The 115343-nt window shown below is 50.7% G+C and carries 100 protein-coding genes, 4 tRNA genes, 2 pseudogenes and 1 other annotated feature (1 of these 107 running past the window's edge); of the genes and pseudogenes, 47 read left to right on the top strand and 59 right to left on the bottom strand.

Translation table 11 applies throughout. The annotated features are described in order from the left end of the window. A protein-coding gene (locus BZG72_RS00530) for a sulfite exporter TauE/SafE family protein (RefSeq protein ID WP_077578066.1) crosses the window boundary here: on the bottom strand, positions 1–323 show its beginning. It extends 436 nt beyond the left edge of the window; only the first 323 of its 759 coding nucleotides appear in the window; its start codon is at positions 321–323; the stop codon falls past the left edge of the window. Positions 324–544: 221 nt separating this feature from the next. On the opposite strand from BZG72_RS00530, the gene BZG72_RS00525 reads away from it, so the two are divergent. Next, positions 545–3490, top strand: coding sequence for a bifunctional diguanylate cyclase/phosphodiesterase (locus tag BZG72_RS00525; protein ID WP_077665857.1), 2946 nt, complete (start codon positions 545–547; stop codon positions 3488–3490). 156 nt (positions 3491–3646) lie between these two features. Beyond that, positions 3647–5716 carry an alpha-amylase gene (locus tag BZG72_RS00520; RefSeq protein ID WP_077665856.1) on the top strand — a complete coding sequence of 690 codons (2070 nt, stop codon included), beginning with the start codon at positions 3647–3649 and terminating at the stop codon, positions 5714–5716. A 93-nt stretch (positions 5717–5809) separates the two neighbouring features. Here BZG72_RS00520 and BZG72_RS00515 read toward each other — a convergent pair. The 3 genes from BZG72_RS00515 to BZG72_RS00505 form a co-directional block, all read right to left on the bottom strand. Next, positions 5810–5886: transfer RNA gene (locus tag BZG72_RS00515), tRNA-Pro, on the bottom strand. Positions 5887–6021: 135 nt separating this feature from the next. Next, positions 6022–7899 (bottom strand): DUF3413 domain-containing protein, encoded by a 1878-nt coding sequence (locus BZG72_RS00510; protein WP_077638804.1) that lies wholly within the window; start codon positions 7897–7899, stop codon positions 6022–6024. A gap of 41 nt (positions 7900–7940) precedes the next feature. Continuing rightward, a complete protein-coding gene (locus BZG72_RS00505; protein WP_046075299.1) occupies positions 7941–8159 on the bottom strand; it encodes a YejL family protein in 219 nt (72 codons plus the stop codon). 77 nt (positions 8160–8236) lie between these two features. Between BZG72_RS00505 and yejK the strand changes: the two genes are divergently transcribed. Further along, complete coding sequence (gene yejK / locus BZG72_RS00500) at positions 8237–9256, top strand: nucleoid-associated protein YejK (RefSeq protein ID WP_077641613.1); 1020 nt, start codon at positions 8237–8239, stop codon at positions 9254–9256. A 127-nt stretch (positions 9257–9383) separates the two neighbouring features. Here yejK and nhaC read toward each other — a convergent pair whose 3' ends face one another. Continuing rightward, positions 9384–10823: a Na+/H+ antiporter NhaC gene (nhaC, locus tag BZG72_RS00495; protein ID WP_046075301.1), complete on the bottom strand. Its 1440-nt coding sequence runs from the start codon at positions 10821–10823 to the stop codon at positions 9384–9386. A gap of 535 nt (positions 10824–11358) precedes the next feature. Between nhaC and asd the strand changes: the two genes are divergently transcribed. After that, on the top strand, positions 11359–12480 hold the full coding sequence (gene asd, locus BZG72_RS00490; protein ID WP_102505349.1) for an aspartate-semialdehyde dehydrogenase: 1122 nt from the start codon (positions 11359–11361) through the stop codon (positions 12478–12480). Positions 12481–12630: 150 nt separating this feature from the next. On the opposite strand, the gene sodB is transcribed toward asd, so the two are convergent. Then, the gene (gene sodB, locus BZG72_RS00485; protein WP_046075303.1) at positions 12631–13215 is read right to left on the bottom strand and encodes a superoxide dismutase [Fe]; all 585 of its coding nucleotides are present in this window, start codon (positions 13213–13215) and stop codon (positions 12631–12633) included. 283 nt (positions 13216–13498) lie between these two features. On the opposite strand from sodB, the gene grxD reads away from it, so the two are divergent. Continuing rightward, positions 13499–13837: a Grx4 family monothiol glutaredoxin gene (gene grxD, locus BZG72_RS00480; RefSeq protein WP_046075304.1), complete on the top strand. Its 339-nt coding sequence runs from the start codon at positions 13499–13501 to the stop codon at positions 13835–13837. Between the two features lie 105 nt (positions 13838–13942). Here the strand turns inward: grxD and BZG72_RS00475 are convergent, their stop codons facing one another. From BZG72_RS00475 to rnt, 3 genes are all read right to left on the bottom strand, one after another. Then, on the bottom strand, positions 13943–15265 hold the full coding sequence (locus BZG72_RS00475; protein WP_046075305.1) for a Na+/H+ antiporter family protein: 1323 nt from the start codon (positions 15263–15265) through the stop codon (positions 13943–13945). Positions 15266–15626: 361 nt separating this feature from the next. Next, on the bottom strand, positions 15627–16952 hold the full coding sequence (locus BZG72_RS00470; protein ID WP_077650403.1) for an outer membrane protein transport protein: 1326 nt from the start codon (positions 16950–16952) through the stop codon (positions 15627–15629). Positions 16953–17452: 500 nt separating this feature from the next. After that, positions 17453–18121, bottom strand: coding sequence for a ribonuclease T (rnt, locus tag BZG72_RS00465; RefSeq protein WP_046075307.1), 669 nt, complete (start codon positions 18119–18121; stop codon positions 17453–17455). Between the two features lie 209 nt (positions 18122–18330). Here rnt and motY point away from each other — a divergent pair, with 209 nt between their 5' ends. Then, positions 18331–19236 (top strand): flagellar protein MotY, encoded by a 906-nt coding sequence (gene motY, locus BZG72_RS00460; RefSeq protein WP_077665855.1) that lies wholly within the window; start codon positions 18331–18333, stop codon positions 19234–19236. Between the two features lie 111 nt (positions 19237–19347). Here motY and gloA read toward each other — a convergent pair whose 3' ends face one another. The 10 genes from gloA to BZG72_RS00410 form a co-directional block, all read right to left on the bottom strand. Next, positions 19348–19764, bottom strand: coding sequence for a lactoylglutathione lyase (gloA, locus tag BZG72_RS00455; protein ID WP_046075308.1), 417 nt, complete (start codon positions 19762–19764; stop codon positions 19348–19350). A 44-nt stretch (positions 19765–19808) separates the two neighbouring features. Then, complete coding sequence (gene nth, locus BZG72_RS00450) at positions 19809–20450, bottom strand: endonuclease III (protein ID WP_046075309.1); 642 nt, start codon at positions 20448–20450, stop codon at positions 19809–19811. 17 nt (positions 20451–20467) lie between these two features. After that, a complete protein-coding gene (locus BZG72_RS00445; RefSeq protein ID WP_046075310.1) occupies positions 20468–21166 on the bottom strand; it encodes an electron transport complex subunit E in 699 nt (232 codons plus the stop codon). Next, positions 21163–21801 carry an electron transport complex subunit RsxG gene (gene rsxG / locus BZG72_RS00440; protein ID WP_077638808.1) on the bottom strand — a complete coding sequence of 213 codons (639 nt, stop codon included), beginning with the start codon at positions 21799–21801 and terminating at the stop codon, positions 21163–21165. Before rsxG ends, BZG72_RS00445 begins: the two co-directional genes overlap by 4 nt. Next, positions 21798–22877, bottom strand: a complete 1080-nt coding sequence (gene rsxD / locus BZG72_RS00435) for an electron transport complex subunit RsxD (protein ID WP_077638809.1) — start codon at positions 22875–22877, stop codon at positions 21798–21800. The genes rsxG and rsxD overlap by 4 nt, the downstream gene beginning before the upstream one ends. A gap of 5 nt (positions 22878–22882) precedes the next feature. After that, the gene (gene rsxC / locus BZG72_RS00430; RefSeq protein WP_077665854.1) at positions 22883–25480 is read right to left on the bottom strand and encodes an electron transport complex subunit RsxC; all 2598 of its coding nucleotides are present in this window, start codon (positions 25478–25480) and stop codon (positions 22883–22885) included. Further along, positions 25480–26055 carry an electron transport complex subunit RsxB gene (gene rsxB / locus BZG72_RS00425; protein WP_046075314.1) on the bottom strand — a complete coding sequence of 192 codons (576 nt, stop codon included), beginning with the start codon at positions 26053–26055 and terminating at the stop codon, positions 25480–25482. The genes rsxC and rsxB overlap by 1 nt, the downstream gene beginning before the upstream one ends. Then, entirely contained in the window at positions 26052–26636 is a 585-nt protein-coding gene (gene rsxA / locus BZG72_RS00420; protein WP_046075315.1) for an electron transport complex subunit RsxA, read from the bottom strand. The genes rsxB and rsxA overlap by 4 nt, the downstream gene beginning before the upstream one ends. A 233-nt stretch (positions 26637–26869) precedes the next feature. Continuing rightward, positions 26870–26945 (bottom strand) — tRNA-Asn (locus BZG72_RS00415). Between the two features lie 155 nt (positions 26946–27100). Next, positions 27101–27176 (bottom strand) — tRNA-Asn (locus tag BZG72_RS00410). Positions 27177–27985: 809 nt separating this feature from the next. Between BZG72_RS00410 and uvrB the strand changes: the two genes are divergently transcribed. From uvrB to BZG72_RS00395, 3 genes are all read left to right on the top strand, one after another. Continuing rightward, positions 27986–30013: an excinuclease ABC subunit UvrB gene (gene uvrB, locus BZG72_RS00405; protein WP_077606883.1), complete on the top strand. Its 2028-nt coding sequence runs from the start codon at positions 27986–27988 to the stop codon at positions 30011–30013. Positions 30014–30319: 306 nt separating this feature from the next. Beyond that, the gene (gene luxO / locus BZG72_RS00400; RefSeq protein ID WP_241832499.1) at positions 30320–31768 is read left to right on the top strand and encodes a quorum-sensing sigma-54 dependent transcriptional regulator LuxO; all 1449 of its coding nucleotides are present in this window, start codon (positions 30320–30322) and stop codon (positions 31766–31768) included. 13 nt (positions 31769–31781) lie between these two features. Beyond that, complete coding sequence (locus BZG72_RS00395; RefSeq protein ID WP_077665853.1) at positions 31782–32141, top strand: Hpt domain-containing protein; 360 nt, start codon at positions 31782–31784, stop codon at positions 32139–32141. Here BZG72_RS00395 and yvcK read toward each other — a convergent pair. Both yvcK and BZG72_RS00385 read right to left on the bottom strand, forming a co-directional pair. Further along, entirely contained in the window at positions 32073–33005 is a 933-nt protein-coding gene (yvcK, locus tag BZG72_RS00390) for a uridine diphosphate-N-acetylglucosamine-binding protein YvcK (RefSeq protein WP_046075319.1), read from the bottom strand. The two genes, BZG72_RS00395 and yvcK, sit on opposite strands and share 69 nt — an antisense overlap. Before the next feature lie 207 nt (positions 33006–33212). Then, positions 33213–33785 (bottom strand): LON peptidase substrate-binding domain-containing protein, encoded by a 573-nt coding sequence (locus tag BZG72_RS00385; RefSeq protein WP_077578076.1) that lies wholly within the window; start codon positions 33783–33785, stop codon positions 33213–33215. An 816-nt stretch (positions 33786–34601) separates the two neighbouring features. Here BZG72_RS00385 and BZG72_RS16220 point away from each other — a divergent pair. The 5 genes from BZG72_RS16220 to BZG72_RS00365 all read left to right on the top strand — a co-directional run bounded on the left by BZG72_RS16220 (position 34602) and on the right by BZG72_RS00365 (position 41361). Next, a complete protein-coding gene (locus BZG72_RS16220; protein WP_156146677.1) occupies positions 34602–34766 on the top strand; it encodes a hypothetical protein in 165 nt (54 codons plus the stop codon). A gap of 700 nt (positions 34767–35466) precedes the next feature. After that, entirely contained in the window at positions 35467–37143 is a 1677-nt protein-coding gene (locus BZG72_RS00380) for an ABC transporter substrate-binding protein (protein WP_046075321.1), read from the top strand. A gap of 117 nt (positions 37144–37260) precedes the next feature. Continuing rightward, complete coding sequence (gene oppB / locus BZG72_RS00375) at positions 37261–38181, top strand: oligopeptide ABC transporter permease OppB (protein WP_046075322.1); 921 nt, start codon at positions 37261–37263, stop codon at positions 38179–38181. Between the two features lie 10 nt (positions 38182–38191). Then, a complete protein-coding gene (gene oppC, locus BZG72_RS00370; protein ID WP_046075323.1) occupies positions 38192–39103 on the top strand; it encodes an oligopeptide ABC transporter permease OppC in 912 nt (303 codons plus the stop codon). 146 nt (positions 39104–39249) lie between these two features. Then, positions 39250–41361, top strand: coding sequence for a methyl-accepting chemotaxis protein (locus BZG72_RS00365; protein WP_077665852.1), 2112 nt, complete (start codon positions 39250–39252; stop codon positions 41359–41361). A 16-nt stretch (positions 41362–41377) separates the two neighbouring features. Here BZG72_RS00365 and BZG72_RS00360 read toward each other — a convergent pair whose 3' ends face one another. The 5 genes from BZG72_RS00360 to BZG72_RS00340 all read right to left on the bottom strand — a co-directional run bounded on the left by BZG72_RS00360 (position 41378) and on the right by BZG72_RS00340 (position 46763). Continuing rightward, positions 41378–42526 (bottom strand): ribosomal protein uL16 3-hydroxylase, encoded by a 1149-nt coding sequence (locus BZG72_RS00360; protein WP_077665851.1) that lies wholly within the window; start codon positions 42524–42526, stop codon positions 41378–41380. Between the two features lie 112 nt (positions 42527–42638). After that, positions 42639–44006 (bottom strand): adenylosuccinate lyase, encoded by a 1368-nt coding sequence (gene purB / locus BZG72_RS00355; RefSeq protein ID WP_077665850.1) that lies wholly within the window; start codon positions 44004–44006, stop codon positions 42639–42641. 25 nt (positions 44007–44031) lie between these two features. Beyond that, complete coding sequence (gene hflD, locus BZG72_RS00350; RefSeq protein WP_046075327.1) at positions 44032–44676, bottom strand: high frequency lysogenization protein HflD; 645 nt, start codon at positions 44674–44676, stop codon at positions 44032–44034. A gap of 13 nt (positions 44677–44689) precedes the next feature. Further along, positions 44690–45799, bottom strand: a complete 1110-nt coding sequence (gene mnmA / locus BZG72_RS00345; protein WP_077665921.1) for a tRNA 2-thiouridine(34) synthase MnmA — start codon at positions 45797–45799, stop codon at positions 44690–44692. A 349-nt stretch (positions 45800–46148) separates the two neighbouring features. After that, positions 46149–46763 (bottom strand): pseudouridine synthase, encoded by a 615-nt coding sequence (locus BZG72_RS00340; RefSeq protein WP_370517147.1) that lies wholly within the window; start codon positions 46761–46763, stop codon positions 46149–46151. A 274-nt stretch (positions 46764–47037) separates the two neighbouring features. Here BZG72_RS00340 and icd point away from each other — a divergent pair, with 274 nt between their 5' ends. Beyond that, on the top strand, positions 47038–48288 hold the full coding sequence (gene icd / locus BZG72_RS00335; protein ID WP_046075328.1) for an NADP-dependent isocitrate dehydrogenase: 1251 nt from the start codon (positions 47038–47040) through the stop codon (positions 48286–48288). Between the two features lie 66 nt (positions 48289–48354). Here icd and pseI read toward each other — a convergent pair whose 3' ends face one another. The 21 genes from pseI to BZG72_RS00230 all read right to left on the bottom strand — a co-directional run bounded on the left by pseI (position 48355) and on the right by BZG72_RS00230 (position 64934). Continuing rightward, positions 48355–49407: a pseudaminic acid synthase gene (pseI, locus tag BZG72_RS00330; protein WP_077665848.1), complete on the bottom strand. Its 1053-nt coding sequence runs from the start codon at positions 49405–49407 to the stop codon at positions 48355–48357. Next, entirely contained in the window at positions 49391–49969 is a 579-nt protein-coding gene (gene pseH / locus BZG72_RS00325; RefSeq protein ID WP_077665847.1) for a UDP-4-amino-4,6-dideoxy-N-acetyl-beta-L-altrosamine N-acetyltransferase, read from the bottom strand. The genes pseI and pseH overlap by 17 nt, the downstream gene beginning before the upstream one ends. Continuing rightward, positions 49960–51054, bottom strand: coding sequence for a UDP-2,4-diacetamido-2,4,6-trideoxy-beta-L-altropyranose hydrolase (gene pseG, locus BZG72_RS00320; protein ID WP_077665846.1), 1095 nt, complete (start codon positions 51052–51054; stop codon positions 49960–49962). Before pseG ends, pseH begins: the two co-directional genes overlap by 10 nt. Beyond that, positions 51051–51755, bottom strand: a complete 705-nt coding sequence (pseF, locus tag BZG72_RS00315) for a pseudaminic acid cytidylyltransferase (RefSeq protein ID WP_077665845.1) — start codon at positions 51753–51755, stop codon at positions 51051–51053. The genes pseG and pseF overlap by 4 nt, the downstream gene beginning before the upstream one ends. Before the next feature lie 3 nt (positions 51756–51758). Next, on the bottom strand, positions 51759–52904 hold the full coding sequence (gene pseC / locus BZG72_RS00310) for a UDP-4-amino-4,6-dideoxy-N-acetyl-beta-L-altrosamine transaminase (RefSeq protein ID WP_077665920.1): 1146 nt from the start codon (positions 52902–52904) through the stop codon (positions 51759–51761). Between the two features lie 12 nt (positions 52905–52916). Beyond that, on the bottom strand, positions 52917–53912 hold the full coding sequence (gene pseB / locus BZG72_RS00305) for a UDP-N-acetylglucosamine 4,6-dehydratase (inverting) (protein WP_077665844.1): 996 nt from the start codon (positions 53910–53912) through the stop codon (positions 52917–52919). A gap of 88 nt (positions 53913–54000) precedes the next feature. Continuing rightward, positions 54001–54357: a HigA family addiction module antitoxin gene (locus tag BZG72_RS00300; RefSeq protein WP_241832498.1), complete on the bottom strand. Its 357-nt coding sequence runs from the start codon at positions 54355–54357 to the stop codon at positions 54001–54003. Next, positions 54329–54610 (bottom strand): type II toxin-antitoxin system RelE/ParE family toxin, encoded by a 282-nt coding sequence (locus BZG72_RS16570; RefSeq protein WP_077578089.1) that lies wholly within the window; start codon positions 54608–54610, stop codon positions 54329–54331. The genes BZG72_RS00300 and BZG72_RS16570 overlap by 29 nt, the downstream gene beginning before the upstream one ends. A 146-nt stretch (positions 54611–54756) precedes the next feature. Further along, entirely contained in the window at positions 54757–55380 is a 624-nt protein-coding gene (gene hisIE / locus BZG72_RS00290; RefSeq protein ID WP_021022340.1) for a bifunctional phosphoribosyl-AMP cyclohydrolase/phosphoribosyl-ATP diphosphatase HisIE, read from the bottom strand. Further along, positions 55377–56150, bottom strand: coding sequence for an imidazole glycerol phosphate synthase subunit HisF (hisF, locus tag BZG72_RS00285; RefSeq protein WP_077608610.1), 774 nt, complete (start codon positions 56148–56150; stop codon positions 55377–55379). Before hisF ends, hisIE begins: the two co-directional genes overlap by 4 nt. Then, positions 56132–56869 (bottom strand): 1-(5-phosphoribosyl)-5-[(5-phosphoribosylamino)methylideneamino]imidazole-4-carboxamide isomerase, encoded by a 738-nt coding sequence (gene hisA / locus BZG72_RS00280; protein ID WP_025673431.1) that lies wholly within the window; start codon positions 56867–56869, stop codon positions 56132–56134. The genes hisF and hisA overlap by 19 nt, the downstream gene beginning before the upstream one ends. A gap of 6 nt (positions 56870–56875) precedes the next feature. Then, positions 56876–57475, bottom strand: coding sequence for an imidazole glycerol phosphate synthase subunit HisH (hisH, locus tag BZG72_RS00275; protein ID WP_077665843.1), 600 nt, complete (start codon positions 57473–57475; stop codon positions 56876–56878). Further along, positions 57475–58542 (bottom strand): bifunctional histidinol-phosphatase/imidazoleglycerol-phosphate dehydratase HisB, encoded by a 1068-nt coding sequence (hisB, locus tag BZG72_RS00270; RefSeq protein WP_077665842.1) that lies wholly within the window; start codon positions 58540–58542, stop codon positions 57475–57477. Before hisB ends, hisH begins: the two co-directional genes overlap by 1 nt. A gap of 11 nt (positions 58543–58553) precedes the next feature. Beyond that, a complete protein-coding gene (hisC, locus tag BZG72_RS00265; RefSeq protein WP_077665841.1) occupies positions 58554–59612 on the bottom strand; it encodes a histidinol-phosphate transaminase in 1059 nt (352 codons plus the stop codon). Continuing rightward, entirely contained in the window at positions 59609–60925 is a 1317-nt protein-coding gene (hisD, locus tag BZG72_RS00260) for a histidinol dehydrogenase (RefSeq protein WP_077665840.1), read from the bottom strand. The genes hisC and hisD overlap by 4 nt, the downstream gene beginning before the upstream one ends. A 6-nt stretch (positions 60926–60931) precedes the next feature. Then, the gene (hisG, locus tag BZG72_RS00255; RefSeq protein ID WP_077606935.1) at positions 60932–61828 is read right to left on the bottom strand and encodes an ATP phosphoribosyltransferase; all 897 of its coding nucleotides are present in this window, start codon (positions 61826–61828) and stop codon (positions 60932–60934) included. Positions 61829–61862: 34 nt separating this feature from the next. Beyond that, positions 61863–62001, bottom strand: a sequence feature (His leader region). A 143-nt stretch (positions 62002–62144) separates the two neighbouring features. Continuing rightward, positions 62145–62351, bottom strand: coding sequence for a hypothetical protein (locus BZG72_RS00250; protein WP_046075342.1), 207 nt, complete (start codon positions 62349–62351; stop codon positions 62145–62147). Positions 62352–62444: 93 nt separating this feature from the next. Further along, positions 62445–62921, bottom strand: coding sequence for a YchJ family metal-binding protein (locus BZG72_RS00245; protein WP_077665839.1), 477 nt, complete (start codon positions 62919–62921; stop codon positions 62445–62447). Between the two features lie 29 nt (positions 62922–62950). Then, positions 62951–63685: a UDP-2,3-diacylglucosamine diphosphatase gene (gene lpxH / locus BZG72_RS00240; protein WP_077665838.1), complete on the bottom strand. Its 735-nt coding sequence runs from the start codon at positions 63683–63685 to the stop codon at positions 62951–62953. 83 nt (positions 63686–63768) lie between these two features. Further along, on the bottom strand, positions 63769–64266 hold the full coding sequence (locus tag BZG72_RS00235; protein WP_046075345.1) for a peptidylprolyl isomerase: 498 nt from the start codon (positions 64264–64266) through the stop codon (positions 63769–63771). Positions 64267–64409: 143 nt separating this feature from the next. Beyond that, complete coding sequence (locus BZG72_RS00230) at positions 64410–64934, bottom strand: MarR family winged helix-turn-helix transcriptional regulator (RefSeq protein ID WP_074212280.1); 525 nt, start codon at positions 64932–64934, stop codon at positions 64410–64412. A gap of 286 nt (positions 64935–65220) precedes the next feature. On the opposite strand from BZG72_RS00230, the gene cysS reads away from it, so the two are divergent. Continuing rightward, a complete protein-coding gene (gene cysS / locus BZG72_RS00225; protein ID WP_077665837.1) occupies positions 65221–66621 on the top strand; it encodes a cysteine--tRNA ligase in 1401 nt (466 codons plus the stop codon). Positions 66622–66740: 119 nt separating this feature from the next. Here cysS and BZG72_RS00220 read toward each other — a convergent pair whose 3' ends face one another. Together BZG72_RS00220 and BZG72_RS00215 are read right to left on the bottom strand one after the other, a co-directional pair. Beyond that, complete coding sequence (locus BZG72_RS00220; RefSeq protein WP_046075348.1) at positions 66741–67589, bottom strand: ion transporter; 849 nt, start codon at positions 67587–67589, stop codon at positions 66741–66743. 109 nt (positions 67590–67698) lie between these two features. Further along, positions 67699–68337, bottom strand: coding sequence for a YchE family NAAT transporter (locus BZG72_RS00215; protein ID WP_046075349.1), 639 nt, complete (start codon positions 68335–68337; stop codon positions 67699–67701). A gap of 562 nt (positions 68338–68899) precedes the next feature. On the opposite strand from BZG72_RS00215, the gene adhE reads away from it, so the two are divergent. Beyond that, positions 68900–71629 (top strand): bifunctional acetaldehyde-CoA/alcohol dehydrogenase, encoded by a 2730-nt coding sequence (adhE, locus tag BZG72_RS00210; RefSeq protein ID WP_255352030.1) that lies wholly within the window; start codon positions 68900–68902, stop codon positions 71627–71629. A 71-nt stretch (positions 71630–71700) separates the two neighbouring features. Here the strand turns inward: adhE and BZG72_RS00205 are convergent, their stop codons facing one another. From BZG72_RS00205 to BZG72_RS00170, 8 genes and pseudogenes are all read right to left on the bottom strand, one after another. Then, positions 71701–72348 (bottom strand): SDR family NAD(P)-dependent oxidoreductase, encoded by a 648-nt coding sequence (locus BZG72_RS00205; protein ID WP_046075351.1) that lies wholly within the window; start codon positions 72346–72348, stop codon positions 71701–71703. Between the two features lie 258 nt (positions 72349–72606). Continuing rightward, complete coding sequence (locus BZG72_RS00200) at positions 72607–73119, bottom strand: VC2046/SO_2500 family protein (RefSeq protein WP_077578101.1); 513 nt, start codon at positions 73117–73119, stop codon at positions 72607–72609. A gap of 150 nt (positions 73120–73269) precedes the next feature. Further along, positions 73270–74277, bottom strand: a complete 1008-nt coding sequence (locus tag BZG72_RS00195) for an alpha-L-glutamate ligase-like protein (RefSeq protein ID WP_167369759.1) — start codon at positions 74275–74277, stop codon at positions 73270–73272. A 46-nt stretch (positions 74278–74323) separates the two neighbouring features. Continuing rightward, a pseudogene (locus BZG72_RS00190) lies at positions 74324–75826 on the bottom strand (inactive transglutaminase family protein); the annotation flags it as partial. Positions 75827–75831: 5 nt separating this feature from the next. Beyond that, positions 75832–76623: an ATP-dependent zinc protease family protein gene (locus BZG72_RS00185; protein ID WP_077665836.1), complete on the bottom strand. Its 792-nt coding sequence runs from the start codon at positions 76621–76623 to the stop codon at positions 75832–75834. Between the two features lie 367 nt (positions 76624–76990). After that, a complete protein-coding gene (gene cmoB / locus BZG72_RS00180) occupies positions 76991–77962 on the bottom strand; it encodes a tRNA 5-methoxyuridine(34)/uridine 5-oxyacetic acid(34) synthase CmoB (protein WP_077665835.1) in 972 nt (323 codons plus the stop codon). Positions 77963–77989: 27 nt separating this feature from the next. Further along, on the bottom strand, positions 77990–78718 hold the full coding sequence (gene cmoA, locus BZG72_RS00175) for a carboxy-S-adenosyl-L-methionine synthase CmoA (protein ID WP_077578106.1): 729 nt from the start codon (positions 78716–78718) through the stop codon (positions 77990–77992). A gap of 133 nt (positions 78719–78851) precedes the next feature. Beyond that, positions 78852–79730, bottom strand: coding sequence for a DUF72 domain-containing protein (locus BZG72_RS00170; RefSeq protein ID WP_077665834.1), 879 nt, complete (start codon positions 79728–79730; stop codon positions 78852–78854). A 256-nt stretch (positions 79731–79986) separates the two neighbouring features. Between BZG72_RS00170 and aspS the strand changes: the two genes are divergently transcribed. The 20 genes from aspS (at position 79987) to nadA (ending at position 100538) form a co-directional block, all read left to right on the top strand. Then, positions 79987–81771: an aspartate--tRNA ligase gene (gene aspS, locus BZG72_RS00165; RefSeq protein ID WP_077665833.1), complete on the top strand. Its 1785-nt coding sequence runs from the start codon at positions 79987–79989 to the stop codon at positions 81769–81771. Positions 81772–81955: 184 nt separating this feature from the next. Beyond that, positions 81956–82702 carry a YebC/PmpR family DNA-binding transcriptional regulator gene (locus tag BZG72_RS00160; RefSeq protein ID WP_046075359.1) on the top strand — a complete coding sequence of 249 codons (747 nt, stop codon included), beginning with the start codon at positions 81956–81958 and terminating at the stop codon, positions 82700–82702. After that, complete coding sequence (gene ruvC / locus BZG72_RS00155; protein ID WP_046075360.1) at positions 82703–83224, top strand: crossover junction endodeoxyribonuclease RuvC; 522 nt, start codon at positions 82703–82705, stop codon at positions 83222–83224. A 315-nt stretch (positions 83225–83539) separates the two neighbouring features. Beyond that, positions 83540–86446, top strand: coding sequence for a phospholipase effector Tle1 domain-containing protein (locus BZG72_RS00150; RefSeq protein WP_241832497.1), 2907 nt, complete (start codon positions 83540–83542; stop codon positions 86444–86446). Beyond that, positions 86439–87068 (top strand): hypothetical protein, encoded by a 630-nt coding sequence (locus tag BZG72_RS00145; RefSeq protein WP_077665831.1) that lies wholly within the window; start codon positions 86439–86441, stop codon positions 87066–87068. The genes BZG72_RS00150 and BZG72_RS00145 overlap by 8 nt, the downstream gene beginning before the upstream one ends. A 39-nt stretch (positions 87069–87107) precedes the next feature. After that, positions 87108–87734, top strand: a complete 627-nt coding sequence (locus BZG72_RS00140) for a hypothetical protein (protein ID WP_198930039.1) — start codon at positions 87108–87110, stop codon at positions 87732–87734. A gap of 717 nt (positions 87735–88451) precedes the next feature. Beyond that, a complete protein-coding gene (gene ruvA / locus BZG72_RS00135; protein ID WP_077665830.1) occupies positions 88452–89081 on the top strand; it encodes a Holliday junction branch migration protein RuvA in 630 nt (209 codons plus the stop codon). A gap of 3 nt (positions 89082–89084) precedes the next feature. Then, positions 89085–90098, top strand: a complete 1014-nt coding sequence (gene ruvB, locus BZG72_RS00130) for a Holliday junction branch migration DNA helicase RuvB (protein WP_046075362.1) — start codon at positions 89085–89087, stop codon at positions 90096–90098. 525 nt (positions 90099–90623) lie between these two features. Then, on the top strand, positions 90624–92207 hold the full coding sequence (gene cydA / locus BZG72_RS00125) for a cytochrome ubiquinol oxidase subunit I (RefSeq protein ID WP_198930040.1): 1584 nt from the start codon (positions 90624–90626) through the stop codon (positions 92205–92207). Positions 92208–92218: 11 nt separating this feature from the next. Beyond that, positions 92219–93355, top strand: coding sequence for a cytochrome d ubiquinol oxidase subunit II (gene cydB, locus BZG72_RS00120; RefSeq protein ID WP_046075364.1), 1137 nt, complete (start codon positions 92219–92221; stop codon positions 93353–93355). Positions 93356–93370: 15 nt separating this feature from the next. Continuing rightward, on the top strand, positions 93371–93478 hold the full coding sequence (gene cydX / locus BZG72_RS00115) for a cytochrome bd-I oxidase subunit CydX (protein WP_021024361.1): 108 nt from the start codon (positions 93371–93373) through the stop codon (positions 93476–93478). Further along, positions 93471–93767, top strand: coding sequence for a cyd operon YbgE family protein (locus tag BZG72_RS00110; protein WP_046075365.1), 297 nt, complete (start codon positions 93471–93473; stop codon positions 93765–93767). The genes cydX and BZG72_RS00110 overlap by 8 nt, the downstream gene beginning before the upstream one ends. 230 nt (positions 93768–93997) lie before the next feature. After that, complete coding sequence (gene ybgC / locus BZG72_RS00105; protein ID WP_046075472.1) at positions 93998–94405, top strand: tol-pal system-associated acyl-CoA thioesterase; 408 nt, start codon at positions 93998–94000, stop codon at positions 94403–94405. Further along, positions 94402–95088 (top strand): protein TolQ, encoded by a 687-nt coding sequence (gene tolQ / locus BZG72_RS00100; RefSeq protein WP_077606951.1) that lies wholly within the window; start codon positions 94402–94404, stop codon positions 95086–95088. Before ybgC ends, tolQ begins: the two co-directional genes overlap by 4 nt. 3 nt (positions 95089–95091) lie before the next feature. After that, the gene (gene tolR / locus BZG72_RS00095; protein WP_046075367.1) at positions 95092–95538 is read left to right on the top strand and encodes a protein TolR; all 447 of its coding nucleotides are present in this window, start codon (positions 95092–95094) and stop codon (positions 95536–95538) included. Between the two features lie 9 nt (positions 95539–95547). After that, positions 95548–96603, top strand: coding sequence for a cell envelope integrity protein TolA (gene tolA, locus BZG72_RS00090; protein ID WP_369795708.1), 1056 nt, complete (start codon positions 95548–95550; stop codon positions 96601–96603). A 107-nt stretch (positions 96604–96710) separates the two neighbouring features. Further along, positions 96711–98042 carry a Tol-Pal system beta propeller repeat protein TolB gene (gene tolB / locus BZG72_RS00085; RefSeq protein ID WP_077578154.1) on the top strand — a complete coding sequence of 444 codons (1332 nt, stop codon included), beginning with the start codon at positions 96711–96713 and terminating at the stop codon, positions 98040–98042. Positions 98043–98092: 50 nt separating this feature from the next. Further along, positions 98093–98611 (top strand): peptidoglycan-associated lipoprotein Pal, encoded by a 519-nt coding sequence (gene pal / locus BZG72_RS00080; RefSeq protein WP_069361240.1) that lies wholly within the window; start codon positions 98093–98095, stop codon positions 98609–98611. 34 nt (positions 98612–98645) lie between these two features. Next, positions 98646–99377, top strand: coding sequence for a tol-pal system protein YbgF (gene ybgF, locus BZG72_RS00075; protein WP_077578113.1), 732 nt, complete (start codon positions 98646–98648; stop codon positions 99375–99377). Positions 99378–99494: 117 nt separating this feature from the next. Beyond that, entirely contained in the window at positions 99495–100538 is a 1044-nt protein-coding gene (gene nadA, locus BZG72_RS00070) for a quinolinate synthase NadA (RefSeq protein WP_077578114.1), read from the top strand. Positions 100539–100971: 433 nt separating this feature from the next. Here the strand turns inward: nadA and BZG72_RS16550 are convergent, their stop codons facing one another. After that, a complete protein-coding gene (locus BZG72_RS16550; protein ID WP_077665827.1) occupies positions 100972–101457 on the bottom strand; it encodes an REP-associated tyrosine transposase in 486 nt (161 codons plus the stop codon). Between the two features lie 390 nt (positions 101458–101847). Here BZG72_RS16550 and BZG72_RS00060 point away from each other — a divergent pair, with 390 nt between their 5' ends. The 3 genes from BZG72_RS00060 to BZG72_RS00050 all read left to right on the top strand — a co-directional run bounded on the left by BZG72_RS00060 (position 101848) and on the right by BZG72_RS00050 (position 103386). Then, positions 101848–102183, top strand: a complete 336-nt coding sequence (locus tag BZG72_RS00060; protein ID WP_077665826.1) for a type II toxin-antitoxin system RelE/ParE family toxin — start codon at positions 101848–101850, stop codon at positions 102181–102183. After that, the gene (nadS, locus tag BZG72_RS00055; RefSeq protein WP_077665825.1) at positions 102180–102467 is read left to right on the top strand and encodes a NadS family protein; all 288 of its coding nucleotides are present in this window, start codon (positions 102180–102182) and stop codon (positions 102465–102467) included. The genes BZG72_RS00060 and nadS overlap by 4 nt, the downstream gene beginning before the upstream one ends. Before the next feature lie 331 nt (positions 102468–102798). Further along, complete coding sequence (locus BZG72_RS00050; RefSeq protein ID WP_077665824.1) at positions 102799–103386, top strand: YrbL family protein; 588 nt, start codon at positions 102799–102801, stop codon at positions 103384–103386. Between the two features lie 280 nt (positions 103387–103666). Here BZG72_RS00050 and BZG72_RS00045 read toward each other — a convergent pair whose 3' ends face one another. After that, positions 103667–104239: a UPF0149 family protein gene (locus BZG72_RS00045; RefSeq protein WP_077665823.1), complete on the bottom strand. Its 573-nt coding sequence runs from the start codon at positions 104237–104239 to the stop codon at positions 103667–103669. Between the two features lie 285 nt (positions 104240–104524). Between BZG72_RS00045 and BZG72_RS00040 the strand changes: the two genes are divergently transcribed. The 7 genes and pseudogenes from BZG72_RS00040 (at position 104525) to BZG72_RS00005 (ending at position 115215) form a co-directional block, all read left to right on the top strand. Continuing rightward, positions 104525–104612 (top strand) — tRNA-Ser (locus BZG72_RS00040). Positions 104613–104776: 164 nt separating this feature from the next. Then, positions 104777–108340 (top strand): AAA domain-containing protein, encoded by a 3564-nt coding sequence (locus BZG72_RS00035; protein WP_077665822.1) that lies wholly within the window; start codon positions 104777–104779, stop codon positions 108338–108340. A gap of 209 nt (positions 108341–108549) precedes the next feature. Further along, entirely contained in the window at positions 108550–109686 is a 1137-nt protein-coding gene (locus BZG72_RS00030; RefSeq protein ID WP_108743002.1) for an LPS O-antigen chain length determinant protein WzzB, read from the top strand. Between the two features lie 146 nt (positions 109687–109832). Beyond that, entirely contained in the window at positions 109833–110999 is a 1167-nt protein-coding gene (locus BZG72_RS00025; protein ID WP_077665820.1) for a nucleotide sugar dehydrogenase, read from the top strand. A gap of 383 nt (positions 111000–111382) precedes the next feature. Then, positions 111383–112315, top strand: coding sequence for an alpha/beta hydrolase (locus BZG72_RS00015; protein ID WP_077665818.1), 933 nt, complete (start codon positions 111383–111385; stop codon positions 112313–112315). A gap of 50 nt (positions 112316–112365) precedes the next feature. Then, positions 112366–113715 (top strand): MBL fold metallo-hydrolase RNA specificity domain-containing protein, encoded by a 1350-nt coding sequence (locus BZG72_RS00010; protein WP_077665817.1) that lies wholly within the window; start codon positions 112366–112368, stop codon positions 113713–113715. A gap of 384 nt (positions 113716–114099) precedes the next feature. After that, a pseudogene (locus BZG72_RS00005) lies at positions 114100–115215 on the top strand (ISAs1 family transposase). The last annotated feature ends 128 nt before the right edge of the window (positions 115216–115343 follow it).

Genomic DNA, 115343 nt, shown 5'->3' with positions numbered 1-115343 from the left:
CCAAGCAACAAGGGTTTCACCCAGCTGGTCGGGAGCCAAGCGGCGGCTAATGCACCGCAAAGGCCACCGAGTAAATTGGGGATCAAAACGGGGATAATGTCTTGTGTCTCTAGCTTATTGTGTTGGCGAAAGCCTGACATGCCAGATACACACTGTAACCAAACCGCTACACGATTGGTGGCGTTAGCGACATCAGCCGGCATGCCCATCACCATCAACGCGGGTAAGGTTAAGTTCGAGCCGCCGCCCGCCAGCGTATTAATAATCCCTGCGATCAGTCCTAAGCTGACCAATAGTACGCCGTACTCGATGGTGATTGCCATGCACACTCCTTGTTTGCCATCGGCGTTGGTGTGGTTACGTTAAGTGAGAGGCGTAACCGCTTGATAGAAAAGCCCCATCAAGCATACTGTTTATGCGCAATGTTGTGAAACCTAATAGTAATACTGGCGAAACTATTCACGCCCTTTATAATCACGTGCTACATCTGAAATTTGGTTATTTTTCGCTCCGCTAGCCGCGCGAAATAAGGTTATATCACGTCATGCAGCAAGCTGTTCCCTCAGCGCTTGATAAAGTTGCACGCCGCTCCGCGCGAGTGGGGTTTGTTTATAATGTGCTTATTTCCATTTTGGTCTTTGCTTTCTCAGTGGCCTCAGTGGAGTTTTGGCTCTACCAACAAGCGCATGACCAAGAAGTGAAAGAGGTGCAACGGGCGCTGCTGGCTTATCGCTCGCGTATTGAGCTGAAAGTGACACAGAATTTGGATTTAAGTCACGGACTTGCTACTTACATCAGCCTTAACCCTGATTTGGACCAAAAGGATTTTTCCCGATTTGCGGGCCAGCTCAAAGACAAAACCCCCTATATTCTTAATTTTGGCGCGGCGCGAAACTGGGTGATCAGCCACGTCTACCCTAACACGTTAGAGTCCTCCTTATTGGGCACTCATTATCATGATATTCCCGAGCAATTAGAGAGTGTTCGTGCGGCTTATGGGTCGAGACAGCCTGTCATTTCTGGCCCTGTTGAGCTCATACAAGGTGGGACGGCGTTGATTGCCAGGCAGTCAATAGTCAACCAAAACACCGGTCTGCCTTGGGGGGTGTTATCCACGGTATTAGATATCGATGGTTTGTTCTCCGCCAGTTTTAAGCAAGGAGAAAACTATCCTGTCCGCGCGGTACTACAGGAAAAACGCGAATCTGACCAGGTATTTACCACGGTTTATGGTGACACGTCGGTACTAAGCCAGTCGCCTGAGGCGGTCACGGTCAATTTGCCTTCGGGGGATTGGCGTTTACTTGGGGTGCCGCAATCGGGATGGAAAGGGCTGCGTCCTCACCCCACGGTATGGGTTGTCGGTACGATTATTTTGCTTTTTTGGCTGGGTGGCCTGTATGGCCGCTACAACGCGGGGCGTAGTTTTGCCCAATCAATAGGGCGTGTGGTGGATGATAGTTACCGCTTCAGAAGCATTTTTAAACGTCACGACGCGGTGATGATGCTCCTCGATGCGAAAACGGGCGACATTCTTGATGCCAATGACAGCGCGCAGCAGTTTTATGGCTATGACCATGCTGCTCTGACGTCGATGCGGATCAGTGATATCAATACTCAAACCGATAGTACCCTTAAAGAAAGCCTTTCTCAGGCGCAACAGCGTGCGAAAAATTGTTTTATCTTCTCGCATCGGCTTAAAAGTGGTGAGGTGCGGCAAGTGGAAGTCCATTCTTCACCGATCACCATTGGCCATGCCAAGCTGCTTTTTTCTGTCATTCATGATGTGTCAGAACGTCTTGAAGTAGAGAGAAAGCTCATGCTGAATGCAAAAATATTTGAGCAGTCCAGTGAAGGGGTGCTGATTACCGATGCGGCGGGAAGGATTGTCACGGTAAATGGCGGATTTAGCGCGATTACTGGGTATAAAGAGGAAGAAGTGCTGGGAGCCACGCCAGCCATTTTGAACTCAGGGCGTCATGATCACGCGTTTTTCAGTGAGATGTGGCAACAAATCGCCGACGAAGGGCGTTGGAAAGGCGAAATATGGAATCGACGTAAAGATGGCGTGGTATATCCCCAATTGCTTTCTATTAGCGTGGTGAAAGACGATAGCGGGGAGGTCGTTAACTATATTGGTGTCTTCTCTGACATCACTAAACTTAAGGACTCGGAGAAAAAGTTGATTGATTTGGCCCATTATGACGCGCTGACTGGGTTACCGAATCGTCTGTTGCTAACATCCCGTGTTCGTCAAGCGATGAACATGCAGTCCGTTCAGCGCAATCAGATAGCCTTGATGTTTCTGGATCTCGACCAGTTTAAATTCGTTAATGACAGCCATGGCCATGCGGTCGGCGACGCACTATTGAAGTTGGTCAGTGAGCGCCTGCATGGTTTGCTTGATGAAGGTGACACCTTGGCACGTTTGGGGGGCGATGAGTTTGTCATTCTTCGTTTGATTCACACTGATGACACCGCGTGTATTCGCTTGTCTGAAAACGTGATCCATGCCATGAACCGTTTGTTTGTCCTCGATGGCGGCATTGATGCGCAAATCGGGGTAAGCATTGGTATTGCGCGATACCCAGACGATACGTCGAGTACGGAAGAGCTCCTCACATTCGCCGATTCGGCCATGTATCACGCCAAAAAATCGGGCCGCAACACCTATGCGTTCTATGATGATGCGTTGACCATTGATGCCAACCACAAGCTACGTTTGGCGGTGGAGTTACGCCAATGTGTGCAAAATGAAGAACTGGAGCTCTTTTACCAGCCGCAAGTGGATCTGGTGACGGGGCAGATTGTGGGTGTCGAGGCATTATTGCGCTGGCATCATCCTGAGCGCGGCTTGCTGTCTCCCATTCATTTTATCGAGGTCGCCGAAGAGCGTTCAATCATTCATGATATCACGCGATGGGTGGTGGAAACCGGCTGTCGCCAACTAAAGGCTTGGCATGATGCGGGGGCGCCGATCTCCATGGCCGTGAATATTTCACCGCGTAACCTCGCGGATGTCACTTTCACCCAAGTGGTAGCCGAAGCCATCGCACGCACCGGCGCCGATCCACGCTTTTTAGAGCTGGAAATCACGGAAAACACCTTGATCGAAAACCAAGCCAATGCGCTGCGTGTTCTCGAACAATTGCGTGAGAAAGGTGTCGGGATAGCGATCGATGATTTTGGGACGGGCTACTCGTCCATGGCGTATCTAAAACGTTATCCGATCTCGAAACTAAAAATTGACCGTCACTTTATCAAAGATATTCAAAGCCAGTCTCCCGACGAAGAAGAAGTCGCGATTGTGTCAGCGATGATAGCGATGGCGGATAGTCTCGGGATCGGCGTGGTGGCAGAAGGAATAGAAACGCTACATCAACAAGCCATATTGCATGAGCTAGGCTGCACCTTTGGGCAAGGTTATTTATATCGTCGTCCAGCCCCTGCTGCCGATATTGGCGAGCTTTTGGGGGTGGATAATGATTAATATCTCACTATGCGGTTGCCGATTACGCGCGCAAGGGATAACTGGCTGGCTCATCCTTTGATGGTCATTGCTCACAGTTTTAGGGCGCAGAAGCAGGAATGATGTCAATCGCTTGCGGTTTTTTTACCCTAAAAGAAAATCGCAAGGAGCACGATCATGACCCCTGTTTTTACTTGGCAGCGGCTCGCTATCGCGATAGCCGCTTCGCTGTCAATGACAGCCGCAGCCTCTCCCCATATCACGGTGACGACCTCAACCACACAAGCCGATAAGCCACTCAACGCAGACTCACCGGCGGTCTTCGCATTGGGAAAAAACACTTACCAAATCACGGTGGACGGTGTGGATGGCGAGTGCCAAGCGAATACACCCTCGAGCGCCAAGTTTAATACGCCGATACCGCTGGGGTGCGGCACGGCCAGCACTTTTGACCTCACTATTCGTTTTGCCGGTGACTATGGTTTTTATTATCAAGCGGATACGCGCACATTGCGGGTAAAACGTGAGCCGAAAAAAACGGCCTCCACCTTTAAACGGCCTTTGCCGGATGTGCAATGCCAGCAGTATCAAGGCGGGCCTGTCACTTTGCAGCTTGGCGATAGCTTTGCTGAAGGCACTCAGCTAAAAGAAGCACTCAGTGGCCAAGTGGTGCGTGTAAAGGATCACAGTGTCACGCTGACACCGGCAGCGAACAGCGGTGGCTTGGTGCTGCTGGCCCCCGTTGACGCGCCTTCTTCTGCGTTTAGTTATCGGAATGCCAATATCTATTTTGTGATGGTAGACAGGTTTAACAATGGCGATCCGAGCAACGATCACAGTTATGGGCGTCATCAAGATGATGCACAGAACATCGGCACTTTTCATGGTGGGGATTTGCAAGGCGTGATTGATAAACTGGATTATATCCAGTCGCTCGGCACAGATGTGATCTGGCTATCCCCGATTGTCGAGCAAGTGCATGGCTTTGTCGGCGGTGGTAGCCAGGGCAGTTTTCCTTTTTATGCCTACCACGGTTATTGGTCACGTGATTTTACTCAAGTGGACAACAACTTTGGTGATGATGCCGTGCTCAAAACCCTCGTGGATGAAGCGCATCAGCGCGGTCTAAAAGTGTTCCTAGACGCTGTGGTCAACCATCCAGGTTATGCCACGCTCGCGGACTTACAGCAAGATGGGATTAACGTCGTCAATGACGCTGAGTTGCCAGAGAAATGGCAAGATTGGCAGCCCGATAAGGGGCAAAGTTGGCATGACTTTCATGAGGCCATTGACTACAAGAGCACCCACTGGCACCAATGGTGGGGCAAAGACTGGGTGCGTGCGGGGTTACCGGGTTATGATCAGCCCGGTAGCAGTGATAAAACCCTGACATTGGCCGGGCTACCAGATTTTAAAACGGAATCCGATCAGCCAGTGACGCCACCGCAATGGCTGCTAAACAATCCAGGTACCCGCGTTGAAGCGCGCGATAACTATACCGTGAGTGATTACTTACTTGAATGGCAAACCCAATGGGTAGAGCGTTTCGGTATTGATGGTTTTCGGGTGGATACGGTCAAGCATGTCGATGGCGAGGTTTGGCGAGCATTGAAATCGCAATCTTCGGCGGCGCTAGAGACTTGGCGGCGTCAGCATGACAAAACGGGAGAGCCGTTCTGGATGATGGGAGAAGTATGGGGCCACCGTGCTTATCGCAGCCCTTACTTTGACCAAGGCTTTGATGCGTTGATTAATTTCGATTTGCAAAAGCAGATGGATAAGGGAGCGTACTGTTTGAGTGAAATGCAAGACACTTATCAAGCGTATGCAGACACCATGGCAAAAGAGGCGGATTTCATCCCGGTAAGCTATATGTCTTCCCATGATACTGAGCTCTTTTTCAGTCGCTTTAAAGACGCCAGCATGCAGCGTGGTGCCGCCAACGCATTGTTGCTAGCGCCCGGTGCGGTACAAGTGTTCTATGGTGATGAAGTCGGGCGTGACTTGGGCCCTTACGGGGACGATTTCCATCAAGGCACTCGTTCAGACATGATATGGCAGCGCAACGCGATGCAAGCTGACTTGCTGAACCATTGGCGTAAAGTGGGCCAGTTTAGGCAAGATCATCCGGCGATTGGTGCAGGCAAGCATCAAGCCATCCCCCAAGCGGGTGCCTATGTGTTCTCTCGTCAACTAGGCGAAGATACCGTGGTTGCGGCATTTATCGGGCGACAAGCCGATAAATAGCCTGCACAGTATACATACGTGTACAGAAAAGCCGTGTACGAAAAGGCCGCGTACGAAAAAGCCCACCGTTCGATGAACGGTGGGCTTAAATATTGGTCGGTCTGACTGGATTTGAACCAGCGACCCCTGACACCCCATGACAGTGCGCTACCAGGCTGCGCTACAGACCGACTAAGCGCTATATTACGAATCGGCCTAGTGGGTGTCAATTGCCAAGGGGGATTGTTTTTCGGTTTTTCAACCGTTTGGCTATTAAAGCGTCAACATAACATGGCGAAGTGACGTTTTCCTCTGCGCCTTGCTAATCACGACGACGGTTCTTCGGGATAATAAAAGCGTTTCAGTTCATGCATCACTTGCATCAGCAGTGACAACTGCGGTTTCCCCTCTGGCAGCGGGGTGTAGTGCTTATCAAACACCTTATAGTTGCCAAACTTATCCACCACAGTGGTTTTTTGCGGTTGTACCACCACGATATCTCGGCTATCGCCGGCAAGCACCCACTTGCGTGGACGGTTTTTAAGCTCGAACAAGTTGGTTCCACTGCTATACGTCTCCGCCGGAGAGCTGACCGATAGCATTGACTCCATCAATGTAGGGGCCACGTCTAAGTGGCTGCTGTAATGCGCAATTTGCTCCGCATCTTGGTTGGGCCAATGCATAATCATAGGGACTTGTAACTGATATCGGCTGTAGTTTGAGTTTGAGCCCCAGCTGTTGAGTCCGGTTTCGTTAAACTCCATTCCGTGATTGGCGGTGATCATCACCACGGTGTTGTCTAGCTGCCCTGACTGGTCTAGGTGCTCAAGCAAGCGGCCAAGCTGCTCGTCAACGTAATGTGCGGCGTTATTATAACTGTTTTTTAGTACCAAGCTTGTCTGGGTATCGACGCCTGCCATGGCACTGTCAAGCGCCGGCTGAAAAGGTTGTGGGTAATCCCCACCTTGCTCGTATTCATTCACCGTTGCCAATTCCAGGTAACCAAACCATGGCTTGTCGGTTTCGCGGTGCACCAGCCAGTTGCGCATCGAGGCAACCGCGTTGGCGTCCGCCTGCCAAGCGGGTTGATCCGATTGGCTGTCGCGTTCAAGCGCTTGGCTGAAAATGCTTTGATAATAAATGGGGTTGGCAAAATGATCGCCACTAAACAATCCCCATTGATAGTCTCGCTGTTTGAGTGTTTCTATCAGTACGGGGCGCAGTCCCTCGGTACGGGCACTTTGCGCATAACTGCCAGGCAAGCCGTAGAAAAAGCCAAACAACCCCGCCATGTCATCATTACTGCTGCTAAAGTGATTTTTAAACCACAGGTTTTGATTGGCAAACTGCTGGAGGTGAGGCATGGTTACCGGGTTTACCATGTCCGCACGCAGCCCCTCTACCATCACCATCAGTAAGTTTTTCTGATACTTGTTGGCATCCGGGGCGAACGCAAGTGGTTTGAGAGGGTAGCGGATTACTTCGCTGGTTTCCTGCCCACGTTGTTCGCGCAAACGTTGATACTCTTGCCTGTCGAGCAAGCCGTACTTTTCCATAAAGGTTTTCGCGGTCATCGGATAGGAGACCGGGAAGGTAGAGCGCTGTGCGGTGACCGGGCTGTATATGAAGGCATCCGCCCAAATATGGATAAGGTGGCTAGAGATAAAGCAAAGCGCAAAGACGGCAGCCACGGGGATACCGATACGTTTACGCGTCAGTTTACGCAGTTTGCGCCACACCCATTCAGCAATAATCAGCTCTAAGATAAAAATAGCAGGCACGGCAATAAACAAGTACTGCCAATGCGCATTCATATCGGTTTTTTCGCCACTTAACAGCAGCTCCCACACCAATGGGTTAAGGTGAAGGTGCAGGGTTTGGTAAGCGTAAATATCAAGCAGCAGCACCATCATCCCAATGGTGGCAACCAGTACGGCAAACAGCCTCATTAACCGCTGGGAGGGGATAAGAAAACTGGCCGGGAAAATAATCAGAATATAAAGCGCAAACACCAGAAAGCCAAAGTGCCCAACCCAGTTGAACACCAAGTAGCTTTGCCCTAATAGCGTTTCAGGCCATCCTGATTGGCTGATGTAGCGCGTGCCCAGCAACATAGCGGCAATGATGTTAAAAAAGCTAAACCAATGCCCCCAACTGATTAGCTGGGATACTTTGTCACGATACGATGTTCCGCTATCAACCATACAAATTTATTCTTCTCTTATTAGCGACTGCTGCTTTTGCATTATTGCTTATCGATGGATGCCATTAATGCCTGGGCAAACTTGTCGGCAAATGCCTGGCGTTGGGCGGCAGGAATATTGTGATTAAGGATGTTAGTGGCGACATTCCCGATCACCATCAGCGATAAATCCGTAGAGGCATCGTGTTGTTCTAACACGTTGACAACATCGCTGATAATACGTTCCACTTGCTCGTCGTCATATTTTGAAGTTACAGGCATAAATTCGTCTTTTCTTCTTAAAACCAAAGCAGCGTATAATAACTCACACTTTAGTCTTACTGAAAATCTTTTCAATCATGACCCTCACGCTTTCTAACGTAATATTGCATCAAATCGTTAAGCAAGATGATGATTCGCTTAACGTTCACCTTCGAGACGGCCCGTTGCCGCTCACCGAGCAGACGGAAAACCTGATGGGAGACATTCATCGGGTTTATCATGCAAAAGCAGGCAAAGGGTTTGCTTTGTTTGACACCGAGAGTGACTTCCAGCAGTGGTTAAAGGCCTATCGCGCCGACACGCTCGACTTTCAAACGTTGTCAGAAAAAGCGGTGGAGCGCTTGCGCGCTGAATTAGCGAAATACCCTTTTGCCGACAACGGTACCCTAGTGATGGCGCACTACCGAGCGCTCGCGACGGACTATCTGTTTATCGGCGTGCTCGAGTCGAAGCACAGTTTACGTGTCACTGATGAACTGGAGGTGAATGCCACCGAGTATCTCGATGTGAGCAAGATGGATATCGCTGCGCGCATTGACTTATCGACGTGGGAGACAGATGCCGAATCAAATCGCTATCTTTCCTTTATCAAAGGCCGCGTGGGGCGCAAAGTCGCTGATTTCTTCCTCGACTTTCTGCAAGCGGAAGTGGGAATGGATAGTAAGCAGCAAAATCAGGTGCTGATGCAAGCGGTAGAAGACTACTGCGACGATGCCCGCCTCGACAAGGAAGAAAAGCATAATACCCGTAAGCAAGTGTTTGATTATTGCAATGATCAGCTCAAAGCCGGTGATGAAGTGGTGGTGAAAGAGCTGGCCGGTGAACTGCCAGCGACGCCTGACGGCACTGACTTTTATCAGTACGCTAACCAGCAAGGGTATGAACTTGAAGCGCAGTTCCCGGCTGATAGAACCACGATGCGAAAGCTCACCAAGTTTGTCGGAGCTGGTGGCGGTTTGTCGGTCAACTTTGACGCCATGCTGTTAGGAGAGCGTGTGTTTTATGATCCAGAGACAGATACGCTGACCATTAAAGGCACGCCGCCGAACTTGCGCGACCAGCTTCAGCGTCGTTTATCGAGCCGAGATGATGACTAGCGTCTAGACCATTGACCATGGCTGGGTCAGTGTGATCTATATGATAAAAAGCGGGACACCTGATGGTGTCCCGCTTTTTCTTTACTTCGCTTAGCGACGCATTGACCACAATATGTGATCTGCGTTTTTATGCGCGCTCGGGCGCGGCGTCTAGGGTCGCTGCGTCGTCAGTGTGCGCGTTCTGTGCTGGCTCGACTTTGTCGACAAACCAACCCATGTAGCTAGTCACGATAGTCACAGCGATACAAACAAAGCTTAGCCACATAAACGGCGCATACGACAAGGTCGCGACACCCAAGATGCTTGCCATGTAGATACCATTGTCACTCCAAGGCACCATCCCAGATGTCAGTGTGCCACCGAACTCGGCGTTACGGGATAAGTTCTTGCGCTGATAACCCAAGCGGTCGTAGTTTTTCGCACAGATTTTGGGGGTTAAGATCAGTGATACATACATCGCTGAGCCAAAAATGTTCCCCATAAAGGCCGTACCAATGGTTGAGGTGGCCAAGCTTCCAGCACTATTGACGCGGCGCTCAAAGAGATTAGCGATGGTATGGAGTACGCCCACTTTTTCCAACAAGCCACCGAAACCGAGACCAAACACAATCACGGCCACAGAACCAAGCATGGATGACATACCGCCGCGATTGAGAATGGCATCAATGAAATCCACCCCTGACGCGACAGAGAAGGGGGCCCAGGCGGTATTAATCGCCGCAACAGGAGCCATGTCTTGCAGCATGACTGCCCACACCACGCCCAGTAACGAGCCAAAGCTGATCACCGGGAAGGATGGAAGGCGCATGGCGAGCAGGGCAAGGACAATGAGGACAGGAATAAATGACATCGGGGTGATGACAAACTGATCTTGCATCGCTTGTTTCACCATTTCTACCTGGCTCATATCCACATTGCCGGCATAGTGCCAGCCAACAAGGGTAAACAGAATGCCGGTAATGATGTAGCTGATAAGCGCAATCGGAAGCATGCCTTTAATATGCTCGACAATTTCCACCCCTGACATCGATGATGCGAGGATCACCGAATCAGACAGCGGAGACATTTTGTCGCCGAAATAACACCCTGACAGCACCGCACCCGCAGTCATTGGCGCTGGAATGCCTAGGCCTTGACCAATGCCCATCATTGCAATCCCCGCGGTACCGGCTGCGCCCCAAGAGGTTCCTGTCGCCAAAGCGGTTAATGAGCAAATCAACATGGTCGCTAAAAGGAAGATAGAAGGGTGGATAGCTTTCAGACCATAATAAATGATGGTGGGGACAATGCCGCCTGCAATCCAGGTACCCACGAGAGCGCCCACGGACAGGAGGATTAACACCGCCCCAAGACCGTTGGAAATACCTTTGGTTGCTGCCGATTCAAGGTCTTTGTATTGGTGGCCTAATTTGAGCCCCAAGCCCATGATCACAAACCAGCCAATAAATAATGCCAGTTGGATGGGTAAATCGAGTTTTGCGGTAAACGAAAACGCGAGCGCCAAAAATGCACCAAGCGCCAGAATGACCTGAACGATGGATGGTAATCGAATTTGATGTGTTGTCATAACTGAACCTTCTTCACGTCGCACTCGGTGACAACCGATAGGGCGAACGTATCAATATCATTATCGGAAGGTGGATCGTCTGTGATTGCGCGACTACTCCCTGCGCCATTTAGCGATGCAACTAGCAACAACCAAACTCACATCACTGTCCGTGTGTCAGTATCCTTTGTTCCATTTGTGAGGCGTCATACTCTAGCTAACAGAACAATGAGATGGGAAACATTTTTGTCGCTTATGTGAGTCGAACGCGAGCGAGGTTAATTGCCATTGTTATATGTTTTTTCCTTGTGTTTTTAAGGTTAATTATCTGTTTTATACTAATGATTTTTATGTGTCTGGAGGCGGTGTTTGTCGGCGTATGTACGTTAAATCAAGGTGGGTACCAGTGATGGAACGGTTAAAAAATGGTGGATAATTGAGCAGAAAAAGGGGCTAACCTGACGACTGTGAAAAGACGTGTTAGTATCAAAAACGTTTTTTCACTGACTGTCGAACTTTAAACGACGGTCACACAACATGGAGTGTGAAAATTATGATGCGAGTAGGTTTAGTTGGCTGGCGTGGCATGGTGGGATCTGTGCTGATGCAGCGTATGGTGGAAGAAAAAGATTTCGACCATATCGAACCTGTGTTTTTTAGTACGTCTCAGGTTGGGATTGACGCTCCGAACTACGGTAAGGATGCGGGCACTCTAAAAGACGCTTACGACATTGAGATGCTAAAAACCCTCGATGCTATTATCACCTGCCAAGGCGGAGATTATACCAACGATGTTTACGCAAAGCTGCGTGAATCAGGTTGGAAAGGCTATTGGATTGATGCGGCGTCATCACTACGAATGGCAGATGATAGTATCATCACCTTGGATCCGATTAACTTCAAACAAATCCAAGCGGGAATTCATAAAGGCACGCGCACCTTTGTTGGTGGTAACTGCACCGTGAGTTTGATGCTGATGGGCTTGGGTGGCCTATACCAAAATGGCCTGGTCGAGTGGATGACCGCCCAGACTTATCAAGCTGCGTCAGGCTCAGGTGCCAAGCACATGCGCGAGCTGATCAGCCAAATGGGCGTGATTAATGATGCTGTCAACACTGATTTGGCCAGCCCTGCCACTTCTATCTTGGACATTGACCGCAAAGTTGCGCAAACCATGCGCTCGAGTGACTTCCCAAGTGACAACTTTGGCGTGCCGCTTGCCGGTTCACTGATCCCTTGGATTGACGTGAAGCGCGAAAATGGTCAGAGCAAGGAAGAGTGGAAAGCCTCGGTTGAAACCAATAAAATCTTGGGGTTAGACAATAACCCAATCCCTATCGACGGTACGTGCGTCCGTGTGGGAGCGATGCGCTGTCATAGCCAGGCATTGACCATTAAGCTGAAAAAAGCAGTGCCAATGGATGAAATTGAAGACATGATTGCATCTCATAACGATTGGGTCAGTGTTGTCCCTAATGAGCGCGATGTGACCATGACGGATCTGAGCCCGGCGAAGGTGACAGGCACCATGTCTGTGCCTGTGGGTCGTTTGCGTAAACTGGCGATGGGTGACGATTTTCTTAATGCCTTTACCGTGGGTGACCAGCTGCTGTGGGGCGCGGCAGAACCTCTACGTCGTACGTTGCGCATTATCTTGTCGGAAAAAGAGCAAGGCTAATGGCCGTGTAATAGCCACATTAAGCCGTCAACGGAGTTGGCGGCTTTTTTGTGTCCGATGTTCTGTATCGCTTAGTCCTAGCGTATCAAGCGTGCATAAAAAAGGAGGCGATAGACGCCCCCTTAACTTCACGCTTTTTCGTAAGCTGACTTAGCCTGCGAAGTTTTTCGCAACAAAGTCCCAGTTGACCAACTTCCAGAAAGCAGCCAGATAGTCTGGACGCACGTTGCGATAGTCGATGTAGTAAGCGTGCTCCCACACGTCCACGGTCAGTAGTGGCGTTTCACCGTCGTGAGTCAGTGGGGTTTCAGCGTTTGATGTGTTGACGATCGCCACTGAACCATCTGCTTTTTTCACCAGCCACGTCCAGCCTGAGCCGAAGTTAGTGACCGCGGCGTTGGTGAACTGAGTTTTAAACTCGTCAAAAGAGCCAAAGGCTTTAGTGATTGCCTCTGCAACGTCACCAGTAGGCTCGCCGCCACCGTTAGGGCTTAGGCAGTGCCAGTAGAAGGTGTGGTTCCACACTTGCGCAGCATTGTTAAATACACCGCCTGAAGAGGTTTTGATGATCTCTTCCAGTGATTTACCTTCAAAGTCAGTGCCTTCAATCAGACCATTAAGCTTCACCACATAGGTGTTGTGGTGCTTGTCATAGTGATAGTCCAGCGTCTCTTTTGAGATATGTGGCTCTAGCGCATCTTTTGCGAAAGGGAGTTCAGGTAGTTGGAATGACATTGCTTATATCTCCGTTTTTATCGTGAGAGTGCTTCCTGTAGTCCATCACCGACCGCTCAAGCGTGTCGTTTGTCATCAATGAGCACATCAACAACTCACCACCTAAGCATCGGGTGTGGCTACTATTTTCGTTTTGCTGAGTGTAGTTTAGCAAGTTTTTACTTTATTAAAAGGATCGCAGTAAAATTTTTATGCCTAATCCCACAAAAGATTTAGGCATTTTTTTCCGGCTTGTTAACCAGTAGAATCAAGGCAAGATTCACAGACAGTGTTCGAGGAAGCAATGGAAACAACGGACAAAATCAAGCAGCAAATCGAAGAAAATGCGATTCTGCTTTACATGAAAGGGTCGCCAAAACTGCCAAGCTGTGGTTTTTCTTCTCAAGCCTCTCAAGCGCTTATGTCGTGTGGCGAGAAGTTTGCTTATGTAGATGTCTTACAAAACCCAGATATCCGCGCAGAGCTGCCTGTATACGCGCAGTGGCCGACCTTCCCTCAGCTTTGGATTGAAGGTGAATTGGTCGGCGGTTGTGACATCATTCTGGAAATGTTCCAAAAAGGTGAGCTACAGCCATTGGTCAAAGAAGCGGCTGAGCGCCGTGATGCGAGTGACAACGAATAACGCGGTTATTGATGTGACAAACATTGAAAAGCCACGTCCTGGACGTGGCTTTTTTGTATTCATCTATGTCTGACATTGTGCGTGACGTTTGTTTAGCGTACCCGCTCAGAGCACCATGGCCGCTAGCCAGCCAAACGCAATTAATGGCAAGTTGTAGTGAATAAAGGTGGGTACCACAGTATCCCAAATATGCTCGTGCTGACCGTCGGCATTCAGCCCCGATGTGGGACCCAAGGTGGAGTCAGATGCCGGTGAGCCCGCGTCGCCCAATGCGGCTGCCGTGCCTACCAAGGCAATCGTCGCCATCGGTGAAAAACCAAATGCCAGTGAGAGGGGGACATAAATAGTGGCAATAATGGGAATGGTTGAGAATGACGAGCCGATCCCCATGGTGACCAAAAGCCCCACCACTAACATCAAAAAGGCTGCAAGCGGCTTGTTCTCACCAATTGACCCCGATAGGGACGCGACCAAGGATTCGACGCCCCCCGTGGCTTTCATGACGGCAGCAAAGCCCGCGGCGGTGATCATAATAAAGCCAATCATCGCCATCATGTGCACCCCTTTGGTAAACACATCCTGGGTGTCTTTCCAGCGGATCACGCCACCAAAGGTAAACACCATAAAACCAGCCAACGAGCCCACAATCATTGAGCCTGCCATTAGTTGCACGCTTAATGCGGCGACAATGGCAATCGCGGCGACCCACAAGTTGCGCGATTGAATGCCTTGGTTTTCCGGCTCAGCGCTCAAGACGTCTTTTTCACTGTATTGGCGCGGCTGACGGTAGCTAATAAAGGTGGCGATCAACAGGCCAACCACCATACCCGCTGCAGGCAATAACATGGCTGTAGGAACCTGGCTCGCGACCACATCTAAGCCATTGTCATTGAGGTTTTTGAGCAAAATGTTGTTCAAAAAGATGCCGCCAAAGCCGACCGGTAACACCATATACGGCATGATTAAGCCAAAGGTGAGTACACAGGCGACCAGACGACGGTCGAGCTTTAAGCGTTGGAACACATGCAATAGTGGGGGGATCACAATAGGGATAAAGGCAATGTGGACCGGAATCGCATTTTGCGACGAAATCGCTAACAGCCCTAAAAGGACTAAAACAACATATTTAAAGGTGGCGGTGTTGGCATCGGTTGGACGCGCGTTTAACTTGCGGATCACCGAGTGCGCAAGCACATCCGTGATCCCAGAACGGCTGATAGCGACGGCAAAGGTGCCGAGCATCGCATAGCTCAGGGCAATGGTGGCACCGCCACCCAGTCCGCCCTCAAAGGCACTAATGGTGTCGGAAATACTAAGACCACCGACCAAGCCGCCAAGGACGGCGCTGAACGTGAGCGCGACAACGACATTTACACGCATAAGCGCCAATGCCAGCATGACGCAGACTGAAATGACTACCGGGTTCATTAAACATTCCTGTTACGAGTGTGGTGACTGCAGCTTCACTGCAGGGATTATCTATGGTTTTGTAATTAGGCTACCCAGTTTGCGCAAAATTTTGTCCGTGTCGAGGGGTAATCGGTTTTTTTTTGGTTACTTTCTTTCAAGCTTGTCAGCGTTGCTGAAAGTCGCGACCAGTAAAGTAGGCAAAAAGGGCGCGGCGGCGCCCCCAGGGATGGGTTCACGGCATGTCTGTGTGCGGGGCTTGGTCGCGTTATTCCATCATAGCGGCCAGCCATCGCTTCTAATGTCATTCAGGTCGGAACATAGATCGAAAAAAGCCGGCCTTAATAGGCCGGCTCTTTGGGTTTAGGTTAAGCAGTCGGGCTTAGAACAAGTAGTTCAGCTGCAGACCATAGATGTACGCATCGCCACCGGCTGAGAAGTCTACAGATGAATCGCCACCCAAAGCGCCTTCAATAGTAGAGTTGTCTGTTAACTTCTCACTGCCGTCGACTTGATCACCGTCTAGGAACGCGAAACCTGCATCGATAGAAAGGTTTTCATTAGCAGTATAAGTGGCACCTAAGCTCCACCACTGGCGGTCAGAGTCTGGGATGCTTAGCGTCCGTTTTTCCGCCGGTACTGGGCTCTCATCGTGAGCGTAACCAGCACGGAACGCCCAGTTATCATTCATGGTATAAGTGGCACCCAGCGCATAACGCCAGCTGTTGTCCCAACCTTCTTCTTTTTGGAAACACACACCATCAGTCGCTGAACAGCCAGAACCTGTTGCTTTAAGTTCTTCAAAACTATCCCAGCCAGTGTACATGGCGCTATAGTGAAGGGCGATTTGTTGGTTTAGCTGGTGAAAGCCAGAGAACTCGATAATATCAGGAAGATTCAGTTCTAGTTCGCCATCGACGGTTGAACCTGCGCTACCTGTTTTTGCCCCTGTACCGTCTGTGAACTTACCATCAAGGGTGACGTCTGTTTGAGAACGATAGGTCAAACCAAATCGATTATCCTCATTGACCTCCCAAAGCACGCCGAGATTCCAGCCAAATCCCCAGCCATCTCCGGTCAACTTAGCCGTTTGATTGCTTGGTGAGCCATTTAGCAGAGCGGGTGCAGATAGGGCACCTTGTTGGCGTTTTAGCTCAGCATCAGCATAAATAGCACTGATACCGGCACCAATACTCCATTGGTCGTTAAGCTTATAAGCGATATTGGGATTAAAGTTCATGGTCACCAGTTCGGTTGACCCCGCAATTGACCCCGCGTAAAAGTCTTTCGGATAGTCGGTTGATAGACCAAAATTTGAGAAGGCAGAGAAGCCCACCGCTAATTTGTCATCAATCGGCTGAATAATATGGATGTTCGGTACATATTCAGTCGGCGCAATATCTTTAGCATCGTCAGAGGTTGACGCCAGACCAGTAAGAGCAGCATCAGATCGCGTTTCCACATCTGCGTGCACATCTGGGTCAATGATGCTTAAGCCGCCCGAGAAAGCGGTGGTGTTAAAACGGGTTAGGGCAGCGGCGTTACGTGCGCCCACTGCGGCATTATCTGCGATAGCGGCTTCACCGGCAAAAGCACGCCCCAAACCGGATACCGAGGTTTCTGATACTTGGAAGCCGGCACTGTGTGCTTGCACGGCTAACAAAGATAAACTGGTTGCCACTAGCGATTTCTTAAATAGTGATGACATAACGCGCCTCACTCCTTTGTTAATTAGCTTCTTGTTCTTTGGGGCCGCCGCTTCAGTGCCCATCTTACGTGGGCGTGAGAAGTGGTCGGATGTTCTACAGGTTCAATAGTGGCACCAATTTCACGTTTGTTAAAGGTTGGTTTCAAAACGGGTAACACAATATTTCACCTGGTTGGGCTGACAATGTTTCTATCAGTTGTTTTAAGTAAAAACTCTATTTGAGTTATACCTATGCTCAGCCCCTATTTAACGTGATTTTTACACTCGTATTTTGTCGCTCACTCCTTATGTGCCTGTTTAATAGTGGTTAGTCTGATAACGAAATAAAGACCAAAATAAGATCACAAAAATGTGACCGCAAACAAATTGTTAACAACTATAAGCTGAACTTTTTGTGGTTTGTGAACACGTTTGGCGTCAATCATGCAGGGTCGGTAGCAACGCAAAGGTTGCGTTGTTGCCGACCTGACTGTGCGTATACGGTCTTTACACCAGCGTGATTAGGTAGAGGGGGACGCTGTGCTCTCCGAGGTGGAAGGCAGAGGCCAACCGCCCAGGCGTTTCCAACGATTGACGATTTCACAGAATAGCTCAGCGGTACGCTCGGTATCATAGAGCGCACTGTGCGCCTCTTTATTATCGAACGGGATTTGCGCCGTTTGGCAAGCTTTCGCCAACACGGTTTGCCCGAGCGCCAATCCGCTCAGGGCGGCGGTATCAAAGGTGGCGAAAGGATGGAACGGGTTACGCTTTAACTGCGCCCGCTCGGCGGCGGCCATCACAAAGCTGTGATCGAAATTAGCGTTGTGGGCAACCATAATGGTGCGTTGGCATTCCGCTGCTTTTTGCTCTTTACGGATAAGCTTAAAGATTTCCCGCAAGGCCTCGCCTTCATCAACCGCGCCCCGTAGTGGGCTATAAGGGTCACGGATGCCGGTGAACTCTAGGGCGGCGGGTTCAAGGTTAGCACCCTCAAACGGGGTGACATGAAAGTGCAGCTTTTTGTCTGGCGATAGCCAGCCTTGCTCGTCCATTTTTAAGGTGACAGCACAAATCTCTAGCAGTGCATCGGTTTGGGCATTGAAGCCGGCTGTCTCAACGTCGACAACGACAGGGAAATAACCACGGAATCGGGCTTTGAGACTATTTGGATCACTTGCTTGGCTCATGCTGATGTCACTTTACGAATAATAAGAAAAGGGTGATTATCGCAAATAGTGGCGTTAAGCTAAAGTCGGCGTGTAACGTGTCGATAACTTTATAACCATTTGTTTTTGTCTAAGCCATGTTTTGGTCACTGCAGCAGCGGTGACTCGCGCAACCTTTCAAGCAGTAAACTGTGCGTGAAGACAGAATCACGCGACGTACGGAGTCTGTAATGGCGTTTTGTCCTGTTGATTTAGTGAAATGGCGCTTTATCCCAGTGGTGGTGTCATGTGTTGCTCTTCTTTTGCCCAACCAGGCGTCTGCTAACAAGCAATACGTGGCATCGTTGGGGGAGTCGAGCTGGACCGTGACAATTGATACGCCCATTGAGTGCCGTCTAGAGCATGACGTGCCAGGGTACGGGCAAGCATCGTTCACATCACGAGCCAGTAAGGACATGAATCTCGATTTCTCACTCGATATGCAGCGGCCTATGGGTGAGACCGCGCAGGTGTCACTGCTTTCCATGCCCGCTGACTGGATGCCCGGAGAGCCGGCACGCTATATGGACCAACTCCAGTTCTTCAAACAATTTGATGGCTATGTGGGCGGTCAAACGGCTTGGGCGATGCTGAGCGAGCTAGAGGCGGGACGATTCCCCACGTTTAGCTTTAAAGACTGGCAGCGTCAGCAGCGACAGGTGGATGTGGCGTTATCGGCGGTGGCATTTGGCTCGCCATATAATGAATTTAGCCGGTGTCTGAATAAGTTATTGCCGTATGCGTTTGAGGACATTTCCTTTACCGTCTTGCGTTATCAAGAAAACAGCGATGAGTTGACCAAAGCAAGCCGCCAACGATTGACGCAGATAGCCGAGTTTGTTCGTTACAGTGATGATATCGATTTGGTGCTAGTGGCGACCTACTCTGATGCGCGTGGCACCCGTGAAGCCAATCAGCAAATGTCAGAGCGACGAGCGAAGAAATTGCGCGACTACTTTACCTCGCTGGGCTTACCTGAAGATCGGATTACCGTTGAGGCTTATGGCGAACGCCGTCCGATTGCTGACAACGACGACCCAATTGGGCGCAGTAAAAACCGCCGTGTGGTGATTTCGTTAGGAAGAACCTTGTTATAGCCGACAGCCACAGAGGTTATCACAGACAGTGTATGCCTCCGATACAACATAGACAGCACGAAAAAGCCCGGCATCGAATGCCGGGCTTAATTTGAGACCTGTCTTGCTGTGTTAGCCGTTCAGCCCCGCAGAGGCACTTTTGTTTTGGATAAGCTCCAATTTGTAGCCATCAGGGTCAGTCACGAAGGCGATTTCAGTACTACCGCCTTTGACAGGGCCTGGCTCGCGGGTGATATTGCCGCCCGCTTGACGAATTTGATCGCAGGTCGCGTAAACATCATCCACACCGATCGCGATATGGCCAAAGGCGTTACCGTGATCGTACTCGCTTTCCCCCCAGTTGTAGGTCAGCTCAATCACGGCGCCTTCTGATTCATCGCTATAGCCGACAAACGCCAAGCTATATTTGTACTGCTCGTTTTCATTGGTGCGTAACAAACGCATTCCCATTACTTCGGTATAAAACTTGATAGCACGGTCTAGATCACCGACGCGGATCATGGTGTGTAGAATTCTGCCGTTTGACATGACGTTGCTCCTTTTTGGCTTGCCAGTGCTCGCCGTTGACGGCGTTAGCTATCTGGATAAACTTTTTCTTTGTACTCACATAAATCTTCAATGATACAACTGCCACAGCGAGGTTTTCGTGCGAGGCAGGTGTAGCGTCCATGCAGAATTAGCCAGTGGTGCACATCGACCTTAAATTCTTTAGGCACCACCTTGATCAGTTTTTCTTCCACGTCATTGACGTTTTTACCCATCGCGAACTTGGTACGATTGGACACGCGAAAAATATGGGTATCCACGGCGATAGTGGGCCAACCAAACGCGGTGTTGAGTACCACATTGGCGGTTTTGCGTCCCACGCCGGGCAAGGCTTCTAGCGCCTCTCTACTTTCTGGTACCTCGCCATGGTGTTGCTCAATCAAGGCGCGGCAGGTTTTAATCACGTTTTCCGCTTTGGAATTGAATAAGCCAATATTTTTGATATATGACTTCACCCCATCCACGCCCAATGCCAGTAGCCCTTCGGGCGTATTGGCCACCGGATACAGCTTATCGGTGGCTTTATTGACACTCACATCGGTCGCTTGCGCAGACAGTAACACCGCGATCAATAACTCGAAAGGGGTTGACCAATTGAGCTCCGTTTGCGGATTCGGGTTGTTATCGCGCAGGCGCTCCAGAATTTGTCGTCGTTTTTCTTTATTCATTTACCCTATCCTGTGGATCATTGATTACCCGTCACCCGTGCGCGCTCAATCACCGGCTTGTCGTCTTTTTCTGTTTTACTGGCAAGGTGTGTATCAATGATGTTCTTCAACGCGATAAGAAAGCCGACCGCGAGAAACGCGCCCGGTGGTAATATGGCTAACAGAAACTTGGTGTCGAATTGAAAAATCTCAATCCTAAGCGCGGCAGCCCAGTCGCCGAGCAAGAGGTCGGCACCATCAAACAAGGTGCCATTGCCGATAATTTCGCGAATAGCCCCTAATACCACCAAGGCTACTGTCATACCGGTGCCCATCCAAAAACCATCACTCACCGACAAGCCGACAGGGTTTTTAGAGGCAAAGGCTTCGGCGCGGCCGATGATGATACAGTTGGTGACAATCAATGGGATAAAAATACCGAGCGATTGATAAAGGCCGTAAGCATACGCATTCATGACCAGTTGCACGCAGGTCACCAGTGAAGCAATCACCATCACGAAAATAGGAATGCGCACTTCTTTGGGTACCCAGTCCCTAATCAGTGACACAATCAAATTGGAGCCTACGAGTACGGCCAAGGTCGCGATCCCCAAGCCAAGTGCATTGGTGACGGTAGCGGATACCGCCAACAGTGGGCACAAACCTAGTAGCTGCACAAACGCTGGGTTATTACTCCATAAGCCATTTTTCATTAGCTCTTTGTGGGCGCTGTTCATGACGCTCCTCCGCAATTAACCGGTTGGTTGATCAGCGCGTCTTGGTGTTGGCTCACAAACCAAGCCGCTTTTTTGACGGCGCCGACAACCGCGCGCGGGGTAATGGTGGCGCCGGTAAACTGATCAAACTGCCCGCCGTCTTTTTTGACCGCCCAACGCGCATCGTCTTCGCTGGTGACGGTTTTGCCGCTAAAGCTACGGATCCAATCTGACACCCGCAAGCTCACCTTATCTCCCAGTCCTGGGGTTTCGTTATGCTCGAGAACCCGCACACCCAGCACCTGATGGTTGGTCGCATCCATGCCAATTAATACCTTAATGGCACCATTGTAGCCATTAGGGGCCATAGCTTGAATAGCAACGGCACTGACCTCACCGCCTAGGGTGGCAACATAAAAAGGCTGGGCGTCATCGGTGCCCAGTGCATCCTTATTTTCGATAAGGCGGCAGCTTTGATGCAGCGGATTATCGTGCCTGTCTTCAGGGATCACCTGATTGAGCGCCTTTGATAATTGGATTTGCTGCTGCTCTTTAATGGTATCTTCAGTTAGCGCGTGAGTGACCGCCACCAGTGCTGTCGACAAGAGGGCAGCAACAGCGAGAATGCCCCCATGTTTTTTTATGGTATCAATCATGACTTTGACTTCTTCTCCGCACGGTTTGTGGCATGCCCATACGTTCTTGGTTTGGTGTAATAATCAATCAATGGGACGCACAAGTTGGCAATGATTACTGCAAACGCGACGCCATCTGGGTAGCCGCCCCAAGTGCGGATTAAATACACCAACACCCCTATCAGGCCACCAAACCATAAGCGGCCACGGTCGGTGGTGGAGGCCGACACCGGATCGGTGGCGATAAAAAACGCCCCGAGCATGGTCGCGCCAGACAACAAATGAATCAGGGGCGACGCGAGTTGATCCGGTGCGACCAAGTGGCCGAGTAATGAACAAGCAAGCAAGGCGACGAGTACCGCGACAGGAATATGCCAATTGATAATGCCACGTTGGATAAGCACCAAACCACCGAGTAGGTAAAGCGTGTTTACCCAAGCCCAACCTTTACCGCCTAGCGCTGAGAAAATGGGCTGTTGCAAGGCTTCACTGACGGTTTGACCGCCTGCGAGCGCAGTTTTAATGGTATCCAGAGGCGTCGCCATTGTGGCGCCATCCACGGTCATACGCAATTGGTTGACGCTAAAACCATCTAAGGTATAGCCGCCAAAAATCGCCGCGAGGGTATCGGTAATGGTCAAACTATGGGTGGCGAGACTCTCTGGCGGTAACCAGGTGGTCATTTGCACCGGAAAAGCGATGAGGAGTACCACGTAGCCAACCATGGCTGGATTGAAGAGGTTCTGTCCTAATCCGCCGTATATATGCTTGGCAACAATAATAGAAAACGCGGTACCAATGACGATCACCCACCAAGGCGCCATCGGTGGGATCGCGACGGCCAATAAAAACGCTGTGAGTAGGGCGCTATTATCGCGAAGGTAAGCCATCACGGGGCGACGACGTAATCGCATGACCAGTGCTTCGGTTGACCATGCCGTGATGACCGCCAAGGTTAATTGAACCAGCACGCCCCAGCCGAAGAAATACCACTGTGCGGCCAAACCGGGCAGGGCACAGAGAAGCACCGTCAGCATAATATGGCTGGTGGAACGTTTGTTGTGGGCGTGTGGTGAACTTGCAATGAAAAACGCCACGTGGGTTATTCCTTATCTTCTTGTGATTGTTGTGCGGCTTTACGCGCCTTAGCACGCGCGACGGCGGCGGCGACAGCGGCTTTTTTGTCGTTAGCGTCATCCGTTTGTGCCGTCGTGTTTTCTGCGGCGGATGATTGCCCGGCCGCGGGTGTTGGCTCTGCCTTGGCATCGCTTTGCTGAGCGGCTTTACGCGCCTTAGCACGCGCGACGGCTGCGGCGACAGCGGCTTTTTTGTCGTTCGCTTCGTCGGTTGCAGGCGCGGTGTCTGCAGCGTCGGATGGCGTATCGGCAGCCGTCTCAGGTTGTACCTTGGTGTCGCCTTGCTGGGCGGCTTTTCGTGCTTTGGCACGGGCAACCGCGGCGGCGACTGCGGCTTTTTTATCGCCAGCGTCATCCGTTTGTGCCATCGTGTTTTCTGCGGCGGATGATTGCTCGGCCGCGGGTGTTGGCTCTGCCTTGGCATCGCTTTGCTGAGCGGCTTTACGTGCTTTGGCACGGGCAACGGCGGCTGCGACAGCGGCTTTTTTGTCGCCAGCATCATCCGTTTGTGCCGTCGTGTTTTCTGCGGCGGATGATTGCTTGGCCGCCGGTGTTGGCTCTACCTTGGCATCGCTTTGCTGAGCCGCTTTGCGTGCTTTGGCACGGGCAACCGCGGCGGCGACAGCCGCTTTTTTATCGCCAGCGTCATCCGTTTGTGCCGTCGTGTTTTCTGCGGCGGATGATTGCTCGGCCGCCGGTGTTGGCTCTGCCTTGGCATCGTTTTGCTGAGCCGCTTTGCGTGCTTTGGCACGGGCAACGGCTGCGGCGACTGCGTCTTTCTTGCCGTCTTGACTCTCGGTGCTGTCGGATGTTGCCTGTGAATCAGCAGATGCTGAAGCTTTTTGCGCCTCTTTGGCCGCCTTACGCTCTCGCGCTTGACGCTTACGCTCTTCGCGCAATTTCATCATTTCACTGTTGTCTGGCTCATCACTGCCGGTTTTTGCCGCTTCGGCTTGTTTCGCTTTGGCCCGTGCGATCGCCGCCGCAACAGCAGGTTTGACATCACTCGATGCCGATTGCGCGGCTTTTTTCGCCTTCACGCGCTCTACCGCAGCGTTAAGCGCATCACCCGAGCCAGTGTTTTGTTGCGCCGCTTGCTTGCGACGCTCGGCCGCTTTGCGATGTTTTTCTTCTCGTTCTTGTTTTTCACGTTCCATTCGCGCTTTTTTGGCTTCAAAACGCTGACGTGCGCGCTCCGCGGCTTCTTTTTCCGCTTCAATTTCACGAATTTCCGCTTTAGCCTGGCGATAGTATTGCACCAGTGGGATCTCACTCGGACACACATAGGCACACGCGCCGCATTCAATACAATCGAAGAGATCATAGTCTTGGCACTTGTCGTAGTCCTGATCTTTGGCATACCACTGCAATTGCTGGGGCAACAGGTGAGCGGGACAAACATCGGCACAGGCACTGCAACGAATGCAGGCCATCTCTTGCTTGGCAGGCGCAATTTCCTTGCGCGTTGGCACCAGTACACAGTTGGTGGTTTTAGTCACAGGCACTTGTGTATGTGGGACGGTAAAGCCCATCATCGGGCCACCAATAATCACCCGAGGCAGTTTTTTCTCAGCCTTGTAACCATGATGCGCCAACAATTCGCCAATTGGCGTGCCAAGTAGTGCCCACCGATTTTGTTGGGTTTTGAGTGTTTTCCCAGTCAAAGTGACCACACGCTTGATCAGCGGCTCGCCATCTAGCACGGCGCGTTTGATCGCATAAGTGGTCCCGATGTTTTGCATAAGCACACCAATACTGGCGGGAAAGGCTTTGGCTGGGACTTCTTTGCCGGTAATGATTTGAATCAGCTGCTTTTCACCGCCAGATGGATACTTGGTAGGTACTACCTGGATGAGTATGTCCTCATCGGCGGCTTTCACCGCTGCTTTAAGCGCAGCGATAGCCTCTGGCTTATTATCTTCAATGCCAATCACGGACAGCTTAGGCTTAACAATGTGATTAAGAATTTGTACCCCTGCGACGATTTCATCGGCGCAATCTTGCATCAGCCGATCGTCGGCGGTGATATAAGGCTCACATTCTGCGGCGTTGATGATAAGTACTTCAGTACGCGCCAAGCCACTTTGCAGTTTTCTTGCGGTTGGAAAGCCAGCGCCTCCCATTCCAGCAATGCCCATAGAGCGGATATGATCGATCAATTGCTCTGGCGGCTGGGTTTGATAAGCCGGGAGGGCAGGTTTAGGTCCCCACTCATCTTTTCCATCGGGCTGAATCACCACGCAACGGTCGGACAAGCCTGAAGGATGCGCGATGGTTCTATCTTCGATGGCAATCACGGTGCCCGATGTCGGCGCATGTACCGGCACACATTGTTGAATATCCGTCTCAGTGAGGGCTTGTCCCGCGAATACCCGATCGCCCTGGCTCACGCATAATTTTCCCTTGCTGCCAATATGTTGCTTTAGCGGGATAACCAGCTCGGTAGGGAGTATCTTTTCTAAAATGGCGCCGTGATTCGACTGAGTTTTATGCTCAGGCGGGTGAATGCCGCCATGGAAATCCCAGATCTGGCCATGTTTTATTTGTTCTATAAGGCTGTCCATCAGGCGCGTGCTCTCTGACTCTCAGTGACATCTACAACGGGAATTTGTTCAAGCTTCCATTTCCAGGTTTCAGGGGTGTCCTGAACGGGGATCATTTCAATACAGTCGGTCGGACAGGGGGCAACACATAAATCACACCCAGTACAATCTTGCTCGATCACGGTATGCATCGCTTTGGTACTGCCGACAATCGCATCGACCGGACAGGCCTGAATGCACTTGGTGCAGCCGATGCAATCTTCTTCATGAATGAAGGCAACGGTTTTGATACTTTTTTCTTCATCGTGGGCGAGTTCGGTCGCTTCGACGCCCATCAAATCAGCCAAATTTTCAATCGTTTGCTGGCCACCTGGCGGACACTTGTTAATCTCGTCACCATTGGCAATGGCTTCGGCATAGGGGCGACAGCCAGGGTAACCGCATTGGCCACATTGCGTTTGCGGCAGAATGGCATCAATTTGATCGACAATAGGATCCGCCTCCACCTTAAAGCGAATCGAGGCGAAACCTAGGATTGCACCGAATATGGCGGCGAGCGCAGCAAGCACAACCACCGCTATCACTATTCCACTCATGATAAAGTCACCAGTCCTGTAAAGCCCATAAAGGCGAGCGACATTAATCCTGCGGTAATCATTGCCACTGACGCGCCTTTGAAAGGCGCGGGTACGTCAGCGGCTGCAATACGCTCGCGCATTGCAGCGAATAAAACGAGAACCAGCGAGAAACCACAGGCCGCCCCAAAACCGTAAATAATCGATTCGATAAAGCTGTGCTGTTGTTTCACATTGAGCAAGGCCACCCCGAGTACCGCACAGTTTGAGGTAATCAAAGGTAGGAATACGCCCAGTAGTCGGTGCAGTGTTGGACTGGTCTTATGCACCACCATTTCCGTGAACTGCACCACCACGGCAATCACTAAGATAAAGCTCAGTGTGCGCAGGTATCCGAGATCAAGTGGGATAAGAATATAGGTTTCAACCAGATACGAGCTCACTGATGCCAAGGTCAACACGAAGGTTGTGGCAAGCCCCATCCCAATTGCTGTTTCCAGTTTTTTTGATACGCCCATGAATGGACACAAGCCCAAAAACTCCACCAGTACGAAGTTATTGACCAATACTGTGCCCACCAGTAGCAACAAATACTCAGCCATGCTGTTTAATCATTTAATGTTTTTGTGATCTGCCTATTATCGACCTTTGAGGCGGCTATAACAACCGCCATCAAGCAGGGTTTTTGCTTGGTTCGCTGTAAGCTGTTAGTGACGCTTTACGCGCGCACCTTATTCTAGGGGTAGTGGCAGCATAGCGTGTTCGATCACGGTAAGAGTGTGTGATGAGATCACGGAGAAAGTAGGATAGGTCAAGGAGAAGAGAGACATAAATTTGGCTCCCCCAACTGGACTCGAACCAGTGACATACGGATTAACAGTCCGCCGTTCTACCAACTGAACTATGGGGGAATCGTGTCGCTATTGTGTTCTGTGAGGTCTCAAGATAGTGGCTCCCCCTGCGGGATTGGACGGGGACGCCATGTAATGGACGCCTAGTCCTGCGACTTATTCTGCGCAGCAGAAAGGGTGCTCACTTTTGCAATGTCTATCTTATCTCAAGATAGTGGCTCCCCCTGCGGGATTCGAACCTGCGACATACGGATTAACAGTCCGCCGTTCTACCAACTGAACTAAGGGGGAATTGCCTTGAGAACGGGGCGAATGTTAGCGAGCACCTCGAAAGGTGTCAACTGATGAAAAGCAATAAAATCTGTCTTTTCAATCGACTGCTGAAAAGCTAGCCAACGGCGCTGATAAAAACATCATAGTGGCGAGTGATTGAGCATAGAGGCTATTTTTTTCTTGACTTTTTACACGGCCGGTTGTGAAAGGGCTCTCGGCGGTTACCCACAGATTCTGTGGATAACCATGTGTGTGGATCTTGATCAACTGACTATGTGACTGATTTTATACAAGCTTGACGCAGCTATCGTCGGCATGGGAATGACTATAAGGTATTGATTTTTAATGTTTGTGCTTTTTTTAATGCGATCAGTTTGAAAAAAAAACGATCGTGGATTATGCACAGGTCGCTATTTGTTCAACCCTTGAGTATCGGGGATAAAAAAGTGATAAGAGAGGATATTCAATAGAAATACGCGCGAAAACGCATGATTTAGAGGTTTATTTTTATTGCACTCTATGCTCTTTGCACTTGATTTGTTTCGTGCTCGATGCGTTTAGTGCTTTGTTCTAGCTTAGAGCCCGTCTTCGCTCAAAGCCGTCTTTGCTTAGACAAGCTGGCTGCAATAGCTGCATGCCAAAAGAGGAACGATAGGTTACCTAGACACCTTCATGAGATCAAGCGTCCAAGACGAAAAAGATCGCAATTGGCAGTTTGTCAGTAGTTAACCGCAATCGTTGACTCCGCAGGGCGAGTCAGGACAATAGACTTTTCGCGTTAGCGCCCCAAGCTGGACATCGTGGTCAGCCCCAAACAGGATAGGTTCATGAGTAAAACATTTACGCTGCATTCTGCTTTTAAACCATCAGGTGATCAGCCTGAGGCCATCCATCGTCTGTGTGAAGGGTTAGAGGCCGGTCTTGCCCATCAAACGCTGCTGGGGGTAACAGGGTCGGGAAAAACGTTCACCATGGCCAATGTCATTGCTGAGCTCAATCGCCCTACTATGATATTGGCTCCCAATAAAACATTGGCGGCGCAGCTTTATGGGGAGATGCGCGAGTTTTTCCCTGACAATGCGGTGGAGTACTTTGTTTCTTACTACGATTATTATCAACCAGAGGCATATGTGCCTTCGACAGACACCTTCATAGAAAAAGATGCGTCGATTAACGATCACGTTGAGCAGATGCGTTTGTCGGCGACAAAAGCGTTGATGGAACGCCGTGATGTGGTGATTGTGGCGTCGGTCTCTGCTATTTACGGCTTGGGTGACCCTGATTCGTATTTAAAAATGATGCTTCACATTCGCCGCGGTGACTTTTTAGACCAGCGTACCATTTTGCAACGCCTCGCTGAGTTGCAGTACACCCGCAATGATATGGCCTTTGAGCGCGGAACCTTTCGCGTTCGCGGTGAGGTCATCGATATCTTTCCGGCTGAATCAGACAAAGATGCCATACGGGTGGAGCTGTTTGACGACGAAGTGGAAACCATCAGCGTGTTTGATCCCTTAACGGGGCAGGTGAGTGTCAAAGACATGCCTCGTTGCACCATCTACCCTAAGACGCACTATGTCACCCCACGAGAGCGTATTCTCGAAGCAGTGGAGCAGATAAAAACGGAGCTATCGGCACGTAAAAAAACACTGCTTGAGCATAATAAACTGCTGGAAGAGCAGCGCATCACACAGAGAACGCAGTTTGATATTGAGATGATGAATGAGCTGGGCTATTGCTCGGGTATCGAAAACTACTCGCGTTATTTGAGTGGTCGTGCAGAAGGCGAACCACCACCGACCTTGTTTGATTATTTACCCGCCGATGGACTGTTGATCATCGACGAGTCGCACGTCACCGTGTCGCAAATTGGTGCCATGTACAAAGGCGATCGCTCGCGTAAAGAGACCTTGGTGGACTATGGGTTTCGGCTGCCTTCAGCGTTGGATAACCGACCGCTAAAATTTGATGAGTTTGAGGCACTCGCGCCACAAACCGTGTATGTTTCCGCCACGCCGGGTAACTATGAAGCTGAGAAATCGGGCGCGGATATCATTGATCAAGTGGTGCGTCCAACGGGGCTTATTGATCCTGAAATAGAAGTGCGTCCGGTCGCGACTCAAGTGGATGACTTGCTCTCTGAGGTACGTGCTCGTCGTGAGCGAGACGAGCGCGTGCTGGTGACGACCTTGACCAAGCGTATGGCAGAAGACTTAACCGAATACATGCAAGAGCATGATGTGCGAGTGCGTTACCTTCATTCTGATATTGATACGGTGGAGCGCATGGAAATTATTCGGGATCTCCGTCTTGGTGAGTTTGATGTCTTGGTCGGGATTAACTTGCTTCGTGAAGGGTTAGATATGCCTGAGGTGTCTTTGGTCGCGATTTTGGATGCGGATAAAGAAGGCTTTTTGCGCTCTGAACGTTCATTAATTCAAACCATTGGCCGTGCAGCACGTAACCTTCACGGTAAAGCGATTTTATATGGCGATTCGATCACCAAGTCGATGAAACGCGCCATTGATGAAACGGAGCGACGCCGGGCGAAGCAAATTGCACATAATGAGGCGCATGGTATCACGCCACAGAAACTGAATAAGAAAGTGATGGACGTGATGGAGATAGGCACGGGTAAACGGGGCAAAACCGCGAAACCAGCAGTCAAATCGTTGCGTGCCGTTGCCGAGCCTGATGCGGACTATGCGTTGAAGTCACCACAACAAATTGATGCTGAAATCAAAAAACTGGAAAGTCAGATGTTTGAGGCAGCGCAGAACCTTGAGTTTGAAACCGCGGCACAATTGCGAGATCAGTTACAAGCGCTGCGCGAGCAGTTTATTGTAAACAGCTAATGGGATGAAAAAGCACCGCGTGAAGTAAAAAAAAGCCAACCTAAATGACAGGTTGGCTACAGTGTTTCAGTGAGTGAAAACTCACAAACAACGTCAGTTGGCTAGGTGACCCCTGAGGGTCACTGGAATAGATGCATTTGGCGTGCCAAAAATAAAAGATAGCCATTACATCGACAAAACGTGTGGTTTTAACGGACTCGCCCAGCTACAATGAGGGCACAATTGCATAATGCAACGCATTTCGCATACGCTCGTGCAACTGAGTGAGTTATCGCTACACGCCGCGATGCGATTCTTGGAGGATACATGCCAGCACTATCACCCAGTAAACGAATATTGATGGTGGAAGATACGGCGTCGGTGGCGGCGTTATATAAATCCTACCTTAACCCCTTAGATGTGGATGTCACCATTGTAGGGACGGGTCAGGATGCGATGGCTTTTTTCGAGCAAGAAGGCGATCAGTTAGCACTGATGATCTTAGATCTACGCCTGCCGGATATGTCGGGCATTGATGTGCTTGCCAAAGTGCGCGCGGTCGCGCCCGATTTACCCGTGATTATTATGACCGCTCATGGCTCGATTGATGCCGCTGTCGATGCCATGCGTCATGGTGCCAATGACTTTTTGATCAAGCCTTGTGAAGCCGATCAGTTGCGTGTCACGGTCAATAAGTCGCTCAAACCCAAGCCGAGTCATCCGGGGAAAGCGACCAAACAGGAAAGTGAATACCACGGGTTTATTGGTCGCAGTCTGCCGATGCAGGCGGTGTACCGTGTGATCGAATCGGCTGCGCCCAGTAAAGCCACGGTGTTTATTACCGGTGAAAGCGGGACCGGTAAAGAGGTATGCGCAGAAGCGATTCATGCTGCCAGTACGCGAAGTAACAAGCCAATTATTGCACTGAATTGCGCGGCTATCCCGAAAGATTTGATTGAAAGTGAGTTATTTGGTCATGTGAAAGGAGCCTTTACTGGCGCTGCGTCTGAGCGTGAAGGGGCCGCAGAAATGGCCAATGGTGGCACCTTGTTCTTGGATGAAATTTGCGAAATGGATATGGATTTGCAATCCAAACTGCTACGTTTCATTCAAACGGGGAGTTTTCAAAAAGTCGGCTCCTCGCAAGTGAAGTCGGTGGATGTCCGGTTTGTCTGTGCCACTAACCGCGATCCCTGGCTCCAAGTACAGCAGGGGAAATTCCGGGAAGATCTCTACTACCGCTTGCACGTTATTCCACTCGAGTTGCCGCCTTTAAGAGAGCGTGGAGACGATGTGATCGCCATTGCCAACGCCTTACTCGCGCTGTTTTCCGCTGAAGAAGGCAAAGATTTTTGTCGTTTTAGTGACGAAGTGACCACTCAGCTCCTTCGATACGACTGGCCAGGCAATGTTCGGCAGCTGCAAAACGTGATCCGTAACATAGTGGTGTTGCATAACGGCGAAGAAGTCAGCAAAGAGATGCTACCATCGCCAGTCGCTCGCGTTTCTGGTGCTGAAATTGCATCTACAGGGGATAACACGCGATCGGAAACGGCGAACAGCGCATCAGCAACTCACGAGCCCGTCAAGCCAGCATCGCCAGTGGTGATGAAAGCCGATATAGAACCATTATGGAAAACGGAAAAACGTGCTATTGAAGTCGCGATCGACGTGTGTAATGGCAATATCCCGCAAGCGGCGGGGTTACTTGAAGTTAGCCCTTCAACCTTGTACCGAAAACTACAAGCTTGGCAAAAATCTGCGGCGCATGAATGATAGGAATGGATGTATGGCCACCACAGTAAATACTGAAACATTACGTCGACTGAAATCAGAAGTAGGCGAGGATACGGTGACGGTTTTGCTCACTGTATTTAGCGACGAGCTATCCCAATACCATTCTCAATTGTCTGGTTCGCCATCGATCGAGCAAGTTCGCGAGATCAGCCATGCGATCAAAAGCAGTGCTGCCAGTTTTGGTGCGGATGATCTGGCCGAGATGGCGCGTGAGTGTGAATCACGCGTCAAGCAAGGGYAACAGGAGTGGATGACACATCATTTAGATGAGCTGACCGAGATGTTACGAGGAACGGCCTCTACCTACCGAGAAATGGCCGTCGAGCAAAACTTCATCAACAGCTTGACGTAGTTTATCCCTGTCATGACGCCAATGATGATTTGAGGAGGCCAAGCTGGCCTCTTTTTGTTGGTAACGTGTGGCGAGCTGCGACGCGTTTTGTTCTCCGATCACAATGTCGATTTCTTTCCCACCCATCGCACGCTCGCACCAAGCAAGCATAGTGGCTAATGACATGTCACCCGCCGGCCCGATTTCCTTGCCAAGGTTTCTAATAAACGCCAGTTTGGCCTGTGTATGTTTCAACGCTCGGCTGAGTTCGGGGACGAGCAGCGGCGGCATTACACTGGTTAAAAAACTGCCAGGGCCGAGCAAAATCAAGTCAGCTTGCTCGATAGCCTCAATGGCTTCGCGGGTCGCGGGGACGGTTGGGGACAAAAAGAGACGCGTCGGGGGGGCGCTTAGCTCATCAATATGTGTTTCCCCCGACACCGTCTCACCCTCTGGCGTTAACGCGGCAAGCTCAGCAGGGTGCTCGGACATCGGCAGTAAATTAGGGCGGATATCTAGCAGATCGCGAATAAGTTGGATGGCTTCAAGCGGACGGACTGAGAGGTTATCCAGTGCCGTAAGGATCAGGTTGCCTAAATTATGCCCGTTCAGCTCACCTTTCCCTTTAAAGCGATATTCAAACAGCATGGAGCCGACCGAGGGCTCGGTGATTAATTGGTTGAGGCAGTTACGAATGTCCCCCCAGGCTATCCCCCCTTGGCATGCACGGATACGGCCAGTGGATCCCCCGTTATCGGTTGTGGTAACAATGCCTGTTACCTGCTCGCCATATATTCCCAATGCCGATAAGACGCGCCCCAGACCATGCCCGCCACCGATCGCGACGATACGTTGTGAATGCTGATCTGAAACCTGTTGGATCATTGCGTCGTTTCCTGAGAAAAAAATCAATGTGCCTAGTTTACCTGAAGCTCAAGCGACTAGGTATTTACCGGAGCAGTAAAGTGTGAGCAAGTCAGGAAAGTGGGACAAAAGGGTGAAGGCAAAAAAAAGAGGTAACGCGTCGCGTTACCTCGCCCAATCAAGCAGATGAATAAAAAGGGCAAATAGCAAGGCAGCAATAAAAACGGTTTAATGGGGATCTTGCATCATGCTCAACAGATAATCCCGTGTGGCGACACAGGAGCTGTTCGCCATTAACTGTTGTTTTTCCCCGGTGGGGAGCGGCAGCAGCTCTAACCAGCGCTGGCATAACCACGCCAAATTGGAGAACTCGGTCTCTCGGTGCATTTGTTGTAGTTCAGGGTAGCGCTCAAACATCGACTGTAAACGCTCCACGAGAGGCTCGCTTTGTTTGTCGACGTGGCAATCAGGCCACCGAGGTAATGCGTTGACCGAGGCAAACAAGATGTGGTTGTGCTGCTGGTTAAACGCATGAATCGCAAAGCGTGCGGTTCCCCGTGCCGTGATCACTAAGCAGCCATCTTCTTGGCTTCGGGTATAGTCCTCAATTTCAATAAAGGTGCCAATATCGACGTGAGAGCGCTGGGCTTGTGTTTCCGCCATACACACTCCGATAGGGAGTCCATGCTTTAACGCGAATACGAGTGTGTCTAACGAGTCGCCTGCTGGGATCCGAAGAGGTATCCGGCCCCCGGGCAAGATGTGACGATCATTAAACAAAATTGGTGTGGATTGTCCCATGTGACACCCCCTGACAAGCAATGGCGTTGGTCTAGTAATCTAGATATTGCAAAAGGGGTGCCTACTTTTTGAAACGCCCGTATACCAGCGGTTCGGCATCGTGATGTCGCGATTGCGTAGCGCTTGAGGGCGAGAACTCGCAATTTGCAACGCAAATCCGCTCGCGATAACGCATTGTGCAAACGCTAACTTGCTCGCTTTGCGGTCGCCCGTGAGTAGGATTACACCCTGATTCGTCGTCAGCATCGCGATATAAAGACAAAAAAATAGCCTCCATTTGGAGGCTATTAAAGAGGTGTTTTTAACATCAACACCGCGTTAGCGGTTAACCTGTGGTTTTTTTCCTTTATTTGGGTTGTAACCATGGCGAACGCGTGCGCATAAAGGGCGCGAGGTTGAGCTTTGTGGTCTCATAGTCTTGCTTTTTACTCTCTTGTCGGAAGAAAAATTAGGTTGATGATCGGGAACAGCTCATCAACAACACAATGATGGGGGATAGAGCGCCGAATAACAACATCGTTTGTTTAAAAAAGCGTCAATATTGGTATTTCGTCTAAACAGCCGCTTATTATCAGCAAATGTTATTAAACTAAGGCAAGAGCGGGCCGATATCCGCTATGGCTCTGGGTTGAGACGTGGAGATGTTGTGGAGGCGAAGATGTTTGGCGTGCCTTTTCGGCAATATTTTGCTTTATTGACGATGAGGGTGTAGCTTAAAAATTGCACAAGCGGTTTGTACTGGCGTAACAGCCGAGTGGACTCGGTCGTTGTTCCGCGAGTGACTGTGCCAAATACTGATGAGTTCAGGAGGACACAATGAAACACAAGCGCTATAGCAACAAGAAAATCAAAGAAATGCTTAACGAGGTCATGCCAGAAATGGAAAAAGCACGTGAGGACAACCGTGTTCTGCGCGATCAGGCCAGTGATCGTTCATCCGATAGTGGCCCCGTTTTTAGTCCCGACGATGCCAAAAAATAGTGGTTTATAGAACAAAGCCAGCCTGCGAAGCTGGCTTTGTTGCGACATTATCACCACTCAAGCCTACCGAAGCAGCCGTTTCTACGTTCTCCCTCCGTTCTCCCTCCGTTCGACATCCGTGCCTGATCCTCGCATCTATTCGCGGTGAGCGTTTCCTCTGACAGACACCATTACCGCTTATTCAATTCAGATTTTGTGACCGTGATAGCTGTCTGACATCACGTGCATGTGTTTCTGTTGAGTTTTTTTGACAAATAACGTTTAGTATCGGCTTTACAATTAAGTAACATTTGACGCATGTTGGCAGTCAAAGTCACTGAGATTGCGAAGATAGAGAGAGGCTTGTGTGTTTTTTCGACCGCAAGCTAGTTCAGCATTAGTGCCAATGCCCCCAGATTCAGTATAAATAGCAATTTGTTCCGTATTTTGTTTCTTGTGGTGAATAAAGCGCTAACGCGGCCTCGTCTTACCAGCTTGAAATTCCTTTATGAGGCTTTTAAGTAGTGAAAGATGAGTTTTTAATCTCATTCTATGGCAAAATACTTCAGATTTATGGCAAAACACAGCGTTGCTTGGTAATGTTTTGCCTCTAGTCGCGCAGCGAGGCGTAGTACATCTTTTTAGATTGTGCAAAACGGATTCCTCCGCCACGTGGCGTCGATTGTCATGGATGCAATAGCGATTGTTATGGAGTTACACGATGAAGCTAAACACGATCACCCGAACCCTCTTTATGGGCGCTGGCCTTTCTCTGGCTCTAGCAGGATGCAGCGAACCAGAGCAAAAACAGACCTCTCAATCCAACCCTGAAACCAAACAACAAGCCGAGTCCGCGACAGGCGAGCCGCAACTGGCGGCAGAGCAAGAGCTCGTGCGTGGTAACGGTGCCGAAGTGGCGTCGTTGGATCCGCATAAAACTCAAGGCGTGCCTGAGTCGCATGTTATTCGTGACCTGCTAGAAGGCTTGGTCAACCAGGATGCAGACGGCAATGTTATCCCTGGCGTCGCTTTGCGCTGGGAAAACGAAGACAACAAGGTGTTTACCTTTTATCTCCGTGAAGACGCCAAATGGTCTAACGGTGATCCTGTTACTGCGCAAGATTTTGAGTACAGCTTTAAGCGCGTGGCTGATCCGATGACAGCGTCACCTTACTCTTGGTACCTTGGCTACACCCACATGGAGAATGCCAAAGCCATTATTAAAGGTGACAAAGATAAAGACACATTGGGCGTTGAAGCGCTGGACGATCACACCCTTCAGGTAACGTTAGATACCGCGGTGCCTTATCTTGTGAAGATGATGGGTCACACCACCATGAAGCCGGTACACAAAGAAACGGTGGAAAAACATGGTGACCAATGGACCAAACCTGAGAACTTCGTGGGTAATGGCGCCTATGTCGTGGACAACTGGGTGATTAATGAGCGCATTGAGTTAACCCGTAACGACCAATATTGGGACAATGAAAATACCACGCTCGATAAAGTGACCTATTTGCCGATTGAAAACCAAGTCGCAGAAATGAACCGCTACTTGGCCGGCGAAATTGACATGACGTATGAGATCCCGAACGAGCATTTCCGTCGCCTGAAAAACGAGCACCCAGAAGATTTGTCTATCGTGGGCAACCTGTGTAGCTACTACTACATCTTTAATACCAAGCGTGAACCCTTTGATGATGTCCGTGTGCGTAAAGCCTTGTCTTACGCGATTGACCGTAACGTGATTACCGATGCGCTACTGGGTCAAGGGCAAAAGCCAGCGTATTTCTTGACGCCTGAAATTACCGCTGGATTTGATCCTGAGCTGCCAGCGTACGCCAAGATGACACAAGAAGAGCGTGATGCAGAGGCCAAGCGTCTGCTCAAAGAAGCTGGGTTCGGTGAAGACAACCCGCTCGACTTCTCACTGCTTTATAACACCAGCGAAAACCACAAAAAGCTGGCCGTCGCAATCGGTCAAATGTGGAAAGACAAGCTGGGTGTTGATGTTGCACTTAATAACCAAGAGTGGAAAACCTACCTGAGCACCAAAGATGAAGGTAATTTTGATGTCGCGCGCGCCGGTTGGTGTGGTGACTACAATGAAGCGTCTACCTTCCTCAGCTTGATGCGTAGCTCCAACTCATCAGGTGGTGTGCATTATGATAGCCAAGCTTATGATGCGATCATGGAAAACGCCATGACCACCACAGACGACGACAAGCGCACACAACTGTACTTGGATGCGGAAGCCCAGATGGCAAAAGACATGCCGATTGCGCCGATTTACCAGTATGTAAAAGCACGTCTGCTTAGTCCACAAGTCGGTGGCTTCCCTGCCAATAACGCCGAAGAGAAGATCTACTCAAAAGATCTTTATATCAAGGCTGAGTAACGCCTGATTCACAGCTGATAAGGGAGCCGCATCATGCGGTTCCCTTGGCTGGTTGTCGCTATGTAGGTATAGCCTGGGTAGCGGACGCTGTGAGGCTCAAAACGAAACGGTACAGTTATGTTGAAATTTATCGCCAAGCGCCTTTTGGAAGCTATTCCAACGTTGTTGGTCTTAATTACTATCTCTTTTTTCTTGATGCGGTTTGCGCCAGGCAACCCTTTTTCAAGCGAACGTCCATTGCCCCCTGCCGTAATGGAAAACATTAATGCCAAATACGGCTTGGATAAGCCTGTGTTTGAGCAATACACCACCTATTTGGGCAATATCCTACAAGGGGATTTTGGTCCATCGTTTAAATACATTGATTTTACGGTGAATGAGCTGATTGCTGACGCATTTCCTGTATCGGCACAAATCGGTGCGTTGGCGTTTATCTTTACGCTGATTTTTGGGGTCACGATTGGCACCATTGCTGCGCTCAAACAAAACACCTGGATTGACTACACCATCATGTCCACGGCGATGTTAGGGGTGGTGATGCCATCCTTTGTGCTCGCGCCAGTGCTGATTTATATCTTCGCCATTAATCTTGGTTGGTTCCCCGCCGGTGGCTGGCAAGGCGGTGGTTGGCAATTCATGGTGTTGCCAATGATCGGTATGTCCTTGCTGTATGTGGCCACATTTGCGCGTGTGACCCGCGGTAGCATGATCGAAACTCTAAACAGTAACTTTATTCGCACCGCGCGTGCCAAAGGGCTCAGTTACCCTAAGATTATTGTTAAACATGCGCTCAAGCCTGCGATGCTACCGGTTGTGTCCTACATGGGACCCGCGTTTGTGGGCATTATTACTGGGTCGGTGGTGATCGAAACCATTTTCGGCTTGCCTGGTATCGGTAAGCTGTTTGTGAACGCCGCGTTTAACCGTGATTATTCATTAGTGCTTGGCTGTACCATTTTGATCGGTACGCTGACCATTCTTTTCAATGCGATCGTCGATATCCTGCTGGCGTATATCGATCCTAAGATTCGTTACTAGGGGTGACATGATGCTGACGAAAAAAGAAAACATTGACGCCCTCGAAAACTTTGCTGAAGAAGTCGATGTCAAGGGGCGTAGCCTTTGGCAGGATGCGGCGATTCGTTTTAAACGTAACCGTGCCGCGATGGCGAGCTTGGTGATTCTGGTATTGATTGGTTTGAGCGTGATCCTTGGGCCGTATATCAGTGCCTACGCGTATGACGCGACCGATTGGTATGCCATTCATGCGGCGCCTTCATTGGGCGTAGACGGACATTGGTTTGGTACCGATGCGTTAGGCCGAGATCTCTTTACTCGCACCATGATGGGCGGGCGTATATCGATCATGGTAGGCGTCATGGGCGCCTTTGTCGCCGTCTTGATTGGTACCTTATATGGTGCCACATCAGGCTTTATTGGCGGCCGCACCGATGCGGTGATGATGCGCTTGGTGGAAATCCTCCAATCGATTCCGTTCATGTTCTTCGTGATTGTATTGGTAACCTTCTTTGGCCGTAATATCGTGCTGATCTTCGTGGCCATTGGTTGTATTGCTTGGCTAGACATGGCACGTATTGTGCGCGGTCAAACACTCAGCTTACGCAGCAAAGAGTTTGTCGAAGCCGCGCACGTTTCAGGGGTGAGCACGCGCCATATCATTACGCGCCATATCGTGCCGAACGTACTTGGGATTGTTGCGGTTTACTCGACCTTACTAGTGCCGAACATGATCTTGTTTGAGTCTTTCTTGAGTTTCTTGGGCTTAGGTGTGCAAGAGCCAATGACCAGTTGGGGCGCCTTACTACAAGAAGGCTCGCAAACGATGGAAATTGCGATTTGGCAGCTACTGTTCCCTGCCGCCTTTATGGTCATGACATTGTTCTGTTTTAACTATGTCGGCGATGGGCTTCGTGATGCCTTGGATCCAAAAGACAGATAAGCGACGTTTTTTGTCATCGTAAAAAACGCAATAATATGAAAAGCGCAGGTTTATTTCCTGCGCTTTTTTGTTACTGTTAAATGCGTGTTTCAAGGATGAGAATCGATAGCAGTGGTGGCTGTCGATAGAGTGACAAAGGAGCTGTCATGCGATCCCTCTCAATTCAATGGAAGGTCACCCTCGTGGCCAGTTTGTGCGTTGCTGTGACCGCGGTGACGTTATTAACCTTCTCAACCTACGTCAATAACCAGTTTCAGCAAACGGTCGGTCAGGCGAGTACCCAAACGCTGCGTAGTGCTGCTCAACGTCTTGCGACCAGTCAGGCCCAAGTTCAAGCGACCCATGTGCAACGTTCTTTAGATGAGGCGGTGTACCGCGCGCAAATGCTGGCGCAAAGTGTGGTGTATCTACAGTATAACGCTGAGCAAAACTTTACCGACAGTGGTGAACTTCGCGGCTCAATCAATGAGCTGGTGCGACGCTCAGTGGAGAACTTCGATACGGTTCAAGCCGCGTTCGTGGTATTTAAACCCAATGCACTTGACCAAGAAGATGACTTTTATCAGCTCGATACAGAACGGGGCGCGAATGCCGCAGGGCGTTTTGCCAGCCGCTGGCAAAAGCGGGATGGCGAGCTGCAAGGTACCGTGCTGAGCGAGAAGCAAATTAACAACGGCAATAAAAATGGCAATGGGCAAGCGGCGAATCATTGGTATCAGTGCCCATTGAACCAAGGCGCAGCTTGTGTATCTGCGCCCAAACAAGCGGGCAGTAGCCTGAGTGTCACCATTTCCTCACCGCTGATGCGCGACGGACAAGTGCTGGGGGTACTAGGCATTGATATTGCGCTTGGCGGGTTACAGTCAGTGATCTCAGAGGCGGATAAAGCCCTATTTGGCGGCGCTGGCAATGTCAGTGTATTGAGCCAAGGTGGCCGTTTAGTGGCGTCTGATAACGCCCAAGTGAGCGGCGGCACTGTCGACGATTTACCCACCAGCCCTGATGCGATGAGCTCCTGGCTGACGCAGGGACAGCCACAGACTGTATGGCAAAAAAGCCAGTTGATGACCTACGTGCCGATTGCCTTGCCAGGCACCACGTGGGGAGCCCTTATCACCTTGCCGGAAGATGTCTTGCTCTCTGAGGCAAACCAATTAAGCCAACAAATTACCGCGCAACGCAGTCAAGCCGCGTGGACAGAACGTAGCTTAGGGGTTGTGGCAACCCTGCTTGCCTTGGTGATCGCCGGATTAGCGGCGCGCCAAATCGTTAAACCCCTGAAGCTACTGGCGGAACGATTGGCAGAGATTGCCGACGGCGATGGCGATCTCACGCAGCGTATCCAGCTTAAAAATCGTGATGAAATTGGGGTACTGGCGGGGCGCTTTAACCGCTTCCTCGATAAGCTTCAGCCTATTATGGCGAATGTGATTAATAGCGTTGAAGAAGCGGAACATACAGCCAAAGAAGCCGCACGCGTGGCCGTGCAAACCCGAGATGGTAGCCGTGAACAAGTATCAAGCTTGGATGCAGTGGCGACAGCATCAGAAGAGATGACGCAAACGGCCTCACAGGTTGCCAGTCATACCGAATCGGCGCTAACTGCGGCCACCGCGGTGAATACAGCGACGGAGAAGGGTGAAAAAATTGTGACTGGTTCGTCGCAAGCGATGACGCGTTTGGTGGAGACGCTGAATGGCGCGACCCACGATGCGCAAACCTTACAAAAGAGTAGTCAGGATATCACCGAGATTTTGACGGTGATTGACACCATGTCAGAGCAAACCAACTTACTTGCGTTAAATGCGGCGATTGAAGCGGCGCGTGCGGGTGAGCAAGGGCGCGGGTTTGCGGTGGTCGCTGACGAAGTCCGTGAACTGTCACAGCGTACTAACCAGTCAATCACCCAGATCCGTACCGTGATTGATTCGTTGCAGTTAGGGGCAGAGTCAGTGGTAGCGGCGATTCATGAAGGGAATCAGCTAGCGGATGACACCGCTGAAAAGGTGCAAGAGACGGTGGCGAGCTTGGACCAGATTCGTACTGCGATGCAAGACATGATGGGGCTTAACAGTGAAATTAGCGCGGCGGCGGAGCAACAAAGCGCGGTATCAGGCGATGTGACGCAAAACGTGACCCATATTCGTGAACGCAGCGATGAACTCTTGTCGCATGCCGAATCGGCGGCGAGTATTGCCAGCCAATTGGAGGCGCTGGCTGGCCGTCAGCGTGCGCTAACGGCCCAGTTTAAAGTCTAATCTTGGTGATGCGCGGTTACTCTGGCGCTTCCTCGAGAGGATACCAGTAGCCGCGATTGACCCACAGCGTCAGCATCGGCCAAAACAGGCTATGGTCGGCGGCATCGCCGAGGATTTCCCAATCAATAAAGCGTTGATTGCATAACGCTGGGGTGAGTGACTCACATCCTGCGGGTAAATCAAAGCTTTCACCCAGCATAAAAATCATTTCAGGCTGGTCTGGGTGATAAAACGCGCGCAACCCACTGAGTTTTTCCAGACAAAGCCCGTCTTGCATCGCGGCTTTGAGACTATCCGGTTGCCACTGTGGATCAGGGCTGAGTAAGTCGAGCTCATGCCGGGCTTGAGAGAGAAACTCGCCAATCCAGCGCTTTTTGCGGGTCTCGTCGTGCATGAGTGCGATCATCATCTCGTTCATTTGCGCGAGATGTTGTGGATCCAATGCCGCAGGCGCATCGGCTTGCGCTGGCATGGCTGGCCAATGGAAATGATTGTCTCCGGCTTCGTCGACAATCACTTGGTCAGCATAACTGCTCAGTAGCTCGCGGGCTTTTGGTGAGCGATAGCCAATCGAGTAGCTGAGCGAGGGCTCCAGCGTATCGCCTTCGTGTGGAAAGCCTGGCGGGATATAAAGAATATCGCCTGGTTCTAGCTCCACATCGATAATGGCGTCAAAGCCGGTGATCTGCTTGAGCCCGGTGTCTAAGTTAGCTTCTTGGTAATCACCTTTTGGCCCCACACGCCAACGGCGACGCCCTTGGCCTTGCACAATAAACACATCATACTGATCAATATGAGGCCCAACGCCGCCCTGAGGCTGGGAATAACACACCATGACATCATCAAATAGCCACTGTGGTAGCGAGGTAAATGCCTCAGCGAGATCACGCACGCCTGGGTGCCAGTGGTTAGCGGCTTGTACCACCAGTTGCGCATGCGTCGCTGGGAAATCATCGAAGTGCTCGAAAGGACCGTTCGCGACTTGCCATTGGCCATTGGCTTGGGTCACGAGACGTGAGTCAATGTCTTCTTCCATCGCGAGTCCTGCGACCTCTTCAGGCTCAATGGGATCGTTAAAATTGGCTAACCCTTGGCGGATAACGGTGGGGCTTTGATGCCAATGTGCGGCCATAAATTCGGCGAGCGAGAACTGAAACTGATACATAACGACTTAGTTTACGAAATTTGCGGCAGTATAACGTGACGAGCGGGGTGGTGCGAGTGGGATAAAAAAACGGCCCCCATTATGGAGGCCGTGAGCATTGGACGCATTTTGCTTACAGTTTGTCAGTGAGCTTGACCGCATCGCCAATGTAGTTAGCCGGTGTCATTTGCTTCAAGCGTGCTTTCTCGTGCTCAGGCAAATCAAGGCTATCAACAAAGGTACGCATCCCCTCGCCATCAACTCGTTTGCCACGTGTCAGCTCTTTGAGCTTCTCGTAGGGCTTTTCTATCCCATAACGACGCATCACGGTTTGAATAGGCTCGGCAAGGACTTCCCAGTTCTGATCCAATTCCGCTTCGAGTGCGGCTTGGTTCACCTCCAGCTTGCTGATCCCTTTAAGGGTCGACGCATAAGCAATCATGGTGTAGCCCACACCCACACCGAGGTTACGTAATACGGTGGAGTCAGTCAGGTCACGCTGCCAGCGAGAAATCGGCAACTTTTGCCCAAGGTGAGAGAAAATGGCATTGGCTAGGCCGAGGTTACCTTCCGAGTTTTCAAAATCAATCGGGTTAACCTTGTGCGGCATGGTCGATGAGCCAATTTCACCCGCGATGGTTTTTTGCTTAAAGTGGCCCAGTGCAATGTAGCCCCAGATATCACGGTCAAAATCGATCAAAATGGTGTTAAAACGCGAGACGGCATCAAATAGCTCGGCAATATAGTCATGCGGCTCAATTTGGGTGGTGTACGGGTTCCAGTCAATACCTAATGAGGTCACAAAAGCTTCGCTGTAAGCGTGCCAATCAATGTCGGGGTAAGCGGACAAGTGCGCATTGTAATTACCCACAGCGCCGTTGATCTTACCTAGGATTTCGCTACTTTGAACCTGTTTGATTTGGCGTGCCATGCGGTACGCCACGTTTGCCATCTCTTTACCCATGGTCGATGGAGACGCAGGCTGACCGTGGGTACGTGAAAGCATGGGTACGTCGCGGAATTGTTGAGACAGGTCTTTGACGGCGTCCGCCAGACGTTGCATTTCTGGTAAAATTACCGTATCGCGTGCTTCTTTTAGCATCAGTGCATGCGACAGGTTATTAATGTCTTCAGAAGTGCAGGCAAAGTGAATGAATTCACTGACCGCGTTGAGTTCTGCGTTATCGGCAATCTTTTCTTTTAGAAAATACTCAACCGCTTTGACATCATGATTGGTGGTGCGCTCAATCTCTTTGATACGCGCGGCATCTTGTTCGTCAAACTCAGCAGCAATGCGGTCGAGTTGGGCATTGGCGTCATCGCTAAAAACGGGCACTTCAGCAATGCTGTCTGTGGCTGCCAGTTTTTGCAGCCAACGGATTTCCACGATGGTGCGGTATTTAAGCAATCCAAATTCACTAAAAATCGATCGCAACGCAATCGTTTTCGTACCGTATCGGCCATCGACCGGTGAAACAGCAGTCAGCGCTGACAGTTCCATTTTTTGTCTCCTGAGTTCAATCTGATTAGCTTCGGGCTAGAATGAGTTTGGCCTGCTCAACCATTTGTTTGCGACCAAAGATAAGGTGCCGGCGCTTACCGCCTACTTGACGCCATAGGACAGCACTGCGGATACCGGAAAGCAAGATGGCACGCACACGGTGTTGCACGCCAGTTTGCTGTAAATGTTGTGGGTCACCAGACACTTGAATGCGCGGTCCTAGAGGACTGATCACGTCGAGATAAATGCTGGCGAGATTGCTGATCATTTGCTCATCAAGCAAATCAAAATGGCTTACTTGACGCTCAATCGTTTCAATGCGATCGCCCAGTTGTGCCATGGCATCACGGCGGCTGGACAGTTTACGCTCCAGCGCCAACAAATTAATCAGGTAGCGCATGGTTTCGCTACCGTTGCGGCTATTATCGAGTTGGCCAATGAGGGTTTCTAAACCAACATGAAGGCCTGACTCACCGCCACCGGTGACATTCCCCACTTCTCCACGAAAGACGTCTAGGGTAGAAGAGGGGTTAGTGATGATAATGCTACTCAGGCTCGTATTTAACGCGTCTTGGTCACAATACCCATTTCGAGATACGTCTTGCACCAGTTTTGCTGCCTGACAAATGCTGGCAAAAGCCAGGGTGCGATCATAAATCGTCTCTGCCACTGATCACGGCTCCTTAAATACGTTGCTCGATAATGCCACCGCCTAGGCACACATCGCCATCGTAAAAGACAGCGGATTGCCCCGGCGTTACCGCAATTTGCGGCTCGTCGAAGATAACTTTCACTGTATCATCATCAACGGGCGTGATAGTACACGATATATCGTGTTGACGGTATCGGGTTTTTACCGTGCAACGGCGGGTCTCGGTCACAATCTCACGATCGACCCAGTGCAATTGCGCCGCGATGAGCCCTTCTGAATAGAGTCGAGGATGATCATGGCCTTGACCGACGAGCAATACATTACGCGCGACATCTTTATCGACCACATACCAAGGGGCTTCGCTACCGTTGCCCCCCTTTAAGCCACCAATCCCTAAGCCTTTGCGCTGACCCAAGGTGTGGTACATCAAACCTTGGTGTTCACCAATGACGTCGCCCTCAGTGGTTTCGATAGGGCCGGGCTGCGCGGGTAAGTACTGCGACAAAAAGTCAGTAAACTTACGCTCGCCGATAAAGCAAATGCCGGTTGAATCTTTTTTCTTCGCCGTCACCAAGCCTTGCTCTTCCGCAATTTGGCGTACCTGCGGTTTTTCTAAATCGCCCACAGGGAACAGGCTACGTGCCACCTGATCGTGGCTGAGGGTATAGAGGAAGTAGCTCTGATCTTTGTTATTGTCCAAGCCGCGCAGCATTTGCGCTTTTTCGCCTTTTTCAGGGAAGGTGCGACGGACATAATGCCCCATGGCAATATAATCGGCATCCAATACCTCGTCGGCAAACTCGAGAAACGCCTTAAATTTAATTTCTTTGTTGCAAAGAATATCAGGGTTGGGCGTACGACCCGCTTTGTATTCGGTTAGAAAGTGCTCGAAGACGTTGTCCCAGTACTCAGCGGCAAAGTTAATGGTGTGCAGCTCGATGCCAAGCTTGTCACACACATCTTGCGCATCAGCCAAGTCTTCTGCAGCAGAGCAATACTCCTCGTTGTCATCCTCTTCCCAGTTTTTCATAAACAGGCCTTCTACCTGATAACCCTGTTGTTTCAACAAGTAGGCAGAAACGGAGGAATCAACACCGCCGGACATTCCGACAATCACTTTTTTGCTGCTGTTATCTGACATGGTGATCACAAATGCTGCTATCAATAAACGGACGCTGAGTTTAACAGAATCAAATCGCCGGATACAGATGTGATAGGGCTCACATGTTAGCCGTTATCCAAAGTGAGTAGATGAGTGGGTAGATGGTCGCGTGGCCTGCGACCGATGCAGCTTATATTAATACTATTGCTATCAATGGGGGTAAGTATTTGTGATTGGGTGCCGCGCAAAGACTTGTGAACCCCTTAGGTTTATCGACCGACTCCCGCACGCAGGCACGCCGTATACCCATCCCTGGGGGCTCCGCCGCGCCATCCTTGGCGCGGAGGGTCTGTGTGCGAAAATCGGACGATGGTATGTTCAGGTCTTCCTAGCGCTTATCTCGTTTCTTCGACGGTGCGCGCTTGGACGAGCGAGTGCGCCCACGCGGTGCTTTCCCTTTTGCGCCTTTGGGTTTAGGAGTGAACTGCTCGAAGCCTTTCGGCGGAGCGACCTCACGCCACTGGCCCGGTTGCAAATCATCCAGCTGCCATGGGCCGAGTTGGGCACGAATCAAGCGCAGCGTCGGGTGGCCGATATGCGCGGTCATGCGGCGTACTTGCCGGTTTCGCCCTTCTTGCAGTACCACCTTTAACCAAGTGGTGGGAATGTTAGCGCGATAACGCACCGGAGGGTGGCGTTCCCAAACGGCGGGTGGTGCCATTTTGGTGACATCGGCGGGCAGGGTGAGACCATCTTTCAGTTCGACACCGTTACAGAGCGCCTGAATTGCTTCATCGCTAGGCTCGCCTTCGACTTGTACCCAATAGGTTTTGGGCGACTTGGATGAAGGCTGGGTGAGTCTGGCTTGTAAAGCGCCGTTATTGGTGAGCACCAGCAACCCCTCGCTATCTTTATCAAGTCGACCAGCCGGGTACACATCTTTTACCGATACAATGTCGGCCAATGTACTGTCGCCTGGTTCGCCACTAAACTGGGTCAACATGTTATAAGGTTTGTTAACAAGTATCACTTTTGTGGCGAGGGCGGCCGCTCGGGGAGCCTTTCCACCCTTGGCCGATGGCGCTTGGGTGTTTGAAACAGCCTTTGACGCTGGCTGGGGGCGGGCTTTATATGGCATGAGGGCTGTCAAATAGATTAAACGGCAAATGAGACTTCCGTATTATACACGTAATAATCTGTTTGGCGTGTTGTATGAATTCGAGTATCCTCGACTCGCATCTTACACAAAGATAACAAATGGACGCTAGGAGATTAAAATGGAAAGTAAAGTAGTTGTACCGGCGGAAGGTCAGAAGATCACACTCGACGGCACAAAACTGGTAGTCCCTAACCACCCTGTGATCCCTTACATTGAAGGGGATGGCATCGGGATGGATGTTAGCCCTGCAATGATCAAAGTTGTTGATGCAGCTGTTGCTAAAGCCTATAACGGTGAGCGTAAGATTTCATGGATGGAAATCTACACCGGTGAGAAGTCCACCAAGGTATATGGTGACGATCAGTGGCTGCCAGCTGAAACCCTCGACTTTATCCGCGAATACAAAGTGGCAATCAAAGGGCCACTGACGACCCCAGTTGGCGGTGGTATTCGCTCATTGAACGTGGCGCTTCGTCAAGAACTCGACCTCTACATTTGTGCGCGTCCGGTACGTTACTTCACTGGCGTTCCTAGCCCACTGAAAAAGCCAGAAGATACTGACATGGTGATCTTCCGCGAAAACTCAGAAGACATCTACGCGGGTGTTGAGTTTAAAGCCGGCACGGCCGAAGCGGATAAAGTGATTAAGTTCCTGCGTGAAGAAATGGGTGCCAACAAAATCCGTTTCCCTGAGCAGTGCGGTGTAGGCATTAAGCCAATCTCAGAAGAAGGCACCAAACGTCTGGTTCGCGCCGCTATCGAGTACACCATCGATAATGACCGTGACTCACTGACTATCGTCCATAAAGGTAACATCATGAAGTTTACCGAAGGGGCGTTTAAAGATTGGGCGTATGAAGTGGCCAATAAAGAGTTTGGTGCCGAGTTGCTGGATGGCGGTCCGTGGATGACGATGAAAAATCCAAAGACCGGCAAACAAATTACCATCAAAGACTCCATCGCGGATGCGTTCCTGCAGCAAATCCTGCTGCGTCCCGCGGAATATGATGTGATTGCCACCATGAACTTGAACGGTGACTACGTATCTGATGCACTTGCCGCGCAGGTTGGCGGTATTGGTATTGCCCCGGGAGCCAACATTGGTGACGGTGTGGCGCTGTTTGAAGCGACCCACGGCACGGCGCCGAAATACGCTGGTCAAGATAAGGTGAACCCAGGCTCACTCATTTTGTCTGCAGAAATGATGCTACGTCATATGGGCTGGTTTGAAGCCGCTGACTTGGTGATCAAGTCAATGGAAAAAACCATCGCCAACAAGACAGTGACCTATGACTTTGAACGTTTGATGGAAGGCGCGAGCCTGCGTAAATGTTCTGAGTTTGCTGACGAGATGGTCAAGCAGATGTAATCACTGATTCTCAGTGAGAAACGAAACCCGGCTCAGTTGCCGGGTTTTTTTATGGATATGATCCAGCTAGTCTTCAATATCTTCCCACGACAATGGGGTGCCTTTGGTTAACGCGCGTGTTGCGCGCTTTCCGAGCACGGCATCATAGTGTTTCGGTGCTAAACCAAAGCCCGGACGAATACTGCGCACATTAGCGGGCGTCAGTGGCTCACCGGGCGCGATATCCTCACAGACATACAAAGAGCGCCTAAATTGACGGTTGCTCGATTCGGCCGCTCGTGTAGTTAGGGCGCTTTCTCCTAGCGCTTGCCACGCCGCGTGGGTTTGCTCACAAAGCGCACTGAGTGCAGGTGGCGTAAGCGAGAAAGCAGCATCCGGACCTCCCGAATCTTCAGAGAGCATCACATGTTTTTCAATCACGCACGCGCCGAGTGCGACAGCTGCGATCGCGGCGGTGTTGGTCAGCGAATGATCGGATAAGCCCGCCAAGGTTTGATAGCGGGTGGCTAAGGTTGGAATGGTTCGCAGATGGCTTTGTTCAATCGGCGCAGGGTAGGCGCTGATACAATGAAGCAACACCAGCTCACGACAGCCGTTATCACGGGCGGTCGCCACCGCCTCGGCGATCTCTGTCTCGTCAGCCATGCCGGTTGAGATGATCATCGGTTTACCGGTTTGCGCGGCATAGCGAATCAAAGGCAAATCAATCGCCTCGAACGAGGCTATTTTATAGGCGGGTGCGTTAAGATCCTCGAGCAAGTCAATCGCTGAGCAATCAAAAGGCGAGGAGAATAAGGTGACGCCTTCTTTTCTCGCGTGATCAAATAACGGCTTGTGCCACTCAAACGGGGTTTGTGCCCAGCGATATAGCTGGTGGAGACTATAACCATCCCACAGTCCGCCTTTGATCTGAAACTCATCGTGGTCGCAATCAAGGGTAATGGTATCGGCGGTATAGCTTTGCATTTTGACCGCATCGGCACCGCAGGCTTTGGCCATGGAAATGGTTTGTTTGGCAAGCTCAAGGCTACCATTATGGTTCGCCGACATTTCGGCAATGATATAGGGAGGATGTTGAGGACCGATCAAACGGCCTGCAATCTTAATGTCGTTGTTCATAAACCGCGTCGATATTCAGTTTGGTTTGAAGGACACTGGCGCCTTGCTGCCACTCATCAGCGGACAAAGACAGGCACACAATCTCGACTGTTTTTCCCTCAGGCAGGGAAAAGGTGCATTGCCGACTTTGCGGTGTTTCACGAAAGCCAAAGCGTTGATGCAGCCGCACCACCCCCTGATTATGACTGAGCACTTCACAGTTCAACTGGGTCACGCCCAAGGTTTCAAACGCTAAGCTTAATGCGCCAAACTCCATGAGCGCGCCGCTTCCACGTGGTGCACCGGGGGCGGCGTAAAAAGCCCAGGTCGCACTTGTCCTATTCTCGCTATCGAGGTCAAGGTTGACCACGCCAAGTGGCTTGTCCGGTTGGTCGTCTACGCGTTTGTAGACGATATAGAAATAACGGTGTGTGTTGGCGAGCATATGGCTGAACCATGCTTGGTGCTCATCATGGCTAATTTGATGTTGGGTGTACATAAACTGGCGGACAGCGGGACGATTGCGCCAATGCCATAAAGTGTCACTGTCCGCGTGAGTCACCGCGCTAAAAATCAGTTGCATAAGTCATGCTCCAAGGCCGCGACCACGCGCTCTGCACCTTTTCCATCAGTGATCGCTGGCAGGGTAGGAAGCTGATGCCAGTTTGCCGCAAGATGCTGCAGTGCAGACGCGTAATCTTGCCAGCGGGTGTGCTCACCGCGTCCTAAGTATTGATAGCCCGGCTGTCCGGCGAGATACTCGGCCATGGCGTGTTGGTTTTCCGCCACACATACCAAGGTGCTCGGGACCCTCAAGCAGCTGCGCTCGATGGCAGTGACGCCGGCGGCTCCAAATGCGTAGCGTGCCCGTGCCATGTGGGTATCAAAGTCCGACAGTGCTTCCACCACACGAACCCCATCGGGGACAGGCGCTTTACACAATGCGTCGCGGTCTGGGTTGCGCCGGCCGGTGACAATTAACAGTGAGAAAGGCAGCCTCTCGAGGTTCTGCCCTTCTTCTAGGTGTTGAACGGCTTCTAGGTGTTTCACCGCGTCCACAAGCTTGCGGCTTTCACCGGTCGGATCCGTACCGGAGAAAAAGGCGATCACCTTATCTTCCCGCGGCGGCGGAGAGTGATGCAAGGCGGCAAATGCTGGACGCAATAGTGCATAGTCTGGTCCCAATAAGCATCGGGTCTGAGGACTTAAAAGCTGTGACGCGTAGCGCGTGGTGAGATCTGGCCAAGGGTTTTGATCGAGCAAAAACGCGCAATCGTGGGGCCGATTGGCTAAATCATCAACCACCATCACCGGACAGCCCAATTGGGTGTGAATCGATTGTTCCCAGCGGGCATCGAGGGCGTAATGATCCACCACCATCAAATCCACCGGCTGGTTAGCCACGTATGCGGTTGTCTCTTCGGCATCTTGCTGCTGGCTCACACCAAGCCAATCGGTGTTGCTGAGCGAGTTTTTGGGGGCAGGCAACACCGCCACCGTTAAGCCTTGTTCATGGCTGACCGCTATCAAGTTACCGGGCAGGTCGCGACATACCAAGGTTACCTGATGACCCGACGTTCGTAGCATGTTAGCCAACACGTGCATGCGGCTGACGTGCCCGGTGCCTATCGCTTGGGAGGCATCGACTCGAATGGCAATATGGCTCATAGCAAGGCTTGTTGCTCCAACAGTTGATACATTAGCTCAGCGCGTAGCCAGTCATCTGGCTCATCAATGTCTTGCACGCGGTAATGAGGGATCAACACAGCTTTCGAGTGGGGTGCAAAAACTGGCTCGCGCGCTAAAAACGCACTTGGCGTGCCCCAGTAAAACATTCCCGCATCGTGGTACGCCGGTTGTAGGTCTTGTGAGCGCGTAGTGAAGTGCTCCGGCCACAACATGCTGACACTGCCATCGGCATCGACATGAATACTGCGCTGAATCGGAAAGGCGTAGCGGGTGGCGGCAAAACTGTATTTGACGGTGTCGCCGTCCAGTAACGCTAAGCCTTGGCGCAAGTCATCCGAGGTGACAAAGGGGGTGGTAGCATACAGGCAGCAAACCGCGTGCAAAGGCGTTTGCTGTGGCGACGGGGTGAGCCACTGGATCGCATGCTCAAGCACATCCAATGTCGTAGCGTGATCGCCGGCAATCTCGGCGGGACGCACAAAAGGCACCTCAGCCCCTGCATCGCGTGCCACACTGGCAATGTCCTCGCAATCGGTGGAAACCAAGACGCGATCGAATAGCCCACTTTGACGTGCTGTCGCAATGGCATAAGTAATAATGGGCGCCCCGTTAAACCGTTTGAGGTTCTTGCCCGGAATGCGTTTGCTGCCACCGCGGGCGGGAATAATACATACATTCATCGGTCACGCATCCTCAATGGCTTTTTGTAGCGCAGCAATCACCGTATCTTGCTGTTGCTCGGTTAAATCGGGGTAAAGCGGTAAAGTGAGTGCCCCCGCGTAATACTGCTCGGCAAGCGGGAAGTCTCCGGGCTGGAAGCCCTGTGCCTGATAGTAAGGTTGCGTATGCACAGGAATATAGTGCACGTTCACGCCAATGCCTTGCACACGCATAGCCTCAAAAACGGTGCGGCGTGTGTCGGCGTGATCAAGCTCAATCAAATACAAATGCCATGCCGACTCAGGATCTAAAATGGGTCGCTTAACGGGCAAATCCGCCAGCGCTTGGTGGTAGCGTTCAGCGAGTGCAAACCGTCTGGTGATAAAGGAACGAAGCTGGGTTAATTGTGAACGGCCAAGCGCGGCATGAATATCCGAGAGGCGATAGTTCATCCCCAATGCATGCTGTTCATACCCCCAAGGTGGCAGGGCAGCGTGGCTGTCTTCTGCATCACGGGTGATCCCGTGGCTACGCAACTGACGCAGCGCTTTCGCCAATGTGGCATGTTGGGTGGTTGCAACCCCGGCTTCTCCCGCGGTAACCACTTTGACCGGATGAAAACTAAATACGCTAATATCGCTGTACTGGCATCCACCCACTGCCGCGCCTTGATAGTGGGCACCCATCGCATGTGACGCATCCTCAATAATGGCCACCTGATAACGCTTAGCGAGCGCGGCAATCTCGGCCATTGCCGCACTGGCACCGGCCATATGTACCACCACCAGCACTTTGGGTAAGGTTTGAGTAGCGGCCGCTTGCGCCAGTTTTTTCGCGAGCTGCTGAGGGCATAGGTTACGAGTGTCTGGGTCGATATCGACAAAATCCACTTCGGCACCACAGTATCGACCACAATTGGCTGACGCGACAAAGGTAATGGGCGAGGTCCATAAACGATCGCCTGGGCCTAACCCTAACGCCAGACAAGCGAGATGCAGGGCAGATGTCGCGCTATTGACGGCGACCGCATGCGCCGCCCCGGTGAGTTCGGCGACGGCGGCTTCAAAAGCCGGAACTTGCGGGCCTTGCGTCAGATAATCACTTTTTAGCACCTCAAGCACAGCGGCATAGTCTTGCTCACTAAGATGCTGCTTTCCGTATGGGATCAACGCCATACTCCTTTACTGCTCGGTGTCGAGTTGCAAAATGGCCTCGACGGTTAACACATCTGGGTTAGTGCCTGATTGATACTCAAAGCCCTCTGGCACGGGCTGTCCTTTTTCGCCCAACGCATTTTCTCGATAGTCATCATCGGCGTCGTAGAACTTAATGGTGGGGCAAATCACGTAATGATCGGCAAATTCGAGCGTCAGATGCGCATCGTCAGCCGGACACATCACTTCATGCATTTTCTCGCCGGGACGAATGCCTATCACTTTGACGGGCGTGTTCGGGGCATAGGCGCTGGCGAGATCCGTCAGGCGAACCGATGGGATCTTAGGAACAAATATTTCCCCGCCATACATGCGTGAAAAGTTTTTCAGCACAAAATCCACCCCTTGCTGCAAGGTAATCCAAAAACGGGTCATTTCAGGATGGGTAATGGGCAAATGATCCGCGCCTTCCGCTGCCTTTTTCTTAAACAAAGGCACCACAGAGCCGCGCGAGCCGACCACATTGCCATAGCGCACCACCGAAAAGCGTGTCTTTTGGCTCCCGGTCATATTGTTAGCGGCGACAAACAATTTATCTGAACACAGTTTGGTGGCGCCATAGAGATTATTGGGGCTGGCGGCTTTATCGGTCGAGAGCGCTATCACCTTTTCGACCCCGTTGGCAATCGCGGCACGAATCACATTCTCTGCACCGTGAATGTTGGTCTTGATACACTCCATCGGGTTGTATTCGGCGGCAGGTACCTGCTTGAGCGCAGCAGCATGAATCACATAATCAATGCCTTGCATCGCTTGCATTAAACGATCGCCATCACGCACATCGCCAATAAAATAGCGCATGCAAGGGGCGTTAAAGGTTTGCTGCATTTCATATTGCTTGAGCTCATCGCGAGAGAGCACCACGAGGCGGCGTGGTTGATAGCGTTCAAGCAGGGTGCGGACGTACTTTTTACCAAAAGAACCAGTACCGCCGGTGATCAGAATGGATTTGCCGTTAAACATAGGACGCCTTGTCACTAACTGTCGGGAATACAGGCAGTTTAACTGATCTGAGCAGGATTTGGCGATCTGCTACGGCCATGACGCGCGATTAAGCGACATCAAGCGGTTTTATTTTTGCTACCTCGTGTTTAATTGATTGCGACGCCTCCCAAAGATCAACGGCCCTTTGCGCATTGAGCCAAAACTCAGGCGAGTTACCAAACAGACGTGCGAGACGAAGCGCCAGCTCCGGGCTCACGGCTTTACGCTCATCCAATACGGCAGTCATCGATTGATGAGAGACGCCCAAAGCATCAGCCAATTGTTCTACGCTCAAGTCGTAATCGGGCAGAAAGTCTTCGCGCAACATGGCTCCAGGATGCGTCGGTTGGCGTTGCATGCCAGCTGTGTTGAAAATCGTCATCACTGTTACCTCATTAGTGGTCGTCGCAAACCTCGACGTCATACGCGTCACCGTCTTCAAAACGAAAGCAAATGCGCCACTGTTTGTTTATCGCTATTGCATGTTGCCCTTGTCTGTTTCCTGACAGAGCGTGAAGGCGATTACCGGGCGGTACCGTGAGATCATCGAGTTGTGTGGCGAGATCGATATACTCCAACTTTCTTGCCGCACGTACCGCCAGCTCGGCAGGGAACCTCTTTGACGTTCCCTTTGAGTATAGTGCCTGCGTTCGTTTATCTGCGAATGATTTGATCATGCATCAAACGTATTTTGGCATGGGATGGGCGTCAATCAAAGGCGTGTATTATCTCTTAAATTGCGAGTGAGATACTTGCGTCACACAAAGCGCCGCATGTGGGCGGCGCTTTGGAGGGACCATGTTTACGCTAACGCGCGTGGGCGTTAGCCTTGATGGCGAGAGGCGAGGACTTCGGTCACTTGATGGAGGCTAAGCTCTTGGTCTTGCAGCAATACCAACAGGTGATAGAGCAGGTCGGCGCTTTCGTTTAATAGCTCGGCCTTATCGCCTGCCGTGGCAGCGAGGGCGACTTCGACCCCTTCTTCCCCCACTTTTTGCGCGATACGCTTAGTGCCTTTGGCAAATAAGCTTGCGGTGTAAGAGTCATCAGGCGCGGCATCTTTGCGGCTGGCAAGCACTTGCTCTAGGCTCGACAAAAAGCCGGGCCCCGTGTGTGGTGGTTTATTATCACTGTCAAAGCAGGTGGTCGTGCCGAGGTGACAGGTGGGCCCGTGTGGCGTCGCCGTGACCAACAAGGTGTCTTGATCGCAATCGAGTGCAATGTGCTCCAGGCTTAATACATGACCGGAGCTTTCGCCTTTTACCCAAAGACGCGATTTACTGCGCGACCAAAAGGTGACGCGACCGGTTTCGAGCGTCGCGTTCAGTGCATCGGCATTCATGTAGCCCAGCATCAACACTTGGCCGCTATCGCTGTGTTGGATAATCGCAGGCACCAAGCCGGCGTTTTTCTCCCAATCGATACGTTCTACCCATGCTGCCGTCATACTCTTACCTCGATCCCTTGTTGTTTTAATGTTTGTTTTAATTCGCTTATCGCGATGATTTGCTTGTGAAACACCGAGGCGGCCAGCGCGCCATCGACATTCGCTTGTAAAAAGGCGTCGGCGAAATGCGACATTTCACCGGCACCGCCGGAGGCGATCAGGGGCACCTGACAGCGCTCTCTCACCATGTTGAGTTGGGTTAAGTCATAGCCTTGGCGCACACCATCGCGGTTCATCATATTGAGTACGATTTCGCCCGCGCCTCGCTGTTGGACTTCCTCAACCCAGGCAGCGGTTTGCCAAGGCGTGGCCTGAGTACGGCTTTCATCGCCGGTAAATTGATAGACTTGATATTGCCCGGTCGCTTCATCGAAGAAAGAATCAATCCCGACCACCACGCACTGCACGCCAAACTTATTGGCCAGCCGAGTGATCAAACTTGGGTCGGCCAAGGCGGGTGAGTTAATGGATATTTTATCCGCGCCGAATTCCAAGATTTGTTGGGCATCGGCTTCGGATTTAATTCCACCGGCGACGCAAAAGGGGATATCAATTACTTCCGCGACGCGACTGACCCAGCTTTTATCGACCACCCGGCTGTCACTGGACGCGGTGATGTCATAAAACACCAACTCGTCAGCACCTTCTTCGGCGTAGCGTTTGGCGAGCGGGACGATATCGCCGATGATTTCGTGATTGCGAAATTGCACGCCTTTCACCACTTGTCCGTCGCGGACGTCCAAACAAGGAATTATCCGTTTTGCCAGCATGCGATCGCCTCCTCTGCGCTAAAGTTGCCTTCCAGTAGAGCGCGGCCGACGATCACACCCGCCACGCCAGTGTTGCGTAATGCGCGAATATCCTCGAGACGGCCAATGCCGCCTGATGATTGAAACGCAATGCTCGGATAGCGCTGACATAAATCGCGGTAAAGCGCCACATTGCTGCCTTGCAAGGTGCCATCGCGGGAGATATCGGTGCACAGCACATGCTTGAGCCCGACGGACAAGTAATCGTCGAGTAGCGCTTCAATGGTGACACCGGAGTCTTGTTGCCAGCCGGACACCGCCACGCGTCGCGTCCCGTCGCTGTCGATATGAATATCGAGTGCCAATACAATGCGGTCAGGGCCGTAGGTTTGCATCCAGCCTTTGACCAAATCAGGCGATTTAACCGCGGTAGAGCCGATCACTACGCGCTGCGCGCCGGTGTTTAGTAGCTCAATCACGTCCATCTCGGTGCGCACGCCACCGCCAATTTGAATATTGGCGGGCGTGGATTGCAAGATCTCGGTGATTAAGTCGACCTGACGCGCGGTCGGATCTTTAGCGCCAGTTAAATCCACGAGGTGCAACCAATCCGCGCCTGCTTGATGGTAACGCGCAAACTGCTCACGCGGGTCAAAACCGTAGTCGGTTTTTTGCTGATAATCCCCTTGATAAAGGCGCACCACTTGGCCGTCTATCAAGTCGAGTGCTGGTATAATCATCCTTGCTTACATCTCCAAAAAATTCTGAATCAAACGCGCGCCTACTTTGCCAGAGCGCTCAGGGTGAAACTGAACCCCGTAGTAGTTGCCTTGATTGATTGCTGCACTGAACGCATGGCCATAATGACATTGTGCCAAGGTGTAATCGCCGACCGGCATCGCGTAACTGTGGACAAAGTAAAAGTGGCTCCCCGCGACAATGCCATCGAACAGAGGATGATCATTAACAGTGGCAACCCGGTTCCAACCCATATGAGGCAGAGGCTGCCCCGCGGTATCCATCAGTTTGGTGGGGGCGGGGATATGGCCGAGACATTCGACGGGACTGTCGCCTTCATCCGAGTAAGTGCCTAGCATTTGCATGCCAAGACAAATCCCCAGTAGTGGCTGTTCAACCTGTTTGACTAAGTCTATCAAGCCGCGTTCGGTCAAGTTTTTCATCGCTTCACTGGCCGTGCCGACGCCGGGCAAAAAGAGCTTATCCGCCCCTAGCACCACGTCCGGATCGCGGCTTAATGTGGCTTGATACCCCAAACGCTCAACAGCAAAGCGTACCGAGGACACATTGGCGCAGCCGGTATCGATAATGACAGTCTGTTTGCGCATTACAGCACTCCTTTACTGCTTGGCAGGGCGTCGCCTTCGACCTTGATGGCTTGACGCAAGGTGCGGCCAAAGGCTTTGAACAAACTTTCCACCAAGTGGTGGGTGTTTTCGCCCGACACCGTCAGGTGTAGGGTACAGGCCAAGGTGTCGGTCAATGAGCGGAAAAAGTGTCCCACCATCTCGGTCGACATATCGCCCACTTGTGGCTGTGGGAAGCTGGCTTCAAATTTCAAATAGGGGCGTCCGGACAAATCCAATGCACATTGCGCCAAGCATTCATCCATCGGCAGGCTAAATCCAAAGCGGCCAATACCGCGTTTATCTCCCAGCGCCCGTTTGAGTGCGTCGCCCAACGCGAGGGCGGTATCTTCAATGGTGTGGTGGTCGTCGATGTGCAAATCGCCTTTAACGCGAACGTTGAGCTGAAAGCCGCCGTGGGTGGCGATTTGATCCAACATGTGATCAAAAAAGCCCAATCCGGTTTCAATGCGACTGCCGCCACTCTTATCCAGGTTAACATCCACCTGAATATCGGTTTCTTTGGTGGTGCGAGTGACGCTGGCCAGTCGCGGCTGCTGGGTGAGACGCTCGACAATCTGTGGCCAGCCCATCACGTCACGTTGATATTTGATCCCTTGTAGCGCCATATTGTTCGCTAAGGTGATATCGGTGTCGCGATCGCCAATCACAGCCGATTGGGCGAAATCAATCCGTCCTTGCTGTAGATAGTCTTTCACCAAGCCTAGTTTGGGTTTGCGACAGCTACAGTCATCGCTATCAAAGTGCGGGCAAATCAGTACGTCTTCAAAATGGATCCTTTGTGAGCGAAACAGGGCCATCATCATGTTGTGTGGCGCATCAAAGTCCGCTTGCGGGAAGCTCTCGGTTCCCAGACCATCTTGATTGCTCACCATCACCAAGGTGTAACCCGCCGCTTGCAGGCTCAGCAACGCGGGGATCACGCCCGGCTCAAAGGCCAATTTATCCAGACGATCCACTTGATAGTCTTCAGGCGGCTCCACAATCAAGGTGCCATCACGGTCAATAAATAAAATCTTGTCTTTCACAGTGGTTGTCCTTATTCACTGAGTTGCTGGCGGATAAAGGCCAGCACTTTTTCACATTCGTCACGGTTACCAATGCTGATGCGCAAGCTGTTGGCAACGGCGGTCTGACGCACAATCATGCCGGCACGTCCTAAACGTTCAAACACTGCGTCGGCATCATCCAGCGTGATGAGCAGATAGTTACCAAAACCCGGATGCACCTCAACGCCGGGCAGCATACTGAGGCCGGCTTGCAGGTAGGCACGGTTGGCGGTCAAATCCAAAACCTGATATTTCATCCGCGCCAAACCGGCCTCGGAGAGCGCTTGCTCGGCAATCTGTGCCACGGGGACCGGGACGGGATACGGCGGGATCACCTTAAGCATCAAGCTAATAATCGCGGGACTGGCGAGGGTAAAGCCGCAACGCAGTCCTGCTAGGGCAAACGCTTTGGATAGGGTGCGCAGAATAGCCAGATTCTCAAAGCGCGCGAGCAAATCGGTGCAGGTCGCTTCTGGACTAAATTCAATATAGGCCTCATCCAGTACCACAATCGCGCGATCTTGAGTGCGGGTAAGTAGCGCCTCAATGTCGTCGCGGTTAATCAGATTGCCGGTCGGATTATTGGGACTACACACGAAGATAAGCTTGATACCGGTATCTGCCTCCAAGGCGCTATCAATCTCTGCCATGTCCAACTGCCAGTCGGCGGTGAGCGGCACTTGGGTGGTGGCGATCCCTTGGTTTTCCGCACTGACCGCATACATGCCATAGGTAGGTGGACAGATCAGCACGCTATCTTGGTTTGGCTCGCAAAAGGCACGCAGCAACAAATCAATCCCTTCATCGGCGCCACGAGTGGTGATGACTTGGTTCGTTGCTACGCCGGCATAGTCTGCATAGGCATTGATCAATGCATTGGGCTGACAGCTGGAGTAGCGATTGAGTCCCTGACCGCTTACGGTGTAAGCGTTGTCAAAGGGTGACTCGTTAGCATTGAGCCAGACATCCCCGCTGCCGCCAATGCGGCGGGCTGACTGATAGGGCGTGAGCGCTTGTACTTGCTCACGGGCGAGTTTTTCGATGCTCATACTAATGGATCCTCCGAAGCTTGAGCTTGTTGCAGCTTAGTGAGACGAATCTCGACTGCTTGGCGGTGTGCATCCAAGCCTTCTGCTTCGGCAATACGCATCACTGTCGGGCCCAATGTTTGCAAACCGGTGTCGCTAAGCTCTTGTACCGTCATTCGCTTGGTAAAGTCGGCCAGCCCAAGGCTGCTGTAGGTGCGCGTATAGCCATAAGTAGGGAGCACGTGATTGGTGCCAGAGGCGTAATCGCCCACAGACTCGGGCGAGTATGCGCCCAAGAAAATCGAGCCAGCATTATCCAACAGGGGTAACAAATCCCTTGGCTGTTGAGTTTGCACAATCAAGTGCTCCGGCCCATAACGGTTAGAAATCGACACGCACTGAGTGAGGGTGTCGGCAATGATAATCACACTGCTGCCCAGCGCTTGCTTGGCAATCTCTGCACGACTGAGTGTGGTTAATTGCTGCTGCACTGCATCCGCCACTTTCTCTGCCATCTCTGGGGCAGGGGTCACCAGCACCACTTGCGAGTCGGGGCCGTGCTCTGCTTGGCTGAGTAAATCGGCGGCAACAAAGTCTGGATCCGCGCCGGCATCGGCAATCACTAACACTTCCGAGGGGCCGGCAGGCATGTCCATGGCCGCGCCATTGGCGGCAAGGCTCACTTGACGTTTGGCTTCGGTGACATAGGCATTACCCGGGCCAAAGATCTTATCCACCTTGGTCACGCTTTGAGTGCCAAAGGCCATCGCCGCCACCGCCTGTGCGCCGCCCAGGGTATAAATCTCATCAATCTCACACAGTTTGGCACAGTATAAGATTTCATCGGCCACCGGCGGTGGGGTACACAGCACTACTTTTCGGCAGCCAGCAATTTGTGCGGGCACGCCTAACATCAATACGGTCGAGGGTAAGGGCGCGCTACCGCCGGGAATATACAGCCCCACGCGGTTAATCGGGCGGGTAATGGATTCGCACACCACCCCCGGCATGGTTTCGACTTTCAATGGCTGCGCTTTTTGCGCACGGTGAAAGGTGCTGATGTTATCGTAGGCTTGGCGCAGGGATAGCTTGATATCTTCTCCCAAGCGCGCTTCAGCCTCGGCCAAGGTCGCTTTGTCGAGTTTGATGCTATCGAGTTCGACCCCATCGAACTTTTGGGTCAATGCTTTTAAGCTTTCATTGCCTCGCTCACGGACATCGGCGATAATATCCGCGACGCTCGCTTGGGTTTGCGCGCCGGTTGTGATAGCCGGACGGCGCATTAAGCCTTCTTTTTGTGACTCTCCGAGTGATTTCCAGACCACAGTACGCATCGTGACTTACTCCATCATCTTTTCAATCGGCAGGACCAAGATTGAGCTCGCGCCCAGCTGCTTCAATTTTTCCATGGTTTCCCAGAACAGATTTTCGGTACTGACCAAGTGCACCGCGACACGGCTCTTTTCGTGGGCTAATGGCAAGATGGTGGGATCTTCCGCGCCGGGGAGTAGCTCGACCACTTGCTCTAAGGTTTCGCTGGGCGCGTGGAGCATGATGTATTTGGACTCTTTGGCTTGGATGACACCTTGCATGCGGGTGAGCAAGCGTTCAATCAATGCGGTTTTCTCTTCACTGAAGCTGCCTTCACGCTGGATCAATACCGCTTTTGAGCGGAATATGACTTCGGCTTCTTTCAAGCCATTGGCTTCTAAGGTGGCACCGGTTGAGACTAAGTCACAAATCGCATCGGCTAGTCCCGCACGCGGCGCGACTTCGACGGAGCCATTGAGCATACAGGTGCTAAAGTTTACCCCCTGTTTGTCCATATAGGCTTTGAGAATATTGGGGTAGGTGGTGGCAATCCGTTGGCTGGCCAGATCTTGTGGACCGTTATAGCTTTGGTCTTTATCGAGGGCGATAGAGAGACGGCAGCCGCCGAAATCGAGGCGGCGCAGTAGTTGATATTGGCTCGGCTCGCCCAGCTTGATGCGCTCAAGGCGTACTTCTTCTAATTCGTTTTCGCCAATCACCCCTAAATCAACCACGCCGTCCATGATAAGGCCCGGGATATCATCGTCACGGACCAGCAGCAGATCGATGGGCATGTTTTCGGCGTGAACCACTAAACGCTCACCGGTGTAATTGATTTTTACCCCGCAGCGTTTAAGCAGCTCTTGGCACTCCTTGGCGAGGCGGCCCTTTTTTTGGATGGCGATACGTAAGCGTTGTGTTTGCATGTGTGCTTCCTTGTCTAAAAATGAAAAGCTAAAAAAGAAAAAACCCTCGGAAGACGGTGCTCCCGAGGGTCTGAATCTGTTAGCTGGCTAATGACCGACGGAAGCGCTTTTTACTCGTCTTCCAGTCGAAACCATTCCTCCCGAAAGACTAGTCAGGATGATGGTGGTGATGCATTGTCATTAGCGATGAAGTCATTTTTTGATGTCCATTTACGTTGGTCAATCTCATTTCTTTTTTGACAATATCAAAGTCAGCTTAGATTGCAACTACAAACATGGAGATTTTTTCACCGCCTAGCATGACAAGCGGTGACGCCTAGACATAAACATCCAGCGAGCCATCATCTTTTTTGCGTGGCGCGCTCTCTTTTTCAGCCTGCGGCGACGCATGGTGATCCGATGGATCATCTAAGCGACGCTGCTTGCGCTCCTCAATATGGGCTTGCTTTCGAATTGCCCATACTTTGGTTGGCGGTGCATGTGGTGTGCGATACACGGGACTGAGATTGCCGAGCCAATTCATGATTCATCCTCCTCTGGTCTTACTATCAGTATCGACCAAGGAAAAGAATTCTTGATTGATTTTTAACCAGGTCTTCTCAGAGGAGGGTAGAGACTAACTGCAACACTTTTTAAACTTACGTCCGCTGCCACACGGGCAGGGATCGTTGCGCCCCGCTTTGACATGGCCGGGAAACACGCCATCGATATATCGCCACTGAAGCTGTCCATCGATCGTCTCTTTGACAAAACGAGAGCGCTCGTACAGGCACTGAGGCTCACCGTCGGCAATAAAGTGCGCTTTGAAGGTCACAAAGCCAAGTTCACCTTGCTGCAACACCTCGCTATCGAGTACTTCGAGAGATTGCCATTGGTGCTGGGTCATGGCAGCAATATCTTCACGAAACGACCCAGCGCCACATTCACTGTGATAGGTCGCAACAATAAAATCCACCAAGCCTTTGGGGTGTGCACTATAACGAGCGCGCATCAGTTGCTCAGGATGGATAGCATTGGCGGGGTTCTGATGAATGGGCGCGCAGCAATCTTGATAGGGTTTATTGCTGCAACAAGGGCATAAGTCAGTTTGCATAGCTTTCTCTTAACAATAGGCTGAATGGCTTAGCGATGGGTAAAGTCGCGGGTTTGCAAGTCACAATCTTGTTCATTGCACACCAACACAGAGCCGTGTTGATACCAATCGCCTAACACAATACGTCGGTACTCGGTGCCGTGTTGGTGCCACTGGTGGATATGAGGGCGATGGGTGTGGCCGTGAATCATATGGCGTACATTGGCGTTATCCAACTGGCGCTGCACCTCTTGCGGCGTGACATCCATGATGGACGTTGACTTTTGTTGGTTGGCATTGGCACTGCCCGCGCGCATTTTGGCCGCAATCTTGCGGCGCCACGTCAGTGGTAGGCTCAGAAATAGTCGCTGCAACCAGCGCTGGTGGACTTTGCGTCGAAATGCCTGATAATCAACATCCTCGAGGCACAAGGTATCTCCGTGCAGGATCAGGGTGGGGGTGCCATATAAATCGATGCACTCAAGCTCGCTTAACAGCGTTACGCCGGTTTCTCTAGCAAAGCGTTGGCCAATTAAAAAATCACGATTGCCATGAATAAAGTACACTGGCACGCCTTGCTCAGTCACCGCGGAAAACGCCGCTTTAATCTGTCGATGAAACGGGCTGTTGTCGTCATCACCAATCCAAACCTCGAATAAATCCCCCAGAACATACAGGGCGTCGGCATTTATCGCCTCTTGCTTCATAAATCGTTCGAAGCAGTCAGTGATATCTTGCCGCGTCGGGCTTAAGTGTAAATCAGCAATGAAGAGGGTATGAGACATGCGTTGGTTTTATCATTAATAGAAAGCGGGTCGCGACGAAAAAGAAAGGGTAGCCTTGGCTACCCTTGCTCGATAGTGTCACTTCAGTCTTCAATAGTCACGCTATTGATCAACACTTCTTCGACCGGGACGTCCTGGTGAACGTAACCCCAGTTACCGGTGGCAACGCCTTTGATCTTGTTGACCACATCCATGCCTTCAACCACTTCGGCAAACACACAGTAGCCCCAGCCATCTGGCGTCTTAGCTTTGTGATCCAAGAACAGGTTGTCATTGACGTTGATAAAGAATTGCGAGCTTGCTGAGTGCGGCTCCATGGTGCGAGCCATCGACAAGCGCCCCGTCAAGTTGCTGAGGCCGTTATCTGCTTCGTTTTTAATTGGCGCACGGGTTGCTTTTTCTTCCATGCCAGAGGCCATGCCACCGCCTTGGACCATAAAGCCGTCAATCACGCGGTGGAACAGGGTTCCGTCGTAAAAGCCGTCACGGCAGTATTGTAAAAAGTTCTCGACCGTAGCCGGTGCTTCGTCTGCAAACATGCGAAGTTTGATGTCACCGAACGTGGTATGAAGAGTCACCATGATGTAATCCTGTCATTGGCTTGGCTAAAAAGGATCACAGATTTTAGCCGAAAGTATTCGCTGATCAAGCAAAGATCCCCTGGATGTGGAATTAATCATCATTCCTGAGTCGTCCTTATCTCAGGCGAGCTGGGGAAAAGCGATTAAGACACGGGCTCAACATGTGCGAGTAATTTTTTTAGTAACACGGCGAGTTCGGCTTGCTCATCGGCGGTGAGACCCGCCAAGAGTTGGTGTAAATTGTTGGTATGATCCGTCACCGCTTTATCGATTAATCCCATACCCGCGTCTGTCAGTGAGACATAGACGCCACGGCGATCGTTGGGATCAGGGCTGCGAGACACCAAGCCTTTTTGCTCGAGGCGATCGATACGGTTGGTCATTGCGCCCGAAGTAAGCATCAAGGCATCGAGCAGCTGGTTGGGTGTTAATGTATAGGGCGAGCCTGCACGACGTAGGGAGGCCAACACATCAAACTCGCCAGGGTTGAGGTTATATTGGCCAAATACTTGTTGCAGTTTGGGATTGATATTGCCCAAAACCCGCGCGAGACGGCCCGTGATCGCCATCGGGCTGGGGTCGATATCTGGGCGCTCGTCGTGCCATTGGCGTAAGATGAGGTCAACTTTGTCCTCTTGGGGCGCGGAAGGGGTTGCGTTATCAGTCATGATTCTGCCACATCGGTTAGTCTCAATAAGATCGGTGAGTGCCAATCAGTCAGTGGGCCAGTTTGCCCAATAAATACTTATCGATAAAGATTCTTTATTGAAAAATAAATGAATTGACTTAAAAAGCTCAAGCGATAATCTCGGTTTTAGTCGTAACTTGTGAGCCCAGTCTTAATGTTTCACAGGCCTTGGCCGGCGTGAGAGGCTTGCGTCATGCCAGTAGAAAAGGTGTAATAGCTGCTTCACCTTACTCATTGTCACTATTGTAACGAGTCATCAAATTATTATGTCGACGCAAACCCCCCCGTTAAAGATCTACAACTCACTGACGCGAGATAAAGCTGTCTTTCAACCCATCACGCCGGGAAAAATTGGCATGTATGTGTGTGGGGTGACGATTTACGATCTCTGTCATATTGGTCACGGGCGTACTTTTGTTTCGTTTGACATGATTGCGCGCTACTTGCGCTACTTGGGCTTTGATTTGACCTTTGTCCGTAATATCACGGATATCGATGACAAAATCATTAAGCGTGCGGCGGAAAATGGCGAGAGCTGTGACGCATTGACCGAGCGCTTGATCGGTGAAATGTACCAAGACTTTGATGCTTTAAACATGGCGCGTCCTGATATCGAGCCACGTGCGACGGACTACATCGATGAAATCATCGCACTGGTAGAAAAGCTGATTGAGCGTGGCTTCGCCTATGTCGCAGATAATGGCGACGTGATGTTTGAAGTGGCCAAGTTTGATGATTACGGCAAGCTGTCAAAGCAAGACCTCGATCAGCTGCAAGCGGGCGCCCGTGTGGATGTTGAAACAGCCAAGCGCAGTCCTCTCGATTTTGTGGTGTGGAAAATGTCCAAACCTGGCGAGCCAACATGGGAATCCCCGTGGGGGCCAGGTCGCCCTGGCTGGCACATCGAGTGCTCGGCAATGAACTCTGCGATCTTGGGCGAACATTTTGATATTCATGGTGGCGGCTCTGATTTGCAGTTCCCGCACCATGAGAACGAAATTGCCCAGTCTTGCTGCGCCCATGACACCCCATATGTCAATACCTGGATGCACAGCGGCATGGTGATGGTTGATCGTGAAAAGATGTCCAAATCCTTGGGGAATTTTTTCACCATCCGTGATGTATTGGCACATTATGATGCCGAAACCGTGCGTTATTTCTTGCTGTCCGGTCACTATCGCAGCCAGTTGAACTACAGCGATGAAAACCTCAATCAAGCCCGTTCAGCACTTGAGCGTCTGTACACCTCGCTTCGCGGTTTAGACACTCAGGCCGTACCTGCCGGTGGCGATGAATACGTGGCACGCTTTGAAGCGGCGATGAACGATGACTTCAATACCCCAGAGGCCTATTCGGTGCTATTCGATATGGCTCGAGAGGTTAATCGACTGCGCGGCGATGATCAGGCGGCGGCATCCGCGCTGGGCGCGCAAATGCGCAAGTTAGCGTCGATTCTTGGTTTGCTCGAGCAAGATGCCGATAGCTTCTTGCAAGGCGATGCAGGGGCTGATGATGAAGTGGCTGAAATCGAGGCGCTCATTCAAAAACGGAACGATGCCCGTAAAGCCAAAGACTTTGCCAGCGCCGATGCCGCGCGTGATGCGCTCACCGCGATGGGTATTGTGCTGGAAGACGGCCCACAAGGCACCACTTGGCGCCGTAAGTAAGCGACTGTTATTTGCCATTGAGCCACTAAAAACGGAGCCGACCCGCTCCGTTTTTTTATTATCGGTATCTCGTGCTTTTACTCGCAGCGACTGCCGTACCAATCAACGTGAAGCCAGTGTTACAGCCCAGGTGTGACCACGCGTTTATCGGCTTCCGGCAGTTCACTGCCACAATGCTTACAAAATGAGGCGTCGGACTCATGGCCGCTTTTTGAGCAGTTAGGGCATTTTACCAAGTTGCGATGCAGTGACATCTGCTGACCGATTTCGGCAGTGATGATCCCTGTAGGCACGGCAATAATCGAATAGCCCATCAACATGGTGAAAGACGCGAGTGCCTTGCCAATATCGGTTTGCGGCACAATATCGCCATAGCCGACGGTGGTGAGGGTGACGATCGCCCAATAGATGGCATAGGGAATACTGGTAAAGCCATTCTCTGGCCCTTCAATCACGTACATAAGTGCGCCGAAGACGGTGACCAGGATCGCCACGGAGAAGAAGAAAATCATCACCTTGCGCGATGACAGCATCATCGAGCGTAACAAGATGTTGGAGTCTTCCAAAAAGCGCATCAGCCTCAAAACACGGAAAATGCGCAATACCCGCAACAGGCGTACCACCATCAGGTAAGTGGTGCCTGGGACAAAAATCGCGATATAGGTGGGCAGAATCGCCAGTAAATCCACCACGCCGTAAAAGCTTCGCGCATAAGCAGACGGACGCGGAGAGCAATAAAGGCGCAGTAAATACTCGATGGTAAAGATGCCGGTAAAGCCCCATTCAATCCAATAGAGCCATTGCGACCATTGAGCGTGAAAGCTAGCGATGGATTCCAGCATCAACACCACCATCGAGGCCAAGATCATCACAATTAGCACCAAATCAAATGCTTTCCCGTGCTTCGTCTCGGTGCCAAAGATGGTGGTGTAGAGATAATGTTGAAGACGGCTTTGTGACTTATTCATTCGCTTACCTTGCTATAAACCTTCCATGATTGAGCCGCAAAAAACCGGCACAGCAACTGCCTGCGTGCCGGTTTGCTAGTACTACGCGCTGCACGGGATGACCGCGCGTTTAGTTAAGGCCAGGAAACAAAGCGCGCATGCCAGAGGCGATAAACTCGATGCCTAATGAGCCCAGAATAAGACCCATGATCCGCGTAATAACGTTGATACCCGTTTGGCCTAAAAATTTCACTACTGCAGGGCCGACTTTAAATAATCCCCAGATTCCTGCAGAGAACAGCACCAGGGTGGTGATTAATGTAATCGTACTCCAGGTATCGGGGTATTGAGAGCCATACACAATGGTTGAGCTGATCGCACCTGGCCCGGCGAGCAGCGGCATTGCCAGCGGCACCACGCCCACTTGTTCACGGCTAATGGTTTCGGATTGCTCCTGCTTGTTTTGCTTACCCTCACCCAACTTACCGTTCATCATGGTAAAAGCGATACTGAGCAGCAACATGCCACCAGCCACCCGGAATGAGTCGAGGGAGATACTGAATAAATCCAGCAACATCTGACCGGCAAGTAGAGAAACAATCAAGATGATCGCGACCGCGATGGCTGCGGTGTATGCCGTGCGATTTCGTTCTTGTTTATCAAGATGTACGGTGAGGGTGACAAAAACGGGCATGATACCGATAGGGTTAACGGCGGCAAAAAGCCCGACAAAAAACTGCACAAAAATCATGGTGTCGAAAGCGGCCATGGTGACTCTCGTAATGCTGTGAGGAAGTCCAGTTTCTCTCGGGTTAAATCAATGGCGCCAGTATAGCGATATCAGTTTAAAAACCAACCACTCAGCCATGTATTTTCTGCATGCAATGATTGCACGTTTTGAACCAACTTAAGATGGCTCACTCAAACGATTTGTCGTCATGCAACTTTCGCACGGCAAACTATACTGAGGGTCGGTGTCGTGGATATAAACAACCATCTTCAGGCGTTTTGTTGAAATTTACATACAGTATCGACATATAGACTTGTCTCATCATGTAAAAAACATGTTACTGTGATGAAAATTTTAGACACATACATTCTGTGCTACAAAAATATTAAACCCAGTAACTGTGGGGGTTAAGCGTAAAGTTTATTGCGGTTGATTTGATAACAACTGATCGAGATCAAGTTACTCACGCTGTGAAAACTTATACTCAGTTTTGAAAGTTATTTACTAAATGCCACGCACCGAATGGCGACACTAACCAAAGATAAACATGGCTTAGTAAGCAAAGACGCGGCGTTAAGCAATTACTAAATGATTTTCAAATATGAACCAGGAGACGACTATGCCTGTCACTAATATTGCTGAACTCAACGCGATGGTTGAGCGTGTCAAAAAGGCACAACAAGAATTTGCGACCTATTCACAGGAGCAAGTAGATAAGATCTTCCGTGCCGCATCTCTGGCTGCAAACAACGCGCGTATCCCACTGGCGAAACAAGCGGTTGAAGAGTCAGGCATGGGTATCCTCGAAGACAAGGTTATCAAAAACCACTTCGCCTCTGAGTTCATCTACAACAAATACAAAGACGACAAAACCTGCGGGATTCTCGAAGAGAATGACGAATTCGGCACCATGACAATCGCCGAGCCCGTTGGCCTTATCTGCGGTATCGTGCCAACCACTAACCCAACCTCTACTGCGATCTTCAAATCACTGATCTCACTGAAAACGCGTAACGGCATCATCTTCTCGCCACACCCACGTGCGAAAAACTCGACCAATGATGCCGCGAAACTGGTTCTCGATGCAGCAGTGGCTGCGGGCGCACCTAAAGACATCATCGGCTGGATTGACCAACCTTCAGTTGAGCTTTCTAACGCACTGATGAAGCACGACGACATTAACCTGATTCTGGCGACCGGTGGCCCAGGCATGGTGAAAGCGGCATACTCATCAGGTAAACCTGCGATTGGTGTGGGTGCGGGTAACGTGCCTGTGGTTATCGATGAAACCGCTGACATTAAACGTGCTGTCGCGTCTGTACTGATGTCAAAAACCTTCGATAACGGCGTGGTGTGTGCGTCAGAGCAAGCGGTTATCGTGATGGACGAAGTGTACGATGAAGTGAAAGAACGCTTTGCGTCGCACAAAGGCCATGTATTGAGCAAAGCAGACGCCGATAAAGTGCGTAAGGTACTACTTATCAACGGTAACCTTAACGCTGATATCGTGGGCCAACCTGCCACTAAGATTGCAGACATGGCCGGTGTAAGCGTGCCATCAGACACTAAAATCTTGATTGGTGAAGGGCTGGAAATCAGCATCGAAGAAGAGTTTGCTCACGAGAAACTCTCGCCAACCTTGGGTATGTTCCGTGCCAAGAGCTTTGAGCACGCGGTCGATATGGCGTGCAAAATGGTAGAAATGGGCGGTATCGGCCACACCTCTGGCCTATATACTAACCAAGACGTGAACCAAGACCGCATCAAATACTTTGGTGACCGCCTGAAAACGGCTCGTATCCTAGTCAATATTCCAACCACGCACGGTGGTATCGGTGACTTGTACAACTTTAACGTTGCACCGTCACTGACATTGGGCTGTGGCTCATGGGGTGGTAACTCAATTTCTGAGAACGTTGGGCCTAAACACCTGATGAACAAGAAAACCGTAGCGAAGCGAGCTGAGAATATGCTGTGGCACAAACTACCAAAATCTATCTACTTCCGTCGCGGCAGCTTGCCAATCGCACTGAGTGACCTAGAAGACAAGAAACGCGCGATGATCGTGACTGACCGCTTCCTGTTTAACAACGGTTATTCAGAGCAAATCGAGTCAATGCTTAAAGCGCAAGGCATGGACGTGAGTACTTTCTTCGAAGTAGAAGCGGATCCAACCTTAAGCGTGGTGCGCAAAGGTGCGGAAGCAATGAAGAGCTTCCAGCCAGACGTGATTATTGCCCTAGGTGGTGGTTCACCGATGGACGCGGCGAAAATCATGTGGGTTATGTATGAGCACCCACAGACAGCTTTTGAAGAGCTAGCGATGCGCTTTATGGATATCCGTAAACGTATCTACAAATTCCCGAAAATGGGTAAAAAAGCCGAGCTGGTTTGTGTGACAACCACATCAGGCACCGGTTCAGAAGTGACTCCGTTTGCGGTAGTAACGGACGATGAAACTGGGGCGAAATACCCACTGGCCGACTACGAGCTGACACCACAAATGGCGATTGTTGATGCCAACCTGGTGATGAACATGCCGAAGTCACTGACAGCCTTTGGTGGTTACGATGCGATTACCCACGCACTGGAAGCCTATGTGTCTATCCTTTCTAACGAATATTCAGAAGGGCAAGCACTGCAAGCGCTGAAATTGCTGAAAGACTATCTGCCAGCGAGCTATGCGCACGGCGCAAACGATCCAATTGCACGTGAGAAAGTGCACAATGGTGCCACCATTGCCGGTGTCGCATTTGCTAACGCCTTCTTGGGTGTGTGTCACTCAATGGCGCACAAAATCGGTGCTGAGTTCCACTTGCCACACGGTTTGGCGAACGCGCTGCTGATTTCCAACGTGGTACGTTTCAACGCCAATGACAACCCAACCAAGCAAACGGCATTCTCGCAGTACGACCGTCCACAAGCACGTCGTCGTTATGCAGAAATCGCTGACCACCTTGGCCTAGCACAAGACGGCGACCGTACCGCACAGAAAATCGAGCGCCTGCTAGCATGGCTTGAAGAAATGAAGCTGAAACTGGATATCCCAGTCTCAATTCAGGCAGCCGGTGTACCAGAAGCGGACTTTATGGCCAAACTGGATGAGCTAGCGGAAGAAGCGTTTGATGACCAATGTACAGGCGCTAACCCACGCTACCCACTCATCAAAGAGCTGAAAGAAGTGTTGGTTGCGTCATACTACGGTAAGCCTTACGTGGAAGGTGAAACCTTTGAAGGCACGACGGTTATCAAGAAAAAAGATGACCAACCAGCCGCCGCACCGACTAAAGCCGCGAAAGCAGCGAAAAAAGACGAAAAAGCAGACGCCTAATTAACCTAGGTAACCGCTTAACGACAAAGACCCGCTTCGGCGGGTCTTTTTGTATTTGAGAGAGCGATCTTCTACCCACTTGCCTCTAACAACCGGCCGTTAAAAGAATCGTTGGAGACGATGTACTCGGCATTGCGGATAAACTCATCATCGACACCGCGACTCGGCTGGCTTCGGTGACGCGGGACAATACCGCCGACACGAATTTTCAGCGCGGAAAGCTCTTTGGCCCACCGCTGGGTCAAACCGCCAATCATGGCGTTGGCAACCGTATCGGGCGTGAGATGAGTGCCCGCGACATTAATGATCACGCCTGGCCGACCGCGTTGCTGCATGCATTCTGCTGCACGTTGGACGACCAAAAAGTATTGTGACGTGGTATCACTGAGTGTTTTGGGTGTGTCCCATTGATTGTCACTGTCAAAAAGCTTAGGCAGGATATCCCCTTGCCAATGATTAATGAGCACATCAATGCCACCAAAAAGCCGAGTAACTTGGCTGAACGCATCGTGAATAGATTCAGGCTCATGGTCAGCTAAACAAATAGGCTGAACGCGCCCCGGATAGTTGCGGCATTGATCGGCACTTAAGCGCAGCGCTGGCCACTCGGTATCGAGCAGCACCACGTTGGCGCCAAGCGAGCAAAAATGCTCAGCCATGGCGCGTCCAGACGGTGAACCACCTGCGGTAATGACGACCACTGCGCTATCGATCTTCATGAGAGTTTCCTCATAATTATCAGTCTATTAAAACAACCTGATGCATTTATTTACCCAAGCAAGTCACGAGAAAGTGACAGCTTACTCACACCTTATTCAAGCATGGGAGTGTAATACTGGACCATAAATACGAGGACTGCGAAAAAAAGACTAAAAACGTCAGGTGGAATGGCAAAAAGAATATCGGGAATCTATAGAGGATCACAATTTGATAAAGGATCCACCAATGTCATCAAGATCGACTTGCGATCTGACGCATTATGCGCTCACACGCATTTTATCAAAGCAATGTGAGGTGGTGAGCTTTTCATACAAAGTGGCGGGGTTATACGCAGGGCGCTTGGGCTCGGTATCGGTCAAGTGACGGCGTTCGTGGCCAGATAAATTATGATAGACCGCTTCGTCAAAACCGTGTGTACCTTGAGGGGGATAATGCATGGCCGCGGGAGCAAGCTGAAAGCGCAGGTTGGCGCTAGCAATGCCGCCTCGATGAAAGGCATCGGCTTGCGCACTGGCGCGTTGATAGTCTTCTTCATTGCTGGCGGCAAGAGGTTGTGGGTTGGGCAGTTGGAACTGCTGACGGAGCACCTGATCATTGCTGACGGGCGCATCAATCGGCGTCAGCGGGGTCGACTCGTTGGCATCACCAGACAATAGCGCCATCATCAGGGCAAAGTCGGAACGACGCCCTTGTACCACCGCATGGTTTAGGTTGTCCCCAAACTGAACGTCGCTAATCAGCTGCGCTTTGTCGATGGTATGGATAGTCACTGTGGTTACCCTAGTTATGACGTGGTCGATACGGTAATAACTAGGCTATCGGCAGCAGACGAGAAACTTTAACGCTTTTCTTTGGTTTGGCTTAAATATCTTTGGCTGGTGACCATGTCTCCTATAACGTCGAGTGAACGCTGTACGAACTCATCCTGCCTCCGCAAGCCTGGGTTGCAAGGGCTGCGTACTCTGACCAGCAAAATGTTGCATTGAAAACGCCACTCGGTCTTCCGGTAGAGGCGGATAGCGACAAGGCGGCAGAGATTCAATCAGAGCAAGGCGCGGAAGCAGGCCACATCCATTCGCAATTTGAATGGCGAGGCCTGGTCGTGCATTGAGCTCCAATACCATCGGACCTTTTTCTTTGTCCAGCACCATGTCGGTGCCCATGTAACCCAAGTCCGTCATTTCCCATGCACTGGCGGCGAGGGTAAGAAGCTGCTGCCAGTGAGGCACTTGCAGGGTATAGAGATCTTGATGGGTATCTGGATGATGCGTGATAGGGCGATTAAACTGCACCGCTTTTAGTGCTTTGCCCGTCGCCATATCTAAGCCGACGCCAACGGCACCTTGGTGTAAGTTAGCTTTGCCATCAGACGCCGAGGTCGATAGACGCATCATTGCCATCACTGGGTAGCCTTGAAAAACAATCACGCGGATATCGGGCACACCCTCATAGCTAAATCCTTGAAAGCTATCATCAAACGCAATTAAATTTTCGACCACGGCGACATCGGCTTTGCCTCCCAGCGAGAAAAGGCCTGCCAAGGTATTGGTGATATGGCGCTCCACATCATTATGGCTGACCGCTTTCCCCGAGGCTTTGGTATAGACACCTTGGTGGTTTTTTGTCACCACTAAGATGCCTTTTCCGCCAGAGCCCTGTGCAGGCTTAATCACAAAGCCGGGCCAATTGGCGACCATGGCGTGGATGCGTTTGACATCCGCTTGGCTGTCAATCACCCCAATCAGTTCAGGCACCGTGGCCCCCGCTTGTTGGGCGATGAGTTTGGTTTGTAGCTTGTCATCAACCAATGGATACAAACGCCTGTCATTGTAGCGACCAATATAGCGAATGTTGCGCTGGTTCATGCCCATGATCCCTGCGTGGTTAAGGCGAAACGGAGAGGCTAACTTATCGAGGAGTTTGCGCATCATCGCCTCCTGAGGTGGTAGCTAACCCAAGTGGCTTATTACTCGGCTCCGCTAAGGGGCGGAAGCGCTTGAGTTCAGACAAGCGATAGCCCGTGTAATTACCCAGTAGCAAGATAAGTGCAAGGATAACCAGCTGCAGGCCAATAAAGTTAAAGGTGAGATGGCGAATCAAATCATTGGTCATCGCTAAATATACCAGTACGGCAGTGAGCAGTGAGCCGCCACCTTGAATCACCACTTCTTTTGCCCCTTCTTCTTCCCACAAAATCGACATCCGTTCAATCGTCCATGACAGAATGATCATCGGGAAGAAGGTAATGGTGAGCCCCTCCATTAAACCAATATGGAAGGCAATCACGCTAAAGACGGAAATAATCAGGATCACGGTAATAATCACGGCCGATATTCGTGCTACCAAGAGTAAATTGAGCCGGGATAAGTAGCTTCTGATCACCAGCCCCGTGCCCACAATCAACACAAAGCCCACGATACCGGTGATGAGCTGGGTTTGGACAAAGGCGACGGCAATGAGCACTGGCATAAAAGTACCAGAGGTTTTGAGCCCCACAATCACCCGCAAGAACACCACAATGAGCGCACCGATTGGGATCAGCATGATGGTTTTGAACATTGCCTGCTCTTCAATGGGCAAACTATGGATAGAGAAGTTGAGCAAATCGTCGGCCGACACCTTGGCCGAGGTGGCCTGCTGCGGACTGATGTCTTGCGAAATAATGGAGAAGTGCACCTGGCTGTGCTCACCGCCCATCACTTCTAGCAGCGGCCCGCCATGCTGGTTCCATAACAGCGTGTTATCGTGATGGCCATTTTGTCCGCTGACTAAATCAAACAAGTGCCAGCGACTGTCTTGCCACACTTGCAACATGGGGGAAATACTTTGGCGGCGCCGGCCATCTTCAAGCTCTAAACCGCCCACCACGCGCGCATGAATGCCTTCAAGAGCCAAGGTTTTGCGCAGCGCATCGGGTTTATCAAGCGTGTTGAGTAGCAGTGCCGCGTTTTGGCTATCAGGACTATTTAGCTGTTTGATGAGCTCACGGGTCAGGGTGATGTTATCGGCAGAGCGGGCACGAGCACGGTCAAGCAGCGCGAGTGCGGCGTTTTTCGCGGCATTATCCATGACAGGCGTGGCGACCACGTCATCCTCGGGCGGGGTCATGGTGTAGCGCGCGCTGTCATCAACCAGCATCTGGTTCTTAAAGTAAAGCGTTTGCTCACCACTCGCTTGTCGAGCCGACCACTGTGCTTGGCGGCCATGCTCGGTATCGAGCAAGGAAAAACCGTACCCGGCCGATGAGGTGCTTTCATCAATCAGGGTCAAACCCGGCTGGCTGTCTGGTGCCGCCAAACTGATTTTGACCGGCCCGTCGTTGGCATCGAAATTGATTCTCGCCTCGATTTGCCACACTTGACGCGTTTCGTCAGCCAGCCATGGCACGCCATAGACAAAATGACGGTACGCGCTGAGTGCAATACCTGCGACAACTAAAAAGCCAATTAAAAAATAAAAAGGAACCCGTGAAACCATATCGATTACCTACTTGTTTTGGGGGTGTCATCGCCTGGTTCCGATGGCGTGTCCGGCTGATATTGCGGATGAATATGGACTTGGCTGACATCAACCACCGCCAAGTCTTTAAAAAATTCGCGGCCGAGCAGCACTGGGTATTCCATGTTGGTGCGATCGGCGAGGGTGAATTCGGTTTTCTCATGGATGTTACCGACACGAATCCAGGCTTCGACCACTGGGCGGCGCTCAGTGCTATCGCTTGACGATTGACGGATACGCACCCAGCGTTTCACCGGCATTTCCATGATCACTGGCTGATCGCTGTTTTCACTATGATTGACGTTGAACTTGACCCAGGTATCGCCGTCACGCTCAAACTCTTGGATATCCACCGCGTTGAGTGAAGACGTTTCGGCACCGGTATCCACACGGGATTGGAAGGTGTTTTCGACCGCATCAAACCAGACAAATTCGCGTCCACCGAGAATAATCTTGCCGTCGTTAACGGGCACCCGCACCACCTTTTCTTTCACTTTGACGTCAGCGGTGTCGGTCGCCACATTGGCGTAAAGCTTGGCCTGGGTACGCTGAATCACGGTCAGTTGGCTTTCGAGCGCACTCACTTTGTCGGCCAACTGATTTAACGCTGTGCCATGTTGAGCGAATGTCTCGGTGATGGTTTGTTGTTGCTGCTGGTGTTGGGCAGCCAGATTATCAAATTTACTGAGCGTTTCCTGGTGTTGGTGCTGCGAGGTTAATGTGCAGCCGGACAACGTAAGTAAAAGCGCACTGATCAGTGAGCAACGAAATAGCATCTAAATCTCCACAGCGTAAGAAGGGTTGCGGCTAGCCATGTCACAGGCAGTAAAGCGCTGATCGCGACGGCGAGGGCAAATTCTAAAGGATGCGACAAAGATGGGTAGGGGGATTCTGTCAAATGTTAGTCAGAATTGACTAAACGCTGATTTAATCGACGGTAATAAAGCAAAGTTGTTAGCAAACAAGCACTCAGGCGGTGAAATAAAACACAGCCGTCAATACATGCGTCGTGATTGCGAGCGTGGTGTCAGCGTCAGGTGTGAGGTCGGTAAGCGGCGTTCACCGCCATGTTCACCCTTATCACCGCCCAGTGAGGCGGCGAGTAAGGGCGGTGGTATGGGGGAGCGGTGTCCGGGCTGTTGTTTAATCCGGGTTGCGAGCCACTAAGATCGCGCGTTTGGGGGCTGGATAACCTTCGATGGTTTGCGCTGGGTCATCTGGGTTGAGGTACTCAGGCAGCGAGTTATGAGTCATCCACTCGGTACTGCGCTGCTCATCCGTGGTGGTGACGCACTCGTCGACAATACGCACATCGACAAATCCGACTTTCTCCAGCCACACTTTTAACGCGCGGGCAGACGGGAAAAAATAGACGTTACGCATTTGTGCATAACGACCGGCAGGCACCAATACCGCGTTTTCATCGCCATCGATAACCAAGGTTTCCAGCACCAGCTCGCCATCTTTACGCAATTGATCTTTGAGTTGCATCAGATGATCGAGAGGGGAGCGGCGGTGATACAACACACCCATACTGAAAACGGTGTCGAACGCGCGTAGCGCAGGCAGTTTTTCAATCCCTAAAGGCAGCAGGTGCGCACGCTGATCGTTACCCATCAAGCGACGAATGGCGTCGAATTGCATCAAAAAGAGTTCGGAGGGGTCGATGCCCACTGTCAATGCGGCCTCTTCGCCCAACATGCGCCACATGTGGTAGCCATTGCCGCAACCGACATCAAGCACATACCGCCCTTTTAGCGGCGAGATATGCGGGAGTACGCGATCCCATTTCCAATCTGAGCGCCACTCTGTATCAATATCAATGCCGTGTACCTGGTACGGGCCTTTGCGCCAAGGGTGCAAGGTACGCAATAAGTTTTCTAATTTTTTGCGCTCGCCATTAGGTAAGCTACTGTTATCACCAATACGCACTGCGTCTTTCAGCTCAACCGTCTCGGGCGCGGTGGTGGGTATCTTGTTGAGCACTTTTATCCACTTGGGCATATCGCCATGCGGCTGGTTTTGCCAATCGGCTAATTGTGCTGGCAACACCTCGAGCCAATGGCTTAGACGGTTTTTGGCGATCAGCTGATAAAAATCGGAAAAATCAAACATCAGATTACTCGTACTGTCAGGCTCGTCTTACTTAATCGCGAGCATCGAACCAAAGTTAAAACACTGGAACCACATGGCGACGCTGCTAAAGCCAATGGCATGGAGCCGCGCTTGGTGGGTGGCAATACTGTCTGGGCGCATCACATTTTCCAGTGCACTGCGCTTTTGGCTGATCTCAAGCTCGCTATAGCCATTGGCACGCTTGAAATCGTGGTGTAAATCGATCAGCAATTCATTGGCGGTTTCGTCTTCAAAGCGGTACTTTTCGGATAGAATCAGGATCCCACCTGGCTTCAAGCCTTGATAAATGCGAGTGAGTAGGGCTTGGCGATCGTCAGGGCTTAAAAATTGTAGGGTAAAATTGAGCACCACCATCGAGGCATTGGTTATCTCGACGTCGCGAATATCGGCTTCGCGAACCTCAACATCGGCGGCGCCGCGATACGCGTTAACATGCAAGCGACAACGCTCAACCATGGCTTGTGAGTTATCCACCGCAATAATTTTGCAGCTGTCATGAGGAATATGGCGACGCATCGATAAAGTGGCAGCACCCAGCGAACAGCCAAGATCGTAAATATGACTATCAGGCGCCGCAAAACGCTTGGCCAGCATGCCGATGGCCGAAATAATATTGCTGTAACCCGGTACCGAGCGCTGGATCATATCCGGGAACACCTCAGCGACATTTTCATCGAAGGTGAAATCGCCCATTTTTTCGATAGGCGCTGCGAAAATTTTATCCTGATTAGCCATGTAAGCCCCTACAAATCAGCCAAGCTGGCAGGCTTTGGTGCGTTTTGCACCCAAAGCTTGCCACAAAAGCGGCGTATTGTAGTGAATTTTTCTGCGTCTGTCTGCACGGTGAGAACGCGTGCTAGCGGCGAGATTAAAACAACGCGCCCTGTTGACTTTGTGCGGCGCGCGTGACGGAAGCCAGTGGCGTTGATAAATCAAGACGTTGATATAATTGTGCGGCCAACGCAGGGGCCTGATCGTTATCTGAGGTATGAATCATTAAATAGGGCGTTTTGCCCGCGGCTATCCATTGAGATAAGCGTGAGATCCAAGGGTCAAAAAACGCGGTATTTTCGGGCAAATCAGGATGGCCGATAAAACGCACCATGGGCGCTGCGCTGGTGGCGATGGCATGCACGGGCACCCGGGGCTTTTTCTTTTGCGCATCAATAATGGCAGGGGTGTCGGGTTTAGCCGCAAATACCGGGCGACTGTCCATGATCACACGGTTGGCGTTATGATCGATCAACAGTCGGTTGAGCGCTTTCTCTGCGTCGCCTTTGGCAAAAAAGGCCGGGTGACGCACTTCGACACCGATGGCCAAATCGCGCGGCAGCGTTGTAAGAAACGTGTCTAAGCTGGGCAACCCGTCTGGACCAAAGCGCGCCGGCAGTTGAATCGTCCACTGGCCAATATGCTCATGGAGCGGGGCCATCAGCTTAATAAAGTCGGCGGTTAAGTCTTGCGCATGACGCAGCTGGCATTGATGGGTAATGGTTTTCGGCAGCTTAAAGGTAAATTGAAAACTGTCTGGAATGGCGGCCGCCCAATTATTCACCGTTTGCGGCGAGGGGGAGGCGTAAAAGGTCGTGTTGCCCTCGACGGTATTAAACACCTCGGCATAACGGGCTAAGCGCTCGCCTGACTTGGTGCCTGGCGGATAAAAGTGATGCTGCCAACTGGGATGAGACCATTGCGTCAGCCCCAACCGCAGGGGTGGAGAGGGGAGTTGGTGTAATAAGGAGGTCATGCCCGTGCTGATGCGTTGCGAACCAATAAAGTAATAGCCTAAAAGGATTTGGACAAAAAAACTATCGGTTTTAAGTGCGATCGCTTTACCAAGAGCGGGGCTTTTCCTTTATAATGGCAGGTCTTTGACAGTAACGGCACTCATGGGGGCGTACCGTCAGGTACGACAGACGCTGTTACCCGAATTCCCCTCAGTATTTGGCAGGCTTGTGCCCCAGGGGGCAAGCGGAATCATCAGAACAGATCAGGAATAATCTATGCGCACCCAATATTGTGGTCACCTGAATAAAGCCCACGTCGGGCAAGAAGTAAGTCTTTGTGGTTGGGTTAACCGCCGCCGTGATTTGGGCGGCTTGATTTTTATCGACATGCGCGACCGTGAAGGTCTGGTGCAAGTTGTGATTGACCCTGATATGGGTGATGTTTACGAGCAAGCAAACAAATTGCGTAACGAATTTTGCCTGACCATCCGTGGTGAAGTGCGTGCGCGTCCAGAGAGCCAGATCAACAGTGATATGGCCACAGGCGAAGTCGAAGTGGTGGCGAAAGGGTTGGAGATCATCAACCGCAGTGCACCGATGCCGATTGACTTTAACCAGTTTATTTCCGAAGAGCAGCGCCTGAAGTATCGCTACCTTGACTTGCGCCGCCCTGAAATGAGCGATCGGATTAAACTGCGTGCTAAAGCCACCAGCTTTGTCCGTCGTTTCCTCGATGACAATGACTTTTTAGACATCGAAACCCCGGTACTCACCAAAGCGACCCCAGAAGGCGCACGTGACTACTTGGTGCCAAGCCGTGTCCACAAAGGTAATTTTTATGCGTTACCGCAATCACCACAGCTGTTCAAACAGTTGCTGATGATGTCCGGGTTTGATCGCTATTACCAAATCGTGAAGTGCTTCCGTGATGAAGACTTGCGCGCCGATCGCCAGCCAGAATTTACACAAATTGATATCGAAACCTCATTCATGAGCGCCGACCAAGTGCGCGAGGTGACCGAGCAATTGATCCGTGAAATGTGGCAATCGCTGCTCAATGTGGACTTGGGCGCGTTCCCCACCATGAAGTATGAAGAAGCGATGCGCCGTTTTGGCTCCGACAAGCCAGATTTGCGTAACCCGCTCGAAATCGTCGATGTAGCAGACATCGTCAAAGATGTTGAATTTAAAGTGTTCTCTGGCCCGGCAAACGATGAGAAAGGCCGCGTGGCTGTGATTCGTGTGCCAGGCGGTGCCAGCTTGTCGCGCAAGCAGATTGATGAATACACCAACTTTGTTGGCATCTACGGCGCCAAAGGCTTGGCGTGGATGAAAGTCAACGACCGTGACGCCGGTTTTGATGGCATTCAATCGCCGGTGGCCAAGTTCCTCAATGCCGAAGTGGTAGAAAGCATTCTGTCACGCACTGAGGCGCAAACCGGTGACATTATCCTATTCGGTGCCGACAAGAAATCAGTGGTCACTGAAGCGCTGGGCGCATTGCGTGTGAAGCTAGGCCTAGATCTTGAGCTGACCGACACCCAAGCGTGGGCACCATTGTGGGTGGTTGACTTCCCAATGTTTGAGGAAGACGACGAGGGTAACTTGCATGCGATGCACCACCCGTTCACTGCGCCGACCGACGTGACACCTGAAGAGCTGGTGGCAAATCCTGCGGCGGCGAATTCTAACGCGTATGACATGGTGATAAATGGTTACGAAGTGGGCGGTGGCTCGGTGCGTATCCATAACCCAGAAATGCAAGCCGCGGTGTTTGAAACATTAGGCATTGATGAGCAAGAGCAGCGCAAGAAATTTGGCTTCTTGCTGGATGCATTGAAATACGGTACTCCACCACACGCAGGTCTGGCGTTTGGTATGGATCGCCTGGTGATGTTGCTATCCGGCACCGAGAACATTCGTGACGTGATTGCCTTCCCGAAAACCACCGCAGCGGCATGCTTGATGACTGACGCGCCAAGCCTTGCTAATGATGCGGCGCTTGAAGAACTGGCGCTGAGCATTACCGCAGCGGCAGAGCAAAACGAACACAGCGAATAGATTCGCCTGATGACGGGCAAGCAGCCTTGCCCGTCTTATCCTTGCGACCGATAGCTGCCGTCACCAGGCGGTCGTATCAAGGCGCAAGGTCAATGTCTCAACGCGCCTCAGACTGAAAAGCCAAGGCGCGTTTTTTCTTATTACTCCTTTCACGTGAGGGGAGCGCAAAAAACGGAGAGTCGATATGGCAGGTCACAGTAAGTGGTCGAACATTAAACACCGTAAAGCCGCTCAAGACGCGAAGCGCGGTAAGATTTTCACCAAGCTTATCCGAGAAATTGTGGTGTCAACCAAAGAGGGTGGCCCCGAGGCGGAAACCAATCCACGCCTGCGTGCCGCGGTGGATAAAGCGCTGTCAAATAACATGACACGCGATACCATCAACCGTGCGATTTCACGCGGTGCGGGCGGCGAAGGTGACGAGAACATGGAAACCGTCATCTATGAAGGTTATGGCCCTGCGGGCACGGCGGTGATGGTGGAGTGCATGACCGATAACCGCAACCGTACTGTGTCAGGTGTGCGCCATGCGTTTTCAAAATCCGGTGGTAACCTGGGTACTGATGGCTCAGTCAGCTTCTTATTCGATAAAAAAGGGGTGATCACCTACCCATCCGGCCTTGAAGAAGATGCGGTGATGGAAGCGGCACTCGAAGGCGGCGCGGACGATGTGGTCACCTATGACGACGGCTCAATGGATGTGTACACCACCCCCAATGACTTTGGCTATGTAAAAGATGCCTTAGATAAAGCTGGGTTTGAAGCTGAGCGAGCAGAGGTGACTCAGGTGCCATCCACCAAAGCGGAGTTAGATGCAGACACGGCACCGAAGCTGCTGCGCTTGATCGATATGTTAGAAGACCTTGACGATGTGCAAGAAGTCTACCATAACGGTGATATCTCGGACGAAGTGGCAGCGAGTTTAAGCTAAATGGCAGTGATACTGGGGATTGACCCAGGTTCGCGGATCACCGGTTATGGGGTGATCCGCCAACATGGTCGGCATCTTGAATATCTCGGTAGTGGCTGTATTCGCACCGAGACAGACGACTTACCCGGTCGACTGAAACATATCTACGCAGGGGTGAGTGAAGTTATCACCCAGTTCCAACCGGATAACTTTGCCATTGAGCAAGTGTTTATGGCCCGTAACGCGGATTCAGCGCTTAAACTGGGGCAAGCGCGCGGCAGCGCCATTGTTGCGGCGGTAAACGCCGATTTACCTGTCTCTGAATATGCCGCGAGGCTTATCAAGCAAGCCGTAGTGGGAAAAGGCAGCGCGGATAAAAAGCAAGTCCAGCATATGGTCACCCACATGTTAAAGCTCAGCGCCACCCCGCAAGCCGATGCCGCCGACGCCCTCGCGGTTGCCATTTGCCATGCCCACACCAATCACACCCTCATCGCCATGGCCGGCAAAGCCAACGCCGCCCGCCGCGGCCGATATAGATGATACCATTGGCGTAGGTGACACAAGCCCCGGTACTATGTCAACAATAATGCACTATGCTACCTGGGCGCCTGTCACGTTTGGCGCCAATTTTGACCACGATGTCCGATGGCGCCGTGCAACGGGCGCAACGGCTATCCGCACGTATGATCCCTCCTGTTATCCGATCTTGCACGCATTTCACAGTTTAGCCAGTGCTAACCTAACGATGACAACAAACCTATCCAAAAATCTGGCCCGTTGCGTAGAATGATCCGTCATGATTCTTGGCAGGCGGACAATGCGGTGGGTTACAAACTAGTTCGATTGACTGAACTTATGGCTTATGAGTTTGGGCAAGTAGAGGGCGATACTGAGGCGCTGAATGAGCGAGACCTTGATGGAGTGATGCCCGATGGGGTGAGCTTTTCACAATTCAAAGAAAAGCTTGATAGCGGTGAATTTGCCCTGTTGGCTGACCCCCCAACGCGGCCCGCGATGGTGCATGATAATACGAATAAGGTTTGGTCCCTCTCGCCAGACACTGAAACGACCCTCTCACCACAAGCCCGTTCAGCACTTGCCGCCCGAGCCAATCAGTCTGGCAGTGCGGTCGGTGGCGCGAGTGGCTCCGGCGGTGCGAGTCACAGTTCGCATGCCGCAACCAATATCGAAGACACCTATGTGCCGGAACCGGTAAAACCTGACCGTTCAGATGCGCCACCGCCACTTAAGTACGAGTACTGTTTTGAGATTGCCAGCTCGGACAAGGTCTTTAGCAAGACAGTCGGGGGTAAATTTGAGTTAGCCAAAACACAACAAGAAGGCGTGAAGGGTGATTGGCAAACCGCGCGCACTGAACACGGCACTAAGTACACTACGTATACCGCATTCAATGAGCCCAAAAAGCTTGTTGCCAAAATAGCATCAGCGTCAATGGGCATCAGCGTGCCCGAGCCCGTGCAGATGAAGCCGATTGGCTCTGGAGTAATCCAAGAAGCCTTTATTCCTGTAACCCCCTCCGTTCAACTCGGCGAGCGACTAGGCTTACCCACCGAAGGCTATTACTACCACTTTTATCAAAAGCGCTTAGTGCAGGAGTACAAGCTGCTGGGTGATGGCAAATGGCAGTTTTTCGCCACGCGCTCTAAACATGACAGACTCAACCAGGAGCAAGGTTTTAATCGTTATCAAAGCGCGCTCTTGGTGTACTGGAAGATTGGCGGGAAAGAAGTCGAAGACCAACATCTTGTCTATCTCGAAGAACCGATCACTCGCGAGACGCTTGATAACCCAGACGAAGAATGGCTAGCAGAAAACGGCGTAAAGCTATCTATCAGCGATTTACTCGCCGCCCCTAAGCAAACCGTTGCTAATCGAGACGACTCTCCGGCAAATGCGGATAGCGATAAAACTGGTGACTCAGCGCAACCATTAACCCATACCGTTAAGTTTGATCCGACTACCCGCCAACGTGAATCATGGCCGACAATTGCCGAACAATATGGCTTATCCGCTAAGCAGCTGCTGGGTTTGAATCCGCAGTATGACGCTGAACCGATGTCGTTAGCGGTGGGTGATAGCCTAACGGTTAGTCAGCCGACGGAGAAAAAGCAAACTCAAACCGCTTCTTACGGCTTTCCACCCATATCTCCAGATTGGTTCAATCATCCATTAAATACGTTTTACGACTACAGCGAGCGTTGTTTACTTAATTCTGCTGTTAAAGCAATCAGCGATGAAAAAACAGTCGAAAAAGAGCTTCCAGTCGTCAACCTAAAACGCGAACGGACACTGCGTATTGGGGTTTTCTTTGATGGTACGGGGCAAAATAGCCCTAATGATGAATACAAAGAGACGTACGGCAATAAGTCGCGTACCAATATTGCTCGCCTATTTGAAGCGTACCCAGAACAAGATGGCCAATCAGCTAAAATTTATGTATCTGGGGTCGGCACAGTGGATGATATTCCGATTATTCCCGGAGAGCGTAACCCAACCATTGATGCGGGTGGTGATGAAAAACTCTTCCCTGGACAAGCTTTTGGCGTGTTTGATGACACTGGTGGATTGTGGAAGTGGCAAACACTGTTAAAAGAAGTTAACGGCATTATTCGCCGACTTGGAACCGAATATCATAAAATCAATCACATTCAGTTTGATGTGTTTGGGTTCAGCCGCGGTGCCGCATTGGCAAGGCATTTTGTCAATGCACTAGAGGCCGGTTTTCCTGACTATAGCAATCCCGAAAGAAGCAAAAATCCTAGCGAGATTTATCCAAACTTACTAGGCAATGAGAGCTATAAGCGGTTTGATTCCCTATCCGATGAATTTTATGCGGCAGATACACAGCGCCGTATTTCTGTTCGTTTTGTGGGCCTTTTTGATACCGTAGGCTCATTTTATATGCCCGGTAACAATGACGAAGGGGAATATAAGCTTGGCCTCAAACCAAATGCGGCAGAAAAAGTATTCCAGATTTGTGCACAGCATGAGTACCGTGAGAACTTTCCATTAACTTCGTTAGGGAAAGGCCACACCGAGGCGGTTGCCTTCAGTGACGGTATTTTCTGTCAAGAAGTATTCCCTGGCTGTCACACCGATATTGGCGGTGGCTATCCATCTAAAAACCAATATGGCAGGACAGACCTACCTGCACGCCTCAACCAACCTGTAGACTCGACGTATCATAGAAAGCTTACCCATAAAACATCACTTTATGATAAGTATCAATCTGATATTCAAAAATTTAAATCAGCCCATGAACTTGCCGCCTATGCTCAACAAAAGCTTGCGCAAGAGAATCTAGCTTGGCAACAACAAACGCGAGAAGAGCACGGTATTCATGGTGAAGTTAAGCTCGTCAACGGTGAGCTACATTACTACCATTTTATCCCAACCAGCAATGCACTGGCAGGGCTCACTTTTGAGCGGATGAAACAGCAAGCTGAAAAACAGGGTGTTATCTGGGATACGGATGCTTTAAACAAGCTAAACTCTGAGCCCTTCGATGAGCATGATGACTCATTTATAACGCGTATGTGGTCGTCTATGAAAAAGCTTCCATCAGGCTCCATTCAAAATCAGTGGAAAAAAGATGAAGTAGTTTTATCTCGAGAATATATTCATCGCCCCCATGATGCACTTATAAATCCCGGTTACGAAAGTGCAATCGAGAGGTTCGTTAACGCATTGAGCATTGACCGTAATAACCAACCCAAACGTCAGGTATTTAGCAATGACTAAATGGAAAGCATTTTTACCACTGCTCTTATCAGTGGCTGTTTTAGGTTGCAAGCCCGAACCTTACACCGTTGAGGCTGGCTTTACTAATGGCAGTACTACCGGTCGGCATATCGTGTCCAAAATGACGATTACAACGCTATCAGGAGGCCGAGCAAACTTCGCTATGGGTTCTGTCGGTGGTTATCCTGGGGCCCACTCAGGCGGAGGAAAAATAGATGCCCCCGCTTACATCGAAGGTGAGTGGGCAAAAGGTAACCCAGAGCCGAGTAGCGGTTTAATCTCCTATCATCGCATATCTGCTCCCATTCCAGATAATGCCGAAGCCAAAATGAAAACAATGGATAATTACTACCAAAATTTCGACCGTGACTATGGTTCGATGGAGGTGATTGTTGATGGCCCTAGAGTACGGGTCTTCTACTCAAAATCGTGCGTTGATATGTACGATGACTGTACGCCTAAACAGGGAGCAGACCCAAACGGGTGGGTCGTCCGTTCACCTAAAAACCAGACTGATGTGGTCGTTCTCTTTGATGGCAAAGGCGAATCTTCTCCGACTCCTTTTCCTTCAGCTGACACTGCGACATCAGAACACCGGCAAAAGGCAAACTCTCCGGAATAGATCTAAGTGTCAATTGATGCCAATCTAGGAGCCAGGTATTTGGCAGTGATTAAATTGAAAGCCTTTTTATCACTACTCTTATCGTTAGCGATTTTTGGCTGTGAGCCTGAGCCTTATACGGCTGAGGTCGGATTTACTAATGGCAGCACCTCCGGCGAACATGGTGTGAAAAAAATGGTAATCACCACCCAATCAGGCGGAAAGGCTAATTTTGCAATGGGGGCCGTCAGTGGCTATCCAGGAGCTCATTCGTCTGGTGGACGCATGGATGCACCCTCTTACATTGAGGGGTACTGGGCTAAAGGATGGGAATACCCTTTCGAATCATATCACCGCATATCTGCTCCCATTCCAGATAATGCCGAAGCCAAAATGAAAACAATGGATAATTACTACCAAAATTTCGACCGTGACTATGGTTCGATGGAGGTAATTGTTGATGGCCCTAGAGTACGGGTCTTCTACTCAAAATCGTGCGTTGATATGTACGATGACTGTACGCCTAAACAGGGAGCAGACCCAAACGGGTGGGTCGTCCGTTCACCTAAAAACCAGACTAATGTGGTCGTTCTCTTTGATGGAAAAGGCGAATCTTCTTCGACACCTTTCCCAAACACCTTTTTTGCCGATTTGGAAAAGCGTAAAAAAGCGAGTTTATCTGAGTAGGATGAGGGGCGACACAAGCCCCAGGCATAGTGTTGGGTATGTGTAAATTGCCAACGGTCGCCTGTCACGTTCGATGCCAAATTTGACCACAATGTCGGAGGCGCCGTGCAACGGGCGCGCGTCGGCTTGGGTATTCAGGATTAACATCGCCCCGGCGCTTATCCGACCTACGCCTGATTTATATATCGGTGGTGTCATCGGCTACGATTACTCGTTCCCACGCTCCTGCGTGGGAATGCAGACAGAATTTGAGCCATGATCAGAGGGCGTGACAAAACCATCGAGCCGCACTTTCTACGCCTAGTTATACATCGATGTTGCCATTGGTGTAGGTGACACAAGCCCCAGGCATAGTGTTGGGTATGTGTAAATTGCCAACGGGCGCGCGTCGGCTTGGGTATTCAGGGTTAACATCGCACTGGCGCTTGTCCGACCTACGCGATATTTAGGATTTTTGAATACAGAGCGCTTCGCTTACAGAATACGGGAAGAGCAGGAAGTAGTGCCTAGGTCCTAGGAACCTAGGCTCTAGGCCCTAGGCACTTTTTCTACAGGGACAGGCACGTTACGCTTTTCCGTAATCCGTAATCCGTAATCCGTAATCCGTAATCCGTAATCCGTAATCCGTAATCCGTAATCCGCCCGTCGTCAATCCGACTGGATATAGATCCAGTTATTCTTTATCCTTGGGGCAAAGTAACAAACAGAGACGCGATTGTGATAGGCCGATTACAGGGAACCCTGATAGAAAAGCAACCTCCTGAGATTTTGATTGATGTGAACGGCGTCGGCTATGAAGTGAGCATGCCCATGAACTGCTTGTATCAATTGCCGGAGGTGGGTGAAACCGCTACCGTGTACACGCATTTTGTAGTGCGTGAAGATGCGCAACTTCTCTATGGTTTTAGCGGTAAACGTGAGCGAGCGCTGTTTCGGGAAGTGATCAAGGCCAATGGCGTGGGACCTAAACTGGGGTTAGCGATTTTATCGGGGATGACGGCTAACCACTTTGTCGACAGTGTCGAGCATAATGATGTCTCGACCCTGGTGAAAATCCCCGGGGTGGGTAAGAAAACCGCGGAACGTTTGGTGATTGAAATGCGCGACCGGCTTAAAAACTGGGAAGCGTTCGATCTCTTTACCCCGCACACGGATGCCGCGACGGCTGAGGGCGCAGCCCTACGCGCAGCGCCAACCACGATTTCGTCTGCCGCGGATGAGGCGGTGAGCGCCTTGGTCGCGCTGGGTTATAAAGCGGCACAGGCTGAAAAAGTGGTTAAACAAATTACAACTGATGACATGAGCAGCGAAGACGTCATTCGTCACGCGCTGCGCTCAATGGTGTAACCCATGATAGAAGCTGATCGTTTAATCTCGGCGCAAACCACCCCTGATCGGGAAGAAGAGGTGATCGACCGCGCGATTCGTCCTAAGTTATTGGAAGACTACCAAGGCCAAAATCACGTCCGTGATCAGATGGAAATCTTTATCCATGCTGCTCGCAAACGCCAAGAAGCGCTCGATCATCTATTGATTTTTGGCCCGCCAGGTCTGGGTAAAACCACCTTGGCCAATATTGTTGCCAATGAAATGGACGTCAATATTCGCACCACGTCAGGCCCTGTATTAGAAAAAGCCGGCGATCTGGCCGCCTTGCTCACCAACCTTGAGCCTCATGATGTGCTGTTTATTGATGAAATCCATCGCTTAAGCCCAGTGGTAGAAGAAGTCTTGTACCCCGCGATGGAAGACTATCAGCTGGATATCATGATTGGTGAAGGGCCTGCCGCGCGGTCAATCAAAATCGATTTACCCCCGTTTACCCTGATTGGTGCCACCACCCGCGCCGGCTCGCTGACATCGCCCTTGCGTGACCGTTTTGGCATTACCCAGCGCTTAGAGTATTACAGCGTGGGGGATCTAACCGGTATCGTGAAACGCAGCGCACATTGTTTGGCGTTATCAACCGATGAGGAAGGGGCGATGGAAGTGGCGCGTCGTTCTCGTGGTACGCCACGTATTGCTAACCGCTTACTCCGTCGTGTGCGTGATTATGCTGAAGTAAAAGGCACGGGAGATATCAGTGCTGATATTGCCCAACGTGCGCTCGATATGCTCGATGTCGACAGCCAAGGCTTTGACTACATGGATCGCAAGCTACTCAATGCCATTATTGAGAAGTTCGATGGCGGGCCGGTGGGGCTTGATAACTTAGCGGCGGCGATTGGCGAAGAGAAAGACACCATCGAAGATGTGATTGAGCCTTATTTGATTCAACAAGGCTACCTGCAACGCACACCACGTGGTCGGATTGCCAGCCAGCGTGCGTATCTGCATTTTGGCTTTGATTTGCCGAAAACCTAATCGGATAGACTGCGCTGAAAATCCTCGCAAACCTTAATCAAGATCAAGACGTTTTTTGCTAAAACTGCCCCATTGGCCGACAACCGATGGGGTTTTTTGATCTAGATTAAGGTTATGTAGCACGTGAACCCTTATCGTAACCCCATCTGCTGGCGGTTGCCGGTGACAAGGCAATGAGAGATGGCTTCCGTTAATGCCGCCATCTCGCCTAGTTTCTTCGTGGTTAATCACAGTTTTGTCTCTCGGTTGGTTCGTCTTATTGTTTTTGCAGCCGAGTCGACAAACCGAGCAAAACACGATTAACACCCAATTGTTGCGCCTATAATATTAGTTATACCTTAATTAGATAAAATTTAACTATAGAATAACCTTGGTGTTTCAACTGTGTAACATGCAAGCAGTCAATTAAGAAGTGTGTAGCTTTCCCCGCGCCAGCCAGCTGTTTTGACTGCCGTGCAGGGTGAGAAAGTAAAACGAGCGATACGCCAGTATCGGCACCGAAAGCGGTGTAAAGGAGTGACCATGATTACCGATATCGTCGATTTATCGCGGCTGCAGTTTGCGCTGACCGCGATGTATCACTTCCTGTTTGTTCCTTTAACTCTGGGCATGGCATTTTTGCTGGCCATCATGGAATCGTTATACGTGATGACCGATAAGCAAATCTACAAAGACATGACCAAGTTTTGGGGCAAACTCTTTGGAATTAACTTTGCGCTCGGTGTAGCAACCGGCCTTACCATGGAGTTCCAGTTCGGAACCAACTGGGCCTATTATTCCCACTATGTAGGGGATATTTTTGGCGCCCCGCTTGCCATTGAAGGGCTGATGGCCTTCTTCCTTGAATCCACTTTTGTGGGCCTGTTCTTCTTTGGTTGGGATCGTCTCAGTAAACGTCAGCACTTGGTCACCACCTGGCTGGTGGCATTAGGCTCTAACTTTTCTGCGCTATGGATTTTGGTGGCCAACGGCTGGATGCAAAATCCCGTGGGCTCAGAGTTTAATTTTGAAACCATGCGCATGGAGATGGTGAGCTTTGCCGACGTGGTCTTTAACCCCGTCGCACAGGTGAAGTTTGTTCACACCGTTGCCGCCGGCTATACCACAGGGGCGATGTTCATTCTGGGGATCAGCGCTTACTACCTGCTCAAAGGCCGTGATATTGCCTTTGCGCGTCGCTCGTTTGCGATTGCTGCCTCGTTTGGCATGGCGGCCATTTTATCGGTAATCATCTTAGGTGATGAGTCCGGGTACGAGCTGGGTGATGTACAAAAGGTCAAACTGGCAGCGATTGAGGCCGAGTGGCACACCGAAGAAGCGCCAGCGGCGTTCACTGTGGTGGGGCTGCCGAATCAAGAGACCATGCAGACTGATTATGCGATCAAAATCCCTTATGCGATGGGGATCATTGCCACGCGCTCACTGGATAAAGAAGTGACAGGCTTAACCGATTTGATTGCTGAGCATGAAACCCGCATCCGCAATGGTATGCAGGCGTACGCATTGCTGGAAAAACTGCGTGCCGGCGAGAAATCACCGGAAACCAAAGCCGCGTTCAATGAAGTGAAAAACGATCTCGGTTATGGCCTGCTCCTTAAGCCGTACACCGACAAGGTGGTGGATGCGACGGAAGGGCAAATTCAGCAAGCCGCGCAAGACTCTATCCCGCAAGTGGCGCCTTTGTTCTGGAGCTTTAGGATCATGGTAGCGTGCGGCTTTGCGATGCTGTTTATTTTTGGCATGGCGTTCTGGCAAACCTGTCGCCAGCGTATCGATGAAAAACCATGGCTACTGAAGCTTGCGCTGATTGGTATTCCTCTGCCATGGATCGCCTGCGAAGCGGGTTGGTTTGTTGCCGAGTATGGCCGTCAGCCTTGGGCGGTGGGGGAAATCCTCCCCGTGCACGTGGCCGCATCGAATTTGGCCGCTGGCGATATTATTTTCTCGATGGTGGCGATTTGCTCGCTCTACACCGTATTCCTCGTCGCTGAGCTTTATCTGATGTTCAAGTTTGTCCGCCTTGGGCCCAGCAGCCTCAAAACCGGCCGCTACCATTTTGAACAAAAAGGCAATCCAGAAGCGGATTTCAGCCGCCAGATTGAAGCATAAGGAGAGAGAGCATGTTTGATTATGAAATGTTACGCCTGATCTGGTGGGTACTGATCGGTGTGTTACTGATCGGCTTTACCGTCACTGATGGCTTTGACATGGGGGTGGGCGCCTTGCTCACCCTGATCGGCAAAACCGACAGTGAACGTCGGGTAATGATTAACGCTGTCGCGCCCCACTGGGAAGGAAACCAAGTCTGGTTAGTGACCGCAGGCGGGGCATTATTCGCCGCTTGGCCGTTGGTGTATGCGGTTTCCTTTTCTGGTTTTTATATCGCGATGGTGGTCACACTGGCGGCGCTTTTCTTCCGTCCCATGGGCTTTGACTATCGCTCAAAAATCGATGACCCACGCTGGCGCACCGCATGGGATTGGGGCTTGGTGCTGGGGGGCTTTGTACCACCGGTCATTTTCGGGGTCGCCTTTGGTAACCTCTTACAAGGGGTGCCGTTCCAGCTTAGCGATCTCTTGATCCCAACCTACACCGGTGGCTTTTTTGCACTGCTTAATCCCTTCGCACTGGTGTGTGGATTGGTGAGCCTGTTTATGGTGGTGTTGCAAGGCGCAACCTGGTTGCAACTAAAAACTACCGATGCGCTGCATGTACGCGCACGTAATGTCGCGCAACTGTGTGCATTATTGACCACCGTACTCTTTGTGGCAGCAGGCTTCTGGGTACAAAATATAGATGGCTTTGTGGTGGTCAGTGAGGCGGCGAACCAAGCAGCCTCTAACCCACTGGCGAAAGAGGTCGCGGTACAAAGCGGCGCTTGGATGCGTAATTATCAAGCGATGCCAATCCTCTGGTTAGCACCACTGGTCGGCGCCGTCATGCCATTGTTGGCACTGCTGGCGTCACGTCTTGAGCGCGGAGGTTGGGCTTTCTTGTTCTCGAGTTTAGCCGTGGCGGGCGTGATTTTGACCGCGGGTATCGCAATGTTCCCCTTTGTGATGCCATCGAGCACTTTCCCGGGTCACAGCTTGACCATGTGGGATGCCACCTCCAGCGAGCTAACCTTGTCGATCATGACCATCGTCGCGGCGGTGTTTGTGCCGATTATCTTGGCTTACACCCTGTGGTGCTATATTAAAATGTTTGGTCGCTTAGACGCGCAATATATTGAAGACAACACCCATTCACTGTACTGATTAAGGAGCTTGCATATGTGGTATTTCACGTGGATTCTTGGTGTGCTGCTGGCATGCGCCTTTGGCATTATCAATGCCTTATGGTTGGAGCACACCGAAGCGATGGATCACGACAATGAGTGAGCGCCAACCTGCTCCCGTAGGCCAGCACTTTTCTGGCCTTTGGCGGCTGCTCTCATTGGCCAGTGCCCTGTGCTGGGGCGGCCAAGTAATGTGGGCGCCAGAAGCCTTTGCTCAGCGCATGGGCGGTGTCACGTTTCCGATGGGCGTGGGGCTGCTCTACGCGACCTGTGTCGGGGTGATCCATGCCGTCGGTTTCACGGCGCAAGGCAAATGGAGCCGGTGGCTCACCTGGCCGCCATTCGGGTGGGGCGTATCCCTTCTGTTGCTCGCCTTGATGTGGCTGCGCTAGTTGAGTTAGGCGCTCGGTGAGCAAGCGCAAAGTGACAAACGAATGACAAAGGCACCCGAGTGGTGCTTTTTTCATCACTCTAGCGTGAGTAATTGCGCGTTTTTTGCAGCACATCACTTCTCGACGGCTTGATGGGCGACCAATGCGCCAGCCGCGCTGTCTCAGCATTTCTATACATCCACAACTTAGGTATAGTAATTGCCTATCGTAAACCGATCATGGGTAAAGACATGACAGAATCAACGCCGTTTCGCTGGCCGATTCGTGTGTACTATGAAGACACAGATGCCGGGGGAGTGGTTTACCACGCCAATTATCTCAATTACTTTGAGCGGGCACGCACTGAACTGTTGCGTGAGATCGGTGTCAATCAACAAGCGCTCTTTGCCGATCGCACCGCCTTTGTTGTGCGCCATATGGATATTGACTTTCACCGCGGTGCACGGCTTGATGATGCACTGGAGGTTGTCACCACAGTGTCAGCCATGGGGCGCGCCAGCATGACCTTTTGTCAAAGCTTGGTGAATTCTGATCAAAAAGCATTGTGTGCGGCGACGGTTAAGATAGCCTGTGTCGACCCAACAACCATGAAACCCAAATCGATTCCAACACAGATTAAATCGGAGATGATGACGTGACCGCTGAACTTTCCATTCTCGACCTGTTTTTGCAAGCAAGCTTGCTTGTCAAGGTAGTGATGCTGATATTACTGGGTATGTCAGTGGTATCTTGGGCGATGATCATCAAGCGCTCCAAGGTCATGCAGCACGCGTTTAGCAAAGCTGAACGGTTTGAAGACAGATTTTGGTCTGGGATCGATCTTTCTCAACTATTCCAAGAAGTGCAAGCGCGCAAAGACAATTTGACGGGCAGCGAGAAGATTTTTTACGCCGGCTTTAAAGAATTCGCGCGTTTGCATCGCAGCAACGACAAAGTGCCCGACGCCGTGATGGAAGGGACTTCGCGGGCGATGCGCGTGTCGTTATCAAAACAAGTGGAAGAGCTGGAAACCCATCTGCCATTTTTGGCGACGGTGGGGTCGATCAGCCCTTACATTGGCCTGTTTGGTACCGTATGGGGGATCATGCATGCCTTTATCGCCCTAGGCGCGGTAAAGCAGGCGACGTTGGCCATGGTCGCCCCCGGGATTGCTGAAGCCTTGGTGGCGACAGCCATGGGTCTGTTCGCTGCGATCCCAGCGGTCATGGCGTACAACCGCTTGACCGCCAAAGTCAGTAAGCTCGAGCATAACTACATGAACTTTATGGAAGAGTTCTCTAGCATTCTTCATCGTCAAGCGTTTGCGGCAACCCAGGAGTGATCCATGGCGTATCAACCTAAACGGCGCAAGATGACGGCGGAAATCAATGTTGTCCCGTACATTGATGTGATGCTGGTACTGCTGATTATCTTTATGGTGACCGCCCCATTTGTGACCCAGGGAGTGGATGTCGATCTGCCACAAACGGCACAAGCGAAAACCGCCGCAGAGCTGGCAGAAGAGGAAGATAGCGGCGCTTTTATCATTGTGGAAGTGGATAAAGACGGGCAATTAGGGCTCAGTGTCAATAATGGCGATATGACCCGCGGTTTGAGCTTGGAAGAAATTCTGGTGCGCGTTAAAGCTGAGCTGCAGCTCAATCCTAAGTCCCCTGTGCTAGTGGGCGGCGATGGCCGGGTGCCTTATTCAGAAATCATCCTGACGCTTGATGCATTAAACCAAGCTGGCGTGTCGTCAGTGGGGTTAATGACAGAGCCGTACGAGTCGTAGGTGAGGGTGATGAACGAGCCAAGCGATAAACCAACCCATAAAAAATCAGGCAAAGACTCGCTGATGCCCGCGCTGGCAATATCTGCCGTGTTGCACCTGGTCTTAGTGATTGTGCTGTTATGGGGGGCAGACTTTAGTTCTGACTCAACGCCAACCCCTAAAGCGGGTCGCGCGATTGATGCCACTGTCATTGATCCGGCGGTAGTGAACGCGCAGGCGAAGAAAATTCGCGAGCAACGCGATCAGGCTAAACGCGAAGAAGCGGAGCGACTCAAACGGTTAGAGCAGCAAGCGAAACGCCTTGAGCAACAACGTGAGCAAGAAGAGCAGCGCCTTCGCGAAGTGAAGCGACAAAAGTTAGAAGCCGAACGCCAAGCACGTGAAGAGCAAAAGCGAATTGCCGAGCAAAAGGCCAAAGCGCAAGAGCAAGCGCGTATTGCCAAGCAACAGGCCGAACAGGCCGAACGCGAACGTCAGCGTAAATTAGAAGAGAAGCGCAAAGCGGAACTCGCGGCGGAGAAAGCGGAAAAAGCACGGCAAGAAAAGCTCGCCGCGCAACGTAAAGCCGAGGAAGAAGCGAAAAAAGCCGAAGCCGAGCGACAGCGCAAGCTTGCCGAGCGTAAAAAAGCAGAAGAAGAGGCACGTAAAGCCGAACAAGCGCGCCAAGAGGCAGAGCGAAAAGCCCAGGAGGCGAAGCGACGACAACAAGAGCAAGAGGCGGCGCTGAACGATTTGTTCTCGGGCCTCGAGTCGGAAGCCAGCCAACGGCAAACCGCGCGCGGGCAATTTATTCAAGATGAAGTGGCGCGGTACGGCGCCATTTTTACACAAATGATCCAGCAACGGCTCATCGTCGATGATGGCTTAAGTGGCCAAGAGTGCGTGGTGAATATGCGCTTGTCACCGACCGGCCTGTTGCTTAATGTGGAAGAAAAGGCAGGCAATACGCGGCTGTGTCGCGCGACAAAAACCGCGGTGGCGTCTGTGTCTCAGTTTCCAATGCCGGAAGATGGCGACATTATTGCCAAACTACGTGATATTGAGTTGACCGTTAGACCTAACTAAACGACAGGATACCAAACATGATGGAAGTGAGCCCCTGCGGTGGCACAAGCAGTGTGACAAGCAAGAGTCAGGATCGTTTGCGAACATGGCGTATCGCCGCGGTTGTGATGCTTTTAGCCTGTCTGTCGATACTGACTCAACCGGCACATGCCGCGCTGAAATTGGTGATCACCGAAGGGGTGAATACCGCGCGCCCGATTGGCGTGATCCCGTTTCAATGGAAGGGACAAGGCGAATTGCCGGAAGATATTTCCGGCGTAGTCGGCTCCGATTTACGCCGCAGCGGTAAGTTCAACCCGCTGGCGGTCAGTGACATGCCGCAAACCCCATATAGTGATGCGGATGTAGATTACAACGCTTGGACCTCGCTGGGGGTGGATGCGGTGGTCACAGGCACCATTACTCCCACATCTGACGGGCGTTATCAGATTGACTATCAGCTGATTGATATCGTTCGAGGGCAACTCACCGGCGGTGACAGCAAAGGCCTAGGCGCCGATGGCGAGTTGGTACAAACCGATGATCACTTACTTGTGAATAACCGCGCCACGGTCAAAGAGAGCGACCTGCGCCGCTATGCGCATCGCATTTCCAATATTGTTTATGAGCAGCTCACCGGCGAAAAGGGCGCGTTCTTAACTCGTATCGCTTATGTGGTGATTGATAAAGAAAACGACTACCCCTATCAGCTGCGTTTGTCAGATTATGACGGCTATAACGAGCGCTTGATCCTGCGTTCCAAACAGCCATTGATGTCGCCGTCTTGGTCACCGGATGGCCGACAGCTCGCCTATGTCAGCTTCGAAAATGGTCAGGCAGAAATCTTCATCATGAACATTTACACCGGCCAGCGCGAGAAAATTGCGTCATACCCTCGTCACAATGGATCGCCACAGTTTTCTCCTGATGGCAGCAAGTTAGCCTTGGTACTCTCCAAAACCGGTAGCTTGCAGGTGTATACCTTCGATTTGAACAGCAAAAAATTGACGCAAATTACCCACGGCCGTGCCAATAGCACCGAGCCATTTTGGGATCCTGATGGTAACTCGCTCATCTATACCTCTGACCGGGGTGGCAAACCACAGATTTATCGCGTAAATTTAGACGACGGAACTAGCCGACGGATCACGTGGCAAGGCAATCAGAACATGGGTGGGCAACTGACACCGGATGGCCGTCACTTGATAATGGTAAATCAATCATCGTCTGGCTATAACATTGCAAAGCAAGACTTAAACAGCGGGGCGGTGCAAATCCTAACCAAAACCTTGTTGGATGAGTCGCCAAGCATTGCGCCTAATGGCAGCATGGTGATTTACAGCTCGGTATATGGACGTAAGAATGTGTTGTCACTCGTCTCTGTAGACGGCCGCTTTAAAGCGCGGTTACCGGCAACCAACGGGCGCGTGCGTGCACCAGCCTGGTCACCTTACCTGTAGTTTTTTAATTTTAAACAACGTGCGCTAACTTTCTAGAAAAGGAAAATAGAATGCAAATCAATAAAGTACTGAAAGGTCTGGCGGTGGCACTGCCGATGTTTACTCTGGCTGCGTGTAGCTCACACGATAGCTCAACAGGCAGTGGTTCTGGCCAATCAACCAACCAAAACGGCACCACGGTTGTTTCTCCTGTTGACGGCCAAGGCTCAATGACAGAGCAACAAATTCGTAACCAAGAACTGCGTCAGTCGCAAACCGTTTACTTCAACTTTGACGACTCATCAGTACTGCCACAATACGAAGACATGCTGGATGCCCACGCCACTTACCTGCGTGCTAACCCAGCGATGGAAGTGGTCGTAGAAGGTCACGCTGACGAGCGCGGTACCCCTGAGTACAACATCGCACTGGGCGAGCGTCGTGCCGAAGCGGTTTCTAAGTACCTACAAGCGCTGGGCGTACCGGCGAGCCAGATCTCTATCGTGAGCTACGGTGAAGAAAAACCGTTGGTGCTTGGCCAAAGCGAAGAAGCTTACGCCAAAAACCGTCGTGCGGTATTGGTATACTAATCCAGCCTTTTGGTAATGGATAAAGGATATGACAATGAACAGTAACTCTGTGCGAACCCTCGCGCTGGCGTTACTGGTGAGTGTGGCAGCCCCCGTGGCTGCCACACCTGCTCCGGTGACAGAAGTAGGGGCGGGCGGCACCGCCGTCGATCGCTTAGAGCGCATGCTCCAAGCACGTAATCAAATGCAGCTGGATATGCAGCGCCAGCTTGACCAAATGGCGCAAGAGCTGAGCAATTTACGCGGTAACGTTGAGCGTAACAGCTATGACATTCAACAAATGGTTGAACGTCAACGTGACCTATATCGAGAAATCGACACCCTAAGAACAGCCAAGCAATCGGCCCCCGCAGAGCCAGAGAAAGCGCCAGAAGATAAGCCAGCGGTTAACTTCACCGCCGATCAAACCGAGAATGCAGCCTATGAAGCCGCAGTCAACCTGATCTTAAAAGAGAAAGATTACCAAGGCGCAACCAAGGCATTCAAAGCGTTCCTTTCAACATACCCAGAATCGGTATACACCGCTAATGCCCACTATTGGCTCGGCCAGCTTTATTTCTCCAAACGTAAGTTTGAACAAGCTAGCCAAGAATTCACGGCAGTGAGTGAGTTTGAAGACTCCAATAAACGCCCTGATGCCTTGCTGAAACTGGGTCTGATTGCACAAAAACAAGGTAACGGCGACCAAGCCAATCAATACTTTCAACAAGTGATTGATACCTACCCAGACTCAACCAGCGCCAAACAAGCCAAAAATGCGATGTAGGCAATAAGGTCCTAGGTTCCTAGGGCCTAGCCTCCCTCTTCATATTGTTTCTCCCCCCACTCACGTTATACTACCCGGACTGGAAGTTCCGGACTGGAAGTAAGCATGAGTAATCCCATGAGCCAAGTGATTGAAACGTCGCAAAGGGTCTACCCCTTTCCGCCGAAACCTGTGGCATTGACTGACACTGAGAAAAAACAACACGTTGCGCGCATCAAACAATTGTTAGAAGAAAAAGACGCGGTACTTGTTGCTCACTATTACACGGATCCAGAGATCCAAGCCCTTGCCGAAGAAACCGGCGGATGTGTGGCTGATTCGTTGGAAATGGCTCGCTTTGGCAACCAACACTCAGCAAGTACCTTGATTGTCGCTGGTGTACGCTTTATGGGGGAAACCGCCAAAATTCTCACCCCAGAAAAAACCGTGCTAATGCCGACACTAAACGCGGAGTGCTCGTTAGACTTAGGCTGTCCAGCGGACGAATTCACCGCGTTTTGTGATGCCCATCCGGATCATACCGTGGTGGTATACGCCAACACCTCAGCCGCCGTCAAAGCGCGTGCCGACTGGGTGGTGACGTCGAGCATTGCGTTAGAAATTGTCGAGCACCTAGACAGCCAAGATAAGCCGATTATCTGGGGCCCCGATCGCCACCTTGGTGCCTATATTGAGAAAGAAACCGGCGCGGATATGCTGCTATGGCAAGGTGAATGTGTGGTGCATGATGAATTTTCAGCTCAAGCGCTGGAAAAAATGAAACACCTCTATCCTGATGCCGCGATTCTCGTTCACCCCGAATCGCCTGCCAGTGTGGTAAAAATGGCTGATGCCGTTGGCTCAACCAGCCAGCTGATTAAAGCAGCACAAACCCTGCCGAACGAAAAGCTGATTGTGGCCACGGATAAAGGCATTTTTTATAAGATGCAGCAAATGGTGCCGGAAAAAGAACTCGTCGAAGCCCCAACCGCCGGCGCGGGCGCGACCTGTCGAAGCTGCGCTCATTGCCCATGGATGGCAATGAACGGCCTCAAAGCGATAGAGAGCGCACTTGAAGTCGGTGGTGAAGAGCATGAAATCCACGTTGACGACAAGGTGCGCGAAAAAGCGCTAATCCCGCTCAACCGCATGCTCAACTTTGCTGCTGAAATGAAGGGGTAACCTCCGTAGGTCGGACAAGCGCCAGCACAATGCCAATCAATATCACGATGTGTGCCGCGCGCCCGTTGCACGGCGCCTCCGACATGAAAGCCAAATTTGGCACCGATGTTAAATTTGGCACTGAGCGTGACAGGCGTCCGCTGGCAATGAGCCCATATCCAACATCGCGTAAGGGCTTGTGTCACCTACACTAATGGGATCATCGATATATGAACCAGGTGTAGGTCGGCATAAGCGCCTTCTCGATCGCGCAAGCTTGGTGTGATTTCCGCCGCGCGCCATCCGACATTGGCGGCCAAATTTGGCAATCATCGTGACAGGCACCCGTTGGCTCAATGTATCATATCGACATCTTACCGGGGCTTGTGTCACCGTCGCTTAAATGATCGGTATGCACGGGTAATCGTTTAATCTGTTAATACAAACTCCACGACTAATACAAACCCCACGACGGATGATAAATCCCTCTTTTAACCTCACGATGAAATGAGGAATACGGCCAATCAGACACTTGTTCAACCCAACCGTGTTTAACCGGGTTGAAATGCACATAATCAAAATGATGCTTAAAATCTCTCTCATCCCTGATCGTATGCTCCCAAAATCGATCTTGCCATATTCTCCCTTTTGCCGTAACAAATCGCTTATCTATTCGGGACACACTTTTGGTAAACAGCTTCTTTATCTTGCGCCACCTGGTCGAATAATCTGAGTCATTGTTGGGAAGTGTCCAAATAGTATGTAAATGATCAGGTAAAACGACCCAAGCATCGATATAAAAAGGATGAGACGCGTTGACTGTTGCCACCGCTGAGCGTAATAACGTAATGTACTCCGTAAGCAGCTGCATCTCTCTGTCACGCAGGTTCACCGTAAAAAAATACGTCCCCCCACATGCATAGTTCCTCAGATACCGCATTCCAGGCTCTCTTTTGCCAACTTCACATACCCTCAGATGATGCGAAGCCAAGAGAGGAATCAAGTTTCATTACAATAAATTAGAATTCAGCCGCGAAACACAATTGAAGATGTTTGTTGTACCGAGACGTGTGTCATCGTCGCCAATGGGATCATCGATATATAAACCAGGCGTAGGTCGGACAAGCGCCGGTGCGATGTTAATCATGAATACCCAAGCCAAAGCGCGCCCGTTGCACGGCGCCTCCGACATCATTGCCAAATTTGACAACGACCGTAACAGGCACAGTGCAAATGGCGCCCATATCGCACTGTTCACCCAATCTTTCCCTAGGCCGTGTTGACAGCGGGTACACAGTACACATACTATAATGTATAAGGAGTTAAGAACGTGAGCCACGCACTCCATTTTATTGAGACCCCGACATTCACTAGGTTGATTGCCGCACTCGCGTCTGATGATGAGTTGAAAGAGCTACAGAGTGAACTCATAGCTCAACCTGTAAAGGGCGATCTGATTCAAGGTACAGGTGGGCTAAGAAAAGTCAGGATGGCCAAGAAAGGGCAAGGAAAGAGCGGGAGTCTAAGGGTCCTATATTATTTTGCTTACGCTGAAACCATTTATTTAGTATATGTGTACGCTAAAACAACGCAAGATACTTTGACAAATGAAGAGAAAAAGCAGTTGAAAGAACTAGTTAAACAACTGCGAGGTGATGAGAAATGAGTATTTTTACAGATCTAAAGACGTCCCTTGAAGAGGCGGCCGAAATCAAGAAAGAAAATATGGAGCCTTCACGGATAACTTCTTATACCATTGAAGACGTTAAGGCTATTCGTGAAGATATTCTGAATGTATCGCGCTCTGAGTTTGCCAAAGCAATGAGTGTGAGTGTTGAGACAGTAAAAAGCTGGGAAAATAAGCGTCGTAACCCCTCAGGCTTAGCGGCGAAAGTGCTTCACACTATCAAAGATAACCCTGAGTTTTACAAAGCATTAGAAGCTCATTAGTGGCAGCAAGTTGTTTATATTACCTAAAAAAATCTGTAGGTCGGACAAGCGCCAGCACAATGCCAATCAATATCACGATGTGTGCCGCGCGCCTCCGACATGAAAGCGAAATTTAGCACCGATGTTAAATTTTGCACTGCTCGTGATAGGCGCCCACCGACATCAGTCTGCGTGCGCTCCCCACGCCCTAACAACCCTCTCGTGAACGCTTAGTTCTTCCTGTGAGAAATGGCCGGAAATAATTTGACATATATTTGACTGTCTGATGACAGATCGATAATCTTTATGTTTGCTTTTTTGTACGAAAAGAATAATAAACTGGCCAGAGACAATGATCTATTTACAGAACCATAAGCCTATTGGCAGCGGACAAACCCGAGACTGCTACCGGCATCCCAACGACTCAACAAAGTGCATTAAAATCATGAAAGCCAACCAGCCGAGTGATGTGAATGCGAGGGAGTGGGACTATTATCAGTATCTAATCAAGAAGCATGTAGACACCAGCCATTTACCGCAATGTTATGGATTTATCGACACAGACTTAGGGGTAGGGTTAGTCTTTGATCTTGTTGGCAATAGCGAACATGAAACCTTTTTAAGCTTGCTTGAGAAGGGCAAGCTGGCCCGAGAAAAGGCGTCCAAGATATTTGTTGGTGTCGAACAATATTTGAAAGACACCAAGATTTGTTTTATCGATACCAATTTGAACAACATTGTGGTGGATAAAGATAACTTCTACATCATTGACGGCATTGTTCCTCCTAAAGAAAAACGCGCTTGGCTATATCAAAAGGTACCACTAATCAGTCGTTGGCGAACGCAAAAGTCGCTTAAGCCCGCCAAAAGAAAGCTTGAAAAGCTACTCAACGGTGAGCCAGTAGAAAATGTGGGATGTGGTGACACCGAAATCGCGTGAGTCAGCCAGTGTCCCATTGGCAACTTGCGTATACCCAATATCACGCCGGAGCTTTTTTCGTCGCCTAACGAACCACCAAAACATAAGCCAGGCGTAGGTCGGACAAGCGCCAGCACAATGCCAATCAATATCACGATGTGTGCCGCGCGCCCGTTGCACGGCGCCTCCGACATGAAAGCCAAATTTGGCACTGATCGTGACAGGCGCCCGTTGGCAATCTACACCTATCCAACATCGTGCAGGGGCTTGTGTCACCTACGCCAATGGCACCACCGGTTATTTACTCCGCATCCTCCGCTAACGCCGCGCCGTGGTGGGTAAGACCACACAACATGGTAGGCATAGCGTTAAAGATTTCCTCAAACTGTGCCAATTCTTCCGCGCCTTGTGCTTCCATGGTGGAAAGGGCGGTTTCGGGATCGTAAAGCAAGCTAATAGACAGCACTACGCCACCGAGTAGGGCATTGCCATCGGTGTTTTCCGGCATCAGCGTTTCCCAATCATCCCGGGTCAGGCTCCAGCCTTGCAACAACCCCTCGGCGAAATCGCGGGTCGCTTGGTTGACAATCTCAGCGTCATCCAACAAACAGCCTTCCGGCCATTGCCAAGTTTTCTCCAACAACTGTTGGCGCTGTTCATTCCAAATATCCACAATCAGATTGGCGTACTGCTCAAACTGCTCATGGCTCTCAAACGGCGCTTGTTCCTCGCCACCCCACATCACAGGAAGCCACTCGCTAGGGCCAATAACATGAGGGGCGGCCGCCATCGCGGTGACCACACCACGGGTTTGCATTTCGTTAAGTAGCTGGCTGCTATCGGCATGCTGGGTGAGAAAATCTGATAATGTCATAACACTCTTATTTGCATTTTGGTATATGGCAAGAGTTTAACAGCTTTCAGGTGTGGTTGCTTCCATCACACATCAGTCGTTGCTCAACACGTTGACGACTGAATCGGGGTGGTTAACGCTTTTTTCCAGACATAGTGATGCTTTTGGTGATGGAATAGCCATTTAAACCCAAAGCCATCACCAACAGCTTGACCGCAAAGCGGCAACTCTCTATAGTACGCCCCGTTAACGCGACAGCGGGTAAGTCAATCACCCACAATAAATAGCTCGCGTAACACACAATATGGTGAGGTGTCCGAGTGGCTGAAGGAGCACGCCTGGAAAGCGTGTATACGGCAACGTATCGAGGGTTCGAATCCCTCTCTCACCGCCATCATTAAAAAAACCGCCCTCGTGGCGGTTTTTTGCTATCTATCGCTCACCGAACGATGATCTCAAACCATTTTCACCCTCACAGCAATTGTCCAAGTTGCTTTTATCCCTTATCTAAAAACGCTAACCTAGCCGCAGTTAAATTTGAGATATAAGCAATAAAGCATGGAATGGATGAAGTGGGCCGCGTATTGGCGTAACTGTTTAGCGGATGCTGACAGTACCAAGGGGTTTTTTAACCGGAAGGAGTTAGCACAAAAACGTAATATCTCTTCCTCCTCATTAGTAGAAGGCTGCCTGAGCTCAGAAGAAAATGACGGTGAATTATTCAGCAATGAACCGGCGGATACCATTGCGGTTAAAGCGCATATATGGACGTTTGCGTTTGTTAAAAGGAATATCATCGAGCACGGGAAGCAGAAAAACAGCGCCTTACCGTATTATATCGCGCCGATTATTTGCCCCGTGTGGATAACGCGATCAGGCCGACTCTATCCCGCGTCTGCGCCTTTCGTCTCCCGTGACACCCTTGCGCCTCAGCATCAAGACGTGATAACCGTGTCAACCGTTGAACAGGTCGATCACTTTTTAACTAACGCGTCGATACAGTGCTTAACAGAGTCTGATGTTGAGGAGTTGGAGCGTGATAACCCAGAACAGCACGCGATAGTATGGGATCAGGCGTATAACACGGCGCGGGATCTATACGCCTCCGTCTGCAAAGACTACTTAGACGAAAGGGGCTTTAAAGACTTGTATGAAGTGTCACCCGACGGTGCTTATCTAGAAAAAATTGAAACGTCAGGTAGCGCATTTCATATCATCAATGCGTATGACTTGATTCGTGAAAACAAGCCGACATTGCCGCTACTCAATACCTACGCCACCTACACATGCAATAACAGACGGCCATGTGAAGATTATGCCACGTCGATAAGTACGAGAATTGCGCATTCCGGTGATGCATTTCCCCTTGCTGATGCCCAACGAGATGCCCTGACCAGCACGCTAGCGATTGAATCGGCCAATATGCTAGCCATCAATGGTCCTCCAGGGACTGGCAAAACCACGTTTGTGCTCTCGACTGTGGCATCCTTGTGGGCTAAAGCAGCGTTAGAAGACAGTGAGCCGCCGATTATTGTTGCCGCATCGACCAATAACCAAGCGGTCACCAATATTATTGAAGCGTTTGGTAAAGACTTCGGTAAAGGTGACGGTCCGATGGCAGGGCGGTGGCTGCCTGGTATCGTAAGCTACGGTGGTTATCTGCCAGCAAAGTCAAAACAACAAGAAGCGGATCAGTTCTATCAAACGGACGCCTTTTATAATGGCCTAGAGAACAAAGATACCCTGTATAGCGCCACACATTACTTGATTGATAGAGCACGTCAGGCTTTTCCGAGCCTTGCCTTGAGTGATGAACCAAAAGAAGCGCTAAAAGAGATAAAACAGCAATTGCACGGCAAGCTGCAAACCGCGATGAACCAACTACAAAACGTACAACAAGGTTGGCTCGACTACGACAAGCAGCGGCAGGTATATCACCAGCAATTAGGTAGCGATCCAGCCGCAGTGATAGCTGCACATGAAACTGAGTTAGCAGAGCTTCAAGCGGCTAGCCAAACCCTAAAGGGAAGCCTGAATCAGTGGCGTTTTTTCTTATCACAAGAATCACTAATCGAATCTACGCTCGCGTTTTTACCCGCCGTAAAAAGAAAGCGCCATGCTAGCTATGCGCACTTTGTTGATACCCAGCTTTGTGATACCGCGCAGGCGCTGTACCGAGAGTATGGTATCGATCGATTTGAAGCCGCTCTCAATCAGGCATTTGCAAAGCAAGAAAAACAGCGAGAAGCGAAAAAGCAACAGCTTGATGCGTTGTATGACTGTCAGCAGCAGTACCTGACGTACCAGCAAAAGTGGATGGGTATCTGTAATACGTTGTTTGACACATACAGTGCTCCGCCGCCGAGTGGCAAAGATCAGATTGTCGATATTGATACCATGGACAAGTGGTTAGATACCCATGTCCGTTTTTTTGTTTTTCGAGTCACCGTCCACTATTGGGAGGTGAGATGGTTGTTAGCCTGCTATGCCTTAGGAAAAAATCTTGATAGCCAGGCGAAAAAAAGTGGCGAAAAAGCCAGCTTGGCGCGTTGGCGTCGACGCATGATGCTGACGCCCTGTATTGTCTCAACCTTTCATGCACTACCCTCTCACATGACAATAAAACGCCACAGTGCGGGAGAGTTTATAACTGATTATCTATTCAACAGTATTGACTGGTTGATTGTTGATGAGGCCGGGCAAGTTTCCCCAGAAGTAGCAGGGGCCAGTATGGCTTTTGCCAAAAGAGCGTTAGTGATTGGGGATACTCAACAAATTCAACCAGTACGCTCACTCTCTTCCGTGGTTGATCAGGGGAACCTGTTCAGTGCTGGTTTACACGCGCTGGCGGATGAATACGAAGAAACCGAAGAAATAGCACGCTTGGTTACGCAAGGCAGTGTGATGCACGTGGCACAACAGGCAAGTCATATCCATTACCACTCAGACGCAGAGCCAGGGATGTTACTTAGGGAGCATCGGCGCTGTTATGACGATATTATCGAATACTGTAACCGGCTTTGTTACAACGGCTTACTCTTACCCAAGCGCGGCCCGGCTGAACATTCAGAAGAAACGAATAGTGAACGGTTTCCGGCATTAGGTTATGCCCACGTTGACGGTGCCGCCGTCCGAGAGGCAGGGAGCACGTCAAACCGTGTTGAGGCGATAGCCATTGCCCATTGGCTACGAGACAACCGTGAGCAAATAGAAAGCCAATTTGGGGCACCACTAGAACAAGCGGTTGGCGTGGTAACTCCCTTTAGAGCGCAAGTAGACGCCATTAAAGAAGCCTGTAATGACAATGGCATTCTCTGTGAGGGGGACGAGAAAATGACAGTGGGCACCGTGCATTCATTGCAAGGTGCGGAGAGAAAACTCGTGATCTTTTCTCATGTATACAGCCGTCACTTGGACGGGCAGTTTATTGATACAGATGCCACCATGCTCAATGTGGCGGTCTCCCGTGCGAAAGACAGCTTTATTGTCTTTGCTGATATGCAAATGCTCACTCATGCACGCATGGGCTCACCACGCCAAGTGTTGGGCGAGATGTTGCTATGGCGTGATAAAAATGCGCTGACCGTTGCACCAGTAGAAAGGCCTGATTTATTGCGTTTCAGCGATAAACCCAAAACCTTATGGAATGCGCAAGAACATGATCACTTCCTTACGACGATACTCGCGCATGCCGAATCGCGGGTTGATATTATATCGCCTTGGCTGCAAGCGAGAACACTACAAGAAACGGGGTTAGATAACGCGATGCAGCAGGCAGTTGAACGTGGCGTGAAAGTGACGATTTACACAGACAGGCACTTCAACACCACACATAACAACCGGTATGACCCACAAAAGCGGCAACAACTCGACCAGTGTATCGAACGGCTACAGACTCTCGATGTTGAGGTTTATATTGTCGATGGGGTGCACAGCAAAATGGTGATGGCGGACGACAGCCACATGGCGGTTGGTTCCTACAACTGGCTCAGTGCTGCGAGGCAAGGGCGGTATTGCAACCTAGAAACCTCACTGTATTACTCGGGGCAATTGCAAAAAGAGTGTCAATACAACCTAAACATGCTGGTGCCCGACACGACAGATAACCCCATGCCTGCCTGAACTGTGATTTAAAAAAAGGTGCGCTTTTTTAAGCCAAGTGAGACAAAATGAGAGCAAAATAATGGCTGCACACTTTTGCAACCTATACGTAAACGCTATCATAAGCGTCATCTGACCGTTCGAGCATAGCACCCAGGTAACACTGGCGACCGCTAGGGGTTAAACAATTGCTAGCAAGCAAAAAATAAATAAACAATAGGGACAATAGAGTGAGCGATAAACAGCAACCCGTACAGCCTCAGTATGTGGCGCCACCGTACTTTCAACAGCCCCACGATGATGAAATTGATCTCAGAGAGCTTTTTGCTGCGTTGTGGCAGGGAAAGCTCACCATTATTGCTTGCACTGTTATTTTTGCACTCGCGGCCGTTGCTTATGCGCTTACTGCACAAGAGTGGTGGTCGAGCAAAGCGGAAGTTACCATACCTAATGTCACCAACGTGGCATCGTTCCAGCAGCAGGTAAACCAATATCAGCCTATCTTTAAATCGATCAGCGAGAACGAAGACAAAGAGGCTGTACAAAACAAGCAACTGACCGACCTTGCCGATCGTGAGCGTATTTTCCAACGCTTTATCTCATTGTTTAACGCTACGCAAACGAAGCTCGCTTTTTTTGATCAAAACGAAGAATTCCAGCGCATTAAAGCCAGTTTCGATGCTGAAGATGCGACAATGAGCGAAGAAGATGAGGAAGGTAGAAAGTTCTATCAAGACTGGCTTGGCCGAGTAAGTGCTGAACAGTCAGAGCTCAGGAACGATATTTTAGATGCGGAGCTTTCTGTGCAATCAGTGACACCAGAGAGCAGTTTAATTTTACTCGAAGGCTATCTTAAATTTGTAAACAGAAAACTAAACGCGCAGCTGAATCAAGACTTAGCCGCTGTGGTGCGGATTGAAACACAAGCTTTGCAGCAGCAAAAGAAGAGCTTGAACGCACAAGCGAAAACGGCATTAAAGCAAGAAACTGAACGTACCCAGCACGCCCTTACCATTGCCAAAGCGGCGAATGTGAATACTCCCTTGCAATCACTGGGCGAGCAAGATCTCTTCCCTATTCAAATGGGTGCCAGCGCAATTGAAGCCAAGCTCAATGTACTAAAAAGCCTCAAGGATCCAAGTGTGCTAGAGCCACAGCTAAGCCCGCTGATGGCTAAGCTTGATACATTAAGTTCGATTGAGCGCAGTAATGTACAAGTACAACCATATAGTATATTGGAAAACCCAGCGTCGCCCCTTAACCGAGACAAACCTAAGCGCTCGCTGATTGCAGTATTGGGTACATTACTCGGTGGTATGCTCGGCGTTGCCATTGTATTAGTCCGCTTTGCCTTCAAGCGAGATTAAGTAACGCGAGTAGAATGGCGAGAAAGCTCAAAGCAGTCCCCAGGAACCGAGGTCCTGGGAATGTTCTCGGGCTACCATATTACGCGACCTTTCTCCTAGGGGGCCTCGTGGAACCCCTTTTCCGGACATAATTTAAGGAAAACACGATGAAAATTGCCGTTGCTGGAACAGGTTATGTAGGCCTGTCGAACGCCATGTTACTGGCCCAACATAATGAAGTGGTCGCACTCGACATTGTGGAAGAAAAGGTAAACCTGCTTAACAAGCAACAATCACCGATTGTCGATGCTGAAATAGAGCAATTTCTCGCTGAAAAGCCACTGAACTTTACTGCTACCCTAGACAAAGATCAGGCCTACCAAGGCGCGAACTTTGTGGTTATTGCCACCCCCACTGATTACGATCCCGAGACCAACTACTTTAATACCCGTTCAGTCGAGACGGTGATTAAAGATGTGATGGCGATTAACCCGGAGGCGGTGATGGTGATCAAATCGACGGTACCTGTGGGTTACACGGAAAAAATCAAGCAGAAAATGAGCTGTGAGAATATCCTCTTCTCGCCTGAGTTTTTGCGCGAAGGTAAAGCGCTTTACGATAACTTGTACCCGTCACGCATCATTGTCGGCGAACAATCCGAGCGCGCGCGCCAATTTGCCACCTTGTTGCAACAAGGCGCAGTGAAATCGGGTATCTCGGTCTTGTTCACCCATTCCACCGAAGCTGAAGCGGTAAAGCTGTTCTCCAACACCTACCTGGCAATGCGCGTAGCATACTTTAATGAGCTGGATAGCTACGCTGAATCTCATGGTTTGGATTCGCGCCAGATCATTGAGGGAGTAGGGTTAGACCCACGGATTGGCGACCACTACAATAATCCTTCGTTTGGCTACGGCGGCTATTGCTTACCGAAAGACACCCGTCAATTGTTGGCCAACTACCAAGACGTGCCTAACAACATTATTCAAGCCATTGTTGATGCCAACACCACCCGCAAAGACTTTATTGCTAATGCGATCATCAAACGCAACCCCAAAGTGGTGGGTGTATACCGCTTGGTGATGAAATCCGGCTCCGATAACTTCCGCGCCTCAGCCATCCAAGGGATCATGAAGCGGATTAAAGCCAAAGGCATTGAAGTGGTAGTGTACGAGCCCGTGCTTGAAGAAGACACCTTCTTTAACTCATACGTGATCAGAGACTTGGATACCTTCAAACAACGCGCCGATGTGATTGTCGCCAACCGTATGGTTGACGAGATCCGCGATGTAGAAAGTAAAGTCTACACCCGCGACTTGTTCGGCGCGGATTGATTGTCGGCACCACAAACTATACGTCGATGGTGCCATTGGCGTAGGTGACACAAGCCCCGGTACAATGTCAACAACAAGGCACTATGCCGCCTGGGCGCCAGTTGCACTGCGCCTGTCACGATCGGCGCCAATTTTAACACCGGCGCCAACTTTGACCATGATGTCGGATGGCGCCGTGCAACGGACGCGCGGCGGAAATCCCCCCAAGCTTGCGCGATCGAGAAGGCGTTTATGCCGACCTACGCCTGGTTTATATATCGACGATGCCATTGGCTGGGCTTAAGCTTTTCGTCTTCTCCCTCGCAAAATCCTCTTAACACGATACAACTCAACCACCTACCTCGCGTAACCTCATCGCACATTCATAAACGATGGATGATGCCATGTTTTTTATTACCAGCCGTATACCCGAACAAGGGCCGACGAGTGAGGCTGGCCGTTGGCTCAGCTTTGATAACCAAAACACCGATATCTCAAAGTGGGTGTATTTTTGCCAACGCGGCGGGCAGGGTGAATACAAAGAGATCACTGCTGTGCCGTTTATGGCCAAACTGAAAGCCTTACCCGTGCATACCCAGATACTCTTTTTGCTCCATGGTTATAACAACCAAATGGAAAGTCATATCTTTCCGATGGCACAGACCTTACAACTCCAGTTTGATCGCCTGTCACCCAACGCCATACTGGTGGTACCGATTATCTGGCCTTGTGATGAAGATGGCCAGCTCGGTGTTATTGATGATTACTGGGATGATCAACTTGCTGCCACCGCGTCAGGCTTGGCGTTTAGTCGTTTACTCGCGATGTTTGATGACTGGCGTCGCGCCCCCGAGCAACAAACTGATCCGTGCAAACGGCGCATGAACCTGCTTGCGCACTCCATGGGGAATCGCGTGCTCATCAGCACCTTTCACCATTGGCACCAACATGCTGGACTCGACACCATGCCACAATGGTTTCGGCATATCTTTATGATGGCCGCCGATGTTGATAACCAAGCGCTAGAGCCGCACCAGCCAGGGAGAGCCGTCCTCGATGCCGCCAAACAAGTGCATATTTACTATGCCGCCGATGATATTGCCATGGCCGCCTCAAAAGTGGTGAACGTACGCCACCGCACCGTCACCCGCCGCCTGGGCATGACTGGCCCTGAAAATCTTGACGCGCTTCCCGCCAACAAAGTGACGGTAACCGACTGCGACGCCTTTAACGACCGATTCGACCCTCACTGGGGTCATACCTATTTTCTTACCGACGACAACAACCACCCAAGCCCGTTGATAGAACAGATGATGAGTAAGATGATAGGTACATAGATACCATGGGCGACGATAACAACATTTGAACCAACAACCTGGACGTGGCCATGCCCAACACCTCAATAAACAATAAAACCCTCACCGTCATCCACCATGGTGGCTATCAAACCGTGACTGGCTCGTGTCACCAAGTGGATATAAAACCAAGCGGTTTACGCTTGCTGATTGATTGCGGGCAATACCAAGGAGATGAAATTCGAGAGGCGAGGGTAAACCTTAATGGCAAACGCATTGATGCGTTGATCCTTACCCACGTTCATATCGACCACTGTGGCTTACTGCCATGGCTATTGGCGGCTGGCTTTAACGGTCCCATTTATTGCACTGAGGCTACCGCCGCTTTGGTGCCGCTATTGATTGATGACACCTTAAAATTGCAACTTAATATGAACTATGGTCATCGTCAGCGGGTGCTCGACCGTATCCGCCAGCTGATGGTGACACTGCCATACAACAGCTGGCATCGGCTAAAGCCCAAGCAAAAAGGGCAGCCAGCGACCTACTTGCGCTTGCAACCCGCCGGGCATATTTTGGGCTCAGCCTATGTAGAATTAAAACTGCCGGACCAACAACGAATAGTGTTCTCCGGTGATTTAGGGCCCAGTAATACGCCATTGTTGCCCGACCCAATCCCGCCAAGCCGTGCCGATATCTTGTTTTTAGAATCCACCTACGGCGATAAAACCCATGAATCCGTTGCCACCCGTGCCCAGAGGCTAGAGGCGATTATTCAACGTTCATTAGAAGACGGTGGCGCGATACTGATCCCCGCATTCAGCGTTGGCCGCACCCAAGAGCTGTTGTTTGATATTGAGCATCTTATTCACCAAAAACAGCTTGATGATGCGCTTCCTATTATTCTCGATTCGCCCATGGCGCAAAAAGTCACGCGTCACTATCGCCAGTTTAAAAAGCTGTGGAGCAAAGAGGCCAAAATCAAACTGAACCAACACCGTCATCCGCTAGCCTTTGAGCAATGCATCACCATTGATGAACACAGCCAACACATGGCGCTGGTTAACCGCCTAAAACAAACCGGCGAGCCGACCATCGTGGTCGCCGCGTCTGGCATGTGCCAAGGTGGGCGCATCATGAACTACCTTGCCGCATTACTTGAAGACAAACGCACCGATGTGATTTTTGCCGGCTACCAAGCCCAACACACCCTCGGGCGAGAGTTACAACAAAGCAACAAAAAGGTGTGGATAGACAACACCTCAGTCAACGTTAACTCGCAAATCCATACCATCTCCGGCTACTCCGCCCACGCCGACCAAAACGACTTAGTGAGGTTTGTGCAAGGCATCCAACCGCCACCCCAACAGATCCAATTAATCCATGGCGAACCCGAGACTCAGCGAGCATTGCGTGCCAAGCTCAAGGAATTCGCGGATTAATGCCTAAAAACCCACCACACTGCCTGCGCAACCTCGACTTTTCGCCACTAAGCCTTTTGCCCACAAAAGTTAGCAGGTAAACTCAAAACCCATTAAAATGTACCGACCGTGCGCCTTGCACAGTCACACAAACTCTAACTATGCGCACAGGGGGAGCGACACCTCATGGCGGTAGCGTGGGTAAACTCCCCGAGGGCAACCAGAGAAAACGCATCAAGATCCGCGTCATGCCTGGCCTAGCGATTTAATGACTTGGTTATCACTTAAGGCTGAAAACCGTGCGTTGTACCATGTTTATTAATTAAAATAAGTGAAAATAAAGGATCAATTTGTTGATCATTTTCAGTACAACTTAATAATCTCCTAATGTTTAGGAGATTAAAAATGACAGAAGGGAAAAGTCCACTTATACATTTCTTTTCCATCAAAGATATTCGTCAAGAAGGTAAAATTGAGCACGCGTTATCAGATATTATTTTGATCACGATTTGTGCGGTATTATCTGGCCATGATACCTGAAAATATATTAGTGATTATGGCCGTAAGCAGCGCGATTACTTATTACGTTTTGGCTTTTCAGGTAAAACGTCACCGTCGGCAGATACGATCGCAAGAGTAATGGGAACCGTCAGTCCAAAGGAATTACAAAAAGCCTTTATAGAATGGATGAAATCGTGTCATGAATTAACGGATGGCGAAGTGGTTGATATTGATGGAAAAAAACTGAAAGGTTCGTATAAAAGATCAAGCCGCTATTCATATGGTTAATGCATTCGCAACCGCAAATGGTGTATGCCTCGGACAGTCGAAAGTAGACAGTGAGAAAAATGAGATTACTGCAATCCCTAAGCTTCTAGAATTTCTCGATATTTCAGGTTGTTTGATTACCATAGATGCTATGGGTTGTCAGTGAAAAATCGCACAGAAAACCACCGATAAAAATGCCGACTATTTGCTTGTTGTTAAAGGAAATCAAGGCAATTTAGACGAAACGTTTGATAATTATTACCGCCCGTCAATGCTTCAACATTTTGATGGTGACAGTTATTCTTCACAAGAGAAATCGCATGGGCGTTTAGAAACACGATGTGCACTGATTAATGCCGATTTCAGAGTATTAGGTGATTTAGCTTATGATTGGCCTGAATTAAAAACGATGGAAATCATGGTGAGTGTTCGTCAAGAAAGGCAAACACGCTGAAGAGTCAGATATTTCAGTGCGTTATTATATAAACTCAAAAGCACTCACAGCGAAAGAGCTTCACGATGCCACTCACTCGCACTGGTCAATTGAATCAATGCATTGGCAACTCGATGTTGGATTAAAATACATACCGAATAAGAGTAGATGACCGAGCGGAAACTTTTCCACGAACAAGGCAAATGGTTTTGAATTTATTAAAGCAAGAGAAGAGTTTCAAAGCTGGCATTCAACGCAAACGAATGATGTGCGCGATCGACCAAGAGTACCTAGTGAGCGTGTTGGGAAGCCTTTCGTGACGCGGATGTTCATGCGTTTTCCGTGACAGTATTCATAAAAATTATTTTTTATCAAATATTAAAGCAAGGTGCTAAAATGAAAAAAAAAGTAGGAATTATTACTTATCACGCGTCACACAACATAGGGT

This window comes from Salinivibrio sp. PR6 (genome assembly GCF_001995955.1).
In the GTDB taxonomy this organism is placed as follows: Bacteria; Pseudomonadota; Gammaproteobacteria; order Enterobacterales; family Vibrionaceae; genus Salinivibrio; species Salinivibrio siamensis.
The sequence above is the reverse complement of the archived record's forward strand: the minus strand, read 5'-3'. Positions and strand labels throughout refer to the sequence as shown.

What these genes read in the sequence shown, in the direction of transcription:
- BZG72_RS16220 (WP_156146677.1), top strand. Translation starts at nt 34,602, where the DNA reads ATGAAACACAAGCGCTATAGCAACAAGAAAATCAAAGAAATGCTTAAC.
- BZG72_RS00510 (WP_077638804.1), bottom strand. Translation starts at nt 7,899, where the DNA reads ATGGTTGATAGCGGAACATCGTATCGTGACAAAGTATCCCAGCTAATC.
- ruvB (WP_046075362.1), top strand. Translation starts at nt 89,085, where the DNA reads ATGATAGAAGCTGATCGTTTAATCTCGGCGCAAACCACCCCTGATCGG.
- ybgC (WP_046075472.1), top strand. Translation starts at nt 93,998, where the DNA reads ATGACAGAATCAACGCCGTTTCGCTGGCCGATTCGTGTGTACTATGAA.
- aspS (WP_077665833.1), top strand. Translation starts at nt 79,987, where the DNA reads ATGCGCACCCAATATTGTGGTCACCTGAATAAAGCCCACGTCGGGCAA.
- pseI (WP_077665848.1), bottom strand. Translation starts at nt 49,407, where the DNA reads ATGAACAACGACATTAAGATTGCAGGCCGTTTGATCGGTCCTCAACAT.
- ybgF (WP_077578113.1), top strand. Translation starts at nt 98,646, where the DNA reads ATGAACAGTAACTCTGTGCGAACCCTCGCGCTGGCGTTACTGGTGAGT.
- BZG72_RS00300 (WP_241832498.1), bottom strand. Translation starts at nt 54,357, where the DNA reads ATGACGTCGAGGTTTGCGACGACCACTAATGAGGTAACAGTGATGACG.
- nadA (WP_077578114.1), top strand. Translation starts at nt 99,495, where the DNA reads ATGAGCCAAGTGATTGAAACGTCGCAAAGGGTCTACCCCTTTCCGCCG.
- pseF (WP_077665845.1), bottom strand. Translation starts at nt 51,755, where the DNA reads ATGAATGTATGTATTATTCCCGCCCGCGGTGGCAGCAAACGCATTCCG.
- BZG72_RS00010 (WP_077665817.1), top strand. Translation starts at nt 112,366, where the DNA reads ATGCCCAACACCTCAATAAACAATAAAACCCTCACCGTCATCCACCAT.
- pseG (WP_077665846.1), bottom strand. Translation starts at nt 51,054, where the DNA reads ATGAGCCATATTGCCATTCGAGTCGATGCCTCCCAAGCGATAGGCACC.
- nhaC (WP_046075301.1), bottom strand. Translation starts at nt 10,823, where the DNA reads ATGACAACACATCAAATTCGATTACCATCCATCGTTCAGGTCATTCTG.
- mnmA (WP_077665921.1), bottom strand. Translation starts at nt 45,799, where the DNA reads ATGTCAGATAACAGCAGCAAAAAAGTGATTGTCGGAATGTCCGGCGGT.
- pseB (WP_077665844.1), bottom strand. Translation starts at nt 53,912, where the DNA reads ATGTTTAACGGCAAATCCATTCTGATCACCGGCGGTACTGGTTCTTTT.
- BZG72_RS00215 (WP_046075349.1), bottom strand. Translation starts at nt 68,337, where the DNA reads ATGGCCGCTTTCGACACCATGATTTTTGTGCAGTTTTTTGTCGGGCTT.
- tolR (WP_046075367.1), top strand. Translation starts at nt 95,092, where the DNA reads ATGGCGTATCAACCTAAACGGCGCAAGATGACGGCGGAAATCAATGTT.
- BZG72_RS00340 (WP_370517147.1), bottom strand. Translation starts at nt 46,763, where the DNA reads ATGTTGACCCAGTTTAGTGGCGAACCAGGCGACAGTACATTGGCCGAC.
- yvcK (WP_046075319.1), bottom strand. Translation starts at nt 33,005, where the DNA reads ATGATCCAACAGGTTTCAGATCAGCATTCACAACGTATCGTCGCGATC.
- cydX (WP_021024361.1), top strand. Translation starts at nt 93,371, where the DNA reads ATGTGGTATTTCACGTGGATTCTTGGTGTGCTGCTGGCATGCGCCTTT.
- cysS (WP_077665837.1), top strand. Translation starts at nt 65,221, where the DNA reads ATGTCGACGCAAACCCCCCCGTTAAAGATCTACAACTCACTGACGCGA.
- BZG72_RS00150 (WP_241832497.1), top strand. Translation starts at nt 83,540, where the DNA reads ATGGCTTATGAGTTTGGGCAAGTAGAGGGCGATACTGAGGCGCTGAAT.
- BZG72_RS00015 (WP_077665818.1), top strand. Translation starts at nt 111,383, where the DNA reads ATGTTTTTTATTACCAGCCGTATACCCGAACAAGGGCCGACGAGTGAG.
- icd (WP_046075328.1), top strand. Translation starts at nt 47,038, where the DNA reads ATGGAAAGTAAAGTAGTTGTACCGGCGGAAGGTCAGAAGATCACACTC.
- oppB (WP_046075322.1), top strand. Translation starts at nt 37,261, where the DNA reads ATGTTGAAATTTATCGCCAAGCGCCTTTTGGAAGCTATTCCAACGTTG.
- ruvC (WP_046075360.1), top strand. Translation starts at nt 82,703, where the DNA reads ATGGCAGTGATACTGGGGATTGACCCAGGTTCGCGGATCACCGGTTAT.
- BZG72_RS00230 (WP_074212280.1), bottom strand. Translation starts at nt 64,934, where the DNA reads ATGACTGATAACGCAACCCCTTCCGCGCCCCAAGAGGACAAAGTTGAC.
- hisH (WP_077665843.1), bottom strand. Translation starts at nt 57,475, where the DNA reads ATGCGCAAACAGACTGTCATTATCGATACCGGCTGCGCCAATGTGTCC.
- BZG72_RS00110 (WP_046075365.1), top strand. Translation starts at nt 93,471, where the DNA reads ATGAGTGAGCGCCAACCTGCTCCCGTAGGCCAGCACTTTTCTGGCCTT.
- hisA (WP_025673431.1), bottom strand. Translation starts at nt 56,869, where the DNA reads ATGATTATACCAGCACTCGACTTGATAGACGGCCAAGTGGTGCGCCTT.
- rsxG (WP_077638808.1), bottom strand. Translation starts at nt 21,801, where the DNA reads ATGATTGATACCATAAAAAAACATGGGGGCATTCTCGCTGTTGCTGCC.
- BZG72_RS00235 (WP_046075345.1), bottom strand. Translation starts at nt 64,266, where the DNA reads ATGGTGACTCTTCATACCACGTTCGGTGACATCAAACTTCGCATGTTT.
- BZG72_RS00365 (WP_077665852.1), top strand. Translation starts at nt 39,250, where the DNA reads ATGCGATCCCTCTCAATTCAATGGAAGGTCACCCTCGTGGCCAGTTTG.
- hisIE (WP_021022340.1), bottom strand. Translation starts at nt 55,380, where the DNA reads ATGACGGCAGCATGGGTAGAACGTATCGATTGGGAGAAAAACGCCGGC.
- BZG72_RS00505 (WP_046075299.1), bottom strand. Translation starts at nt 8,159, where the DNA reads ATGCCTGTAACTTCAAAATATGACGACGAGCAAGTGGAACGTATTATC.
- luxO (WP_241832499.1), top strand. Translation starts at nt 30,320, where the DNA reads ATGCCAGCACTATCACCCAGTAAACGAATATTGATGGTGGAAGATACG.
- rnt (WP_046075307.1), bottom strand. Translation starts at nt 18,121, where the DNA reads ATGAGCCAAGCAAGTGATCCAAATAGTCTCAAAGCCCGATTCCGTGGT.
- BZG72_RS00360 (WP_077665851.1), bottom strand. Translation starts at nt 42,526, where the DNA reads ATGTATCAGTTTCAGTTCTCGCTCGCCGAATTTATGGCCGCACATTGG.
- pal (WP_069361240.1), top strand. Translation starts at nt 98,093, where the DNA reads ATGCAAATCAATAAAGTACTGAAAGGTCTGGCGGTGGCACTGCCGATG.
- BZG72_RS16550 (WP_077665827.1), bottom strand. Translation starts at nt 101,457, where the DNA reads ATGCGGTATCTGAGGAACTATGCATGTGGGGGGACGTATTTTTTTACG.
- BZG72_RS00170 (WP_077665834.1), bottom strand. Translation starts at nt 79,730, where the DNA reads ATGACCTCCTTATTACACCAACTCCCCTCTCCACCCCTGCGGTTGGGG.
- hisD (WP_077665840.1), bottom strand. Translation starts at nt 60,925, where the DNA reads ATGCGTACTGTGGTCTGGAAATCACTCGGAGAGTCACAAAAAGAAGGC.
- asd (WP_102505349.1), top strand. Translation starts at nt 11,359, where the DNA reads ATGCGAGTAGGTTTAGTTGGCTGGCGTGGCATGGTGGGATCTGTGCTG.
- BZG72_RS00445 (WP_046075310.1), bottom strand. Translation starts at nt 21,166, where the DNA reads ATGAACAGCGCCCACAAAGAGCTAATGAAAAATGGCTTATGGAGTAAT.
- hisF (WP_077608610.1), bottom strand. Translation starts at nt 56,150, where the DNA reads ATGCTGGCAAAACGGATAATTCCTTGTTTGGACGTCCGCGACGGACAA.
- tolA (WP_369795708.1), top strand. Translation starts at nt 95,548, where the DNA reads ATGAACGAGCCAAGCGATAAACCAACCCATAAAAAATCAGGCAAAGAC.
- cmoA (WP_077578106.1), bottom strand. Translation starts at nt 78,718, where the DNA reads ATGGCTAATCAGGATAAAATTTTCGCAGCGCCTATCGAAAAAATGGGC.
- BZG72_RS00250 (WP_046075342.1), bottom strand. Translation starts at nt 62,351, where the DNA reads ATGAATTGGCTCGGCAATCTCAGTCCCGTGTATCGCACACCACATGCA.
- gloA (WP_046075308.1), bottom strand. Translation starts at nt 19,764, where the DNA reads ATGTCAAACGGCAGAATTCTACACACCATGATCCGCGTCGGTGATCTA.
- BZG72_RS00145 (WP_077665831.1), top strand. Translation starts at nt 86,439, where the DNA reads ATGACTAAATGGAAAGCATTTTTACCACTGCTCTTATCAGTGGCTGTT.
- purB (WP_077665850.1), bottom strand. Translation starts at nt 44,006, where the DNA reads ATGGAACTGTCAGCGCTGACTGCTGTTTCACCGGTCGATGGCCGATAC.
- motY (WP_077665855.1), top strand. Translation starts at nt 18,331, where the DNA reads ATGGCGTTTTGTCCTGTTGATTTAGTGAAATGGCGCTTTATCCCAGTG.
- adhE (WP_255352030.1), top strand. Translation starts at nt 68,900, where the DNA reads ATGAACCAGGAGACGACTATGCCTGTCACTAATATTGCTGAACTCAAC.
- uvrB (WP_077606883.1), top strand. Translation starts at nt 27,986, where the DNA reads ATGAGTAAAACATTTACGCTGCATTCTGCTTTTAAACCATCAGGTGAT.
- tolB (WP_077578154.1), top strand. Translation starts at nt 96,711, where the DNA reads ATGCTTTTAGCCTGTCTGTCGATACTGACTCAACCGGCACATGCCGCG.
- BZG72_RS00380 (WP_046075321.1), top strand. Translation starts at nt 35,467, where the DNA reads ATGAAGCTAAACACGATCACCCGAACCCTCTTTATGGGCGCTGGCCTT.
- BZG72_RS00470 (WP_077650403.1), bottom strand. Translation starts at nt 16,952, where the DNA reads ATGTCATCACTATTTAAGAAATCGCTAGTGGCAACCAGTTTATCTTTG.
- BZG72_RS00195 (WP_167369759.1), bottom strand. Translation starts at nt 74,277, where the DNA reads ATGCGCAAACTCCTCGATAAGTTAGCCTCTCCGTTTCGCCTTAACCAC.
- BZG72_RS00205 (WP_046075351.1), bottom strand. Translation starts at nt 72,348, where the DNA reads ATGAAGATCGATAGCGCAGTGGTCGTCATTACCGCAGGTGGTTCACCG.
- BZG72_RS00045 (WP_077665823.1), bottom strand. Translation starts at nt 104,239, where the DNA reads ATGACATTATCAGATTTTCTCACCCAGCATGCCGATAGCAGCCAGCTA.
- BZG72_RS00525 (WP_077665857.1), top strand. Translation starts at nt 545, where the DNA reads ATGCAGCAAGCTGTTCCCTCAGCGCTTGATAAAGTTGCACGCCGCTCC.
- cmoB (WP_077665835.1), bottom strand. Translation starts at nt 77,962, where the DNA reads ATGTTTGATTTTTCCGATTTTTATCAGCTGATCGCCAAAAACCGTCTA.
- pseH (WP_077665847.1), bottom strand. Translation starts at nt 49,969, where the DNA reads ATGCAACTGATTTTTAGCGCGGTGACTCACGCGGACAGTGACACTTTA.
- yejK (WP_077641613.1), top strand. Translation starts at nt 8,237, where the DNA reads ATGACCCTCACGCTTTCTAACGTAATATTGCATCAAATCGTTAAGCAA.
- hisC (WP_077665841.1), bottom strand. Translation starts at nt 59,612, where the DNA reads ATGAGCATCGAAAAACTCGCCCGTGAGCAAGTACAAGCGCTCACGCCC.
- BZG72_RS00050 (WP_077665824.1), top strand. Translation starts at nt 102,799, where the DNA reads ATGATCTATTTACAGAACCATAAGCCTATTGGCAGCGGACAAACCCGA.
- BZG72_RS00475 (WP_046075305.1), bottom strand. Translation starts at nt 15,265, where the DNA reads ATGAACCCGGTAGTCATTTCAGTCTGCGTCATGCTGGCATTGGCGCTT.
- BZG72_RS00160 (WP_046075359.1), top strand. Translation starts at nt 81,956, where the DNA reads ATGGCAGGTCACAGTAAGTGGTCGAACATTAAACACCGTAAAGCCGCT.
- rsxC (WP_077665854.1), bottom strand. Translation starts at nt 25,480, where the DNA reads ATGGACAGCCTTATAGAACAAATAAAACATGGCCAGATCTGGGATTTC.
- BZG72_RS00220 (WP_046075348.1), bottom strand. Translation starts at nt 67,589, where the DNA reads ATGAATAAGTCACAAAGCCGTCTTCAACATTATCTCTACACCACCATC.
- BZG72_RS00035 (WP_077665822.1), top strand. Translation starts at nt 104,777, where the DNA reads ATGGAATGGATGAAGTGGGCCGCGTATTGGCGTAACTGTTTAGCGGAT.
- BZG72_RS00520 (WP_077665856.1), top strand. Translation starts at nt 3,647, where the DNA reads ATGACCCCTGTTTTTACTTGGCAGCGGCTCGCTATCGCGATAGCCGCT.
- cydB (WP_046075364.1), top strand. Translation starts at nt 92,219, where the DNA reads ATGTTTGATTATGAAATGTTACGCCTGATCTGGTGGGTACTGATCGGT.
- BZG72_RS00245 (WP_077665839.1), bottom strand. Translation starts at nt 62,921, where the DNA reads ATGCAAACTGACTTATGCCCTTGTTGCAGCAATAAACCCTATCAAGAT.
- BZG72_RS16570 (WP_077578089.1), bottom strand. Translation starts at nt 54,610, where the DNA reads ATGATCAAATCATTCGCAGATAAACGAACGCAGGCACTATACTCAAAG.
- BZG72_RS00185 (WP_077665836.1), bottom strand. Translation starts at nt 76,623, where the DNA reads ATGCTATTTCGTTGCTCACTGATCAGTGCGCTTTTACTTACGTTGTCC.
- nth (WP_046075309.1), bottom strand. Translation starts at nt 20,450, where the DNA reads ATGAATAAAGAAAAACGACGACAAATTCTGGAGCGCCTGCGCGATAAC.
- oppC (WP_046075323.1), top strand. Translation starts at nt 38,192, where the DNA reads ATGCTGACGAAAAAAGAAAACATTGACGCCCTCGAAAACTTTGCTGAA.
- BZG72_RS00385 (WP_077578076.1), bottom strand. Translation starts at nt 33,785, where the DNA reads ATGGGACAATCCACACCAATTTTGTTTAATGATCGTCACATCTTGCCC.
- lpxH (WP_077665838.1), bottom strand. Translation starts at nt 63,685, where the DNA reads ATGTCTCATACCCTCTTCATTGCTGATTTACACTTAAGCCCGACGCGG.
- hisG (WP_077606935.1), bottom strand. Translation starts at nt 61,828, where the DNA reads ATGCAAACACAACGCTTACGTATCGCCATCCAAAAAAAGGGCCGCCTC.
- grxD (WP_046075304.1), top strand. Translation starts at nt 13,499, where the DNA reads ATGGAAACAACGGACAAAATCAAGCAGCAAATCGAAGAAAATGCGATT.
- rsxA (WP_046075315.1), bottom strand. Translation starts at nt 26,636, where the DNA reads ATGGCTGAGTATTTGTTGCTACTGGTGGGCACAGTATTGGTCAATAAC.
- rsxB (WP_046075314.1), bottom strand. Translation starts at nt 26,055, where the DNA reads ATGAGTGGAATAGTGATAGCGGTGGTTGTGCTTGCTGCGCTCGCCGCC.
- BZG72_RS00025 (WP_077665820.1), top strand. Translation starts at nt 109,833, where the DNA reads ATGAAAATTGCCGTTGCTGGAACAGGTTATGTAGGCCTGTCGAACGCC.
- sodB (WP_046075303.1), bottom strand. Translation starts at nt 13,215, where the DNA reads ATGTCATTCCAACTACCTGAACTCCCTTTCGCAAAAGATGCGCTAGAG.
- nadS (WP_077665825.1), top strand. Translation starts at nt 102,180, where the DNA reads ATGAGTATTTTTACAGATCTAAAGACGTCCCTTGAAGAGGCGGCCGAA.